Origin of the sequence: Solwaraspora sp. WMMD792 (genome assembly GCF_029626105.1) — a bacterium.
Taxonomy (GTDB): Bacteria; Actinomycetota; Actinomycetes; order Mycobacteriales; family Micromonosporaceae; genus Micromonospora_E.
Map to the genome: position 1 here is coordinate 2,591,071 of NZ_JARUBH010000009.1, position 115,343 is coordinate 2,706,413.

The 115,343-nt window shown below is 69.7% G+C and carries 79 protein-coding genes, 1 tRNA gene and 1 pseudogene (2 of these 81 only partly in view); 24 read left to right on the plus strand and 57 right to left on the minus strand.

The window, feature by feature from the left end:
- The 3 genes in view from O7629_RS13055 to O7629_RS13065 are tightly spaced (at most 29 nt apart) and all read right to left on the minus strand, a layout consistent with a single transcriptional unit that may run on beyond the window.
- Positions 1–1,108 carry the 5' portion of a potassium channel family protein gene (locus O7629_RS13055; RefSeq protein WP_278169431.1) on the minus strand. Its footprint begins 20 nt before the window's first position, so only the first 1,108 of its 1,128 coding nucleotides appear in the window; its start codon is at positions 1,106–1,108; the stop codon falls past the left edge of the window.
- A gap of 19 nt (positions 1,109–1,127) precedes the next feature.
- Positions 1,128–1,442, minus strand: a complete 315-nt coding sequence (locus O7629_RS13060; protein WP_278169432.1) for an antibiotic biosynthesis monooxygenase — start codon at positions 1,440–1,442, stop codon at positions 1,128–1,130.
- A gap of 29 nt (positions 1,443–1,471) precedes the next feature.
- Complete coding sequence (locus tag O7629_RS13065) at positions 1,472–3,856, minus strand: phosphoketolase family protein (RefSeq protein WP_278174515.1); 2,385 nt, start codon at positions 3,854–3,856, stop codon at positions 1,472–1,474.
- A gap of 357 nt (positions 3,857–4,213) precedes the next feature.
- On the opposite strand from O7629_RS13065, the gene O7629_RS13070 reads away from it, so the two are divergent.
- The 4 genes from O7629_RS13070 (at position 4,214) to O7629_RS13085 (ending at position 7,082) form a co-directional block, all read left to right on the plus strand.
- Positions 4,214–5,206: an AraC family transcriptional regulator gene (locus O7629_RS13070; RefSeq protein WP_278169433.1), complete on the plus strand. Its 993-nt coding sequence runs from the start codon at positions 4,214–4,216 to the stop codon at positions 5,204–5,206.
- Complete coding sequence (locus tag O7629_RS13075) at positions 5,203–5,466, plus strand: hypothetical protein (protein ID WP_278169434.1); 264 nt, start codon at positions 5,203–5,205, stop codon at positions 5,464–5,466. Before O7629_RS13070 ends, O7629_RS13075 begins: the two co-directional genes overlap by 4 nt.
- Positions 5,467–5,662: 196 nt before the next feature.
- Positions 5,663–5,749 (plus strand) — tRNA-Leu (locus O7629_RS13080).
- 457 nt (positions 5,750–6,206) lie between these two features.
- A complete protein-coding gene (locus tag O7629_RS13085; RefSeq protein WP_278169435.1) occupies positions 6,207–7,082 on the plus strand; it encodes a hypothetical protein in 876 nt (291 codons plus the stop codon).
- A 100-nt stretch (positions 7,083–7,182) separates the two neighbouring features.
- On the opposite strand, the gene O7629_RS13090 is transcribed toward O7629_RS13085, so the two are convergent.
- The 3 genes from O7629_RS13090 to O7629_RS13100 are packed head-to-tail and all read right to left on the minus strand — an operon-like array spanning position 7,183 to position 10,948.
- The gene (locus O7629_RS13090; protein WP_278169436.1) at positions 7,183–8,277 is read right to left on the minus strand and encodes a sulfotransferase; all 1,095 of its coding nucleotides are present in this window, start codon (positions 8,275–8,277) and stop codon (positions 7,183–7,185) included.
- Positions 8,274–9,638 (minus strand): glycosyltransferase, encoded by a 1,365-nt coding sequence (locus O7629_RS13095; RefSeq protein ID WP_278169437.1) that lies wholly within the window; start codon positions 9,636–9,638, stop codon positions 8,274–8,276. Before O7629_RS13095 ends, O7629_RS13090 begins: the two co-directional genes overlap by 4 nt.
- Positions 9,635–10,948, minus strand: a complete 1,314-nt coding sequence (locus tag O7629_RS13100; protein ID WP_278169438.1) for a cytochrome P450 — start codon at positions 10,946–10,948, stop codon at positions 9,635–9,637. The genes O7629_RS13095 and O7629_RS13100 overlap by 4 nt, the downstream gene beginning before the upstream one ends.
- A 531-nt stretch (positions 10,949–11,479) precedes the next feature.
- Here O7629_RS13100 and O7629_RS13105 point away from each other — a divergent pair.
- The 7 genes from O7629_RS13105 (at position 11,480) to O7629_RS13135 (ending at position 24,747) form a co-directional block, all read left to right on the plus strand.
- Positions 11,480–18,847 carry a non-ribosomal peptide synthetase gene (locus O7629_RS13105; RefSeq protein ID WP_278169439.1) on the plus strand — a complete coding sequence of 2,456 codons (7,368 nt, stop codon included), beginning with the start codon at positions 11,480–11,482 and terminating at the stop codon, positions 18,845–18,847.
- Positions 18,844–20,022 (plus strand): FAD-dependent monooxygenase, encoded by a 1,179-nt coding sequence (locus O7629_RS13110; RefSeq protein WP_278169440.1) that lies wholly within the window; start codon positions 18,844–18,846, stop codon positions 20,020–20,022. The genes O7629_RS13105 and O7629_RS13110 overlap by 4 nt, the downstream gene beginning before the upstream one ends.
- Positions 20,019–21,425 (plus strand): hypothetical protein, encoded by a 1,407-nt coding sequence (locus tag O7629_RS13115; protein ID WP_278169441.1) that lies wholly within the window; start codon positions 20,019–20,021, stop codon positions 21,423–21,425. The genes O7629_RS13110 and O7629_RS13115 overlap by 4 nt, the downstream gene beginning before the upstream one ends.
- Positions 21,422–22,312 (plus strand): SDR family oxidoreductase, encoded by an 891-nt coding sequence (locus O7629_RS13120; protein WP_278169442.1) that lies wholly within the window; start codon positions 21,422–21,424, stop codon positions 22,310–22,312. Before O7629_RS13115 ends, O7629_RS13120 begins: the two co-directional genes overlap by 4 nt.
- Before the next feature lie 90 nt (positions 22,313–22,402).
- A complete protein-coding gene (locus O7629_RS13125; protein WP_278169443.1) occupies positions 22,403–22,882 on the plus strand; it encodes a nuclear transport factor 2 family protein in 480 nt (159 codons plus the stop codon).
- Between the two features lie 98 nt (positions 22,883–22,980).
- Entirely contained in the window at positions 22,981–23,817 is an 837-nt protein-coding gene (locus O7629_RS13130; protein WP_278169444.1) for a TIGR02452 family protein, read from the plus strand.
- Between the two features lie 480 nt (positions 23,818–24,297).
- On the plus strand, positions 24,298–24,747 hold the full coding sequence (locus O7629_RS13135) for a hypothetical protein (RefSeq protein ID WP_278169445.1): 450 nt from the start codon (positions 24,298–24,300) through the stop codon (positions 24,745–24,747).
- 262 nt (positions 24,748–25,009) lie between these two features.
- On the opposite strand, the gene O7629_RS13140 is transcribed toward O7629_RS13135, so the two are convergent.
- The 8 genes from O7629_RS13140 to O7629_RS13175 all read right to left on the minus strand — a co-directional run bounded on the left by O7629_RS13140 (position 25,010) and on the right by O7629_RS13175 (position 34,762).
- Complete coding sequence (locus O7629_RS13140) at positions 25,010–25,744, minus strand: DUF981 family protein (protein ID WP_278169446.1); 735 nt, start codon at positions 25,742–25,744, stop codon at positions 25,010–25,012.
- Between the two features lie 752 nt (positions 25,745–26,496).
- The gene (locus O7629_RS13145; protein ID WP_278169447.1) at positions 26,497–27,702 is read right to left on the minus strand and encodes an iron-containing alcohol dehydrogenase; all 1,206 of its coding nucleotides are present in this window, start codon (positions 27,700–27,702) and stop codon (positions 26,497–26,499) included.
- Positions 27,703–27,861: 159 nt separating this feature from the next.
- Positions 27,862–29,322, minus strand: a complete 1,461-nt coding sequence (locus O7629_RS13150; RefSeq protein ID WP_278174516.1) for an NAD-dependent succinate-semialdehyde dehydrogenase — start codon at positions 29,320–29,322, stop codon at positions 27,862–27,864.
- Positions 29,323–29,387: 65 nt separating this feature from the next.
- Positions 29,388–30,401, minus strand: a complete 1,014-nt coding sequence (locus O7629_RS13155) for an ABC transporter ATP-binding protein (protein ID WP_278169448.1) — start codon at positions 30,399–30,401, stop codon at positions 29,388–29,390.
- A gap of 62 nt (positions 30,402–30,463) precedes the next feature.
- Positions 30,464–31,531 (minus strand): ATP-binding cassette domain-containing protein, encoded by a 1,068-nt coding sequence (locus tag O7629_RS13160; protein WP_278169449.1) that lies wholly within the window; start codon positions 31,529–31,531, stop codon positions 30,464–30,466.
- The gene (locus O7629_RS13165; RefSeq protein WP_278169450.1) at positions 31,531–32,442 is read right to left on the minus strand and encodes a carbohydrate ABC transporter permease; all 912 of its coding nucleotides are present in this window, start codon (positions 32,440–32,442) and stop codon (positions 31,531–31,533) included. The genes O7629_RS13160 and O7629_RS13165 overlap by 1 nt, the downstream gene beginning before the upstream one ends.
- Positions 32,442–33,392, minus strand: coding sequence for a sugar ABC transporter permease (locus O7629_RS13170; RefSeq protein ID WP_278169451.1), 951 nt, complete (start codon positions 33,390–33,392; stop codon positions 32,442–32,444). The genes O7629_RS13165 and O7629_RS13170 overlap by 1 nt, the downstream gene beginning before the upstream one ends.
- On the minus strand, positions 33,389–34,762 hold the full coding sequence (locus O7629_RS13175) for an extracellular solute-binding protein (RefSeq protein WP_278169452.1): 1,374 nt from the start codon (positions 34,760–34,762) through the stop codon (positions 33,389–33,391). The genes O7629_RS13170 and O7629_RS13175 overlap by 4 nt, the downstream gene beginning before the upstream one ends.
- A 443-nt stretch (positions 34,763–35,205) precedes the next feature.
- Here O7629_RS13175 and O7629_RS13180 point away from each other — a divergent pair, with 443 nt between their 5' ends.
- The 3 genes from O7629_RS13180 (at position 35,206) to O7629_RS13190 (ending at position 37,518) form a co-directional block, all read left to right on the plus strand.
- Positions 35,206–35,949, plus strand: coding sequence for a GntR family transcriptional regulator (locus tag O7629_RS13180; RefSeq protein ID WP_278169453.1), 744 nt, complete (start codon positions 35,206–35,208; stop codon positions 35,947–35,949).
- Positions 35,950–36,044: 95 nt separating this feature from the next.
- Positions 36,045–36,614 carry a DJ-1/PfpI family protein gene (locus O7629_RS13185; RefSeq protein WP_278169454.1) on the plus strand — a complete coding sequence of 190 codons (570 nt, stop codon included), beginning with the start codon at positions 36,045–36,047 and terminating at the stop codon, positions 36,612–36,614.
- 97 nt (positions 36,615–36,711) lie between these two features.
- The gene (locus tag O7629_RS13190; RefSeq protein WP_278174517.1) at positions 36,712–37,518 is read left to right on the plus strand and encodes an alpha/beta hydrolase; all 807 of its coding nucleotides are present in this window, start codon (positions 36,712–36,714) and stop codon (positions 37,516–37,518) included.
- A gap of 23 nt (positions 37,519–37,541) precedes the next feature.
- Here the strand turns inward: O7629_RS13190 and O7629_RS13195 are convergent, their stop codons facing one another.
- The 13 genes from O7629_RS13195 to O7629_RS13255 all read right to left on the minus strand — a co-directional run bounded on the left by O7629_RS13195 (position 37,542) and on the right by O7629_RS13255 (position 64,540).
- Positions 37,542–38,774, minus strand: coding sequence for a cation:proton antiporter (locus O7629_RS13195; protein WP_278169455.1), 1,233 nt, complete (start codon positions 38,772–38,774; stop codon positions 37,542–37,544).
- A gap of 45 nt (positions 38,775–38,819) precedes the next feature.
- Positions 38,820–39,938 carry a Gfo/Idh/MocA family oxidoreductase gene (locus tag O7629_RS13200; protein WP_278169456.1) on the minus strand — a complete coding sequence of 373 codons (1,119 nt, stop codon included), beginning with the start codon at positions 39,936–39,938 and terminating at the stop codon, positions 38,820–38,822.
- Positions 39,908–40,618, minus strand: coding sequence for a ThuA domain-containing protein (locus tag O7629_RS13205; RefSeq protein ID WP_278169457.1), 711 nt, complete (start codon positions 40,616–40,618; stop codon positions 39,908–39,910). Before O7629_RS13205 ends, O7629_RS13200 begins: the two co-directional genes overlap by 31 nt.
- Positions 40,619–40,778: 160 nt before the next feature.
- Positions 40,779–41,894: a thioesterase domain-containing protein gene (locus tag O7629_RS13210; protein WP_278169458.1), complete on the minus strand. Its 1,116-nt coding sequence runs from the start codon at positions 41,892–41,894 to the stop codon at positions 40,779–40,781.
- A gap of 56 nt (positions 41,895–41,950) precedes the next feature.
- Positions 41,951–48,922 carry a non-ribosomal peptide synthetase gene (locus tag O7629_RS13215; protein ID WP_278169459.1) on the minus strand — a complete coding sequence of 2,324 codons (6,972 nt, stop codon included), beginning with the start codon at positions 48,920–48,922 and terminating at the stop codon, positions 41,951–41,953.
- 9 nt (positions 48,923–48,931) lie between these two features.
- Entirely contained in the window at positions 48,932–55,477 is a 6,546-nt protein-coding gene (locus tag O7629_RS13220) for a condensation domain-containing protein (RefSeq protein ID WP_278169460.1), read from the minus strand.
- A complete protein-coding gene (locus tag O7629_RS13225; RefSeq protein WP_278169461.1) occupies positions 55,470–57,113 on the minus strand; it encodes an AMP-binding protein in 1,644 nt (547 codons plus the stop codon). Before O7629_RS13225 ends, O7629_RS13220 begins: the two co-directional genes overlap by 8 nt.
- A complete protein-coding gene (locus O7629_RS13230; protein ID WP_278169462.1) occupies positions 57,110–58,510 on the minus strand; it encodes an FkbM family methyltransferase in 1,401 nt (466 codons plus the stop codon). The genes O7629_RS13225 and O7629_RS13230 overlap by 4 nt, the downstream gene beginning before the upstream one ends.
- The gene (locus O7629_RS13235; RefSeq protein WP_278169463.1) at positions 58,507–59,697 is read right to left on the minus strand and encodes an alpha/beta hydrolase; all 1,191 of its coding nucleotides are present in this window, start codon (positions 59,695–59,697) and stop codon (positions 58,507–58,509) included. The genes O7629_RS13230 and O7629_RS13235 overlap by 4 nt, the downstream gene beginning before the upstream one ends.
- 2 nt (positions 59,698–59,699) lie before the next feature.
- Positions 59,700–60,629, minus strand: a complete 930-nt coding sequence (locus O7629_RS13240; protein ID WP_278169464.1) for a chlorinating enzyme — start codon at positions 60,627–60,629, stop codon at positions 59,700–59,702.
- Between the two features lie 23 nt (positions 60,630–60,652).
- Positions 60,653–62,497 carry a non-ribosomal peptide synthetase gene (locus O7629_RS13245; protein ID WP_278169465.1) on the minus strand — a complete coding sequence of 615 codons (1,845 nt, stop codon included), beginning with the start codon at positions 62,495–62,497 and terminating at the stop codon, positions 60,653–60,655.
- Positions 62,498–62,523: 26 nt separating this feature from the next.
- The gene (locus O7629_RS13250; RefSeq protein WP_278169466.1) at positions 62,524–64,188 is read right to left on the minus strand and encodes a carbamoyltransferase N-terminal domain-containing protein; all 1,665 of its coding nucleotides are present in this window, start codon (positions 64,186–64,188) and stop codon (positions 62,524–62,526) included.
- Between the two features lie 151 nt (positions 64,189–64,339).
- The gene (locus O7629_RS13255) at positions 64,340–64,540 is read right to left on the minus strand and encodes a hypothetical protein (protein ID WP_278169467.1); all 201 of its coding nucleotides are present in this window, start codon (positions 64,538–64,540) and stop codon (positions 64,340–64,342) included.
- A gap of 84 nt (positions 64,541–64,624) precedes the next feature.
- Between O7629_RS13255 and O7629_RS13260 the strand changes: the two genes are divergently transcribed.
- Positions 64,625–65,917 (plus strand): benzoate/H(+) symporter BenE family transporter, encoded by a 1,293-nt coding sequence (locus tag O7629_RS13260; RefSeq protein ID WP_278169468.1) that lies wholly within the window; start codon positions 64,625–64,627, stop codon positions 65,915–65,917.
- Positions 65,918–66,002: 85 nt separating this feature from the next.
- Here the strand turns inward: O7629_RS13260 and O7629_RS13265 are convergent, their stop codons facing one another.
- Positions 66,003–67,073, minus strand: a complete 1,071-nt coding sequence (locus tag O7629_RS13265) for a pyridoxal-phosphate dependent enzyme (protein ID WP_278169469.1) — start codon at positions 67,071–67,073, stop codon at positions 66,003–66,005.
- A 145-nt stretch (positions 67,074–67,218) separates the two neighbouring features.
- Between O7629_RS13265 and O7629_RS13270 the strand changes: the two genes are divergently transcribed.
- The gene (locus O7629_RS13270; RefSeq protein ID WP_278169470.1) at positions 67,219–68,133 is read left to right on the plus strand and encodes a hypothetical protein; all 915 of its coding nucleotides are present in this window, start codon (positions 67,219–67,221) and stop codon (positions 68,131–68,133) included.
- Positions 68,134–68,138: 5 nt separating this feature from the next.
- On the opposite strand, the gene O7629_RS13275 is transcribed toward O7629_RS13270, so the two are convergent.
- The 5 genes from O7629_RS13275 to glyA all read right to left on the minus strand — a co-directional run bounded on the left by O7629_RS13275 (position 68,139) and on the right by glyA (position 73,164).
- On the minus strand, positions 68,139–69,284 hold the full coding sequence (locus O7629_RS13275; protein WP_278169471.1) for an acyl-CoA dehydrogenase family protein: 1,146 nt from the start codon (positions 69,282–69,284) through the stop codon (positions 68,139–68,141).
- A gap of 55 nt (positions 69,285–69,339) precedes the next feature.
- Entirely contained in the window at positions 69,340–70,224 is an 885-nt protein-coding gene (locus tag O7629_RS13280) for an amidohydrolase family protein (protein WP_278169472.1), read from the minus strand.
- Between the two features lie 49 nt (positions 70,225–70,273).
- Positions 70,274–71,179 carry a phytanoyl-CoA dioxygenase family protein gene (locus O7629_RS13285; protein ID WP_278169473.1) on the minus strand — a complete coding sequence of 302 codons (906 nt, stop codon included), beginning with the start codon at positions 71,177–71,179 and terminating at the stop codon, positions 70,274–70,276.
- Positions 71,180–71,192: 13 nt separating this feature from the next.
- Positions 71,193–71,633 carry an acyl carrier protein gene (locus O7629_RS13290; protein WP_278169474.1) on the minus strand — a complete coding sequence of 147 codons (441 nt, stop codon included), beginning with the start codon at positions 71,631–71,633 and terminating at the stop codon, positions 71,193–71,195.
- A 268-nt stretch (positions 71,634–71,901) separates the two neighbouring features.
- Entirely contained in the window at positions 71,902–73,164 is a 1,263-nt protein-coding gene (glyA, locus tag O7629_RS13295; RefSeq protein WP_278169475.1) for a serine hydroxymethyltransferase, read from the minus strand.
- Between the two features lie 408 nt (positions 73,165–73,572).
- Between glyA and O7629_RS13300 the strand changes: the two genes are divergently transcribed.
- The 5 genes from O7629_RS13300 (at position 73,573) to O7629_RS13320 (ending at position 88,092) form a co-directional block, all read left to right on the plus strand.
- Complete coding sequence (locus tag O7629_RS13300) at positions 73,573–74,874, plus strand: MFS transporter (protein ID WP_278169477.1); 1,302 nt, start codon at positions 73,573–73,575, stop codon at positions 74,872–74,874.
- Positions 74,853–84,017, plus strand: coding sequence for a MupA/Atu3671 family FMN-dependent luciferase-like monooxygenase (locus tag O7629_RS13305; protein WP_278169478.1), 9,165 nt, complete (start codon positions 74,853–74,855; stop codon positions 84,015–84,017). Before O7629_RS13300 ends, O7629_RS13305 begins: the two co-directional genes overlap by 22 nt.
- Positions 84,014–85,501, plus strand: a complete 1,488-nt coding sequence (locus tag O7629_RS13310; RefSeq protein WP_278169479.1) for a condensation domain-containing protein — start codon at positions 84,014–84,016, stop codon at positions 85,499–85,501. Before O7629_RS13305 ends, O7629_RS13310 begins: the two co-directional genes overlap by 4 nt.
- Before the next feature lie 300 nt (positions 85,502–85,801).
- Complete coding sequence (locus O7629_RS13315; protein WP_278169480.1) at positions 85,802–87,292, plus strand: RICIN domain-containing protein; 1,491 nt, start codon at positions 85,802–85,804, stop codon at positions 87,290–87,292.
- A gap of 20 nt (positions 87,293–87,312) precedes the next feature.
- Positions 87,313–88,092, plus strand: a complete 780-nt coding sequence (locus O7629_RS13320; protein ID WP_278169481.1) for a fused MFS/spermidine synthase — start codon at positions 87,313–87,315, stop codon at positions 88,090–88,092.
- Between the two features lie 279 nt (positions 88,093–88,371).
- On the opposite strand, the gene O7629_RS13325 is transcribed toward O7629_RS13320, so the two are convergent.
- Positions 88,372–88,503, minus strand: coding sequence for a hypothetical protein (locus O7629_RS13325; RefSeq protein WP_278169482.1), 132 nt, complete (start codon positions 88,501–88,503; stop codon positions 88,372–88,374).
- Positions 88,504–88,661: 158 nt separating this feature from the next.
- A complete protein-coding gene (locus tag O7629_RS13330) occupies positions 88,662–89,891 on the minus strand; it encodes a transposase (RefSeq protein WP_278169483.1) in 1,230 nt (409 codons plus the stop codon).
- A gap of 25 nt (positions 89,892–89,916) precedes the next feature.
- Here O7629_RS13330 and tnpA point away from each other — a divergent pair, with 25 nt between their 5' ends.
- Positions 89,917–90,387, plus strand: coding sequence for an IS200/IS605 family transposase (tnpA, locus tag O7629_RS13335; protein WP_278169484.1), 471 nt, complete (start codon positions 89,917–89,919; stop codon positions 90,385–90,387).
- 46 nt (positions 90,388–90,433) lie between these two features.
- A pseudogene (locus O7629_RS13340) lies at positions 90,434–90,594 on the plus strand (YwiC-like family protein); the annotation flags it as partial.
- 252 nt (positions 90,595–90,846) lie between these two features.
- Here O7629_RS13340 and O7629_RS13345 read toward each other — a convergent pair.
- The 12 genes from O7629_RS13345 to O7629_RS13400 all read right to left on the minus strand — a co-directional run bounded on the left by O7629_RS13345 (position 90,847) and on the right by O7629_RS13400 (position 104,200).
- A complete protein-coding gene (locus O7629_RS13345) occupies positions 90,847–92,076 on the minus strand; it encodes a cellulose binding domain-containing protein (RefSeq protein ID WP_278169486.1) in 1,230 nt (409 codons plus the stop codon).
- Positions 92,077–92,181: 105 nt separating this feature from the next.
- On the minus strand, positions 92,182–93,117 hold the full coding sequence (locus tag O7629_RS13350) for a PaaX family transcriptional regulator C-terminal domain-containing protein (RefSeq protein ID WP_278169487.1): 936 nt from the start codon (positions 93,115–93,117) through the stop codon (positions 92,182–92,184).
- 36 nt (positions 93,118–93,153) lie between these two features.
- Entirely contained in the window at positions 93,154–93,489 is a 336-nt protein-coding gene (locus O7629_RS13355) for a VOC family protein (RefSeq protein WP_278169488.1), read from the minus strand.
- Positions 93,486–94,469 (minus strand): LLM class flavin-dependent oxidoreductase, encoded by a 984-nt coding sequence (locus tag O7629_RS13360; protein ID WP_278169489.1) that lies wholly within the window; start codon positions 94,467–94,469, stop codon positions 93,486–93,488. Before O7629_RS13360 ends, O7629_RS13355 begins: the two co-directional genes overlap by 4 nt.
- Before the next feature lie 8 nt (positions 94,470–94,477).
- Positions 94,478–95,449, minus strand: coding sequence for an enoyl-CoA hydratase/isomerase family protein (locus tag O7629_RS13365; RefSeq protein WP_278169490.1), 972 nt, complete (start codon positions 95,447–95,449; stop codon positions 94,478–94,480).
- 15 nt (positions 95,450–95,464) lie between these two features.
- The gene (locus tag O7629_RS13370) at positions 95,465–96,457 is read right to left on the minus strand and encodes an LLM class flavin-dependent oxidoreductase (protein WP_278169491.1); all 993 of its coding nucleotides are present in this window, start codon (positions 96,455–96,457) and stop codon (positions 95,465–95,467) included.
- Positions 96,454–98,103 (minus strand): class I adenylate-forming enzyme family protein, encoded by a 1,650-nt coding sequence (locus tag O7629_RS13375; protein WP_278169492.1) that lies wholly within the window; start codon positions 98,101–98,103, stop codon positions 96,454–96,456. The genes O7629_RS13370 and O7629_RS13375 overlap by 4 nt, the downstream gene beginning before the upstream one ends.
- Positions 98,100–99,143 carry an LLM class flavin-dependent oxidoreductase gene (locus O7629_RS13380; protein WP_278169493.1) on the minus strand — a complete coding sequence of 348 codons (1,044 nt, stop codon included), beginning with the start codon at positions 99,141–99,143 and terminating at the stop codon, positions 98,100–98,102. Before O7629_RS13380 ends, O7629_RS13375 begins: the two co-directional genes overlap by 4 nt.
- A complete protein-coding gene (locus O7629_RS13385) occupies positions 99,140–100,267 on the minus strand; it encodes an LLM class flavin-dependent oxidoreductase (RefSeq protein WP_278169494.1) in 1,128 nt (375 codons plus the stop codon). Before O7629_RS13385 ends, O7629_RS13380 begins: the two co-directional genes overlap by 4 nt.
- Before the next feature lie 80 nt (positions 100,268–100,347).
- A complete protein-coding gene (locus O7629_RS13390) occupies positions 100,348–101,445 on the minus strand; it encodes an acyl-CoA dehydrogenase family protein (protein ID WP_278169495.1) in 1,098 nt (365 codons plus the stop codon).
- 13 nt (positions 101,446–101,458) lie between these two features.
- Positions 101,459–102,610: an acyl-CoA dehydrogenase family protein gene (locus O7629_RS13395; protein ID WP_278169496.1), complete on the minus strand. Its 1,152-nt coding sequence runs from the start codon at positions 102,608–102,610 to the stop codon at positions 101,459–101,461.
- Positions 102,611–102,649: 39 nt separating this feature from the next.
- Positions 102,650–104,200: an AMP-binding protein gene (locus O7629_RS13400; protein ID WP_278169497.1), complete on the minus strand. Its 1,551-nt coding sequence runs from the start codon at positions 104,198–104,200 to the stop codon at positions 102,650–102,652.
- A gap of 69 nt (positions 104,201–104,269) precedes the next feature.
- Here O7629_RS13400 and O7629_RS13405 point away from each other — a divergent pair, with 69 nt between their 5' ends.
- Entirely contained in the window at positions 104,270–105,286 is a 1,017-nt protein-coding gene (locus tag O7629_RS13405) for an MBL fold metallo-hydrolase (RefSeq protein ID WP_278169498.1), read from the plus strand.
- On the opposite strand, the gene O7629_RS13410 is transcribed toward O7629_RS13405, so the two are convergent.
- The 10 genes in view from O7629_RS13410 to O7629_RS13455 are tightly spaced (at most 22 nt apart) and all read right to left on the minus strand, a layout consistent with a single transcriptional unit that may run on beyond the window.
- Positions 105,262–106,878: an AMP-binding protein gene (locus O7629_RS13410; protein ID WP_278169499.1), complete on the minus strand. Its 1,617-nt coding sequence runs from the start codon at positions 106,876–106,878 to the stop codon at positions 105,262–105,264. The two genes, O7629_RS13405 and O7629_RS13410, sit on opposite strands and share 25 nt — an antisense overlap.
- On the minus strand, positions 106,875–108,398 hold the full coding sequence (locus tag O7629_RS13415) for an AMP-binding protein (protein WP_278169500.1): 1,524 nt from the start codon (positions 108,396–108,398) through the stop codon (positions 106,875–106,877). Before O7629_RS13415 ends, O7629_RS13410 begins: the two co-directional genes overlap by 4 nt.
- Positions 108,398–108,892: a VOC family protein gene (locus O7629_RS13420; protein ID WP_278169501.1), complete on the minus strand. Its 495-nt coding sequence runs from the start codon at positions 108,890–108,892 to the stop codon at positions 108,398–108,400. The genes O7629_RS13415 and O7629_RS13420 overlap by 1 nt, the downstream gene beginning before the upstream one ends.
- A gap of 22 nt (positions 108,893–108,914) precedes the next feature.
- On the minus strand, positions 108,915–109,835 hold the full coding sequence (locus O7629_RS13425; RefSeq protein ID WP_278169502.1) for an SDR family NAD(P)-dependent oxidoreductase: 921 nt from the start codon (positions 109,833–109,835) through the stop codon (positions 108,915–108,917).
- The gene (locus O7629_RS13430; protein ID WP_278169503.1) at positions 109,832–111,016 is read right to left on the minus strand and encodes an acetyl-CoA acetyltransferase; all 1,185 of its coding nucleotides are present in this window, start codon (positions 111,014–111,016) and stop codon (positions 109,832–109,834) included. The genes O7629_RS13425 and O7629_RS13430 overlap by 4 nt, the downstream gene beginning before the upstream one ends.
- Positions 111,006–112,406, minus strand: coding sequence for a hypothetical protein (locus tag O7629_RS13435; RefSeq protein WP_278169504.1), 1,401 nt, complete (start codon positions 112,404–112,406; stop codon positions 111,006–111,008). Before O7629_RS13435 ends, O7629_RS13430 begins: the two co-directional genes overlap by 11 nt.
- Positions 112,407–112,422: 16 nt before the next feature.
- Positions 112,423–113,214, minus strand: coding sequence for an ABC transporter ATP-binding protein (locus tag O7629_RS13440; RefSeq protein ID WP_278169505.1), 792 nt, complete (start codon positions 113,212–113,214; stop codon positions 112,423–112,425).
- A complete protein-coding gene (locus tag O7629_RS13445; protein WP_278169506.1) occupies positions 113,211–114,098 on the minus strand; it encodes an ABC transporter permease in 888 nt (295 codons plus the stop codon). Before O7629_RS13445 ends, O7629_RS13440 begins: the two co-directional genes overlap by 4 nt.
- A 5-nt stretch (positions 114,099–114,103) precedes the next feature.
- On the minus strand, positions 114,104–115,027 hold the full coding sequence (locus tag O7629_RS13450; RefSeq protein ID WP_278169507.1) for an ABC transporter permease: 924 nt from the start codon (positions 115,025–115,027) through the stop codon (positions 114,104–114,106).
- On the minus strand, positions 115,024–115,343 hold the end of the coding sequence (locus O7629_RS13455) for an ABC transporter ATP-binding protein (RefSeq protein WP_278169508.1). Its footprint extends 526 nt past the window's final position; the window shows 320 of its 846 coding nt (coding positions 527–846); the start codon falls outside the window, past its right edge; the stop codon is at positions 115,024–115,026. Before O7629_RS13455 ends, O7629_RS13450 begins: the two co-directional genes overlap by 4 nt.

The following is a 115,343-nucleotide window of genomic DNA, read 5'->3' on the forward strand; positions in this document are numbered from 1 at the left end:
CGGCCGAGGACCGGTCGACGTCGCGCAGCGTGACCAACGGCGCGGACCAGCCACGCAGACCGGCCAGGAACGGCACGGACCGGGCCAGCACCACCCCGACCAGCCCGTCCCGGCTCGTCTGCTGGTCGTACCGGTCACCCAGCTCGGCGGCGAGCCGTGACTGCAGGCGCCGCAGCATCTGGTCGGCGTCGTCGGAGGGGGCGCCACCGGGGTTGGTGTCGCCCGGGTCGGTGGCACCACCGCCGGTGCGGGGCACCGTGCGGTCCAGGTAGCGGCGGGCGATCGTGTCCTGGGCGCGCAGCAACGTGTACGCCAGCTCTTCGGCCCGTGGCCCGAGACCACGCCAGGTGGCGCAGCGGGCGGTGAGCAGCGCGGCGACCGTCGCCTCGATGACATGTTCCAGGGCCGGTTCGAGGTCGTAGTCCGGCCGCCGCGGCCGGTAGGTGAGCGCCACCAGCGGGTACCGCCGGACGGTGTCCTCGATCGCGCGCAGGTCGGCCGCCCAGTCGGCGCAGCGCTGCCGGGTTGCGTCGACCCCTTCGGCGGTCAGGCTGCGGACGATCAGCCCGACGCCGTCGCTGCCGTGGACCTGGTCGTGCACGGCGAGCGCGAACCGGTTCCGGACCGTCAGCCCGGTGATCAGTTCGATCAGGTACGTCGCCAGCGCGGCGAACAGCGCGAAGCCGAGCGCCGCGATACACACCGCGAGGAGTTTCTGCGCCGGGGTGTCCGGGGTGAGGTCGCCGTAGCCGAGCACCGTGAGGGTGCCGGCGGAAAAGTACAGGGCGTCGGCGAAACCGGTCGGGCCGTAGCCGGCGACCCGGTGGTAGCCGTCCAGGTGCGGCCACACCACCAACGCGACGCCGAACACCAGCGGCACGATCCAGGCCAGGAAGGTGCCGGTCACCAGCACCGGCCCGGCCCAGACCAGCAGCGTACGCTCGGGCCGCCGGCGCCGGTTGGCGGCGAACGACGACAGCCGCCACACCGAGCGCCGGACCGCGCCGGCGACCGGGCCCTCCGCGTCCGGGTGCAGGATCGTCAACCAGACGTCGACCACCACCACGGCGATCAACGCGCCACCCGGTACCGCCCACAGCCACATCATGGGCGCAGGTATACCCCGTTTACCGGCTGGTCGACTGCACCACCTCGAACTCGAGCAGGCTGGCGCCGGTCGCCACCGGCGGGCGGGGACGCTCGCCGTCCCCGCCCGCGTGGGCCTGCCGGGCGGGGCCGGCCGCCCACGCCTGGTAGGCCTCCTCGCTCTCCCACCGGGTGTAGACGAAGTAGCGGCCCTCCCCCGCGACCGGGCGCAGCAGCTCGAACGCCAGGAACCCGGGCGCGTTCTCCACTGCCCCCTGGCGGGCGGCGAACCGTCGCTCCAGTTCGTCGCCGGCGCCGTCGGGGACCTCGATCGCGTTGATCTTCACGACTGCCATGTGGACAGCCTAGTCGGGGGTGGGTGCGGTCAGCCCTGGTTGGCCCAGTCGCCCAGCGACCAGTCCCGTACCTCGGGCATGTCCTCCAGGTGCTCCACCACGTACGCCTCGTGCTTGGCGAGCTGCTGCTCGCACCAGACCTTGAGGTCGGCGGCGCCGCGCGGCAGCCGCCGGGCGTTGTTGATCGCGTCCATCACCAGGTGGTAGCGCGACGCCCGGTTGCGGACCGTCATGTCGAACGGCGTGGTGGTGGTGCCCTCCTCGATGAAGCCCCGCACCCGGAACCGGTCGGCGTCCGGCCGGCCGTGCACCAGTTGGTGGATGGCACCCGGGTAGCCGTGGAAGGCGAACACCACGTCGACCGAGTCGGTGAACAGCTCGGAGAACATCGTCTCGCTCATGCCGTGCGGGTGGTCCTTGGGCCGGGGCAGCCGCATCAGGTTGACCACGTTGACCACCCGGACCTTCATGCCGGGCAGCCGCTGCCGGAGGATCTGCGCGGCGGCGACGGTCTCCATGGTGACCACGTCGCCGGCGCAGGCCAGCACGATGTCCGGCTCGGAGCTGCCGTCGTCGGTGCCGGCCCACTCCCAGATGTCCGCACCCTTGGCACAGTGCTCGACCGCCTCGTCCATGGTCAGCCACTGCAGCTGCGGCTGCTTGTCGATGACGATCAGGTTCACGTACGACTTGGACCGCAGGCAGTGGTCGGCCACCGACAGCAGGCAGTTGGCGTCCGGCGGCAGGTAGACCCGCGACACCGTGCCCCGCTGGTTGAGCACCACCTGGATGAGCCCGGGCCCCTGGTGGGAGAAGCCGTTGTGGTCGTTACGCCAGGCGGTCGAGGTCAACAGGATGTTCAGGCTCGGCACCTTGGCCCGCCACGGCAGGTGTGCCGCCTCCTGCAGCCACTTGCCGTGCTGCACGGTCTGCGAGGCGCTGACCATGGCGAACGCCTCGTAGGTGGCGAACATGCCGTACCGGCCGGTCAGGTTGTAGCCCTCCAGCCAGCCGTGGCAGTTGTGTTCGGACAGCACCTCCATCACCCGGCCGTTGCGGCTGATCGCGGTGTCGGTCGGGTACACCTGCTCCATGAACCCGCGGTCGGAGACGTCGAAGACGGCGCCGAGCCGGTTGCTGTTCGTCTCGTCCGGGCAGAACAGCCGGAACCGGTCCGGGTTGCGGGTGTAGATGTCGCGCATCAGCTCGCCGAGCTTGCGGGTCGACTCGGCGCGTAGCTGCGCCGGCTGCGGCACGTCGACGGCGTACTCCCGGAAGTCGGGCATGTCCAGGTCGCGGGTCAGCAGGCCGCCGTTGGCGTGCGGGCTGGCGCTCATCCGCAGGTCGCCGTCGGGGTTGACGCCGGTCACCGTCGCGGTCGGCGAGCCGTCGGCGTCGAACAGCTCCTCCGGCCGGTACGAGCGCAGCCAGGTCTCCAGGATCGCCAGGTGGTCGGCGTTGTCCCGGACGCCGGACAGCGGCACCTGGTGCGACCGCCAGGTGCCGGTGACGGTGATGCCGTCGACCTTCTCCGGACCGGTCCAGCCCTTCGGCGACCGCAGGATGATCATCGGCCAGCGGGGGCGGGAGCCGTCCCAGTCGCCGGAGCGGGCGGCCTCCTGGATCCTGCGGATCTTGCCCCAGGCGTCGGCGAGGGCGGCGGCGAACCGGTAGTGCATCCCGGGCAGGTCGTCGCCTTCGACCTCGATGACCTCGTACCCGTGGCCTTCCAGCAGCGAACGGACCTCGCCGCGGTCCTTACGCCCCAGCACCGTCGGCCCGGCGATCTTCGCGCCGTTGAGGTGCAGGATCGGCAGTACGGCGCCGTCGTGGGCCGGGTTGATGAACGAGACGCCCTTCCAGGAGCCTTCCAGCGGGCCGGTCTCCGCCTCGCCGTCACCGACCACGGCGATGGCCAGCAGGTCCGGGTTGTCCATCACCGCGCCGAACGCGTGCACCAGGACGTAGCCCAGCTCGCCGCCCTCGTGGATCGAGCCGGGAGTGGTGACCGAGACGTGACTGGGAATGCCACCCGGGCTGGAGAACTGCCGGAACAGCCGCAGCATGCCGGCCTCGTCCCGGGTGACGTCCGGGTAGATCTCGGTGTACGTGCCCTCCAGGTAGCCGGCGGCGACCAGCGCCGGGCCGCCGTGACCCGGGCCGGTGAGGTAGATCGTCTGCTGCCCGGTGTGCCGGATCAGCCGGGACACGTGGGCGTAGATCAGCGACAGGCCGGGGCTGGTGCCCCAGTGGCCGAGCAGTCGCGGCTTGATGTGCTCCGAGGCGAGTGGCTCGCGCAGCAGCGGGTTGCCCCGCAGGTAGATCTGCCCGACGGTCAGGTAGTTGGCGGCCCGCCACCAGGCGTCCAGCTGCGCCAGCTCGACGTCGTCAGGTGCGGCGAGGACCCGCAGCAGCCCGTCGTCCGCGCCGGCACGGCCAGCCAGGGTCGGGGTGCGCTGATCGGTCACGGCAGTCACGAGCGGATTCCTCCTCATCAGGGGTACTTCCACGACCGATCGTAGAGGGACGGCTGAGGTTTTTCGCGGCTCCAGTGCCTGTCGGGCAGGGGCACAACGACCCTTGACATGCCCTTACATGCCCCTGGCCGGGCCGTTGCTGGCCACCGCCGGCGGCCACGGTGAGCTGGAAGGCGACAGTCAGTCGATCGACGTACGGCAGTGTGATTTGTGCGTCCACAGCCAACTCGACCCGGCCCGTAGTGCCCGACACTTTTCTTGTCAGAGGAGTTTTCGAGTAGGAAGTGATCTGCAGTGCGTACCCTCTACGACACCGGGTCGGTCCATCCGTTGGACCGCTACGAGTACTACCGAACCGAAGCAACGGCCGAGGTGGCGCCGGTGGAAATCCGTGGCCGATCGTCGCTGTCCCTCACCGCCGCGATGCGGATCGCCCAGGTCGGCCGATATGAGATCGAGGCGACGAGTTGGCGGTCCGACATCGAAGGCGTGGCGCTCCGGACGCAACGGCTGATCCGGGCCAGTGATCCGGAGTCCTACCGGATCTGCGTCCTCGTCAGCGGTGAGCTCCGGGTCGAGCAGAACGGTAACCAGGGGCGGTTACGCCTACGGGACATCGCGCTCTACGACACGTCACGCCCCTGGGACGCCCGGCATGTGCCCGGGCGTACCCCCATGCGGTTGGCGATGGTGACCTTCCCCCGGGCTCTCGTGCCGGTGTCCGAGGCGGCGGTACGCCCACTCGTCGGCTCGACGCTACCGAGGCGGATGCCGGGACGCGGGCTCGTCGCGGCGTTCCTGGTCGGAATCGCCGAGGCCGCGGATCCGTCGGCGGACCCCCAGCTCGTCGACGCTCTCGGCGAATGCGTGGGCGGCATCATCCGGCAACGACTCGGCCTACGTCCCGGGATCAGCCCGGCCGTGCGCCGGATGCTGCACCGCGCCCACGTCACCGCAGTGATCCGTCGGAAACTCGCCGATCCGCATCTCGACGTGGACGGGATCGCCAGGGCCGCCAGCATTTCGCCACGCTACCTGTACAGGATCTTCGAAGACACCGGGACGACACCGATGCAGCTCGTCAAGAAACTGCGGCTGACGGGATGCCACCGCAGCCTGCGCGACCCGGAACTGTCGTCGACCGCCATCAACGAGATCGTTTCCGCGCACGGCTACTCCCGTCCTGACCAGTTCGCCCGAGACTTCAGGCAACTGTTCGGCATGTCGGCCACCGAGGTACGTCAGTCGGTCCGGGACCGGTCGGCCGGAGATCGGAATCGGTCATGACGACCGGACGAGGGCCGGTCGGAGGCGAAGGCCGACGCGGACCCGGTGACCGCGCGGACGCTGGCGGCGTTGGCAGCGTCGGAGCGAGCCAGGCGGCCCGGCCCTTGCCGCCGGTCGAGTTCCATGTCACCGTCCGGGTCGTGTTGCGCCGCCGAGGAGCCTGGCTACTGCTCGGTGTGGCGATCTGCCGGCTCGCGGACGCCCCGCTCGACGCGGTGACCGCAGTGGCCGGCACCATCCAGGTGCTCCTGTCCGGTTAGCCGCCATGCCTGCCCGGTTAGCCGCCACGCCTGCCGGTTAGCCGCCACGCCTGCCGACAGCGCCGTCAGCACGGTTGTGCATGATCCACTCCCTTCGTGTACAGTCTTGCCCCGTGCGGCCCTCAGCCGCCGGCCCCACGGTGTCGACGTCCGGCTGTCGACCTACCGGATGGGGGCGGTAGAGTGGTCCGGGCAGGTCCGGGTGGCGGAATGGCAGACGCGCTAGCTTGAGGTGCTAGTGCCCGTATAGGGCGTGGGGGTTCAAGTCCCCCCTCGGACACCAGTTCTGGTGGAATTTTACTGATCGTGAGTCGGACTCGACTCCGCAGCTGTGCACGCACGACATACCCGCTGTAACAGGTGATCGTCGGCACCGGCGAGCCGCACATCGCTACCGGCGCGCAGCGGCGTGCTCCCGGTTGGACCGGCCATGACATCACCTCGTCGCCGCGACCGTGAGCAGCTCATCGACGCCTTCATCCCCACCCCGATGCCCAACCGACCGCGACCCCGCCCGGTACCGGGTGAAAGCCGGCAAGCAGCGCGGGCCATGGCCGAGCTTCGTTCCCGTACCCTCGCCGATAGGGAGGAGAACCCGCTTGCGCCAGGCGTTCGGCGTACGCGACGGTATCGGCGCCTGCGGCGAGACACGCGATGTTTCCGGGGTGGCCGTGGCGCGGGATCTGCTCCGTCGTAAACGATCTCGGCGCAACCGCCGCGTGCACTCTGGAGGTTGACGTATGAAGCCCGCCGCCCAGGTGGCATGGTCGGCCACGATCGCGGCGCGGATGATCGAGGCCCTCGCACACGGCTCTGCTGCCGGTGGTGACGCCGACGGGGACCGGCTGGCGAAGACAGTCGCGGCGTACGCCGGGCTCGGTCCCTCCGACGTCGCCGAGATCCGCGGCAGCGTTGCGCGGGGCCGGGAGAGCCGGCAGAACCTCGTCGCGGCAGCCGCCGACTGGGCGACGCCGATCGACGAGGCGCTCACCGCCGGCCGCGACCTGCCACCGGCGCTGGCCGCGCTTGTCGACGGCGTCACGCCGGCGACCCTGGACCCGCTGGCGGGTGAGGTCTACGCCCGGGTATCGGCCGCGCGGGCCGCCGACACCCGCGATGAGGCCCGGTACCGCCGGCTCCACGCACGGTCCGAGCGCGTCGAAGCCGGAGAGCGTGCCGCGGACGCTGCCCGGCAGGCCGATCTCGGCGCGGTCCAATGGCGCTACCGCCCGTTCGTCGGCCCTTTCGTGCTGATCGGCATCCTCCTGACGGCACAAGCGGCCATTCCTGGGCTGGTGCTTTCGTGGTACTTCGGTCTGGGCGCGGTACCCATCGCTGCGGCCGCCGCCTGGGCCGTGGTGTGGATTCGCCGGCACTCGATGCTGCTGCTCCATGACGGCGGCCTCGTGGTGACCGGCGTGACCGGGCGCCTGCGGATGATGGCCACCTGGCACCAGATCGCCGGCATCGACGGGTGGTCGGCAGCCACGTGGGTGTACACGTGGGTCAACTACACCGTGACCCTGCGGTCGGGCCAACGGATCCGTTTCATCGCCGCCGCGAAAAGCGATGATCCGGACCTGGTATACACGGTGAACCGCGTTCTGCACGGATAAGACCTTGGATGGTCAGATTGTGTCGGATTCGAGGGTGAGTTCGGTGTGTGTGAGGGACCCGTCGAGTTGCTGGTGGGCGGCGGCGGCACCCAGCCCTGTTTCACGCCGGTACGGCGAAGTCGGGCACGTTGATCGTGGGATGCTCGGCGAGTACGGCACGTGCCAGCGCGTACTCCTCCTCGCGCAGCACCGGTGTCTCGGTGCGCTGGCGGCTGGCCCGGGACAGCGCCGTGCCCTCCTGGGAGTCGGCCGCGAACGTTTGGTAGGCGGCGTCGATCTCGTCGGCGGGCAGTCCACAGAATGCCAGCACCGCGGCCAGCGTCGCCGACAGATCTGCGGTGAGGTCCTCGTAGCGAACCGGCCGCAGCGGCACGCCGGCCCGGCCCAGCCGCAGGCAGGCCTCCATCGCGGAAAGCCAGGTGAGCAGGTACGCCTCGACCGGGGCGGGTTGGCGCTGGTGCCGGACGGCGAAGGGCATCAGCAGCGGCGCCTGTGCGGTGACGTACCGCAGGAACGTCTGCTGATCCTGGGGACCGGACAGGTGCGGGGTGAAGCCCTCGTGCATCGACTCCAGCCACCGTTCGGCGTGCCGGTAGAGAAAGATGCCACGGGCGTCGGGGAAGACCTGCTGGAACAGGTCGGCGAGTTGGATGCCGCTGGCGCGGAACTTGACGGCCAGCGTCCCGGTTCCCCGCCCGAGCAGCCGGGCGCAGCTGCGGAGCAGCTTCGCGTACTCGTCGTCACGGGTGGGATCCTCGTGCCGCGACACGGCGATCTGGGTGAAGACGTCGGGCTCGGAATAGCTGCGGACGCCGGTCACCGCACCGAGCGCGTGGCTGAGGGCGGTGGAGCCGCAGCGACCCACGGAGTAGACCAGGATCGGCCGCACCGGGTCCGGCACCTCCTCGGCGATCCGGTGCAGCGTCTCGTACGGCACGGTGAACAGTCGCCGCGCGTTCCGGTACTGGGCGAGGTAGACGAATGGCGCCCTGGTCAGGTCGACGTCTGGGGCGGTCTCGACGAAGTACGCCAGCTGGTCGTCGATGTCGAGGCAGTAGAGACTGACGTCCGGTCGGTGCAGCAGGTCCCGCGCCGGGAGCTGCCCGTCCGCGCGTGTCACGAAGTTCTGCGGTACGGCGGGGAAGAACTCGCCCGGAGCCACCTTGTCGACGATCCGTAGCACCTGCGCGATCATGCCGTCTCCCGTGGTCGTTCGACGCGGCCGGCGAGCTCGCGCAACAGGTCCGCCGCGCGCTCCACCCCACCAGCCTTACGGCTCTGCTCGCCCCAGTACCGGCTGCGCTGCCGGAAACCGTCCTCCGACAGCAGCCGGAGCAGCTTGTCGGCGACCTCGTCCGGGTCCACCGTGGGCGGGTCGTCGAGAGCCAGTCCGACGCCCGCGTCGACGGCCCGGGCCGCGATGTCGTAGCAGTCCAGCCAGAACGGGGTGAGCAGCATCGGTTGCCCGAAGTGGACGCCTTCGTGGAAGCCGTTCGCCCCGCCGTGGCAGACGAAGGCCCGTACGTGCGGGTGGGCGAGCACGGCCAGTTGGGACGGAATCCACTCCTCGGTGCGGACGTGCGGGGGCAGTGGCTTGGACAGCGCCGCGCGCTGGTCGGCCGGGAGTTTCCACAGCACCCGGTGTCGCGGGCCGATCCGGTCCAGTGCCTCGGCGAACGCGTCAAGCTGGGCGGTTGAGAGGGTGGCGAGGGTACCCAGGCCGACGTAGACCACGCTGGGATGCTGGTCCAGCCAGGCGGTCAGTTCGTCGACGGGCTGGCCGGGCCGGGTGACGTCGGTGGGCACGATCGCGCCCAACAGGTGCAGGTGGTCCGGCGCGGGAAAGGGATACTCCAGCCCGAACACCGTGTAGCCGAAGACAGCGGCCGCGGCGGCGGCGTGCTTCGCGGGGTCGCCGGACGCGTTGGCCAGCCCCAGGGTCCGGCGCCGCCGGGTCGGTCCGGCCACCGCGCGCAGCAGCGCCAGGTGCAACCGTACGCGGAACAGCGCATTGGTCAACTGCTGTGTCCTGGTCAGCCGGCGCGGCAGCCCGGAGGTGGGCGTCGGATAGTTCCACGGCAGACGGCTCAGGTAGACGGCACTTACCGGATAGGGCACGCTCAGCACGAAGGGCACGCCTGCGGTGGTCGCCGCGTCGAGCGCACCGAGGTTCATTACGTCGATGACCATCAATCGTGGGTTGACCCGATCGATGTGGTCCAGGGTCCGCTGGTAGACCTGCGCGGTGGCATCGGCCGTACGCATGGTCCGGGCGAGTGCGGCCACGCCGGCGGTGCTACGTGGCCCCCGGGCCATCGCGGCGTACAGCCCGCCGTCGATCCGCACGGGGGTGTCTGCGCCGGGAAGGTACCGCAGCGGGCTGCCGATCGTTGCCGACTCGACCCGGTGCCGGGCCTCGGCGTCGACGCTGAACCAGAGGTCGGGTTCCCCCCGTCGGGACATCTCGGCGGCAATGGTCAGCAGCGGGTTGAGCTGTCCAGGGTGGGACGAGCTGGCGAACATGATCGGTCGGGGCGACGGCGCGGGCCCGATCATGACCGCAACCGCACCGGCAGGTGGTCGTAGCCACGTAGGACGCGGGTCGGTCGACGCCGTGGCACGCCGCCGAGCGCCAGGTCGGGGTACCGCTCGAACAGGCTACGCAGCCCGATCTCGCCTTCGAGCCGGGCCAGGCTGGCACCGAGGCAGTAGTGCGCACCGCTGGAGAAGGAGAGGTGGTCGCGCGCGTTGAGCCGGGTCACGTCAAAGCGGTCCGGATCGGCGAAGATGGCCGGGTCCCGGTTGGCCCCGCCCAGCATCGGTATCACGATCTCGCCCCGGCGTAGCCGTACACCGGCCACCTCGGTGTCGGCCCGGCAGTACCGGCCGGTCGTCTGCACCGGGGAGTCGTAGCGCAGGATCTCCTCCACCGCGGTGGGCCACCGGTGCGGCTCGGCACGCAGCAGGGCGAGTTGTTCGGGGTGAGCCAGCAGCAGCGCCGTGCCCGTGCCGAGGAGGTTCACGGTCGTCTCGAAGCCCGCAGCCATGAGCAGTCCGGCGAGAGCGACCAGTTCGTCCTCGGTCAGTCGTTCACCCTCGCTGTTCGGCAGCACCAGTTGGCTCAGCAGGTCATCACCGGGGTCGGCGCGCAGGTTGGCGAAGTGTCCCCGCAGCCAATCGTTCAGCTGCCGGGTTCCCGCCTCGACGCGCCGAAACTGGCCGAGGGACAGTCCCAGGTCCAATGCTGGCGATACGGCGGCGCCCCAGTCCAGAAAGCGTTGCCGCAACTGTGCCGGTACGCCGAGGATCTCCGCGATCATGGTGACCGGTAGCAGGCTGGCGTAGTGCGTGACCAGGTCCACCGGCCGGCCGTCCGGCGCGGCCCGCCCCAGTTCGTCGAGCAGGTCGGCGCAGTGTCGCTCGACCCGGGGTCGGAGGCTCTCGACCGCCCGCGCGGTGAAGACCTTGACGACGAGCCGGCGGTAACGGGTGTGCTCGGGTGGGTCGGTGACGAGCATCGACGGCGGGTCGATCGGCCCGACCGGCATCCGGCGTCGGCCGAGGTCGCGCAGCATCGCGATCGGGGCGGGCAACGGCAACGTGTCCGGATCGACACTGAATGCGTCGCTGCGGAGCACCTCGGTGGCCACGTCGTGCCGTGCGGTGCTCCACGTCAGGTGGCCACCTACGAGCGCACCGGTCTGGCGGACCTGGCGGTAGAACGGGTACGGGTCCTCGCGAATCATCGGGTCCAGGAAGTGGCGGACCTGTGGATCATCCCGGCGTGCTGCGGCGGCGACGCTGAGCCGCAGCAGTCCGTGCCGGGTCGCCCACCGGAGGAAGGTTCCTGGCCCGGCCCTCGGCACTCCCCTCGTCCGGTGCGCGATGCCGGCCCCAGATCGTCGATCCGACGAGTCCACCCGCCCCATTCCCTTCCAAAACCGCTGGTGACCAGAGCCGAACACCGATACGTCAACCCCGGTCAGACATCGATGCTGTTCATTGGGTGTCGAGTGCGCCGACCCGAATACACTTATACAGCAGTCGATGCTCGGCGCGCAACGCCTCCAGATTGGTCGACATCAGGCTCGAGTGGCGAGGATTGACTCATGGCGATGGCATTGCGTAGCCTCTCGGGTAAGCTGACCCAGCGTGATCAACTGGGCGGCTGTGACACAAAGCCACGCTCGAACGAGTTGCGCCGCGTGTGCGCCAGGAACAGGCATCAGGAAACAGCCGAGTACGGTCTTCGCATGGACTCTGCCGTCACGAGGGCGCTCCGTGGTGGCCAAGTTTCGACTGCAGCAGCGTCGCCCGCACATTGACCCGGTTCTTGATCATGACTGATCCGCAAAGGTCCAGGTCAGTGAGCGGCAGCGAGTAGAAGGTGCCCCGTGATGGACTCAGGTCGGACGCCGCCAACCACCTACCAATCAGACATCTGGGTCGCAAGTCGCTTATCTCCTGATCTTCCGCAGTTTAATGTGTGCGGATACGAACAGTTCGTCGGCCCGATCGACCACGAGCTCCTGCTGTCCTGTATGCAACAGGCCCTACAACGGAACGACGCGTTTCAATTACGTTTCGACGAGGAAAACGGGCAGCTCGTCCAATGGGTGGAGCCTGAGTCGGCGGTGGTCGAGGTCCATGATTTCGCCACCGCACCCGACCCCCACCAGGCGTGCCATTCCTGGATGGCGCAGGCGTTCTCCCAGCCGTTCAAGCTGCGCCGCAACCGGCTGTACCGGGTGGCCCTGCTCCGGGAGAGCGAGTCCGTCGCCTACGCGTACCTCAACGCGCACCACCTGGTCACCGACGGCTGGGGCGCCCGGCTGTTGCTGCGGCAGCTCTGCGCCGGGTACGCGGCGGCCGTCACGGGAGCAGAGCCTGCGGCCGACCGTGTCCCCTCCTACCTGGACCTCGCGCGAAGCACTGTCGACTACGCTAGTTCCCCCCAGCGACAACGCGACGTCGAGTACTTCCGCGCCAGCCTCGACGGAGTCACCCCCGCGCTGTTCGCTGGCCGGACCGCCGGTCGCTACCGGACCGCCCGGCACAACTTCCCCCTGCGTCCGGAGGTCGTCGACCGGATTCGGGCCACCGGCCAGTCACCGTTCACCTTCCTCGCGGCGGCTCTCGCGGTCTACCTCGGCCGGATACACCGCACCGATCAGGTCGTACTCGGCGTACCGGTGCTCAACCGGAGCACGTACGCGCAGCGGCAGACAGTCGGACACTTCGCCAACGAGCTACCGGTACCGGTCGCGGTTCCCGGTACGCACACCATGCTCGACCTGGTAGCCGAGCTGCAAGGGACCCTGCGCTCGCTGCGTACCCACCAACGCCTGTCCCGGGGCGAACTGCTGCGCGAGATCATGCCACCGGGCGGGCCCCGGCAGCTCTACGACGTGACCCTCTCCTGGCTGCGTTGGCCACGACCGGAGCCGATTCCCGGCATCACCCACCGGACGGTGGCCGCCAGCCGGCTACACGAACAGGACGCCCTGGCCGTGCTCGTCAACGAGTACGACGACGGCACGCTGACGGTCGACCTCGACTACTCCCTCGACGTGTTCGACGAGAACTTCCCCGTCACGGCGCTGGCCCGGCACCTCGAGACCCTCATCGTCAACGCGCTCGACCGGCCCGGGGAGCCGTTGGCCCGGATCCCGATGCTCACCGACGCCGAACGCGACCTGGTCACCGGGGCGCACGACGGCAGTGACGTCGAGTACCCGACCGAGGCGACGCTGCACGGCCTGTTCGAGGAACAGGCCGCCCGGACACCCGACCGGGTCGCCGTGGTGGCGGACGGCACCGGCGACACACTCAGCTACGCCGAACTCGATGCCCGCGCGAACCAGGTGGCACGAGCGCTGCGCGCCGACGGCGTCGGCCCCGACGACCGGGTGGCCATCCTGGCCGAACGGGGGGTGCCCCTGATCGCCGGGATCCTCGGCTCCCTGAAGGCGGGCGGAGCCTACGTTCCCATCGACCCGGACCAGCCGCCGGCCCGGATCCGGCGGTTGCTCGTCGACAGCGGCGCCAAGGTGTTGCTGACGACCGCGCACGCGGAGCGGGAGCGCGGTGACCACGACGTCGTCGCGGGACTGACCGTGCGCCACCTCGACGCGCTGACGACCGGTCCGAGCGACCCGGTCGGACCAATCGCCCGGGCCACTGACCTCGCCTACGTCATCTACACCTCGGGATCGACCGGCGAGCCCAAGGGGGTGATGGTCGAGCACCGCTCGGTGGTCAACCGGCTCGCCTGGATGCAGCGTCAGTACCCTCTCACCGGCGACGACGTGCTGGTGCAGAAGACGCCGGTCTCGTTCGACGTCTCGGTGTGGGAGCTGTTCTGGTGGGCGCTCGCGGGTGCCCGGCTCGTCCTGCCTCGCCCCGGGGCGCACCGGGATCCCCGTGCGCTGGCGGCCGTCGTGGCGCGGCACGGCGTGACGGTCATCCACTTCGTACCGTCGATGTTGGGGCCGTTTCTCGACCTGCTGGATCAGGCGCCGGACCGGCGTCGGCAGGCCGACACGCTCCGGCTGGTCTTCGCCAGCGGCGAGGAGCTGCCCGCCCGGCGGGTCGACCAGTTCCACCGACTGTGGCACCCGCCGCCAGGCGCCGATCCCGCCGCCAAGCCACGGCTGGTCAACCTGTACGGGCCGACCGAGGCGACGGTCGACGTCTCGCATCACGAGTGCCACCACGATCCGGACCGGCCGACGCGTCGGGTGCCGATCGGCCGCCCGATCGACAACGTCCGGCTCTACGTGCTGGGCCCCGACGACCAGCCGCAGCCGGTGGGCGCGGTCGGCGAGCTGTGCGTCGCCGGGGTCGCCGTCGCCCGAGGCTACCTGGGACGCCCCGGAGCTGATGGGGCGGGAGCCGGCGATGCCGGAGCCGATGGGGCAGTTCCGACCGCACGACGGTTCGTCACCGATCCGGTACGCGGCGAGGGCCGGATGTACCGCACCGGTGACCTCGCGCGCCGGCTCGCCGACGGCAGCCTCGAATACCTTGGCCGCATCGACGGGCAGGTGAAGATCCGGGGAAACCGGGTCGAGCCCGGCGAGGTCCAGCAGGTACTCGCCAGCCACCCGGGGATCCGGGAGGCGGTGGTCGTGGCCCGTACCTCCGCCAGCCGGGACGCCTACCTGGCCGGCTACTACGTGGCGGAGACGGATCTCGATCCGGTACGGCTGCGCGGTCACCTGCTTCGCCAGCTGCCGGACTTCATGGTGCCCGCCCTGTTCGCCCGGCTGGACCGGGTTCCGCTCACCCGCAACGGCAAGCTCGACGTCGAGGCGCTGCCCGACCCCGTGGCTCGGCAGCAGCGGGAACTCGACCAGCAGCCCCGCGACGACCTGGAGCGGACGCTCGCCGCGATCTGGTCGCAGGTACTCGACCTGCCGTCGATCGGCATCCACCAGGACTACTACGCCGTCGGCGGCGACTCGATCCTGGCATTGCGGGTGCATGCCGAGGCGCAGCGGCAGGGCCTGCACTTCACCCTCGCCGACCTGGCCGAGCGGCCGACCGTGGCGGCGCTGGCGAGCAAGGTACGGCACATCGCGCCGGCCGACCAGCCGACCGACCCGGCCGCCCCGTTCGCGCTCGTCTCCCCGCTGGACCGGGCCCGGCTCGGCGAGGCGGCCGACGCCTCCCCGGCCACCGCGCTGCAACTCGGCCTCCTGTACCACAGCAGCGAGCACGAGGCGGCCACCGCCTACCACGACGTCTTCCGCTACTCGGTCCGGATGTCGTGGCACGAGGAGGCGTTCCGCACGGCGTACGACCGGCTCGTCGCCCGGCACCCCGGCCTACGCTCCTCCTTCGACCTGGGCGGCTTCACCGAGCCGCTGCAGATCGTGCACAACCGGATCGCCGGCGGCCTCGAGGTGGTCGATCTGCGCACCCGCGATCCGGAGGTTGCCCGCGCCGAGGTGCTGGCGCACATGCGACAGCGGCGCCGCCACCGGTACGCCTTCGACCGCCCCCCACTGTTCCTGTTCCGGGCGCACCTGCTCCCGTCCGGTGTGGTCGACCTGGTGTTCAGCTTCCACCACGTCCTGCTGGACGGCTGGAGCGTGGCCACCGTCATCGGTGACCTGTTCCGCGACTACCTGCACCTGACCGGCGCCGCAATCGCGGCGGTCAGCGAGACGGCGCTGCCCGGACCGGCCGCGTACGCCGCCGAGGAGCGCCGGGCGCTCGCCTCGGAACCGGCCCGACGGTTCTGGGCCGACCGGCTCGCCGGTGCCGAGCCGACCCAGCTCGACGGCTTCCGGCAGTACGAGCCGCCGGGCGCAGACGAGCCGCCGGTCCACCTGGTCGCCCTGCCGCAACCCCTGGAGCAGCGGGTACGCGCATTCGCCCGCGATCACGGTCTGCCAGTAAAGTCGCTGTTCCTCGCCGCCTACTGCCTGACGGTACGGCTGTACTCCGGTGCCACCGACGTGACCGTAGGGCTGGTCACCCACGGCCGCCCGGAACTGGCCGGGGCGGACCGGATGGCCGGGCTGTTCCTCAACACGGTGCCGTTGCGCCTCGGGCCCGGACCCGAGCCCGCCTCCTGGCTGGCGACCGTTCGGCAGGTGTACCGGCGGGAGCAGGAGTGCCAGCCGTACCGGCGGTATCCGCTGCACGCCATCCAGCACGACCGAGGTGCCGGGCCGGTGTTCGAACTCGCCTTCAACTACGTGCACATGCACGTCCTGGCGCCGCTGCTCGAACTGCCAACGATCGAACCGCTCGGTTTCGACGCCTGGGAGGAGACCAACTTCACGCTGTTGCTGAACGTGTTCGTGCACCCGGCGGAGCAGCGCGTGTCGCTGCGCATCGACGCGGACCGCCGGACGATCACCCGGGCGCAGAGCGGCCTGATCGCCGACACGTACCTGCGGATCCTCGGCCGGATCGTCGACGAGCCGGACGCCGTACCGGACTTCGGATTCCTGGCCGCCCCGGCCGGGGCGCTGGCCACGCCCGGGCCAGGCGGCACAGCCGGGCCGAGCGGCACAGCCGAGCCGGGTGGCACAGCCGAGCCCACCGGCACGCCGGGCGGGGCACGCAGCGACATCGTCCGCCGCCTCGCCGACCACGTACGGCGTACCCCGGAGGCCGTCGCGGTCGCCGCCGGAACCCGGCGGTGGACGTACGCGCGGTTCCACCGCGAGGTCGACCGGATCGCCTCCGCGCTGGCTTACGCCGGCGTACGGCGGGGCGACCTGGTCGGGGTCGCGGTGGGCCGCTCCCCCGAGATGATCGCGGCGATCTACGGCATCGCCCTGGCCGGGGCGGCCTGCGTCCCGCTGGACGTGACCTACCCGCCGGAGCGGATCGCGGCGATGCTCGCCCAGGCGCGACCGGCCCTGGTCGTCGCGGACCGGCAGCACGCCGAACTGATCGGCGAACCGGCCACGGTGCTCGTCGTGGATGACCTCCGTACGCCGTCCCGGGCGATCCTGCCGGCTCCGCTGCCCCCGATCCGGCCGGACGACCTGCTCTACGTGCTGTTCACCTCCGGCTCGACCGGTACCCCGAAAGGGGTGGCGATGTCCCACGCCGCCCTCGACAACTACCAGCAGTGGCAGGTGGCGGCGGCCAGTTCGGCGGCGGGCGGCGTCACCTTGCAGTTCGCCCCGCTCAGCTTCGACGTGTCGTTCCAGGAGATCTACACCACGATCAGCGCCGGCGGCACCCTCCAGATCATCGACGAGCGGCAGCGCCGGGACACCCCGGAGCTGCTGCGGCTACTCGACCGCGAATCCGTCGAACGGATCTTCGTGCCGTACGTGGCCCTCCAGCAGCTCGCCGAGGCCGCGGTGGTGCTCGGTATCTATCCCCGGGCGCTGCGGGTGGTGATCTCGTCGGGCGAGCAGTTGCGGGTGACCGCCGAGATCCGCCGGTTCATCGCCGCGCTGCCGGCCGGCGCGATCCTGGAGAACCAGTACGGACCAACCGAAACCCACCTGGTCACCGCGTACCCGATGGCCGGCGACCCGGAGCGCTTCCCGAACCTGCCCCCGATCGGACCGCCGATTCCCGGGGTCGACGTGTACCTGTTGGACGAACGGCTACGCCCGGTGCCTACCGGGGTCGCCGGAGAGCTCTACTTCGGCGGGGTACAGGTGGCGCAGGGCTACTACCGGCAGCCCGAACTGACCAGCCAGCGGTTTCTGCCCAACCCGTTCGGCCCGCCCGGCGACCGGATCTACCGCACCGGCGACCTGGCCCGGGTGCTGCCCAACGGTGACCTGGTCTGGCTGGCCCGTACCGACACCCAGACCAAGATCCGGGGCTTCCGCGTGGAACCGCTCGAAGCCGAGATAGCGATCATGAAGCTGGCCGCGCAGCATCCGGGCATCCGCGAGGCCGCGGTGGTGGCGCGCCGGCGGGACAGCGTCGATGCCTTCCTGGCCGCCTTCCTCGTCGGCGATCCAGCCCGGGTCGACCTCGCCGACCTGCGTCGACGGCTGCGGGAAACGCTGCCCGAACACCTCGTTCCCACCAATTTCAGCTGGCTGCCCGAGATGCCGCTGACGCCGAGCGGCAAGCGCGACGACCGCCGTCTGCGGGAGCTGCCGCTGCAGGTGGAGACCGCACGACCGGTGGCACCACGGAACCGACGCGAACACGTTCTCGCCGAAATCGTCGCGGACCTGCTGCACCTGCCGCAGATCGGCGTCGACGACAACCTGTTCGAACTGGGCGCGACCTCACTCACCGCGATGCGCCTGGTCACCCTGATCGAGAAGCGGTACGACGTCGCCGTACCGGTCTCCGCCTTCGTCACCGCCCCCACCGTGGCCAGCCTGGCCGAGCTGCTTCGGGTCGGCGGCGCGGACCCGGCGGCGTTCGACCCGCTGGTGCCGATCCGCGCCGGCGGCAGCCGGCCACCGCTGTTCCTCGTGCACCCGATCGGCGGCAACGTCCTGTGTTATCTCCAGCTCGCCCGACAGCTGCCCGGCGAGCAACCCGTCTACGCGCTGCAGGCGGCCGGTGTCGACGCCGGGACCGAGCCGGTGCGGTCCGTGCCGGCGCTGGCCGCCAGCTACGTCGCGGCGATCCGCCGAATCCAGCCCGACGGGCCGTACGTGATCGGCGGCTGGTCGTTCGGCGGCGTGGTGGCCTTCGAGATGGCCCGCCAGCTCGACGCCGCCGGTACTGGCCCGGTCGAGCGGCTCATCCTCATCGACCCGATCGCCCGGCGGCCGGGTGATCCGGTGCCGGTCGCCGACGACGTACTGCTCGACTGGTTTTTCTGGGAGCTGATCCCGCTCGATCAGGACCGGCCGTCGCTGGAGCCGATCCCGGCGAATCTGGTTACGCCCGAGGAGAAGCTCGACTTCGTCGCCCGCCGGGCCGGCGCCGCCGGAGTGGTGCGCCCGGGCGGGTCGCGGGCGGCGGTGCGGCGGCTGTTCGAGGTCTTCAAGGCCAACTGGGAGGCGATCATCACCTACCACCCTGAGGTCGTCGACCAGGACATCACGCTGTTGCGGGCCGGCGACCCACTACCGACGCTGCTGGTACCGATGCACGACATCGCCGGAACGCTGCATCGCGACCCCCGCAACGGATGGGGCGAACTGACCACCGGCCGGATCGACGTGCTCGACGTACCCGGCAACCACCTGGCGCTGATGGAACCGCCGTACGTGGCGGGCGTGGCGGACCGGATCGCCGGGCTGTTGGCTGATTCGTCGGCGTGGTCGGCCGCCCGGGTCGAGTCCAGCCCGGTCGGCGGTGCGCAGTGACCACGCCCAAGGCGTTGATCGTCGGCGCGGGCATCGGCGGGCTGGCGGCGGCGGCGACGCTGCGTCGGGTCGGCATCGACGTCGAAATCTACGAACAGGGCGCTGAACCGCGACCGGCCGGGTCGGCGCTGTCACTGACCGGCAACGCGCGCGTCGCACTGCGCACCCTCGGCATCGATCTCGACGTCGAACGGCGGGGCCGGGTGTACCCGGCACTGCAGCTGCGCACCGCCGCCGGCCGCCTGATCAGGACCGTTCCGTTCGCGCACCTCGGCGACCGGGTCGGCGCGCAGAGCGTCGCCATCCACCGCGCCGAGCTGCATCAGGCCCTGCTCGCGGCGGCCGGCGACCCGCCGGTGCGCCTCGACGCGGCGGCCCGGCGGTTCCAGCTGGCCGGTGACCGGGTCCGGGTCGAGTTCCGCGACGGGCGGACCGCCGAGGGCGACCTGCTCATCGGCGCCGACGGATTCCATTCGGTGGTCCGCCGGCAGATCGCCGGGCCCGAACAGCCCCGCGAGCCCGGGTACGTCTGCTGGCTCGCGACCGTCCCGATGCGGCACCCGAAGATCCGGGACGGCTACGCCGCCCACTACTGGGGACGGGGCCAGCGGTTCGGTCTGGTACAGCTCGACGGCGACCGGGTCTACTGGTGGGCAACGTTGAACATGGCACCGGCCATGGCCCGCGACTGGCGGGGCGGCAAGGCCGACATCGAACGGACGTACACGGGCTGGGCCGAGGAGGTCCGGGCCGCGATCGCCCGGACCCCCGAGTCGGCGATCATCGCCGTGCCGGCACGGGACCGGCCGTTCCTCGAACGCTGGGGCCACGGACCGGTGACGCTGCTCGGTGACGCGGCACATCCGATGTTGCCGAGCCTCGGTCAGGGCGCGGCGGTGGCCGTGGAGGACGCCGTCGTCCTCGCCCACTGCCTGCGTCAGGCGGTCGACCTGCCGCTGGCCCTGCGGCGTTACGAGGCCGCGCGACGCGAGCGGACCCGCTGGATGGTCCACCAGGCGTACGCGCTGAGTCGGGTCGAGCAGCTGGCCCACCCACTCGCCGACCTGGCCCGCCGCGTCTACCTGCGCTGGCTGCCCGGTCGTCTCCTCGACCGACGCAACGAGATCGCGCTCACCTTCCCCGGTGTGCGCGACGAGACGGTGGCACCTGGATGAACGCGCAGCCGAACAGTCATTCACCGACCGAGGTGCGGCGGGCGCTGAGCCCGCTCGAACGCTGGTACTGGATCGCCGATCAGGTCTCGCCGCTCAACGTCATCGCCCGCGTCCAGGTACGCGGGCCGCTACCGGAACCGCTGCTGCGCGCCGCGCTGGACCGACTGCGTCGGCGACACCCGCTGCTGCGGGTGGCGATCGCCACCAAGCCGGACGGGCGTTCCCCCCGGTTCGTGCCGACCGACCGGCCGATCCCGCTGCGCCTGGTCGCCGACGACGAGGCAGGCTGGGAACGGTGGGTCGACGAGCACGAACTCGTCGACCGGGTCGACTGGCGTAGCGGCCCGCTGTGCCGGGCCGTGGCGCTGACCCGCCCCTCGGCCCGCGGGGTGGCCGACGACGAGGTGCACGACCTGCTGCTGACCATGCCGCACTGTGTCGCCGACGGCACGACCGTGCTCTCCCTGCTGCGACAGTGGGTCGACCTCGCCGAGCAGGAGCGTTCCCGTGCCGCGGGCACTGACGGCAGCGGGGACACCGAGCCGGGTGAGCCGGCGCTGCCCGGTTGCGAGGCGATGTTTCCCCGACGGTACCGAGGCCTGGTCGGGAGGCTGCGGCTGCGGTGGCTGCTGGCCCAGGACCTGTTCCGGGTACGCCGGTACCGGCCGGCCCGGGTCGTACCGAGCCGCTTCGTGCCGTTCACCGAGCGACGTACCCGGCTGATCTCCCGGGCCCTCGCCCCGGCGCAGGTCGAGGCGCTGGTAGCGGTCTGCCGTAGAGAGCAGACCACGGTGCACGGCGCGCTCGCGGCGGCGATGGTGCTGGCCGTGGCCGCAGAGGCCGGCTCACCGGCACCGGGACACGTCACGATCGGTTCCCCGATCACCTTCCGGGACGCGCTGGTACCCGCCGTACCCGAGCGGGCCGTCGGCACGTACGTCGCCACCGTGCCCACCTTCGTCGCGTACCGTCCGGACCGCTCCCTCTGGGACGTTGCCCGGTCGATCGGTGCGGATCTCGCGGTCCGCCGCCGGGCGGGTGGCCACTTCGCCATGGTCGACGTGGTCACGATCTCCTGCCCGAGGTCGGTGGCCACCGCCGGGCGGTTCATCGCGATGATGGAACGGACCGGACCGGTCAACCTGTGCCTGTCCAACATCGGTCGGTACGACTTTCCCGACCGGGTCGGGCCGTGGCGGCTCTCCGGTGCCCAGTTCGTCGCCGGACTGTCCGTGGTCGGCTACTTCGTATCCACTGTGAATACCAGCCACGGGCAACTGTCCTGGAACTTCACCTACGTGCCCGACGCGCTGTCACCGGATCGGGCGGCCGCGCTGGTGGCGGCGAGTATCGACGCGGTACTCGCCGCGATCGACTCTCAATCGGAGCGGAGCCGGCCGTGAGCAAGGGAACGCGACGCATCTCCCCGACAGGCCGTACCGTGGTGGTCACGGGCGCGTCGTCCGGCCTCGGCCGGGAAGCGGCGCTGCACCTGGCCCGGATCGGTTTCCGGGTCTTCGCCGGAGTACGCGCCCCGGCCGACGGCGAGCGGCTGCTCGCGGAGTCGTCGGGCGACCGGCTGTATCCGCTGCGCATCGACGTGACGCGCTCTGATCAGATCCGGCAGGCGGTCGACGAGGTGACCGGGCGGCTCGGCGACACCGGACTCTGGGGCCTGGTCAACAACGCCGGTGTCGCCCAACCCGGTCCGTTGGAGTGCCTGCCCACAGCAGCGCTCCGGCGGCAGTTGGAGACGAACGTGATCGGCCAGGTCGAGACGATCCAGGGGTTCCTGCCGCTGCTGCGGGCCGGCCGGGGCCGGATCGTGAACGTCACCTCGGGGCTCGGCCGGGTCGCGCTGCCGTACCTCGGCGCGTACGCGGCGGCGCAGTTCGCGAAGGAGGCGATCAGCGACAGCCTGCGGCGCGAGTTGCGTCCGTCCGGCGTCACGGTGTCGGTGGTGCAGCCGGGCGCGATCCGTACCCCGATCTGGGAGAAGCTCGACCAGGCCGGCGAAGAGGTCATCGACGGCGCGCCGGAGTCGACCGTGGCGTTGTACCGGGGTCCGTTCCGGGCCTTCCTGCGCGACAACGCACGCCAGGTGCTCCGCAGCAGGACCACACCTGCGCGGTACGCCCGGACGGTGGCTCGCGCCCTCACCGCGTCCCGGCCGAAGACCCGCTATCCGGTCGGCCCGGACGTCCGGTTCGCCAGCCTGGCCGCCCGGTTGTTGCCGGACACCCTGATCGACCGCAACCTCGCCGCGCGGGTGCGGCCCCGCGAGGGCTGACCCGCCCGCCCCGCGGTGCCGGGCAGAGACCAGGCCCGGCCCGGCCCCGGAACTTCAGCTCGTGACGACCGACCTCGAAAGGTGGACACCGTGGACATCGACCAGCAGACCCGGGCGCAGGCGCAGGAGGTGTTCGCCCGCAACCTCGAGTACATCACCGCAGGACGCATCCGGGAGTGGGTGGAGCTGTTCGATCCGGCCGGGGTGCTGGAGTTCCCCTATCCGCCGCCGGGCGTGCCGTCCCGGTTCGTCGGGCACCACGAACTGTACGAGCACATGAAGGACTTCCCGAAGCAGTTCGACGTCCGCTTCTCCGGCCTCACCTTCCATGAGACCACCGATCCCGAGCTGGTGATCGCCGAGTTCGTTGGCGAGGGCAGGGGCGTGGTCACCAAACGACCGTTCCACCAGGTCTACATCTCCGTGGTCCGCTTCCGGGACGGCCGCATCGTCCACTTCCGGGACTTCTGGAACCCGCTGGTGACGATCCGCGCCGCCGCCACGGTCGGCCACGTGTGGCGTGGTCTCGTCGATCTGATGCGTCCGGCATCCAAGCGAGGGCCAGCTTGACCTCGCGCCCTACCGTAATCGGGTTGTCCGCCACCACGGTGCTGCGTAGGTTCCTTGGTTGTGTCACTTCTCGGCAAGATCACCGGCCCGGTGTACCCGTGAGCGGCCGTCTTCGCCAGATCGCGCGGCAGACGGTGACGATCACGGAGTCAGGCCGCTACCGCAACGACATCGGTGACGAGGTCGTCATCGCTGACGCGGTACGCGCCGCGGTCGCCGGGACCCGGCATCACCTACCCGATGAGACGATCACCCTCGCGTACCGCCAAGCGGGTACCTGCACAGTGGAGGTGACGGACGAGTCGACGCTGCTGGCGGCACGCCGCCTCGGCCCCGGTGCGGCGGCTCTGGTGTTCGCCTCGGCCAGGAATCCCGGCGGCGGGTTCCTCAACGGCGCCCAAGCGCAGGAAGAGAGCATCGCCCGCTCCTCAGCCCTCTACGCATGTCTGCGGGCCGCACCCGACTTCTACGCCTTCCACCGCGCCCAACAGGACCTGCGCTACAGCGACCGGATCGTCTACTCCCCCGACGTGCCGGTGTTCCGCGACGACCATGGCAACCTGCTCGACCAGCCGTACACCACCTCACTGCTGACCGCGGCCGCGCCGAACCTCGGCGCGATCGTACGCAACCAACCTGACCATGCCGCCGACGTGCCGGCCGTACTCGCCCGGCGAGCCCGGCGGATCCTCGAGGTCGCCGCCACGCACGGGCACCGCAGCCTCGTGCTCGGCGCGTGGGGATGCGGGGTGTTCCGCAACGATCCCGCGACCGTGGCCGACGCGTTCGCCCACGCCTTGAACGCGGTCGCTCATTTCGACCACGTCGTCTTCGCCATCCGCGACAACCTGCCCGGAACACCGGTCCACGCGGCGTTCGCCCAACGTTTCAGCCGCACCACCGACGAACGGACCAGCGGCCACCCTCGCGGCTGACCACCGCCCGGTACGCCGGACACCACCGGCAATCCGCTTCCAGTTCCAGCTACGCCCGCTGGACCAGGTGCACCCCTGCGGTCGGGACGAGCAGACGCTGCACTGGTTCGGACTCACCGACGGCTGGTACTGGCTCGACCTCAACGGACATCGACTGCTGCGCTACTCCGTCGAGACGGCGCGCCGCCGGCAAGCAGACGGCCACGACGACCCACCGGCGGTGAGGCGCGTGAGTCGCAGCGTTGCTGTGCGGCCGGAGTTGGAGACGGCCCGGCTGTTGTTGGAGCGAATGGGCATCGCCCCGTCCGACCTGCTGGAGGTACGGCCGGCCCGTCCACCGGCCCCGACGTTCGCCGAGTACGTGCCGGTCGTGGCCGCCGCAGTGTCGCCGGGGTCCAGTTTTCCTCACAGACCCACGTCGCATGACCAGGTACATCGACCACCGGCATTCCCTTGGTCCTTGATGGCATCCTGGGTTGGATGGGTGGCACGGTGGATCTGAAGGACGGGCACGACGACGTCGTTGGCGTGGTGCGACGACTTCTGACGGGGGACCTGCCCGCTGAGTGCGACTGGGCCGGATTCCCATGGGACGACGCCCGGATCTGGTACCGAGTGACGATCGTCGCCTGGCCGTCCGGCGAGGCCAGTGAATTGGTCAAGGTGGTGATCGGATGCGCGCAGCAGCCTGCGACGTTCGGTGTTCCCAATGGCGCGGCGCCAGCAGTGAGCCGGTACCTGAACTTGAGCGAAACTCAGCGCTCGCAAGAGTGGTCGGTGTATCCAGGCGACCCGGACCATGACCGAAGTGTCTGGATCCATCTCGCGGCAGCGGTACGCCAAGTACAGAACGCGTTCGACACGCGAGCGCTGCACCGCGAACATGACGGGACGTTCGGGCTTGTGGTGCAACGCCCGGTCCCGGCATGACAACGAGCCATTTTCATCCTGTGTAGCGGTTGGCTTCGCCGTGGTGCAGGGCGAGGATGGCCTGCACGATCGTCACCTGTGTGCTGGTCAGTCTTCTCCAGACCGGCCGCAGCTTCGCCCTGGCACAGGCGCTTCTTTCCGGCCGGCACGCTGAACGCAGCGGCTGTTGGTTGCCGTCTGCTCGTGGTGAGACGCCGGGCTGGTGCCGGCGTCTCACGGGTCGCGGCGGATTCGTTTTGTGGTCAGGCCGGGCGCAGGCTGATCAGATCCGGTACTCCGTACCGAGACGAAGGTTGATGTCCAAGCCGGCGTGGGTGTAGTAGTTCAGAATGCTGAACAGGGCGAAGACCAGTCCGCTGCCGAACCAGAGCCACCGCGCGGCGGTGAGCAGCCAGCCCGGACGCAGGCGGCTCAGCGGCGCCAGGATGGCACCGAGGCCGGCAGCCAGGTAGAGCAGCACGAAGAAGGTGTTCTCCACAAGTGGATAGCCGTTGAGCAGCCCGGTGATGGGTTCGGCGGCCGGCGCGCCGCCGACGATCTCGAACCGTGCGATGGCGGCGGCACAGGCGATCAGGACGCCGCCGAGTCCGATGACGACCACGGCGACCGGGGTGAGGTCCACCTGTTGCAGACCGGCGAGGTCGCCTCGCAGGTGCCAGAGGTAGACCGCTGCGGCGAGCAGCAAGACGCCCAGGATCAGGCACGGCTCGCCGAAGATGAAGTTGAGCGGCGGGTTGACGGTCAACGGCCAGGTGGTCGCCATCAGTGCGCCCAGCGGCGCGAGGACCAGGCCGAGCGCGCCGAATACCACCGCCCACAGCCGCGGGTCGAAGGTGCCACCGGCTGGTGCCACCGCCACCGGTCGGTCCTGCACTGGATCGGGATCCGTGTTGTCGAGAGCCGGCGGGGCGGCTGCGGCGGCCCGTCGAAGCAGCAGCGACACCAGGATCAATGCCAGCCCGGCGACCACTCCCATGGACGTGTTGTAGAGAATCACGTGCCCTCCCTCATGTGGTGTCGACCCTTGCCTGGGATCGGTGCCGTGTCGTCGGCAGCCGCCCGTCACCATGACCGCAGCCGCCGCTGCGTGGGCAGCGGCACTGCGCGGTCGGACCCGCCCGGTCGTCCGCAACCGCGACGGCGAGCGACTCCGTGCTGCTCGCGCGGCCGTCGCCGGCTGTCGGCGTGTCGCGGTCCGGGAGTCGCTCGTCGAGTTCGGGAATCTGGCCCCAGGTGGTACCGGCTGGAGCGGATCCGCGTGGCGATTCATCCGTGACCACAGTGGTCGCCGGTCCGCGTCGCATCCAACCAATGGTCAGCTGGGCTGTAACCACATAGACACTTTACGTAGTATCACCCTGTTGGCGCTAGGGTTTGACCGGGCGATCTTGATCATCCATAGTGACGTTTGCCGGAACGCCAGGTGACCTGCCGGCGACTCGACGTCGGGACGGGCGGCACCGACGACATTGGACGCATTGCCTCGCCGCGGGCCGCCTACCGACCGGCCGCCGACCCGCCCGCGCCAGGGCGGGAGCGTGCTGTCCTATCAGTACAGCCCACACCGGACGGCAGGATGACCGCCAGGCGACTTCGAGCGATGATCACTACCGACGCCGCGCTTCTGGCCGCCACTGCGGCGGCCGCCACCGCGGCGGCCGCCACCGTCGGCCAGAGCCAGTCCCCCGGCAGCCTGAGACCTGGCCGGCCACAGTTGGTCCAACTGATGCCAGCCGCCGCTTCCGCGCCTTACCGGTCCCCGGTCCAGGCCGCTTCGAGGATGGCGGTCAGGCTCGCGGTGTCGGTCGGGCCCGGATGGTTCTGGATCAGACGGGTGACGCCACTGGCCATTTCCGCGAAGCGCGGCAGGTCGGCACGGGCCACGCCGATGTCCGCCAAGGTGGGTGGGATGCCGATGTCGGCAAGGAGCCCGTTGAGCCAGGTGAGGAACGCATCTGCGGCCTCGGCCTCCGAGGCGTCGGTCACGTCGAGCCCGCAAACCCCGGCGAGGATGGCCAGCCGGTCTCCGATGGCATTCCTGGCCGCCGCCAGCGCGTAGGGCAGTAGCAGTCCGACGCCCAGGCCGTGCGGCGTGTGGGTGGCTGCGCCGATGGGGTACTGGAGAGCATGCGGGGCCGCGTTGCCTGCGTGGGAAAACGCGAGCCCGGCTAGCACTGACCCGTAGGACATGTCCGCGCGCGCGTCCTTGTCGCCTCCGTTCCGGACCGCACGACGCAAGCTACGGGCGATGCGCTCCGCAGCCAGGAGCGCGTAGTGGTCGGTGACCGGGTTGCGGCCGAGGAAGACCTGCTCCACCGGGTCGCGCGGTCCGTGGGCCCGGGGTCGCGCGGTGTAGCTCTCCACCGCGTGGCAGAACGCGTCGATGCCCGAGTGGGCGGTGACGGTCACGGGGCAGGTGTAGGTGAGTTCGGGGTCGACGATCGCGAAGTCGGGCACGATGTGGACGCTGGAAACCCCCACCTTCAGCTCGCGGTCCGGGTCGGTCAACACCGAGACGGGTGTGAGCTCGGAGCCGGTGCCGGACGTCGTCGGGACCGCGACGAGAGGAATCGTCGGCCCCGGCACCTTCGACTCGCCGTAGAAGTCGCGCGGCGTCCCACCGTGGCGCCGGATCACGCCGACGATCTTGGCGAGGTCGATCACCGTGCCGCCACCGATGGCGAGGATCACGTCGGCATCCACCTCTGCGGCGGCCGAGACGGCCAGGGCGACATCGGCGAGCGGCACGTCCGAAGTGGCGTCGGCGAACACCTCGACGACCTCGACCTTCTCCCGCACAGCGGCGACGATCTCGGCCACGCCCGGCTGTCCCAGTAGAACCTGGTCGGTCACGATGAGGACTCGCGAACCGCTCTCGGCCACCACTCGTGGGATGTTCTGCGCGACCCCTTCGCCCACTATCAGCTGGCGTGGTCCGCGGACGGTCTCAAGCATGTCAGTGTCTCTCCGAACGTCGGCGGCGATTAGCTGGGCGGGACGTCCAGGTCATCTGCGAGACCGGGACGGCGTCGGCAAGGTTGGCCGCCCAGTGGCGCAGGCGCGCGCCGGGCGCCCGAGCTCGATCGGGCCCGGGCACCCGGAGCAGCAGGTCGGTCACGGTAGGTCGATCGCCGCGTAGGTGAGATCGAGGTACTCAAGGATGCCCTCGTGCGACCCCTCCCTGCCGATCCCGGACTGCTTCACGCCTCCGAAGGGAGCTGACGGGTCCGAGATCAGCCCACGGTTGATGCCCAACATCCCCGTCTCCAGCCCTTCGGTGAACCGCAGCGCCCGCTGCAGGTCACGGGTGAAGACGTATCCGACGAGGCCGTGCTCGGTGTCGTTGGACTTCGCCATCACCTCGTCATCGGACGTGAACGGGATGATCGGCGCCACCGGGCCGAAGATCTCCGTCTCCAGGATCCGCGCGTCTTCGGGCACGTCGACAAGGACCGTAGGCGGGTAGAAGTGGCCCGGCCCATCCGGACGCTCGCCGCCCACCAAGACACGGGCACCGCGATCGACCGCGTCGGCGACCAGCTCGTCGATCTTGGCGACCGAGGCCTCGTCGATCAATGCCCCGACGTCCACGCCGTCGTCGAGACCATGGCCCACCGAAAGCGCGCCCATCCGCTCGGCGAAGCGCGCCGTGAACTCCTCGCGCACCGGCTCCTCGACGTAGATCCGGTTGGCCGCGATGCAGGACTCCCCGATGTTGCGCATCTTGGCCACCATGGCACCGTCGAGCGCGACGTCCAGATCCGCGTCGGCACACACGATCAAGGCCGCGTTGCCACCCAGTTCCATGGAGGTGCGCAGCACGTTGTCCGCCGCCTGCCGGAGCAGCACGCGCCCGACCTCGGTCGACCCGGTGAACGAAAGCTTGCGGGTCCGACGGTCGGCTAGCAGTGCGGAGACCACTTCGCCGGCACGCTTGGTTGTCACCACGTTGACGACGCCCGGGGGTACGCCGACCTCCTCCATGATGCGGGCCAGGAACAGCATGGTGAGTGGTGTCTGAGCTGCCGGCTTGGTGATCGTCGTGCAGCCCGCTGCCAGCGCAGGAGCGATTTTGCGGGCACCCATGGCCAACGGAAAGTTCCAGGGCGTCACGAAGACGCACGGTCCGACCGGCTTCGGCACGGTGAGGATGCGATATCCACCTGCGGGAGCGGTGCTGTAACGCCCCTCGACGCGCACCGCCTCCTCGGCGAACCAGCGGAAGAACTCGGCGCCGTAGACCACCTCGGCCCGAGCCTCGGCGAGCGGCTTGCCCATCTCGAGCGTTATCAGCCGGGCGACCTCCTCGGATCGCTCGGTCAGTGCCCGGTACGTCGCGGTCAACAACTCTGACCGTTTCCGCGGCGGGGTCGCCGCCCACTGCGCCATCGCCTTGCTCGCCGCGTCCAGAGCGGCGAGCCCGTCGACGACGTCGGCGTCCGCCACCTCGGCGATGGTCTCGCCGGTGGCCGGGTCCTCGACGGAGAAGGTGGCACCGCTTGCGGCGTCGCGCCAGGCGTCGCCGATCCGGAGCCGCCGGTGCTCGGGGGCCAGGATGTTCATCGGGTCGCTCATTGCGTCGCCTCCTTCGATCTTCTTGCTGATGTCCAGCGGGACCTCGGCGATCGCGTCCGACACGGCTACCGCCCCGCCTCGGACAGTGACAGCCCGGTGCCCGCGTCGAACAGGTGCGCACGGTCCAGGTCGACCGTGACAAGCAGCCGTTCGCCCGGCGTGCCGGTGACGGTGGGCCGTGCCTTGACCTTGAGAATTTCCGTCCCCACTCGAACGTCGACCACCGTGCGGTCACCGAGCGGCTCAAGCCCGTAGAGCTCCCCCGGCAACGACGCGTCCCCACGCCGTTCGACGGACAGGTCCTCGGCGCGCAGGCCCAGCAGCAGCGCACGACCGTCCTCGGCCGTGGTCCAGCGGGGCCTCGGCAGTGTCCAGCCGTCCGCACCGACCAGACGGTCTCCCTCGGCGCGGCAGGCGAGCAGGCTGATCGGCGGGCTCCCGACGAATCCCGCGACCCACTGGTTGGCTGGCCGCTCGTACACCTCGGTCGGCGTTCCGACCTGTTGCACCTTCCCCTCCTTGAGGACCGCGACATGGTCGGCCATGGACAACGCCTCGACCTGGTCGTTGGTCACGTAGACGAAGGTCGCGCCGAGGCTGCGGTGGATGCGGGTGAGCTCGGTGCGCATCTCGACGCGGAGCTTGAGGTCGAGGTTCGTCAGCGGCTCGTCCATGAGAAACGCGCGCGGGTGACGGACCAGTGCCCGGGCCAGGGCGACGCGCTGCATCTCACCGCCCGACAACTGAGCGGGCCGACGCTGCAGCAGCCGTTCGATGTGCAGCAGGCTCGACATCTGTTCGACGGCAGCGGCGATCTCGCTCGAAGAACAGCGGCGTGCCCGCAGCGGCGAAGCGATGTTCTCGTACGCCGTGTGTCGCGGGTAGAGGGCGTAGCTCTGGAACACCATGGCCAGGTCGCGTGCGGCCGGGGTGTCGCCGGTCGCGTCCCTCCCGTCCAGATGAACCGACCCGGCGTCGAGCTTCTCAAGGCCGGCGATCGCTCGCAGGGTCGTCGTCTTGCCTGCCCCGGAGGGTCCGAGCACGACGAAGAACGAGCCGTCCGGCACGTCCAGCGTCACCCCGTCCAGGGCTTGGACTTTGCCGAAGGACTTGCACAGCCCGTTCACTGCCACGGTTCCCATCAGGCCACCAGCTCTTCCGTGCTCACGTCGTAGACCGCCGGGGTCCCGCCGATGTGCCGCAGCCCGACCGGGGCGTCAGCGGCGAAACGGACAGTCGGTGGCATCCGAACCCGTAGGTCACGCTGGCCGCCGTGGTCGACCACGTAGATGATCTCGTCGCCCAGCCACTCCGCCGAGACCACGCGGGCCGGGACCGAACGGTCCGCCCCTGGTTCGGTGACTTCCAGTGCCTCCGGCCGGACGCCTGCGACCAGGCGACGGTCGCGCCGCAGGCCCGGCGGTGGCGGGAGCACCAGTCCGCCCTGACTGCGCAGCTTCCCGTCGACCAGTTCCACCTCGATCAGGTTCATCGGCGGGGAGCCGATGAACGCGGCGCAGAAGAGGCTCGCCGGACGGTCGTAGACTTCCAGCGGCGTGCCGATCTGCTCGACGCGGCCCTTGTTCAGGATGGCGATTCGATGACCGAGCGACATTGCCTCGACCTGGTCGTGGGTGACGTAGACCATCGTCGCCCCCAGCTCCCCCTGCAGGTGCTTGATCTCGGTACGCATGTCCGCCCTCAGCTCCGCGTCCAGGTTGGTGAGAGGTTCGTCCATGAGGAATGCACGCGGCCGTCGGACCAGGGCGCGGGCAAGCGCGACACGCTGCTGCTCCCCGCCGGACAGCTGGCGCGGCCGTCGGTTCAGGAGTGGACCGAGCCGCATCAGCCGGGCGGCCTCGTCGACCCGCTCGCGCACCTCCGGCTTGGGTAGGCCCTCGGCCCGCAGTGGGAACGCCAGGTTGTCGCGGGTTCTCAGATGCGGGTAGAGAGCGTAGAACTGGAACACCATGGCGATGTCGCGCTCGGCGGGCGGCAGGTCGTTGACCAGGGTGTCGCCGATGCGGATGTCGCCCGTCGTCTGCCTCTCCAGGCCGGCTACGGCCCGCAACGTGGTCGTCTTGCCGCAGCCCGAAGGACCGAGCATCACGAACAGCTCGCCGTCGCCGATGGACAGATCCACGTGCTCGACCGCGACCGTCCCGTCCGGGTAGCGCTTGTGCAGCGCGGTCACCTCGATGCCCGCCATCAGCGTCGCACCGCCCCGAGCGTCACACCGGCGACGAGGTGCTTACGCACCAGGTAGGCGAAGACGAGCACCGGCAGGGCGAACACCACGGAGGCAGCAGCCACCAGCCCCCAGTCCACAGTGGTTCCGCCGATGAGGCCCGCGATGGCGGGCGGGGCGGTCCGTACGCCGTCGCTGGAGGTAAGGAAGATGGCGAACACGAACTCGTTCCAGGAGAAGATGAGCGCGAAGACCGCTGTCGCGGCGATGCCGGGCACGAGCAGAGGAAGCGTGAACCGCCAGAACGCTTGCAACCTGGTGTAGCCGTCGAGCATGGCGGCATCCTCGTACTCCGCGGGCACCTCGTCGACGAATCCCTTCATCATCCAGATGGTGAACGGGAGGTTGAACGCGGCGTAGATGAGGATCAGTCCGAGCTTGGTGTCGATGAGTCCGACCTGGCGATACATCAGAAAAATCGGGACAACGACCACCACGGGCGGCATGAAGCGGGTGGACAGGATGAAGAAGAGTTGGTCCTTCTTGGCCTTCACGGCGAAGCGTGAGTAGGCCCAGGCTGCCGGGACGCCCAGGACGGTGGCCAGCACCGTGGAGACCCCGGCGACGACGATGGAGTTGAGGAACGCGACGGACAAGGATGAGCGACCGCCGGCCGAGCCGACGAACACGTCCTTGAAGTGGTCCATGGTGACCGTGAAGCCAAGAAACTTGGCTGGGATCGCGTAGACGTCCCGGTTTTCCTTGATGGACGTCTCGATCATCCACAGCACCGGAAAGAGCATCACGACGGCCAGCACGGCCAGCAGCGCGACCTCCAGCACCGAGCGGCCCCGGCCGCGAAAACGGCGCGCTGGGGGCGGGTTGTCCCGGGCAGGACCTGTGGACACGGCCTCGTCGACGGAGACGGCCATCAGTCCTCCTTGAGCTTGTTTAGGTAGCGCAGGTAGAACTGCGTGAGGACGATGACGACGAGGACCATGAGGATCCCGTACGCCGATGCGGTTCCGGTGTTGAAGCCCAGGAACGCGACCTTGTAGACGTGGAACGACAACGTCTCGGTGGAGACACCCGGACCTCCGCTAGTGAGGATGTAGACGAGGTCGAACAGCCGGAAGGCCTCGATGGCCCGGAACAACACGGCGATGAGGAGCAGCGGCCATACCAGCGGAAGAGTGATGTGGCGAAACCGGAACCACTCGGACGCCCGGTCGATCGAGGCGGCCTCGTACAAGTACTTGGGGACCGCGGTAAGGCCGGCAAGTGCGATGAGCATGATGAACGGCGTCCATTGCCAGGTGTCGACCAGGATCAGGGAGAACAGTGCGGTTCGCTGCTGGGTCAGCCACTCCACCTGCCCCAGACCGACCGAGCCGAGCATGCTGTTGATCACGCCGAACTGCGTGTCGAGCATGAATCGCCAGAACAGCCCGACCACGACCGGCGACAGCATCATCGGAACCAGGAACAGAGTTGTCAGCAGTCCCCGCCCGTGCGTGCGCCGTGAGATCAGGTACGCGATGGCGAAACCGAGCACGGTCTGCAGGGTGACCGCACCGACGACATAGATCAACGTCGTCAAGGCCCGCTGGTGGACCTGCGACGAAGTCAGGACGGCGGTGTAGTTCCCGAACCAGATGAAATGGGCGGGCCCCCCGCGAGTGGCCGAGTAGTCGGTGAACGACAGGTACAACGCCCACAGCAACGGGAACACCGACATCGCGAGCAGCAGCAGCAAGGCGGGTGCGATGAAGGCCACGGCGAGCCCGCGGTCACTCAACCGGCGGGACCACCCCGGTGCAGGTGGCGTCGCAGATGCCACCTGCACCGGGCGGTCGGTCGTCAGAGGGGCGGAGTCACTCACAGTCCGCCGCCACCCTCGCGGCTGCTGGAGTCGAGCACGCTCTGCTGCTCCCTGGCGATGTCGTCGAGCGCCTCCCTCGGCGTCTTCACGCCGTTGAGAGCCGCGTTCACGTTGGTGTTCTCGATGTCGACGAGGCGCGCGTACTCGGGCACGTTCCACATGTCCCGCATCCGTGAAACCGAGTCGGTGTACACCTGGTTGAACGGCTGGGCATCGAGGAACTCGGGCGACTCCAGGGCGTCCGTGCGCGATGGCACACCACCGGCCGAGGCCCACTTCTTCTGAATCTCAGCCTGCTCGAACCACTTCATGAAGTTCAGGGCCTCCGCCTGGTTCGCCTCGGAGGCGTAGGCCGACACGTGCATCCCCATGCCGCCGAGGGGCACCAGGTTCGTCTTCTGGGCCGGCAGGGTGGCAAAACCCAGCTTGTCGAGAATCTCCTCGCGCGAGGTGCCGAGGGTCGACTGCTCCGGGTCAAGCAGGCCGCCGCTCGCGGCGATCCAGTTGAACGCGATGCATGCCTTGCCCTGGGCGACCGCCGCGTTGACCTCGTCGATGAACCAGTTACCGGAACCCTTGGCGGTCAACGGCTTCATCTTGTTGACGAGGACGTCCATCGCCTCGTGCCCCGCCTCGTCGTTGAGGACGCCCTCGATCTTGCGCTCCTTGGCGTTCCAGAGGTTGCCGCCGTAGACGCCGTTGACCGTGTTGTACGTTACGGCTGCGGCGTCGGAGCCGTTGGCCTGGTGGAAAGCCAGCCCGCTGACGCCAGGGTTGTCCGCCTGGCACTTCTCGGCGACCGAGATCATCTCATCCCAGGTCTCCGGTGGCTCGTCGCCGATCAGATCCTTGCGGTAGATCATCGTCCAGGTGTCGCCGAGCAGCGGCAGGCCGTACAGGCTGGCGTTTTCGTCGCGCTGGCCGGTCTCCGCCTGGGGGAACTGGCCGTAGGCCGCCAGGAGGTACGGGTCGTATGCCTCGACGTCGATGTTCTCGTTGACGAAGTCGGTGATGTCGAGGATGTTGCCGTTCGTCACGGCCTCGCCGATGTGTTGCGAATCCAGGATGGCGATGTCGAAGTCGGTCTTGCGCGCGGCGAACTGGGTGAACATCGCGTCGTGCCAGTTCGCGTTCGGTACGGTGTTGACCTTGATGGTCACGTTCGGCCGCTCGTTTGTGTACTCCTCGTTCGCGAAGTCTTCCAGCGCCTGAGCGGGCGGCCAGTCGAACCAGATGAAGCTGAGGGTCAGCGGGTCCTCGGTGAGCGTCGGGATGGTCGCCGGCGCCTTCGGGGCGTTCCCCTGCCCGCCGTCGTCCTGGCCGCCGCAGGCCGCCACCATCGTGGCGACCAGCACGGCTGCCGTCGCCATCCGAGCCTTTCGCCCGGTAAAGGCGAGTCGTCCGGTTTGCTGCTGATATCGCATCTTATTGCCTGCTTTCTAAGAGGGGACTTCTGGAGCCCTGCCGCATGCTTCGCCGAGCAGTCGCTGCGTTGTTCAGGCGTGTTGCCGTGCTGTCGCGGGGGACGACCCGCAGACCGGCGCCACGAGTACGCCGCGACGTACCGGGGTCATGCAGCCGAGAAGTCCTTCGGTCCTGGTGCGGCCCGGTGGCGAACCGAGCAGGGTGCCGAGCATGCTCATGGAAACTTCAGATGATCGAAGTAGGGCGCTGGCAGGCGGTTCGGCGATGATGCAGGATGCCAGCCTCCGTCACCGTTCCTATACGATTTGGGGGACGGCGTCAGCATGCAGGAGCGTCGCGACCGATGTCAACAGGTTCGCGGAGACGCGAGAAGGGACCTCACGTCACGATGGACGACGGAGCGATGACCGCGCGGGGCCGCGGAGCCATGACGGGCGGAGTGCCGCCGGAACGATCTCGCGGCCGGCTTGCCGACGAGGTGTACGACACGCTGCTCGGACAGCTGATGTCACTACGGATCGAGCCTGGCTCCCGCGTCACGATCGACGTCCTGGCGCGAGAGCTGGGGGTCTCGCAGACGCCGATCCGAGACGCGCTGAACCGCATGGAGGCCGAGGGCCTGGTCGTGCGGGTGCCACATGCCGGCTACCGCATTCCACCTCAAATCACCCGGCACCGATTCGAGGACATGCTCGAGATCCGCCTGCTTCTCGAGCCGGCAGCGGCGCGCAGATCCGCTGAACGCGCGACCTCGGAGCAGGTGGTCGGCCTGCAACGGATGCTGGAGGAGATGGCCGAGCTGGAGGGGGGCAACGGGCGCATGGCCTACGGCGCCTTCGGGCTACGCGACGCCGCTTTTCACGATCTCGTCGCCCTGAGCGCGGGGAACCAGGTCATCCGCGAAGCGCTCGCTCGCCTGCACACCCACGTGCACCTGTTCCGACTGCTCCACGACACCCAGGTCACTCACCTGGCCATGGCCGAGCACGAAGAAGTTCTGGCCGCGATCGCCGCGCGTGACCCCGACGCCGCCGCCTACGCCATGCGTCGGCACATCCTGCTGTCCGGCGAGCGGTTCCGACGACTGTTCGACGAGGCCAAGGCCGCGGACGGGATGGCGATGAAGGCTTGACGGGCGGGCCGGGCCGAGGAATGCTAGCTCAAATCGGATCGGATCGGATCGGATTTGATCTGCCTCATGCAGCCCCACGATGCGAGGAGAAGCAGGTGCCCAGAGCACTGCTCCTGACCGGCGACGCCGCCGAGGAGCTCGACACCATGTACCCCTACTACCGCGTACAGGAGGGCGGCTGGGACGTCGACGTCTCGTCACGGACGATGCGTGACATACAGCTGGTCATCCACGAGTTCGACCCCAACTCCGACGCCTACGTGGAGAAGAACGGCCGGAAGCTGCCGGTCGACGTGCCCTGGGCCGAGGTCGACGTCGAACGCTATGACGCCCTCATCATCCCCGGGGGACGTGCCCCCGAGTGGATCCGGGTCGACGCCGACGTCAGGCGCATCACCGAGCACTTCTTCGCGCGTGACCTCCCGATCGCGCTGGTGTGCCACGGCGCGCAGGTGCCAGCGGTGTACGGGCTGCTCAAGGGTCGAAGGACGGCGTGTTTCCCACCCATCACCGGGGACATGGAGAACGCGGGCGCGACGGTCGTCGACGCTCCCGACGTCGTGGACGGCAACCTCGTCTCCTGCCGCGGGTGGCCCGACATGCCGCAATTCGGCAGGGCGATGATGGAGCTCTTCTCGAAGTCCGTCAAGCCCGCATCGGCATGAGCGCACCTGGCCGGCACCGGTGACGGCACCTCGGACCGTCACAGTCGGCGGCTCCCCCGTCCACGTCCTGGAGAGCGGCACCGGGCCCGCAGTGCTGATGCTGCACGGCTCCGGACCCGGCACGACCGGGTCCGGAGCGTGGGCAACGACGGCGCAGGCGCTGGGTGCATCCTGGCACTTTGTGGCTCCTGACCAGGCGGGATTCGGCCGTACCCCCATCCCGGCGGGCTCCCGAGGTGGGCTCCGGCTGTGGACGGAGCAGGCCGCGGGCCTGATGGATGCTCTCGGTATCGAGTCCTATGCCGTGGTGGGTCACTCCATGGGCGGTGCCGTGGCGCTGGCGTTGGCAGCCGCGCGCCCCCAGCAGGTCACCCGTGTCGTGGCGGTCTCGACGATGGGCGCCCCAGGGGCGCCCCTCTCCGCCGACCTCGAGGCTATCTGGGCCGCCCCCGCCGGCCCGCTCGGAGCACGAGACATGCTGAGCCGTCTCGTCCTCGACCAGGCGCTCGTGACCGAGTCGGCCATCGCTGCCCGAGCGGCTGCGATGCGGGCGGGTGCGGCCGCATTCGCGTCGTTGTTCCCTCCGCCTAGGGCGCGGTGGGCCGACGAGCTCGCCCTCTCGGCGCAGGCGCTGGCGGAGGTCCGCGCGCCGGTGCTGCTCGTCCACGGCGCCGAGGACCGAGTCACCCCGCTCGCGACGGCAGCCCTGCCCCTACTCGAACACCTGGCCGATGTCCGTCTGCACGTGCTCGGCCGATGCGGGCACGTGCCGGCGATCGAGCACCCGCTCGAGTTCCGGCAACTACTGTCATCCTTCCTCCGGGATGAACGACATACGGTCCGGGACGTAGCCGGCCGGGTTGGCGGCGTCCAGCGGGAGAGCGCGGATGGCGCAGTGGGCTAGGGAGGTGATCCACCGCCCGATATCTACGAGGCCGGCTCCAGTCTCGCCGCACGGGCACCGGCATGACGGTCGACGGCCCACAGCAGAGGGCCGCTGAGACCGGTGGTGATCAACGCCATGACGATCAACGCCAGGAACAGGCCGGGAGCGAGGATGCCCGCGCTGTAACCGGCCTGGAGAACGGCGATCTCCGTGAGGCCGCGCGTGTTCATCAGTGCCGCGAGCTTGAGACTCGCGAGTCGCGACTGCGCCCCCAGGCGGGCACCCGCATAACTGCCCGCCAGTTTCGAGACGATCGCAAGGACGGTCGCGATGACGATCGCCTGCCAGGAGACGATGTTCGGCACGCCGGCCGCCAGCGCCGCTCCGGTGAGGGTGAACATGACCGGGAGCAGCAGGCGGCCGAGCCGGCCCAGTTGGTGACTCACCCGCCCCCAGGCCCCGTCGCCGGGAAGGGCGAAGCCCACCAGGACAGCCCCGAAGATCTCGGTGAGACCGAGCCCTCCGGTGCTCCGCGAAGCGGCGTAGGCGATGACAGCGACCAAGATCATGGCCGCGTACGGGTAGCGGTTCGCGAGCGTTTGGAGTGCCTTGGTCCGGGCGATCCACCGGACCACCAGCACCGCTGGAATACCGCAGAGGAGTACGGCGACCGCTCTGACGGCGCCGTCCCGTCCGGTGGCGAGACCGATAGCGACGGCCAGCAACACCCAGGTGACCGCGTCGATGGTCACGGCTGAGGTCATCGCGAGCCGGCCGATCTCGGTGTTCTCCATTCGCCGGTCCCGCAGGATGCCTGCGAGCACCGGGACCGCCGTGACCGCCAGCGAGACAGCCAGCATGAGTGTCAACGCGGTGGGCGACGCCTCCCCTCGGAGGTCGGGGCCGCCGACCGTCAACACCCAGGCCGCGAGCAGTACGCCGGACACCATGGCCGGTAGGGTGGACCCCGCCGACAACCAGGCCACGGCTCGACTGGAGAGCCGTCCGCCACCCTGCCGAATGCCATGGGCGGCGCTCACCAGGAACAGGGCGAGACCGAAGTGGCCCAGAAACTCGAGCACCTCCCGCCCGGGAGTCTCCGGCGCGCCCCAGCCCACCTGTGACACCAGCACTCCGCCCAGCAGCAGGCAGCCGGCGATCTCAAGGACGATCTCCGGCTGTCTGAGCCTCCCCGCCAGCCAGCGCCCCACCGCCGCGGTAACCAGCACGCCGGCCAGAACGAGCGCCAGCGTGCCAGCTATGAGCGCGTCCAACCGCGCCTCCCTATCGGAGTGTCCACTGCGGTCGACTTCGTCTGTTCAGCGTCCGGGTGCGAGGGCTGACCGCCACTCCTCGGCCGGGGTGATCGGGACGGGTGTAGGGCGTTCGACCGCCGTCGTCAGCTCGACCCGTCGGCCCTCAGCGGCTGATCGGAGCAGGGCCGTCATGATCTCGAGTACATGCAGCGCCACCTCACCGCTGGCCCGTGGTGGACACATCACGTCGGATCGGACCAGGTCGATCAGGCCGATCCCTCGGGCGGCGGCGACGTAGCCGGCCCGCGGTTCGAGGGTCCGCCACCCGGGGCCGTCGAGCGCCAGGTGGCGGACCTCGCCGTCGAAGGTGTTCGGATCGGGTACGGCGAGGGTGCCGTTCTCCCCGTGCACCTCGATTGGCGCGGCCGTGGTCGCGACACCGTCGAAACTGGTCGTGAGGGTGGTCAGGGCACCGCCCGCGTGTTCCAGCGCACCGGTCACGTGGGTCGGCACCTCGACCGGGATCCGCTGACCCAGGCGGGGGCCCGAGCCGATGACCCGGACGTCGCGCAGCCGGCTGGCCGCCCCGATCACGGCACGGACCGGCCCGAGCAGGTGGACCAGCGCCGAGATGTAGTACGGCCCCATGTCCAGCAGTGGGCCGCCTCCCGGGGCGTAGTAGAAGTCGGGGTCAGGGTGCCAGCGCTCGTGCCCGGGGGTGACCATGACGGCGGACGCGGCGAGCGGACGCCCGATCAGGCCACTGTCGATCGCCGCGCGGGCGGTCTGCGTACCGGTGCCCAGGACGGTGTCCGGCGCGCAACCGACGCGGACGCCGGCCGACGCCGCCCGGTCGATGATCGACCGGCCCTGCGGGAACGTGACGGTGAGCGGCTTCTCGACGTAGACGTTCCGGCCGGCGTCGATCGCCGCGCCGGAGATCTCGGCGTGCGCCGCCGGGATCGTGAGGTTGAGTACCGTCGCCACGTCGGGGTGATGGAGCAGTCGCTCGACGCTCACCGCCTCGGCACCGGGAATCGCGGCGGCGGCAGCGACGGCTCGGGCCGCGTCCAGGTCGGCCAGTGCGACGACCCGCACCGTGGGGTGGTTGGCGAGCGTGTTCAGGTAGGCGCGGGAGATGACTCCGAGACCTACGACGCCGATGCCGTGCGGGTCGCCCACACCATCCCCCTCTCGATGACGGTACGGACGCACTGATGCTCCAGCACATCGAGGCTATGTCCGGGAGTCGTCACGACGATCCGCCCGGCGCCCCAGGTTCGGGTCCAGATCGCCGGCGAGGTGACCGGCCGGTGCCACGGGTGCCACACCTGCGTAGGGTGGGTAGTGGTGGCCAGCACATCGATCAGGTCGTCGTGCAGCACCCAGTACTGCTCGGTGACCAGGTCGAAGTCCTCGATCCCCGCGGTGATCGGATGTTCCCGACCGAGGTCGGTGATGGTGACCGAGTGGGGCAGGAAGTTGTCCTTCTCCGCGCCGCTACGTTCGCACGGTTGGATGCCCGGATGGGTGGCGAACTGGCCGCCCACCAGGTGCAGGTAGTCCGAGCAGGCGCGGAACGAGTCGACGATGCCGCCGTGCCAGCCGGTGAACCCTGTCCCGGCCGCGATCGCCGCGGCCAGACCCGCCACCTGTTCCCCTGTGATCTGCGACATCGTCACGCACTGCACGATGAGGTCGGTACCGGCCAGTTCGGCGGCGTCGGCGTAGATCTCCGTCGACCCTTCCACCCGCACCACGTATCCGCTGCGTTCGAGGAACGGGATGAACAACTCCGTCGCCTCGACCGGCCGGTGCCCCTCCCAGCCGCCTCGGACCACAAGGGCTCTCCGCTGCACCACACCCGCTCCCTCCCCGGTCAGCCGCCCCAAGCGCCACTGCTGCTGCCCAGCCGACGCCCACAGCTTCCGACCATCGACAACCGTACCCGAGCTACCATCTCTCGGCACTCGCCCGACGGGGCCCTGCCGCACCTTCGAGGCGGGCCGGAGCCAGGCCCTTCTACCGGGAGTCGAGGGCGAGAACCGCCTGGGCCGTGGCCCGGGCGGATCGTCGGTCGAGAATCGAGAAGTGGTCGCCGTCCAGCGATCGCCGCCGGAATGTGCCAGAAGTGTGGATGGACCAGCGCGGGTCGAAGTTGCGTGACCGGGTCGCCGTCAGGAGGTCGACCGGGGCGGCCGTCGTCCCGGTGGGTCGATAGGCCCGCCCCGCCTGCAGGACCGAGCGAAACCGGTTGAGGTAGCCGACGAACTCCGCCGGGTTCAGACTGGCCAGGTGCGGGATCACCCGGGCCATCAACGGGAAACGGCGGCTGAGTGCAGCCGCCAGCCGTTCCCTGGCCGGGGCGTCGAGGCGCGCCCGAACCGACCGCCACATGACCTCCACGGTCGCCCCGTCGGGGAAGAGCGGCCTGTCGTCGGCGAGCCAGCCGAACTCGTCGAGCAGCGCCCGCTCGGGCCCGGGAAGGAAGTCCTCGTGCCCGGCGCCATTGGCAGCAGGCAGGTACAGCTCGTACGGCGAATCCACCAGGACCACCCGCTCGACCGGACGTCCCCGCTGGTCGAGTAGTTTCGCCATCTCGAACGCGACGAGCCCGCCCAGGCTCCACCCGAGGATCACCAGCCGCCGGGACTCGTCGAACGTCGACTCGATCGCCGCAACATGGTCGCCCGCCAATCCGGCGATCGTGAGTGCCCGAGGGGCGTCGAACTGCTCGTGAGCCAACTTGACCCCGTACAGGTCCGCCTGGCCGGAGAGCTCCCCGGCCAGGCTCGTGTAGCCGTAGACATCGCCGCTGACATCGTGCACCGCGACCAGGAGAGCGTCCTGTCCGCTCCCGTCGCCGGCCCTGGACAACGGCACGATCACGGTCTGTTCCTCGCGGACCTCAGCCGCCCCTCGCGCGATCCGGTTCCAGACCGCGTCGGACTGCCGGTCGATGGTCCGGCAGTCGACCAGTTCGGCGATCTCGAACTCGGTCGCGAAGGCCTCGTTCAGCTCGGTCAGCAGGATGAGCGACTTGAGCGAGCTACCACCCGCCGCGAAGAAGTCGACGTCCCCCTGCAGTTCGTCGCGCCCGAGCACCTGCAACCAGAGCTGTCTGATCGTGTCCCTCACATCGTCCTTGGTGTGCATATCTCGGTGCCCTTTTCGGTCGGTCGTGGAAGCGGCACTCAGCAGGGTGGAAGCGTCGACAACGGTCTCGACGGGGTCGCCACCAGGTCGAAGACGGCCTGGACGACGTCACCCATCGCTTCCGCCGTCTCACGTTTGAACAGTGAGTTGTCGTAGTTGAGGCTCACGCGCAGGCCGTCCCGCGTCTCGTCGACAAGGAACGTCAGCGGGAACTTGCTGATCCGGGGGCGGTCGACGCGGTAGTGCTCGACGGCGAGTTGCTCCCCTGGGACCAGGTCCTCGACGGGCAGGTAAGGGTAGTACGCGAACATGACCTCGAACAGTGGGTTGTGTCCGCCGTCGTCCTGAATTCCGAGGTCGCGGACCAGGGTCTCGAACGGGTATTCCTGGTGGTCCAGCGCCGCGAACAGATCGATGCCATGTGCCGCCAGCAGCTCCGGAACCGGACTCGTACGGTCGACGTTCACTCGGACGGCCAGCGTGTTGACGAACATCCCGATGGTGGACCGGATTCGCGGATCACGCCGGCACTCCACGGGGATGCCGATCGTGACGGTGTCTTGTCGGCAGATGTGCGCGAGGGCACCGGCAAACAGCGAGAACAGCGCCGAGAACCTGGTGGTCCCCGCTGCTCTGGCCAGCGAGTCCAGTTCCCGCCGCCGCTCGGCCCCGATCCACAGTTCGACGTAGTCGCCGCTGAACCGCTGCACTTTCCCCCTCGAGAAGTCGTACGGCAGGGCGGGTCTGGTCGGCTCGCCACCGAGCTTGTCGAGCCAGTAGGCCCGCTGCCGCGCCCGTTCTTCCGCGCTCTGCTGGTCAGCAAGCTGAGCGTAATCGGCGTAACGCAAACCGGGCGCTTCGTCCGGCGCGGCACCGAGGTACAGACGCATCAGTTCTCCCAGCAGCAAGGGGACGGAGGCGCCGTCGAAGACCACGTGATGGACGTCGATGACGACATGGTGCGCCACGTCTGAGAGGCTCGCGAGTTTGACGCGCATCAGCGGCGCTTTGGTCAGGTCGAACGGCTGCACGAAGCCGCGTAGTACATCGGCCTCCTCACCGGGCTGGATCTGCTGGCGGACGATCGGGACCGCGACGGCCGGTTCGACCAGGCCGACCACTCTTCGATGACGGATGGCGAACCGGGTCCGGAACGCGTCGTGCCGCAGGACGAGTTCGTTGACGGCCTGTTGGAGGCGTGCCGCGTCGAGCGGGCCGCGTACCGCGAAGGAGAGCGGGATGTTGTAGGCCGTACTGCGGGGATCGAGCCGCTGCAGGTAGTAGATGCCGGACTGGGAGGTGGTGATGGGGTACTCGGTGGCGTGGGAGCCGTCCGGGAGGCGGTCCGGCTGAGTGCGCGATCCAACGCCCGGATCGTCCGCCGACAGGTGGCGGATCCGCACCGCCAGCCCTCGTACGGTCGGGTGGTGGTAGAGGTCACTGATCCGCAGTCCGACACCGAACTCCTCGTTGAGCCTGGCGACGATGTTCATGGCTCGGAGGCTGTCGCCGCCCAGGTCGAAGTAGGAGTGGTCGACGCCCGCGTCGGTCGCGTCGACGACCGACCGCCAGACCGCCAGGACCCGCCGTTCGATCTCGTTCTCCGGCGCGGCGGCGAGGCTCCCGACCGTTCGGTCAGGGGCCTGACGCGCGAGCAGCGCCCGCCGGTCCACCTTGCCGTTCGGGGTCGTCGGGAGCTGCCCCAGGCGGACGATTGCAGCCGGGACCAGGTAGCCGGGCAGCGCGGCGGCGAGCTCGCGCCGGACCGTGTCCGGTTCCGGCGACGGTGCGTCCGCCGGCCCGTCGGCAACGTAGTACGCCTCCAGCTCGGCGGTGCCCCCGACTTGCCTGATCAGCGCGGCAACGTGCCGCACGCCGGGAATCCGCTGCATCGCGACCTCGATCTCACCCAGCTCGATACGTCGCCCGCGAACCTTCACCTGCGCGTCACGCCGACCCAGGTAGATCAGGTTGCCGTCCGGTGCCCACCTGGCGTGATCACCGGTCCGGTACAGCCGCTCGCCGGGAAAGTCGGGGTGCTCGGTGAACACTTCCGCGTTGAGGCGGGGACGGTTGAGGTAGCCCCGGCAGAGCCCTCGGCCCGACAGGTAGATCTCCCCGGTCACGTCGATCCCCACGGGCTGCTGGTTGGCGTCCATGACGTAGACCCGGGTGTTGTCGACCGGCCGGCCGATGGGAACGGCCGGCGTGCTGTCGTCGAACCGGTAGACCGTGCTGTAGGTCGTGTCCTCCGAGGGGCCGTACAGGTTCCTGACCTCGATCCTGCGGTGATCCAGCAGATCGCGAAGCGCGGGCGGGGCGGGCTCGCCCGCGACGTTGACCGCCGTGACGTTCGAGAAGTCGTGGCCTGAACGGCACAGTTCGACGACCACCGAGGGCACCGTGTTGACGAGGATGCGCCGGTGCGCCCCGAGCCACTCGCCGATGTGTGCCGGCGACTCGATGAGCCGGACGGTCTTCCCCGTCGACAGCGGGAAGAGGAGCTCGAAGATCGACAGGTCGAAACAGATCGAGGTGGCCGCGATGACCACCCCGACGTCGGTGTCCGCGAACTCGCGCCGGCTCCACTGCAGGAAGGCGGCGAGATTGTCGTGGGTGATCTGCACGCCCTTCGGGTCGCCGGTGGACCCGGACGTGTAGATGAGGTAGGCGACCGCGTCAGGGGGCGACGGCGCCGCCGGAACGGTTGGCCAGGAGCCCAGGCCCGCGCGGAACCGGCCCAGGAGCTGCGGATCGACGAGGAGCCTGCAGTCGCAGTCGTCGAGGATGAACTCGATTCGGCGGGCGGGATACGCGGGGTCGAGCGGCACGAAGGCGGCACCCGCTTTGAGGACGCCGATCAGGCACGCGACGAGCCAGTCGTCGCGCTCGAGGAGGATGCCGACGTAGTCACCCGGGCGCACACCCAGCTCCTGCACGAGGAATCCGGCGAACTGGTCAGATCGGGCATTCAACTCCGCATAGGACAGCTCCTCGTCGTCGACGAGGAGCGCTGTGGCGTCCGCCGAGTCCGCGCACCGGGCGGCGAGCATGGTCAGGAACGGCGTGTAGGCCGGATCGACCCTGCCCCGGCCGAAGTCCAGCACCGTGCCGCGCTCGGCCGGCGGGACACACGGCAACCGGCCCACCGGGCGAGCCGCGTCGTCGCTTGCCGCCGCGAGGAGGGTCTCGAGTGCGCCGACGAACCGGCGGATGGCATCCTCGGCGTACAGGTCGGTGTTGTACTCGACCTCGAGGGCGAGTCCGGCCCCCCGCCCGCGTTCGACGAAGTTGAATGTCGCGTCGAACTTGCTGAACCGCTGGGGAGCCGACCTTCTGGTGAGGCGGAAACCCGGGCCCTCGATGTGGTTCAGCGCCTGGTTCTCGGTCGCGTTCTGCAGGACGACCATCAGGTCGAACACCGGGCTGCGACCCGGATCCCGGCGTAGCCCGAGATCGTCGACCACGGAGTCGAACGGATGGGCCCGGTGTTCCAACGCAGCGGTGACGCCCGCCTTGACCCTGGCCAGCAGCGCGTCGAACGTCTCGTCCGCCGACAGCGTCGTGCGCAGCGGGAGCGTGTTGACGTAGAACCCGATCTGCTGTTCGACGTCGACGTGGTCCCGGCCGGCGACCGGGGTCCCGAGCGTGATGTCCGGCTGACCGGTCTGTCGGAACAGCGTCGCCTTGACCCCGGCCACCAGCACCATGAACAGGGTGCATCCCAGCTTCGCTCCCAGCTCCTCGAGGCGAGAGACGAACGACGCGGAGAAGGTGTGCCCGACGACGGCGCCGCGGTGGGTCTTGACGCTCGGCCGCGCCCGGCAGCCCGGAAGGTTCACCGCAGGGACCGTCTCCAGGCCCGCCAGATGGTCGGACCAGAAGCGGCGGTGGACGTCGTGGTCCCCGGACTCCAGGCGGCTCCGCTGCCACGCCGCGTAGTCCTTGTACTGGATGTCGAGCCGGGCGACCGGCGGTCCGGCAAGGGCGGGGTCGTAGAACTTGAGCAGGTCGCTGACGAACACGCCCAGCGACCAGGCGTCGCAGACGCTGTGGTGGATGGCGAAGGCGAAGGTGTGGCTCCCTCCCCCGGTCGCCGCGAGTGCGGCCCGCAGCAGCGGGCCCCGGCTGAGGTCGAAGGGCCGCCCCACGAACTCGGCCAGCGAGTCCGTCAGGTCCTGGACCGGCGGGATGTGCTCGAGGTTGAAGTCCACCGCCGACACGGGCAGGACCGCCTGCCGCACGTCACCGTCCGGGCCCGTCCGGAACACCGTACGCAGGCTCTCGTGCTTCTCGATGACCTGCCGGAGCGCGTTCTCCAGCCGCCCGGGCTCGACCTCGCCCTGGATGTCGTAGACCGAATGGAGGTTGTACGCCTGGGAGGCGGACTCGAACTGGGATGCGAGCCAGAGCCGCCGCTGCGCGTTGGACAACTCGTAGTCGGCGGCGGGCGCGAGTCGGGGGATCCCAGCGAATCGGCCCGGGTCGGCCGCGCTGATGACGCCGGCCAGATCGTCGAGCCGCGGGTGCTCGAACACGGTGTTGAGCGCGAGCTCGACGCCGAAGTCCTTCGAGACGTGCGACAGCAGGCGGATAGCGGTCAGGCTGTGCCCGCCCAGCGCGAAGAAATCGTCATGTCGTCCCACCCGCCCGACGTCCAGCAGACCCGCCCAGAGCCGGGCGAGCCGCTCCTGTGCCGCGGTAACCGGCGGAAGGAAAACCTCCCGCGCCACCTCGGCATCGGGTGTGGGCAACGCTCGCCTGTCGAGCTTCCCGCTCGGGGTCAGGGGAAAGGACGTTCGCTGGGTGAAGTAGGTCGGTACGGCGAAGGGGGGCAGACTCTGCGCGGCCTGCTCCTTCAGTGCCCGCGGGTCCAGCGGCGTGTCCGCGATGAAGTAGGCCACCAGAACGTTCTCGCCCCGGACCTTTCTGGCGCAGACGACCACGTCGTCGACCCCGTCCAGCCCGCGGATCGCCCGCTCCACCTCCCCGGGCTCGATCCGGAATCCGTTGATCTTCACTTGATCGTCGGCCCGACCGAGGTACTCGAGCCTTCCGTCGCCGTCCCAGCGGACCAGGTCCCCGGTCCGGTAGAGGACGCCGTCGAAACCGATCTCGTCCAGTTTGACGTGGACGAAGCGCCGTGCCTGCTCCTGCGGGTCGTTCAGGTAGCCCTTGGAGAGTCCGGCACCCCCGAGGTGGAGTTCACCGACCATGTGGGGGGCGCACAACCGACGCTGCTGGGTCAGGGCGAACAGCTGGATGCCGTCGATCGGGCGGCCGATAGGGACCGTCCGGCCCCCCGGCCGCAGCTCGTCGGCGACGAGCCGGTGGAACGTGACGACGTCGGTGAACTCGGTGGGTCCGTACGAGTTCATCACCGCGGCCCGGAAGTTGGGCGACTCCGACCAGGTGCTCAGCTTCGACGTGTCGATCGGTTCACCGCCGAGCACGACGTGGCGCAGCGACCGTAGCGCGTGGAACCGGTGCTCAGCACCGAACTCCAGCAGCGGATAGAAGGCGCTCGGCGCGCAGTTCACGACCTCGATCCCGTGCGCGTCGATGTACTCGGCCATGGCCGAGTAGTCGTCGAGCGCCGCACCCAGCAGGTGTAGCTGTCCTCCGCACAGCAGGGGCGCGAAGAGGTTCTTCTGGGCCAGGTCGAAGCTGACGGGGGCGATGAGCAGGAAGCTCGGCTGTCCCGGTCCGCACACCTGCCGGGTGTACCAGGCCAGCAGGTTACGGAAGGCCCCGTGCTCGACCGCGACCCCCTTCGGCGTTCCGGTCGACCCGGAGGTGAAGATCACGTACACGCTGTCGTCCGCGCGGATGGTCACCGGGGGGTCCGTCTTCGGGTGTTCGGCGATCCGGTCCGCGGCCGGCGTCAACGCCACCACGTTCGCGACGGGCGTGGCGAGATCATCGGGCTCCCGCACGATCACGGCGGCGGCGCGGCTCTCCCTGACCAGCAGCGCTTTGCGGTCCGCCGGGTAACGCAGGTCGATCGGCACGTATGCCGCGCCGGTCTTGAGCACAGCCAGGACCGCCACGACCAGGTCCCGGCTGTCGCGCAGCGCGACCCCGACAAAGTCCCCGCGCCGGACGCCACCCACGTCCCGCAGGTAGTGCGCGAGCTGGTTGGCGTTCTCGTCGAGATCACGGTAGGTGAGTGCGCCGGCGCCGTCCACCACCGCTACGGCGGCAGGCGTGGCGGCCGCCTGACGTTTGAAGTCCACGAGCAGGCTCGCGGGCAGGTCTGGATCGGGTGCCGGGCCGTGTAGCGCCGCGGTGAGCTGTTCCAGCTCGGCGGGGGTGAGGACGGGGATCCGCGACAGCGACAGGTCAAGGTGGTCACGCAGCTTGCGCACGAGTTCGACGTAGTGCCGGAGGAACTGGACGGCGAGTTGCTCGTCGCATCCGGGGCCGCAGGAGAGCCGGACCTCCCGGTCGTCCGCCGCGACCGGCACCGTCAGACAGATGGCCGTCCCACCGGCCAGCCACGGGTTCGCGACCGGATCCGCCCCGCACACCAGCCCGAAGCGGACGAGGTGGGAAGTCTGCTCCTGGGCGGTCATCCAGTCACGCAGTTCGTGCCAGCGGTAGTCGCGGTACGCGGCGCCGTCCTGCGTCTCGTTGCGGGTGGCGCCGATCGCGTCGCGCAACGTCCCGTCCTGGTCGAGCGGCGTGGTGTAGAACAGCAACGCCTCGGTGCCGCGTGGGTGCCCGCCCACCGCCACCACACCGGCTTCCTGTCCGAAGTAGAAGGAAAGCAGGATTCGGTACAGGGTGACGTAGATGACCAGCTCGGCCTCCGGGTCACCCCGGCTGGCCTTCTTCAGGAATCGCAGATCCTCCTCGCAGACCGTGACCGACCAGTGTCTTCTGCTGTCAGCGGCGCCGGCCGGGTCCGAGGCTGTCAACGCCACGGGCAGGTCCGACCATTCGCAGCCGCTGACCTTGCGCACCCAGTAGTCAAGGGCGATTCTGGGGTCCAGGGTCTTCCCGGTCATCGTCGCCTCCTAGAAGTCGAACTCGATCTCACGGCCGGCGGCGACCCGTTGCTCTTCCTCGACCTGCCCGCGGTACTCGTGCAGTGGGCGCCCAGGAGTGTCGACGACCTCCGACAGCAGCGCCACGAACCGCCGCCAGAGCAGGGCGACGGAGCCCTCGTCGTACAGCTCGGGGTCGTACTCGACCGTCGCCTCGACGCGCCCGTGACGGGACACCAGGTTGAAGGTGAGGTCGAACTTGGCGACGCATTCGACGCGGTCGCGCAGCGCGATCTCCACGCCGGTCTCCCGGAGCACCCGCTCCTCCAGATCGCCCCAGTCGTGTAGCACCAGGAGGACGTCGAACAGGAATCCGTGTCCCGGCTCCTGGCGTGGGACCACGTCCGCGAGCTGCTCCAGCGGGTACAGCTGGTGTGTGTGGGATTCCAGGAACTCCCGTCTGGCGATCGCCAGCAGCTCACGAAAGCTCGTGTCGGGCGAAAACGTCGTCCTGAGGGCCAGAGTGTTGGCGAGGAAACCGACCTGTGGCCGCAGGTGCCGGGAGAACTCCCGCCCGGTGGTCAACGTACCGAGGCAGAGGTCGGTCTGCCCGGTCCGGTTGTAGAGGGTCAGCACCAGGACGGAGTGCAGAAGGGTGAACAGTGTGACGGCCTCGGTACGGCACAGCTCCCGCGCGTGGCCGGTCAGCGCCTCGTCGACGGCGCCGTGGAAAACCGACCCGGTGAACGACTTCACCGGCCTGCGGCGCCGGTCCGTCCGCAGGTTGAGCACGGGTACGCCGTCCTTCAACTTGTCCGTCCAGTATGCCCGGCCCGGGTCGAGAAGGCCGCGGTCGCCGAGGTCCCGCAACCAGAGGGCGTAGTCGCCGTACTGGATCGCGGGTTTGGGCAACGATTCGCGCCGCGTCGTGTACGCCCTGAGCACCTCCTCGGTGAAGATGGCGATGGAGACCGCATCGCAGACGATGTGGTGCATGGAGAGCATCAGCACGTCCTGCGGACTCGTGCCGGTCACGTACGTCACCTGGAACAGCGGGCCGCCGGCCAGGTCGAAACCGCGGTGCAGCTCCCGCCTCTCCAGCTCGGCCAGCACCTGCTCCTGGTCGGCGGACGAGTCGAGGTGCTCGATCAGGATCTCGGTCGAGATCGCGGGGACGACGCGCTGCACGACCTCGTCGCCTCGCACGACGAACCGGGTACGCAGGATCTCGTGCCGGGCCACCACAGCGTCGACAGCGCGCTCGAGCCGGTCGGGTCGCAGGCCACCGACCACATGGATCGACGCCAGGACGTTGTAGGAGGTGCGCTGGCTCTGCACCCAGATTCTCATCTGACTCGACGTCAGGGGGTACTCGGCGCGTGACGGGCTCCGCGACAGCTCGGGCCACGCCGGGGCCGGGGCCGCCGCCAGCCGCGCGGCGATGGCAGCGACGGTCGGGTCCTCGAAGACGTCCTTGAAGGTGAGTACCAGTCCGGTGGTCCGTTCCAGCCGGTGCAGTAGCTCGATGACGCTGATGGAGTTCCCGCCCAGCGCGAAGAACGACGATGTTGGGCCGGTGGGCGCGACACCCAGGACCCCCGCCATGCAGTCGGCCACGGTGCGTTCCCGCGCGTCCATCGGCCGCGCGGCCGCCGGGCCGGACGCTGCGGGCTCGCCCGGTTGCGGCAGCCCGCCCCGGTCGACCTTGTTGTTGGGCGTGAGGGGGAAGGCACCCAGCACCAGGATGGTGGACGGGACCAGGTAGCCAGGCAGGTTCCGGACCAGCAGGCCGCGCAGTTCCTCGGGGTCGAGGGCGGCACGCCGCCGCTCGTCTGGGACCTCGACGTATGCCGCGAGGGACTCTCCGCCGTCGCCCCGCTGGTGCTTGAGCACCAGCGCCCGAGCGACCGCAGGGTGTCCCATCAGTACTGTCTCGATCTCGGCGGGCTCCACCCGGTAGCCGTTCACCTTGAGCTGGCGGTCCACGCGGCCGACCAGTTCGATCTCCCCGCTGGGCAGGAACCTGCCCGAGTCACCGGTGTGGTAACCGGTCTCGCGGAACCTGTCTGCGGACAGGCTTGGCAGGCCGACGTAGCCCTTCGCGACGTGCGGTGAGCCGACCACGATCTCGCCCACCTCGTACACCTCCGGACTGCCCCCGTGCGCGACGCGCAGGGCCAGTGACGTGCCGTCGCAGGGAACGCCCAGCGTGACGGTACGCGTGACGTTCCCGTGCACGAAGCGCCGAAGCGAGTTGAGGGTACTTTCCGCCTGGCCGTAGAGGTTGTAGAGCTCGACGTCAGGGAACAGCTCGAAGTGCCGTATCCCGTCGGCGGGCAGCACCGGCTCGCCACCCAGTACGACGGCGCGCAGGCGGCCGCTGTCCGAGCCACGTCGGGTGGCCGTGAGCTTGCGGTACAGCGAAGGGGTCGCGTGCAGGACGGTGACCGACTGGTCGACCACCCATTGCCAGAGGTCGCGGTGCGCGTCGTTGTCGTGCAAGGCGAGAACCTGCAACTGGGCACCGGTGACCATCGCGGTGTAGACATCCAGCACCGCCGCGTCGAAGCCGAGCGACGACACCAGGCTGAGCGAGTCCTGCTCGGTGATCGACAGCCGTCGCCGGTACTGTTCGACGAAGTACCGGACGTTGTCCGCCTCCTGGATCACACCTTTGGGGGTGCCGGAGGTACCGGAGGTGTAGAGCAGGTACCCGGACCGGGATTCGTCCCCCCCGTCGCAGGCCTCGTCCGGACCGTCGCCGGCGTCCTCTGGACCGTCGCCGGCGTCCTCCGGACCGATTTGGTCGATCCGCACCACCCTCGGGCGTACGCGGCCGGGCTCGTCGGTGTCGTCCGCTTCTGCCCAGGCGACGGCGCCGTTGGCCAACACCACCCGGACCCCGGCGTCCGAGACGATCCGCCGCAGCCGCGTCGCCGGGTCCCTGGGCTCCAGAACGACGTAGCGGCACCCGGCATCCAACGCGCCGACCATCGCGGAAATCGCCAGCGGGGTGTCCCCGTGACGGAAGTACAGCCCGACCGGACCTGCCACCGAGGTACGCCCCAGGTAGCCGCTGACGCGGCGGCTCCATCCGAGCAACTGCCCGTACGTCGTCGCGCCGCTCGGGGTCACCACCGCCACCCGCTGCGGGATCCGCTCCATGGTCTGCCTCACCATGGCGGCCAGCGGTTGTGGGACGTCCGCCGGCCCGACCTGGGGCGGCCGCCCGAGGCGGGGCGGTACCAGGAGCGGTTGCGCGTCGAGCGGCCGGTCCGGATGCCGGTCGAGACGGCGAAGACAATTCCCGAAGCCGGCCATCCACAGGCGTACCGTCTCCGGATCGAACAGCGCCGAGTCGTAGTCCCACCGCAGCGACCCGCCGCCACCGCTGTCAAGGATCGCGTAAACGTCGAGGTCGAGGCGTGCGGTCTGGCCCCGGTCGCCGAGGAACCCCTTGGCGATCTGCTCACCCGGCCCGAAGGTGAGGCCGTTGAAGTATACCGAGGTGACCGGGACCCTCCCGTCGCTGCGACCGCTGGTGAATTCGCCCGCCACCGCACGCACCGGCAGCGCCCGCAGTCCAAGCGCCTCCGACAGCCTGCTACCGACCGCCGCGATCCGCTGCACGCCGGACTGGTCGCCGGCGAGCTGCAGGCGCAGCGTGACCGGGTTGACACAGGGCCCGAACGTGTCCTTCATGGCGGGAAAGTCGCGATCGAGAAGCGGAACACCGACCGCGATGTCCGAGCGTCGCGTGATTCTGCCGATGACCGTCGCGAACCCGGCCAGCGCCACCGCGAACGGCGTCGTGCCACACTGCCGGGCCAGCCGGGCCAGGGACCGGGACTGCTCGTCGGTCAGGTGCAGCCACTCGGTGGCGATGCGGCCCCGTGCGCCGTCGCCTGGGGGCCAGCGGTCCCGGGGCAGCCGCACCGGTACGAGGCCCGTGAGCTGCCCGCGCCAGTACGCCCCAGCGTCCCCGCCGCCGCGCGCCAGCAGGTCCCGCTGCCGACGCACGTACGTACGGTACGAGGTGTCCCGTTCCTCGTCGGTGCGCCCCGTGCCGTCCCCGCCGGCGCACGCCGACGACAATCGCTGGGCGAAGGCGTTGAGCGAGAACCCGTCGCAAATGATGTGGTGGGCGACGAAGATCAGCGTGTGGGTGCCGTCCGGCAGCCGCGCGAGTGTGGCGCGAAACAACGGGCGCTCGTCGAGGTCGAAGGGCTTGCGGACGAGTGCCTCGACGCACGCGTCCAACTCGGTCACCGCCTGCTCGGTGCTTGATCCGGAAACGTCGAGTACGTCCAGTCGGTGCTCCTCGTCGTCGCACGGGAGCAGGCCCAGGTTTCCGTCCTGCCAGACGAACTGGCAGTGCAGCAGATCCGCGCGGCCCAGCTCGAGCGCGAGCGACTTCTCGATGCGCTCCCGTGGGACCTGCGATGCGAAGTCGATCCGGATCGCGATGTTGTAGCGGCTGTCCGGTGCTCGCGACTGGTGGTCGATCCAGATCGACTCCTGGATCGAGCTGGCCGGTAGGAGACCACCGCCGGTGAGCGCGTCGGGCGCAACGGGCGGCGGATCGGTGTGCGACAGGGCGTCCAGCCGCGCGGCGAGCCCGGCGATCGTCGGATGGTCGAACAGCAGCTCGACGCCGATCAGCTGGCCCACCTCATCGGACAGCGCGGCGGCGAGCTCGGCCATACCGAGGGAATCGAAGCCGATGCTGAAGAACGTGTCGTCCCGCCCCATCCGGACTGGTCCCTTGAGATGTTCGACCGCCCGCATGATCTGCCGCTCCGTGTCGGAGGCCGCCGCAGCCGGGGTCCGTCCCTCGCCGGTTGCGCCGGTCTGCCCGCTGGACTCCGCCTTCCAATGGGCGATGCCGCCGGTCTGCCCCGCGAGGTAGGTCGACCTGCACAGCGCCCGTTGGAGCTTGCCGCTGCTGGTACGAGGCAGGTGGCGAGGGGCGAAGAGGAACACCTCCGACGCCGGGATGCCGAACTCCTCCGACAGCACGGTCCGGACCGACCGGATGACTTCGGCGTGGGCAAGTCCGCCCGTACGGTCGTACTCGCACTGGACAACCAGATCTTCGCCGTGCTCCCGGTCTACGGAGAACACCACGCAGCCGTCCCGGATGACACCCGGTGCGCCCTCGGCGATCGCCCATTCGAGGTCGTACGGGTAGTGGTTGCGGCCGCGGATGATGATCAGTTCCTTGATCCGGCCCGTCACATGCAGCTCGCCGTCGCGCAGGAAGCCAAGGTCGCCCGTGCGGTAGAACGGGCCCTCACCCGAGCGGGTGAAGGCATGCAGCGCTTCGGACGCCCCGGGGTTGTTCCAGTAGCCGCCCGCGACGCTCGACCCGCTCAGCCACACCTCTCCCACTCGGCCGTCGGGGCACTCGGCACCGTTGCCGTCGACGACGAGGCAGCGGAAACCACTGGGGACGCCGCACGACACGACCGGGTCGCCGGGCGACGCGGGCCCGCTGTCGTCCGCCTCGCCCCCGGACGGCTCCGGCGTGCGCGTGGTGAGCCCTTCCGCAGCGGCCACCAGCAACGTGGCCTCGGCCATGCCGTAGCAGGGCCGGAAGGCATCGGACCGGAATCCGGTCGCCGCGAACCGGTCCGCGAACGACGACAGCGTCTGCGCCCGGACCAGCTCGGCCCCGCAGTAGGCCACCCGCCAGCGGCTCAGGTCGAGCCCCGCGACGTCGTCGTCGCTGATCCGGTCGGCGCAGTGCTGGTAGCCGAAGTTGGGTCCGCCACTTCCCGTCGCACGGTAGCGGCTGATCGCCTCCAGCCACGTCACGGGCCTGCGCAGGAACTCGAGCGGCGAGAGGAACACCGCGTGCGCGCCGACGTACACCGCGTGCAGGACGTTCCCGATGAGCCCCATGTCGTGGTAGAAGGGCAGCCAGGACACGACCGTCGATTCGCTGTCCTGGCCGAACGCCGCCCGGATGAGCTCCTGGTTGCGGTACAGGTTCCGGTGCGAGACGACGACACCTTTGGGCGCGCCGGTCGACCCGGACGTGTACTGCAGGAACGCCGGGTCTGCCGGGCGCACGGCCACGGGTTCGACGGCACCCGTCCAGCCGCCCGCTGTCCCGCCGGCCGTGATCTCGTCGACCGTGATCTCATCGGTGACGAGGCAGGGCGCGGTCTCCGTGAACCTGTCGCCGGCCCGGCCGAGTGCCGCCCGGTCGGTCAGGACGACGGAGGCCTGCGCGTCCCGGGCGATGACGAGGAGGCGGTCCACCGAGCGGCTGTTCCTCGGCGGGTAGCACGGAACGGGCACGATCCCGGCGACGAGACACGCCCAGAACGCGCGGATGAACTCCGGCCCGTGGGGGTAGACCAGCAGTGCCCGTGCTGGCCGTGGAAGCCCATCAAGGTGGACCGCCAGGGAGCACACGGCGTCGTACAGTTGCTGGTAGTTGACGGTGTGCGCCTCGTCGAGGCCCTGCCGCAGGAACGTGTACGCCGGTTCCGCCGGTGACCCGGCTGCCCGGTGCCGCAGCACGGCCGCGAAGTTGTGCTCGCTGTGCGGCGAGCCGCCCTCAGTCACCGACCCGCTCCAGCTTCGCATCGCCGAACACCGCTCTGATCTGCTGACGCCGCAGTTTTCTGGTGCCCGTCAACATGCCGTTCTCCACGGTGAACGGCACCGTGCTGTGCGCGAAGAGCGTCACTCTCTCGTGTTCGGCCAGCCTCGGGTTGACCTCGGCGAGGTAGCTCCTCAGCGCTGCCGATCCGCCCCGCTCGACGGGCCAGTACGCGACGGCGGCGATCCGCTTGCCGTCGAAGGAGGTGACGCAGATGGACTCGTCCACCTTCAGCTCGTGGAAGACGGTCTCGACGCTGGCGGGGAACACCTTCTTGCCGTTGTCGAGGACGATGACGTCGTCCTTGCGTCCGCGCAGGAACAGGAAGCCGTCCGCGTCGAGGTAGCCGATGTCTCCCGTGCAGATGTACCCCTCCTGGTCGAAGGTGACGACCGAGGGGTCGGCAAGCTCGCTCCGGTCGATCTTGACCCGGATCTCGCCGTCCGCAGCGATCTTGACGGGAACGCGCGGCCGGCCGACGCTGCCGATGCGGAAGTCCTTCTCGGAACTCATGGAGATGATCCTGGGCAGCTCGCTCTGCCCGTACCCCTCGTAGATCCGCACACCCACGCGGTAGAACGTCATGAGCGTCCGCCGGTCGATCGGGGCACTGCCCGTCACGAAGTAGTCGGCCCGGCCGCCGTAGATCTTGCGCACCTTGCCGAACAGGTAGCGGCCGAACACTCGTTTCACCCAGCTGCGGTTGGGCAGCCGGTTGATCCGAAGGCGGAGGTAGACGTCGAAGACGGCCCGCTGCCGCTTACTCATCTGCCGCAGTTTCTGTTCGATCCGCGCCGCCAGGGCCTCGTATATCATGGGGACGCTCACCATGATGTTCGGCTTCTCGACGATCAGGTCCTGCACGCAGCGCCGGGGATCGGAGAGCACGATGTCGATCCGGCGCATCAGCGCCAGCCGCACGAAGGCCCGCTGCTGCAGGTGGGAGAAGGGCATGAAGACAAACAGTTTGTTCCCTTTGCGGCTCCAGAAGCTGGTCCGGTACCGGTAGTACTGCAGCGCCAGGTCGAGGGCGTGTTTCCAGCCGTTCGACGGCTCCTCTGCCGGGAACATCAAATCGATGCGTTTGGCCTTGCCCGACGTCCCCGACGAGTAGCCGATCGAGTAGTGGTCCAGCATCCGGTCGGCGGTGCAGGTCCACTCGACGCCGGCGAGCTCCTCGAAATCGCTTCCGACCGGGGTGGCACCGCCGGTACCGAAGAACCACACCGGTGCGTCGACCTCGGTGAGCCGGTCCGCCACCGCCCGGTCGGCGAGCACGACGTCGGCCTCGGCCTCCCGCAGCAGGGCACCGATCTCCCGGGCGGTGAGGAACTCCGGCACCGCGACCGATCGGAAGCCCGCCTTGATGCAGGCCAGATCGAGCACCATCCACTGGTACGACGTCGGCCCGACCAACCCCACCTGGAACTCGCGCCCGCGCCCGTGCGGCCGCAGCGACGCCAGCCGGCCGACCGCCCGGTCGATGTCCTGTGCCAGCTCGGCCCACGTCCTGCTGACCCTGCCGCCGTCGCGGTAGACCACCTGGTTGTGGTGGTTGTCCGCGAGCTTTTCCAGAGCCGCGAAGAGCTGCCGCTTCATCCCAGGTTCCTGCGGATGACCGCCGCCACCTCGTCGAAGCGGCTACCCGCGAAAAGCTGGTCCGGCGGTAGCACGTTCTCGCCGAAGGCCTCGTCCACCTCCAGTACCATCCGTACCGACTTGAGTGAGGTGCCGCCGAGGTCGAAGAAGTCGTCCGAGGTCCGGACGGACTCGACCTTCAGCAGCCGGCACCAGATGGCGGCAAGCCTTTCCTCGATCGCGGACATCACGCCCGGCTCTGTGGCGCCCTCCGACGCGATCATGGCGCCGAGCGCAGCCGTGTCGATCTCGCCGCGGGTGTCCCTCGGCAGGGCCGCCACGAACCGGAACCGTTCGACGGCGATGTCGGCGAGTTGCGGGATGCGCTCACGGATGGCCGAGGCCAACGCCCGACGCGTCGACAGCGGCCGCCGCCAGTTCGGGGCGGCGGGGTCCGGCGCCACCGGTCCCCGACGGGCGTAGAGGCCGTACATGTCGGTGCTCAGCAGATCCGGGTTGCGGTCGATCAGCACGCTGAAGCCCTTGTCCTCCAACAACCTGACGCAGGCCGCGACCCGGCCGTCGATGTCGTGGACCTCCATGACCACCTGATCGATCCGTTGCCACAGCCCATCGTCGATACCGTGCAGGACCTGCCACTCCGCTTTCTCGACGTCGATCTTCAGCAGATCGATACGGTCGACGGAATGGCCCTCGAGCGCCTGTCCCAGTGTCTGCACGCCGCACTCGACCGGCTCGCCGACGAGCAGCTCGGCGACCATCGCGTCGAGCCCGGCGGCGGAGGCACCGTCGTGGCCCGCGAGATAGGTCTTGAGAACCTCGCGGTCCGTCTGGTCCGCGAGGAGCCCGGACATCGCTGTGTTCTTCGGGTAGTACGTGATCACCGTCTGACCGCGCGCGTCGCCGACCGCGCCGGCGACGATGACGACATCGATGTCGTGCAGCCTGGCGTTCAGCTCGACGGCCCGACACAGCTGAGGTACGGGTTCGACCGCGAAGATCCGGGCCCCCTGGCCGACAAGTCCGAACAAGACGGAGGCCCCACCGATGTTCGCCCCGACGTCGACCACGGTCGGATGGTCGGGCAGTGTCACCCCGTTGCGCAGGTACTCGTTGTCCCGGAACACCTCACGGAAGATGAAGTCGGCCTCCCGCCGGTTGCGGTGGAAGATCATCAGGTCGTCGTCGGGCTCGTACAGTGCGAGCTCGCCGTCGACGCCTGCCTCCTCGCAGAGGAGCGTCGCTCGCCGGACCACCGGGGCGGCCTCGCCCGGCACGACGAAGACCGCGGCGACCCGCCGGTCACCCGTCCGGTGCCGGACGAGAACGCCTTCCTCGACGAGCCCGCCCAGGTCGTGATCGATCGTCTCGACTTCGAGTGCAGCTATGTCGGTCATCGCCGTCCAGGTGTGCTCAGGTACTGGGCCGCAACGAAGTCGGCGGCCAGTTGGACGAGTCGGGACGAGGTGTCGAAGACGGAGAGGTGGTCGCCGCTGGGCTCCTCGACCAGCCGGGCGCGGACGAGCTCACGCGCCACGCGATGCGAACCTTCCGGGTGCGCGGTCGTGTCGGTCCGACTCGTCACCACCAGCGTCGGATGTGGGATCCGGCCGAGCAGATCAGTGATGTCGAAAGACATGATCGCGAGGTTCAACCTGCAGTAGTGGTGGAACAGCGCCGGCGAGGCGTAGGGGTAGAGCACCAGCGGCGCGAGCCGCTCGGGGATCTTCGCCAGGGCGGCAGGGCGGTGCATGAGTTTCTGGTAGGCGGCCGCCTTCGCCAGCGTGTCCGCGCCCATCTCCATCAACGCCTGGACGTCCCGTTGGTGATCGGTCTTCGTCGAGCCGGCCCCGAAGTCGTAGTCCCCGTGCCACAGGCTGATCGATCCGAGGCGACCGGGATGTCGGTGGGCGGCCTCGACCACGATCACCGCGCCGCCGCAGAGCCCCATCACGTGACAGGCCGGCAGGTCGAGCGCGTCCATGACCGCCAGCAGGTCGTCGGCCTGGTCGGCCACGCCGCTCGCCATACCGGCCTCGGGGCCGTGCGCGGAGAACAGACCGCGGGTCTGCCAGGTCACGACGAAGTGCTCCTCGCCGAGTGCGCGCAGCCACCGCAGCGACAGCTCGACCGGCATGCCGCAGGGTGGGACCAGCACCACCGCGGGACGCGCCCGGTCGCCCGCCGTGAACGCGTCGAGCGTCAGTCCGTCGCGGGTTTCGACCCGCACCAGCCGGGGCGCCCGGTCACGGGCATTGGCAGCGGCGCGTACGATCGGCGCCTCCCCGGCGTCGCGGACCCAGTCGTCGAGCGGTCCGGCGTCGGCCAGCAGGGTGCTGATCCGGCGCTCCACCGCCAACCCGAACGAGCTGCCCGCCGGCTGCGGCGCGGCGCGCACGTGGACCGTCTGCCGCAGACCGACCTCGCGGGCGACGCTGTCGAGTAGCCGTCCGGCGGCGGTGCCGAGACGCTCGTGATCCGCCACGGCCACCTCGAAGTGGCCCTGCGGCAGCCGGTCTGCCAGTGGCTTGACCTCGCCGAACACCTCGACAGCGGCCGCCGCCCACTCCTCGAACCCGGTCACGGTCAGCTCTTGCCGAACGGGACGCCGGTCGTCGTGTGGGTTCGCAGCCGGTTCCGCCCGTACTTGTCCTCACCCGACACCAGCACGCACCCGAAGTCGTCCAGCGAGATGCGCCCGCCGTACTCGTGGATCTCGGTCAGACCCGGATAGACACGTACCGAAGCGGGGACGTAACGGCTGGCGAAGCCAAGGCGCATCTCCTGCGTCCGGCCCGCGTGACCGTGGGAGGCGTGCATCAGCGTCGACCAGAAGACGATGAACTGCCCCGCCTTCATCTGCATCGAAACCGCCTTGCTCTCGTCCGGGGACCAGTCCGGATCGATCTGCAGTTGGCGGTAGTCGTAGCCGAAGAATCCCCGGGCCACGCCGTTCTTGGTCTTGTTACGGTTCGCCTCGGGGTCGTAGTGCATCCCCAGGGTCTCGTCGTAGAACATCTGCCGGTGGGTACCCGGGATGAACTGTAGGCAGGCGGTCTCGATACTCGCCTCGGTGAAGGCCGTCCAGACGGTGATCGTGCCACCGTACTCCCGGTCCTCCTCCCAGACGATCTGCGGCTCTCCCCCGGCGTTCGCGAACGTGTCCGCCTGGTGCCAGTCGGTGCCCTCGTCGCCCGGGTACTTCGGGAAGAACTCGGACCGCCAGCAGATGACGTCCTTGCCGAGAATGCTCGCCACCCGGTGGACGATCTCGGGCCGGGCGATGTGTTCGGCAAGGAAGCTGTTGTCGAGATGGCGGTCGTAATTGGAGATGTTGGTCCCCTGCGAGATCGCCTCGGTGTCCTGGTAGACGGCGTTTGTCCGGTCGAGCAGCTTCAGCCGCTCCTTCCGCCAGCGGTCAGCCATCTCGTCAGGTTCATAGAGCGTGAACGGCCCGGCGTAGCCGTTGCGCTGGAAGTCTGCGAGCTCGGTAGGCGTGAGGCTGAACTTGCTCATGACATCCACTCCCGGATCTGGGGCTAGCTAGGCCCGCGTTCGGCGGTCGCCCGCTTCCTCGACGCGAACTGTTCGCCGACGTGGTCGACGTAGACGTCCAGCGACAGACCGTCGGCGAAGGCACCCAGGTCAACCTCCACCGCGAGCTGCTTCTTGGTCTCCTGCATGATGCGGATGAGGTCGAGCGACGTGCCGCCGGCCTCGAAGAAGTCCTCGTCCGACGCGGCGACGGGCTTTCCTAGCACCTGCTCCCAGATAGCCTTGACCTTTTCTGCGTGACCCACGACCGCCTCCAGTGGCGGTGACGGGTCCGGCGCGTGGTACGTCGCCTGCAGCGAGTCGTGGTCTATCTTGCCGTTGTGATTCCTCGGATACTCGTCGAGCAGGACACACCGGGCCGGGCACATGTATGCGGGAAGCGTCGCACGGATATTCGCCAGCACCAGATCGGCGGCAGCCGCACGCTGCGCCGGCCCGGTCTCGGGATCGTACAGGGCGAACAGCATGAGATGCGCGTCGTCACCGGAGCCCGGCACCTTCGACACCACCGAGTTGGACAGACCGGGGAACGCGTCCGCGACGGCCTCGATCTCCCGGGGATCGATCCGGTACCCGTGCAACTTGATCTGGGTGTCCGCGCGCCCGACGAAGAAGTACTCGACGCCGTCATAGGTGACACCGAGGTCGCCCGTGCGGTAGACGCGGTCCGCGCCCGATCCGGTGAATCGCGCGGCGGTCAGCTCCGCTTCGTGCAGGTACCCCAGGGCGACGCCCGGCCCGCGCACGTGAATCTCCCCGACCGCGCCGTGCGCGACCGGCTGCCCGGCGTCGTCCAGCAGCTGGATGGCCAGATCTGGAATCGGCACACCGATCGGCGAGTGCTCCGACCCGTCGAGTAGTTCGAGTGAAAGTGGTCGGTACGTCACGTGCACGGTCGTCTCCGTGATCCCGTACATGTTCACCAGCTGCGGGGCGGACTCACCGCGCCGCGCCAGCCACGCCGCCGCGACATCGCGGTCGACCGGTTCACCGCCCAGGACGACGTGGCGCAGCGAAAGGTCCGCGTGGTGGCGGGCGTCAACCGCGTCGAAGGCGCGGAACGCCGTCGGCGTCTGACTGAGAACCGTGACCCCTTGGTCAACGACCAGCTGGTAGAAGCGCTCAGACGTACGGGTCGTCACGTACGGCACGACGACCGCCTTGCCGCCGTGCAGCAGCGCGCCCCAGAGCTCCCACACGGAGAAGTCGAACGCGATTGAGTGGAACACCGTCCACACGTCGTCCTTGGAGAACCGGAACCAGCTCTGCGTGCCGCTGAACAGCCGGTCGACGTTCCCGTGCTGGACGACGACACCGTGCGGTTTGCCGGTCGTGCCGGAGGTGTAGATGACGTATGCGGGTGCCTCCGGGGACACCACCACCGGTGCCCAGTCCGGTGCGACGCCGTCCGGCAACGCGCCGCGCTCGTAGGCCACGAGGTTGACACCAGGCCGGTCGAACAGGCCGACCAGCTCGGCAGCGACGACGACGAACCGCGCCCGGCTGTGCTCGATGATGTAGTCGATCCGGGGTGCCGGGTAGTCCGGATCGACGGGCAGGTAGGCCGCCCCCGCCTTGAGTACGCCGAGCATGGCGACGACCATGTCGATTCCCCGGGGCAGACACAGACCGACCACCTCTCCGGGCTGCACACCACGGGTGGTCAGCCCGAAAGCGAGCCGATCGGACAGCCTGTCGAGCTCCTGATACGTCAGGGTTTCCCCGGCAGAAGCGACCGCGATCCGCGACGGCGCCTCCGCCGCCTGCTGACGGAAGATCTCATGAAGTCCACCCCGGAATCCGGAAGTGGCGTGCGCTGTGCCTGACATCCGTTCCTCTTCCCGCCCGAGCGTCACTACGCACCCGTCGTCCGGGTGTACAGCCTCCCGTTGCTCCAGATGTGGTCAACATGACCCCACTCGGCGACGCTGCGGACATCCGGGAAGAACCCGGAGCCGAGGTCGTTCGCGCTGGTGTTACAGAGGATCGGTAGTCCGCTGTACTCCGCGTAGTGGTTGAGCAGCGCGTGTATCTGCGGGTTCTGCCGCTGGTTGACCGTCTGCAGGCGGGCCGTCCCGTCCAGGTGGCAGACCGCAGCCAACCGCCCTGCCGCTTCCGGACGCACCCGGTGGTCGTAGAGCATGTACGGATCGGGCGTACCAGGGTCGAAGAACCGAGCCGCGTCCTCCTCCACGCAGATCGGCGCGACCGGCCGGTACGACTCGCGCCGCTTGATCCGGTTGAGGGTGGTCTTCATCTCCGGCGAGGTCGGCGCCGCCATGATGCTGCGGTTTCCCAATGCCCGCGGCCCGAGCTCGGCCCGGCCGTTGAGCACGATGACCGGCTGCTGCGACTCGTGGATGAGACCCGCCAGCTCCTTGAGTGAGCAGTCGCGCGACGACCAGTCGGCGGCGTCCCAAGCGGTATCACGGATAGCTGGCCCGCTGTAGACGTCCCAATCGACCGACTCGTAGCCATGCTTGGCAACAAGCTCGCTGCAGACGGTGCCGATGGCGCTGCCCGCGTCGTTGGGAAACGGTGGAATCCAGAGCTCCGCCAGGTTGCACGAGCGCCTGATCGCGCTGTTCCACTTGATGTTCAGCGCACACCCACCGGCGTAGCACAGATTCCGGGGTCCCCGCCGGTCCAGTTCGTCCAACCGTGCTGCCAGCGTGCGGACCAGCACCTCCTCGAGGAAGCAGTGGAAGGTGGTGAGGATGTCCTCATCGCCGAGCCCACTGGCTTTGGCCCGGAAGACCAGCTTGAGCAGCAGCGCCCGCTCGAACTCCAGCATCTGGTCGTGGGTCGTGACCGGCCCGGTCCTCGCCACCAGCTTCTCGAAGATCGTGTGGAAGCTCTCGCCGAGCGACTGGACCCTCTTCCCTTTCGCGATGTAGGCCATGTACTTGCCTGCCAGCGACAGGTCATTCGGCCGATAGTCCTGGTACGGCGCGAAATTCACCGCGAAATAGGTGTAGATGAAGCCGCTCATGGGAAACAGGTAGCCCAGGCATTCGAGTCTTCCACCCCGGTCATAGTGGAACAGCTGCGGAAACGACATGCCGTCCCACGAGAGCACGTACGACGACTCGCCCCGCCGAGCCATCGGACTACTGCAGTAAGATGAGAAAATGTGCCCCGCGATGTGATGGTAGCTCGCATACTCCCGCCCAAAGTAGGTACTGAAAGCACCTTTACTCGCCAACGGGTTCGCGCGGATGTCGTAGAGGTGACCGTAGTCCGCCACCTCGAACGGAACCTTTTCGTCGCCCAGGGTCACCTCGAACGGAGTGGTGTGCCAACCATCGATGACGAGGGAGTCCACCTCAGACCAGTCGTAGCCGATATCGTTGAGCAGGCCGAACAACTCACTCCTCGTTAGCCGGAATTCCGAGTAACGCGGGTTGTTGCCAATCTTCTCCATCTCGTGACACTGGACCAGGCGGTTGTCTTCGAAGAGGGCAACGCCGCCGTCGTGGCTCAGCTTGATTCCGACAGAAACGACCCTTTGGTTACGCATGGCGCCCCGCTTCGTAGTCCCATGCTCCATCGTCGGTGACCGATGTTACCGGCAAGATTCCTCGGGTTCAAGAGAGTAAGGTGCAACTCCTCGGCGGACACACCGGATCTCGATACCCCAAAAAAGTTCCACTGTGGCTAATGATCTTTTGTCATGGCTGGCTGGCCCGCACGATGGCAGCTTGAAACAGGCTGCCGGACGGGGTGTCGACCCGGATGTTTTCGCAGATAATGATGATCGAGAAGGCCGCCGCACGGGGCACCGAATCCGGCAGGCATCGGCCCAGCGGACCCGAGACCCAACCGTGGCACCGCGACAGCCCGGAGGTGGCATTGGCCGCGCCGCCCGGCACCGGCCCCGTCCGCAACGGCGGCGCCGCGTTCCCGGGCCGCCTGCCAGAATCGACGTCACCTCGTTCGGGTACAGTCACGCAATCATGAAGTCGCTGGCTTATCTGACGCGACAAGCGGCACCACCGTCGGCCGTCACCGCCGGTCTCGTCGCGGTACTCGTCGGTACCGCGAGTTCCGCGGCGATCGTGTTCACCGCCGCGCGGGCCGCTGGCGCGTCCAGCGATGAACTGGCCTCGTGGATGCTCGCGCTGGGTGTCGGTATGGGAGTGACGTCCATCGGGCTGTCCCTACGCTACCGGGCACCCGTCGTCACCGCGTGGTCCACTCCGGGGGCGGCCGTACTCGCCACTGGACTGCTCGGGGCGAGCATGGGCCAGGCGGTCGGCGCCTTTCTGGTCTCGGCGGCGTTGATCACGCTCAGTGGGATCACCGGGTGGTTCGCCCGTGTCATGAACCGTGTCCCGGTCGCGCTCGCGGCGGGCCTCCTTGCCGGAATTCTCGTCCAGTTCGGTATCGGGCTGTTCAGCGAGATGCACCACAGTTTCGCCGTGGTGTTCCCGATGTTCACGGTCTATCTGCTGTTCCGCAGGTGGTTGCTCCGGTACGCCGTACTGGCGGCACTGACCACTGGCGTCGTCGCTGCCATGCTCACCGGGTCGGTCCGGTTGCGTGACGTGGACCTGACACTGTCCACTCCGGTCTTCACCGTTCCCGAATTCTCCTGGCAGGTCGTCATCGGTGCCGGACTTCCGCTCTTCGTGGTCACCATGGCCTCGCAGAACCTTGCGGGAGTGGCGGTGCTACGCAACGACGGGTATCAACTGCCGGTCTCACCGCTGGTCGGCTGGACGGGTGCGGCCAACCTGGTGCTGGCACCGTTCGGCTGCTTCGGACTCAACCTCGCGGCCATCACCGCGGCGATCTGCACCGGTAGCTCGGCGCACCAGGACCCCGACCGCCGCTACCTGGCCGCTGTCTGGGCCGGAGTGTTCTACCTGTGCCTCGGCGTGTTCGGCGGCACGGTCGGCTCCCTACTCACTGCCCTACCGGTGTCCCTCATCGCCGGGATCGCGGGTCTCGGGCTGCTCGCCACCGTCATCACCTCCCTCACCTCGGCGCTCGCCGACGAGCAGTGGCGGGAGTCTGCCGTGATCACCTTCCTGGCGACCGCGTCCGGGGTGACGCTGCTGGGAATCGGATCGGCGTTCTGGGGTCTGCTCGCCGGCGTCCTTACCGCACTGGTGACCCGCAGCCTGCGGCGGGAGAACCGGCTCGACGGTGACACGGCGCCGCAGGACCGTCCGCCGAGCGTCCGACCTCCGCTCGCAGAGGCTGCACAGCACCGGCGCCGGGCAGGCGCAGACAACCGCATCTGACGGAACACCGGACACCTCGTCGGTCCGGGCAGCCGCAACGGGATGACCGCCCGGCGGTTCTGCGGGGAGAGCCGGTCGCCGGCCGCTATCCCTGGTGCGGGCCGTGCTCGCCGGCCGAGACCGCGTCAACATCACCGGGAGCCGTGCCGATCCAGCGATGGTAGGCGTCCATGTCGACGTTGCCGCCGCAGACGATGGTGGCCACCCGCCTGCCCACGAAACGGTCGCGGTCCTCAAGGATCGCCGCGATACCGAGCGCGGCCGACGGTTCGACGACGAGGCCCGCATGATCCAGGAGCAGCCGCATCCCGGCGACGATCGACGCCTCCCGGACGAGGACGGCGTCATCGACGACCACGAGCAGGTCCTGCAGGGCGTCCGGGTTGGGGATGCGACCCGCGACACCGTCGGCGATGGTGTCGACCGAGTTGGTGGTGACGACGCACCGTGCGTGCCATGAGCGCGTCATCGCTGGTGCTCCCAGCGGCTGGACACAGATCACCTCCACCTCGGGTGCCATGGCCTTCACCGCGAAGCCGACGCCGCTGGCAAGGGCTCCGGTGCCGAGGGCGACCACGACGGCGTCGAGGGGCTGTGGGTCGGAGGCCAGTTCGATGCCGATGGTCGCCGCACCGTCACAGGTCTCGACGTCCACACCGTCTTCGATCTGCCGGATACCCCGGGACCGGGCGATCGCCGCCGCCCGCGCACAGGCGGTGTCGTAGTCACCGTCGACCAACTCCAGACGGGCTCCCAGGGCACGGATCCGCTCGAGCTTGACCACGGGCGCGTAGCGGGACGCCACGACGGTGACGTCGAGCCCACGACCACGGCCGGACCAGGCCAGCGCCTGACCGAGGTTTCCCGCACTGGCGCACACCACAGCGCGCTCGCCGCTGTCGGCAAGGCCGTTGGCGATGATCTCGGTACCCCGGCCCTTGAAACTGCGGACCGGGTTCACCGACTCGACCTTGAGACTGACCGTGCACCCGAGTTCCGACCCCAGCGCCTCGCAGCGGTAGTGCGGGGTGCCGAGGAACACGGGGTCGATCGCCCGGCTGGCCGCCTGGACACGGTCCATGTCGAGGCGCAGTCTCTGCATGGTGGAGAGTCTAGAACCGACACCCGAGCTCTCCCTAGCCCTGACTGCCGCCAAGGGGCTGACCCCGCAGCGGGGCAGGACCGGGCCGGCCGACGGAACCAAAGGTCCAAGCATCTCGATAGTTGCAGACATCGATGGGCGGGTACTGTCCGAGCATGGCACTTTGGCCTTCCTTCGTCCGACGCTGAGGGAGCTGAGCATGACCGGTCAGCCGCTCTACCTCCGGGGTATCGCCTACACGGTGGGAGACGCCGTCCCTCTCGCCGACATCGAGGAAGGCGACCCCGAGCAGGTCGAGGTCTTCACCAAGCTCGGCCTGCACTACTTCCGGAAAAGTCCACTCAGCCTGCCCGACCTCTGCCACCGTTCGGTCGGAGACACCCTGCGGACCGGCGGCGTCGACCCTACCGACATTGGTGCCGTACTGCTGGCCACGACGGTCAACTCGATTCATGCGGTAGGACTGGACTATCCCGAGGTGGCGCAGATTCTCGGTGACTACGGTCTCGTCGACGCCAAGTTGTACGGAGTGAGTCTCGCGAAGTGTTCCAACCTGTCGGCGGCCCTGGAACTGGGGTCCAGTCTACTGCGGGCAAACGACTACTCGGAGGTCCTGGTCATCGTGGGCGACAAGTGCGCGCGCGACCGCGACCGGTTCATGGACTCGGCGGAGTCGATTCTGAGCGACGGAGCCTTGTCGTTCATCCTGTCGCAGACCGGGGGCACCTACGAACTCAGGCACCTGGCGACCAGCAGCGACCTGTCCCATCTCACCAGGACGTTCGGTGTGCTCGAGTTCGTGGACAACTCGGTCAAGAACCTCGGTAGGCTGTGGCGGGCCATCCCGCCGGAGCTTCCGAGAGACCAGATCGAGAAGGTCTTCTGCGGAAACTACAACATGCTGATCCAGCGCAACCTGATGCGCGAGCTCGGAACCGGCCGCCAGGCGTTCTACCTGGACAATCTACGGCGCCTGGGGCACGTTTTCTCGTGCGACGTGCTGATCAATCTCAGCGACTATGCCGCATCGACCAACGTGGCGCCGGCCACCACGTTCGCCTGCCTGACCGTGGGGTACTTCCGGTGGGGTTGTTTCGTCGTACAGAAATGCTGACGAGCTCACAGCTCGGACTCGGCGATGATCTCCCGCATGATCTCGCTACTCCCACCCGCGATCGTGACGAGCCGGGTGTCCCGGAAGACCCGGGAGATCGGCGCCTCCGCGAGGTAGCCGTGCCCGCCGAAGAGCTGAAGGCACTGCCCCGCCACCTCGACGGCGAGCTCGGTGGCCCGCAGTTTGGCCATCGCGCACTGGGACATCGCCTGCTGTCCCTGGCTGTACAGCCAGGCCGCGTGATAGGCGAGCTGGCGCGCCGCCGCTGTGTGACTCATCAACTCGGCCAGCCGGTGCCGCACCACCTGCAGGCCCAGGATCGTGGTGCCGAAGACCTGCCGCTCGTCCGCGTACCGTCTAGCCAGTTCCAGCGTGTAGTCGATCTCCCCGAGCGCCAGGAGTGCGGCCGCGATCCGCTCGAGCTGAAACGCTTTCATGATCCACAGGAATCCCGAGTTCCGCCGACCGAGAAGCTGGTCTTCTCCGACCACGACATCGTCGAACTCCACGCTCGCGGTGTCGGAGCAGTGCCACCCCAGCTTCTCCACCGGAGTCCTCGTCACCCCTGGTGCTCGGGCGTCGACCACGAACAGGGAGATACTGCGGGATCCGTCTCCGTCGCCCGTCCTGACCGCCGTGACCATGAAATCCGCGGTCAACCCGTTGGTCACGAAGGCCTTGCTGCCCCGGATGGTGTACCGGTCCCCCGTAGCCCGTGCTGCGCACCGGATGCCCGCCACATCGGATCCGGCCTGGGGCTCCGTGATCGCCAGTGCGGCGATCATGTCGCCCTGCACGGCCGGCTTCAGGTACTCCGACTTCTGACGGTGGTCGCCCGCCAGGTGCAGGTAGGTCGTCGCCATGTAGCTGTGAACGGACATCGCCCCGCGGAAGCCACCATTACCCAGCCTACCTAGCTCCTCAAGGTAGGCGACCGAGTGGAAGAACGGCAGGTCGCGACCCCCGTACACAACGGGGTAGTGCAGTCCTAGTAGCCCGTGCTCCCCGAACAGCTTCCAGATATCGCGCGGAATCCGGCGCTGCGACTCCCAATCGTTCAGCCGGGGAGCTACGTGCTCCTGCAGAAACCGCCGCGTCCACGCCCGGAACGCGTCCGCATCGGGGGAAAAGTAGATCGAGCTAGCGCTCACAACGTCGTCCTAGGGCTCTGGCGGGTACTGCCTTGCCGGCACGGAAGACGGGCCATCAGGCGTTGGCGCCGTACAGGAACGTGCGGGCGTTCAGCTCGAACAGCTTGCCGGCCTGCGCGTCGGTCAGGAATCCACGCATTTTTCCGATCTTCGCTGTCAGGTCTCCGGAGAAGTCGAACAGCGGTGCGTCCGACCCGAACAGGATCTGGTCTGGCACCTCGGCGCAGAGCATCAGCATCAGCTCCAGGTCGCCGTCCGGGATCTGGTGGAACGACGAGATGTCCGCGTAAAGGTTCCCGGGATACTTCCGCAGCAGCTTGACGGTCCCTTCCGGGTCCCAGACCATGCCGTGCGCCAACGCGATACGCAGGTCAGGAAACCGCCGGACGACCTCCTCGACGCTGTGTGGGTACCGTTGGGCCCGGCCAAGCGTCGGCAGCGACGGCCCTGAGTGGGTCAGTACGGGCACACCGTTGTCGCTGCAGTGGCGCCAGAGCGGTGCCATCCGCTCATCATCCAACTCGAAGCCACACGGCGGGTACAGCTTGACCCCTTCGCAACCAGGCAGGGCAGTCCAACGTTCGACGGTACTGAGCGCCGACGCACCACGCGAAGGATCGAAGCCCGCGAAGAACGTCAGCCGGCCGTCGGACGCCTCGGCCACCTCGGCATGGTGCTGGTGGATCTCCTCAATGGTCAACTCGGGCTCACCGAGCGCCGGGCCGAAATCGGCGATCAGCATCACGGACTTGGCGATCCCGTGGGCGTTCATCTGCGACAGGAGGCGGTTGCCGTGCCGGTCCAGCAGGTAGAGGCGTAGGGCCCGCTCGACGCCGCTCCGACCGAGCCGGCCGTCCTCGAGCATCGAGCCGGCGATGCCCGCGATGAATCCGGGCGAAATGCAGCGGGCGTCGGCCAGATGAACGTGGATGTCAATCATCACTGGTTCGTTCCGTCGACGGCGCGCGTCCGGTTCACCCACCACCTGGTCACTGCGTCGCCGTATGGTGCAGTGTCGGAAAGATGACCGGGTCGCTGTAGTCCGGTAGGCCGTTCGCTGATTTCCGGCAGATCAGGTCGTGGGAATGCTGGAAGACCGGCTTTTCTTTACTCAGAAAGCTCAGGTCGCGGTAACGGTTTTCGCCGTCCTGCAGGTGGACCGACAGGGCCCGCCGCGGCGAATCGGATACGTTGGCGTAGCTGCCGTGGATGGTGTAGCAGTCGTGGAAGCTTACCTGGCCCCGCTTGAGTTCGAGCGGCACCTCGACGAGTTCGTTCCCCTCGGTGTTAATCAGCTCCGACTTGATGAAGTCCATGTTCTTCTCGCCGAAGGTGACCAGCGCGTGGTTGTTCCGCCACCGGTGACTGCCCTTGATCACTACCAGGCAGCCGTTCTCCGTCGAGCAGTCATGCAGCGGGATCCACGCGGTGATCATCCGGTCCGACTTGCAGGTGGGCCAGTAACGCTTGTCCTGGTGGAACCCGGTGACGCCCTCACTTTCCTCGGACGCACGCGCGGGTGGCTTGTAGATGAGTTGGTCCTTCCAGTACCTGATCTCGGTGGCCCCGATCAGGGCGGCCGCGATCGCCGAGATGATCGGAAGCCGGGCCAGCGCACGGAGTCCCAGGCTGTGGAAAGAGGCGTAGCCGTCCGCGCGGCTAAGGCTTCGATCCAGGAAGGGCACGCCGAAGTTGGGGTCCACCCGCGGATTGTCGCTCCACGGAAAGCGCTCGTCGTAGTCGCAGCGGTAGATCCGCTCACTGCCGTCCAGCGCCTCGGCTATCTGCTCGTCGCTCAGAATCCTCTTGGAGATGTAGTAGCCGTTGCGCCGATAGAAGTCGATGTCCTCTTCGGACGGCATCAGTGCCTGTGTTTCGGTCTCGCTGTCGCTCATGACCCGACTCCCGTCAGAGGTCTCGCAGCCGCTCCACCAGCGTGACGAGATCGCCAACCGTGGTGATCTCAGAGAGGTCGATGTACTCGGCAACCTCGTCGAGTTCCTTACCGATGATGTCCTCCAAGCTGAGGAGCAGGTTGATGTATTTCATCGAATCCATGCCCAACGACTGGAGTGACGTGGACCGGGACAGGTCGGCTCGGCGGACCGCGCCCTCCTCGCCGAGCATCGCGACCAGGATCCGGCACACTTCGTCGTACAGGACGATTTGAGTCGACATCGGCACCTTCCACTGGGCGTCCGCAGCGAGAGTAACGTGGACGATCGGCACCGAAAGGCAATCACCCGAGGCGGGGGTGCCGACTTCGTCGCCCCAGCTATCGCCATCGACGCTTATCGTACTCTTGCACCCCGATGGGTTCAAGGCTGTCCATGGATGTTCGACAGACATGATCAGCGATGTGGTCGGATCGACGAGCTGGGCCGTCAGGTCGACGTGGTGATCGGCGAAGTAGCCCTACGCCGCCCACTTCACCAGACCGCGAGCTGATCGGCTTGCGGCTGCGGATCGTTCGGCGGCGCCCCCGGAGAGCGGCCCGGCGTCGCGGAGCACGTCCCGAAAGCCCGCCGACGACAGTGCAACCCGGGAGAGTTTCTCCCGGGTTGCACTGTGATGGCTAGCCCGCCCGCTGCGACCGCGAGCGGTACCACTCATAGATTCAGGCCGACGTGGGCAGCAGCGGGCCCGGCGCGGGGAACCGGGCGCACAGCGCCCGGACCTCACTGCGGATAGCCTCCGCCCCATCGCTGTCGCCCTTGTTCTGCAGCGCACGGACGAACAGGTCCGCGACCGCGGTCATCTCCCCGGCTCCCATGCCGCGGGTCGTCGGCGCGGGGGTCCCGAGCCGCACCCCGCTGGTCCGCTGCGCCGACAGGCTGTCGTCGGGAATGAGCTGCTTGTTGGTGGCGAGCCCGACCTCCTCCAGCAGCTTCTGCGCGTCGCGACCCTCGATGCCGTACGATCCGACCGTATTGACCACCATGAGGTGATTGTCGGTCCCGCCTGAGACGAGCTGGGCGCCGTGCTCGAGCAGCCGACCAGCCAGCACCTGTGCGTTCGACAGAGTACGCGCAGCGTACTCGCGGAACTCCGGCTCGGCCGCCTTCTTGAGGGCGACGGCGATGGCCGCGATCGTGTGCATGTGCGGCCCGCCCTGCAGGCCTGGGAATACGCTTTTGTCGATCTTCTTCGCGAACTCGCCCTTACTGAGAATCAGGCCGCCGCGTGGACCACGCAGACTCTTGTGTGTGGTCGTCGTAACCACGTCGAAACCGTGCTCCAGCGGGTTGGCCAACTGCCCACCCGCGATCAACCCGCCGACGTGGGACACGTCGGCCATGGTCAGGGCACCGACCGCGTCCGCAACCCGCCTAAATCCAGAATAGTCGAGCTCGCGCGGGTACGACGAGTGTCCGCACAGTATCATCTTTGGGCGGACTTGCTCCGCGATGCGCAGGACCTCGTCGAAATCGATGCGACCGTCCGCGCCGGCCTTGTAGCGGTGGAATTGGAAAACCCTGGCCATATGTGAAACGGGCGAGCCGTGCGTCAGATGGCCGCCGTGGGTGAGGTCCATTGCGAGAATAGAGTCCCCCGGTTCCAGGAGCGCGTAGTACACGACCTGGTTCATCGCCGCACCGGAGAGCGCCTGCACATTGGCGTGGTCGGCCCCGAAGAGCTCTCGAGCACGCGCGCAGGCCAGACGCTCGATGACATCGGTGTAGGTCTGACCGCCGTAGTAGCGATTGCCGGGGTATCCCTCCGAGTACTTGTTGGTGAACACCGTCCCCAGTGCGGCGAGCACTTCCGGATAGGTGTAGTTCTCGGAGGGGATGAGCTCCAACTCGCTCTGTTGCCGACGCTCCTCGCCGAGGATCGCGTCAAAGACCTCCGGATCGTACTCCTGCAGTAGGTCTCGCATCGCTCGCTCTCTAGACTCTTCCTCGGAGCCCGGGAGAGTACGCGTACGTGACGGTCACGCCAAGAACGCAGACCCCGGACACAACAACATTCTCAAGCCAGACCGTACCGCACCTCGGCACCAGTCGGGACGAGGCACACTGCCGTCACGGCATCGGGGCTCGGCAGATGGCGCGGCAGGCCGCCGCCAGCTCGTAGCGTCATGGATGGCACCGCTCGCCTCCACCTCACCGCATGGATCTTGATCAGATCGACAGCCTCGCATACTCTGACGGGCGGTAGTCATCACGTAACGACGAGCCAATGGCGACCACCGTCCCTGGGGGCACAGCTTGCCGCACCCATCCTGCTCTGCCGGACACCCCCCACGCCCGAGGTCGACGGCACCTGACGTATCCGCCGGCCGATCGTGACCGTCACGGATCAGGACCCGGGCCGCACCAGCAGCGGGATGCGGCACTTCCGGTTTCTGGTGGTCGGCAACGCGGTCTCGGCATACGGCACCTATCTGGACATGATCGCGCTCAGCCTGTTCGCGTACTCGCTGACCGGCAGTGCCACGCACACCGGGTTGTTCCTGGCACTACGGCTGGCCACCAGTGTACTCACCGGATTCGGTGCCGGGAGCCTGGTGTCCCGGCTCGACCGCAAGCGGATCATGGTGACGTCCGACATCAGTCAGGCGGTCGCCCTGGTCGTGCTGGTTCTCGCACCGACGACGGCCCAGGCCGGCCTGCTGTACGCCGTCGCGGTCGTCACCGGCGCCGGCGCCACGCTCACCAGCGTCGCGCTGCGCAGCAGCATCCCCGAGATCGTCGGGCAGGACCAGCGGGTCCGGGCGAACGCGCTGCTCGCCACCGGCCGGTCGTTGGCGATGGTCGCCGGGTTCGCCTCGGCCGGAGTCCTCATCTCCACGGTCGGCTACACCGGTGCGTTCCTCATCGACGCCGGAGCGTTCCTTTTCTCAGCCGCGGTCCTGGCCCGGCTACCGATCACCACCCGCAGCCGACGGTCGGCAGCCGCAGCGGGCTCCGGGCCGGGCGCAGCAACGGACACCGGGCCGGACTCCGGGCCGGACGAGGCGCGACGGCCGTCCGGAGTCCTCACCGCGCAGTTGACGGCCCTGCGCTACCTGCGGCTCACCCCGGTCCTGCTGGCACTGATCAGTCTGCGCGCCGCCGACGCGTTCGGCTCGGCCTCGCACAACGTCGGCCTGCCGGTGCTGTCCACCATGCTGGACCCGCAGCATCCGGCCGCGTTCATGTCCCAGTTCTGGGCCACCTGGGCGGTCGGCAACATCATCGCGCAGCGCGCCGTCGCCCGCTGGGCCAGACACACCGGCCGGACCATCAACGAGCGCGCGTTCGCCGCTGGCGCGGCGCTCATGTCGGTGGCCTTCATCCTCACCTTCACCGCGCCGCCGCTGCCGCTGGCCGTCCTGGTCGCCACCGTCGCCGGCGTCGCCGACGGCTTCACCGAGATCGCCTACACCACCCGGCTGCAGGCCACTCCGGATGATCAACGCGGCTACGTCTTCGGATTCTCGGCGACCGCGGAGAACCTCGGCTTCGGCGTCGGCATGGTGGCCTGCTCCTTTCTGCTGGAACAGTTCAGTCCGTTGACCGTGGTCACTCTGTTCCACGGGCTGGCGGTGCTGCTGGCAGTGGCTTTCCTGGCCACGCTGTGGGCGTGTCGACGGACGACGACATGAGCACCCCGACGCGCGGTGGCACCGACGACCGGCGGATCGCCATCATCGGCATGGCGTTGCGGCTGCCCGGCGCGGACACCCCGCAGGCGTACTGGCGCAACATCCGCGACGGCGTGACCAGCGTACGCAGGTTCAGCCCCACCGAGTTGGCCAACGCCGGGGTGCCGGCGGAGCTGCGCGAGTCACCCGATTTCGTCGCCGTCAGCGGCGTGCTCGACGACATCGACTCGTTCGACAACGAGTTCTTCGGGATGAGCGTGCAGGAGGCGCGCACCGTCGACCCGCAGCACCGGCTGTTCCTGCAGACCACCTACCACGCGCTGGAGAACGGCGGGTACGCGGGAGCACGACCCGACACCAGGGTGGGCATCTTCGCCGGTGTCGGATACCACCTGTATCCCCTCAACACCTACCTGCGCAACAACCTGGCCGACGCCCGCTGGGACGGTGACTTCGGCCCGGCCTTCCAGGTGGCCCTGGGCAACTTCAACGACTTCGTCGCGACCAGGGTCGCGTACCGGCTCGGCCTGACCGGTCCGGCGGTCACCGTGCAGAGCGGCTGCTCGACGGCCCTGGTGGCGGTGCACCTGGCTGGCCAGGCGTTGCTCGCCGGCGACGCCGACCTGGCCCTGGCCGGCGCGTCGGCGGTGCACATCCCGCAGATCCTGGGTTACCGCCACGTCAAGGGCACCATCCTGTCCCGATCCGGCCGGTGCCGCGCGTTCGACGCGTCGTCCGACGGTACCGTCGGCGGCAACGGGGTCGCGGCGGTGCTGCTCAAGCGGTACGACCGCGCGGTCGCCGACGGGGACACCATCCACGCGGTGATCCTGGGCAGCGGAGTCAACAACGACGGCGCGACGAAGACCAGCTACGCCGCGCCCAGCGCCGCCGGGCAGCGCGACGCCATCCTGCGCGCGCTCGACGTCGCCGGGGTCTCCCCCGAGACGATCGGCTACCTGGAGACCCACGGCACCGGCACCTACAAGGGCGACCCGATCGAGTTCGACGCGATGACCTCGGCCTATCGCCGGCACACCGACCGGACCGGCTACTGCGCGATCGGCTCGGCCAAACCGGCCATCGGGCACCTGGACGCCTGCGCCGGCCTGGCCAGCCTGATCAAGACGGTGCTGGTGCTGCGGCACGCGACGATCCCGCCGTTGGTCGGGTTCGAGCGACCCAACCCGGCGTTGGACCTGGCGGCCAGCCCGTTCGTCATCCCCGCCGAGGCGCGCGCCTGGCCCGATCTGCCCGGGCCGCGCCGGGCGGGGGTGACCGCACTCGCGGTCGGTGGCACCAACGTCCACCTGATCCTGGAGGCACCGCCGGCAACACGACCGGGGCTGCCGGCGACGACGAATCCCACTAGCCCGGTGCCGGCGGTGCCGACGGAACCGGTGCCGGTGCCGGTGCCGCTCTCGGCGTACCACCCGGAGAGTCTGCGTACGCTCGCCCGCCGGATGCGCGACCACCTGCGGGCCGACCCCGGGCTCGACCCGGCCGACCTGGCCACCACCGCCGCGCTCGGCCGGCCGCACCTGCCGTACCGACTCGTCGTGACCGGCGCGACGACGACAACGATCGCGGATGCCCTGGACGACTACCTCGCCGCGCCGGGGCGGCAACGCCCGGCGCGGGTGGCGACCGGATCGGCCCTGGGCGCCGGCGTCGCCTCCGGCGGGCTCGGCGCGGTGGCACCGGTGGTGCTGTACGGCGGGCAGGGCGCCTCGTACCCAGGGATGGCCGGAGCGCTCTACCGGCGGTACCCGCAGGTGCGGGCGGTGCTCGACGCCTGCGAGGCGTACCAGCGCCGCGCCGGCGGGCCCTCGGTGCTGACCCCGCTGCTCACCACCGACGCTGGTGCCGACCGGACCTGGCCGGCCGATGTGGCGCAGCCGGCGCTGTTCGCGTTCCAGGCCGCGCTGACCCGGCTGTGGCGCTCGCTCGGGGTGGCGCCACGACTCGTCGCCGGACACAGCATCGGCGAGTACGCTGCCCTGGCCGCAGCCGGCGCGCTGTCGATCGAGGACGGTCTGCGGCTCACCGGGATACGTGGGCGGCTGATGCGGGAGCACACCGCGCCCGGCGGGATGGTCGCGGTGTTCGCCGCCCGGGCCGCGGTCGACGAGTTACTCGCCACCGACGGGCGGCTCGACCTCGCCGCGGTCAACGCGGCCGAGCAGCATGTCGTCGCCGGGCCGGTCGAGGCACTCGACGCCGCCTGCGGTGTGCTGGACCGTCTCGGGTTGCGCTGGCACCGGCTCACCGTTGACCGCGCCTTCCACTCGGCGCTGCTCGACCCGATCCTCCCTCGGCTGGGCGAGGCATTCGAGGCGGTCGGCTGGGTGCCGTTGGACACGCCGCTGGTCAGCAGCGTGGACGGCACCGTGCTGCCGGTGGGTCACCGCCCCGACCCGGCGTACCTGGTGCGGCAGACCCGGATGCCGGTCCGGTTCGACCTGGTCACGGCCGCGATCGCCGCCGAGACAGCCAAGACGTCGGCCGCCGCGGAGTCGGCCGGCGTGCCGGTGCTGGAGCTCGGACCGCAACCGAGCCTGGCTGGGTTGCTGCGCTCGGCGCTGCCCGGATGGCCGGTGCTCGCCGCACAGCGCCGGGGCACGGAACTCAATCAGCTCATCGACAGCTTCGCCCAGCTGCACGTACACGGGGTCGACCTGGACTGGGCCGCCCTGCTCGGCCCTGGCCACGCACGCCGGGTCCCGCTGCCCGCATATCCGTTCCAGCGCCGAGTCCACTGGACCGGACCGCCGCTGGCACGAACCGAACCTGGAGGGTCGATGGCCGACGTTGACACTGTCCGCGAGGCTGGCTCCGCGGTCGCCGCCGGATCAGCCGCGCCGGACCTCGCGCCGGTGGTCGAGCGGGTACGCGAGATCAGCGCCCGGCACCTCGGCTGCGACCCGGACGACATCGCCGTCGACCGCCCGTTCGTCGAGATGGGTGCCGACTCGCTCGCCATGATCAACGCGCTGCGGGAGTTCGAAGGCGAGTTCGGTGTCCGACTCGCCATGCGCGAACTGTTCGAGGAGGCGGACACCCCGAGCAAACTGTCCCAGCTGATCCTGTCCCGTCGGACCCCGGCACCGCCAGCGCCGCCGGCACCAGCCACACCGGCACCGGCCGAACCGCCGGCGCCGACTGCGGCACCGGCAGCACCGGGCGTTGACGCGCACGGACCCAGGGTGGTCGTGGCACCCGACAGCGGTCAGGCCGGCGCGGTCGCTACCGATCGCGGCCGAGCCCACCTGGACGACCTGCGGCGACGGTTCGTGGCGAAGACTCGGCGGTCGAAGGAAATCACCCAGCGCCACCGTGGCGTGCTGGCCGACAGCCGGGCGGTCGTCGGCTTCCGTAGTGCCACGAAGGAGATGCTGTACCCGATCGCCGGCCAGCGCGCCAAGGGCGCATGGCTGGAGGATGTCGACGGCAACCGGTACGTCGACATCACCATGGGCTTCGGGGTGCTGCTGTTCGGCCACGAGCCGGACTTCGTCGCCGACGCGGTCCGGGAGCATCTGTCCCGAGGCGTTCAACTCGGACCGCGCAGCGTCGACACGGGCGCGGCCGCCGTGCTGTTGAGCGAGCTGACCGGGATGCCCCGGGTGGCGTTCGCCAACTCGGGCACCGAGGCGAACTCGGCGGCGATCCGACTAGCCCGCGCCGCCACCGGACGCGACAAGATCGTCATGTTCCACGGGTCCTACCACGGACATGCCGACAACGTGCTCGGCCGCTCGGTCGGGACCGGAGCGGACCGGACCACCGTCCCGGTCAGCACCGGCATCCCGGCCAGCGCCGTCGCGGACCTGGTCGTGCTCGACTACGGCGTACCGGAAAGCCTGCAGGTGATCGAAGCGCTCGGCGAACGGTTGGCCGCCGTCGTGGTCGAGCCGGTGCAGAGCCGCCACCCGGCGCTGCAACCGGCGGAGTTCCTGCGCCGGCTCCGCGACATCACCCGGCGGTACGGCATCGTGCTGATGTTCGACGAGATGCTCACCGGGTTCCGGCCCCATCCGCGCGGCGCCCAGGGCCTGTTCAACGTGACCCCGGACCTCGCCACGTACGGCAAGCTGCTCGGCGGTGGCTTCCCGATCGGGGCGATCGCCGGACGCGCCGACATCATGGACGGCGTCGACGGCGGTTTCTGGCGCTACGGCGACGACAGCCGCCCGCAGCGGGAGACGACCTTCTTCGGCGGCACCTACATCCAGCATCCGGTGTCCATGGCCGCCGCGCGCGCAGTGTTGACCCGGCTGACCGAGCACAGCCCACGGCTGCAGCAGGAGCTCAACGCTCGGACCGACCGGCTCGTCGGCACACTGAACGACTTCTTCACCGAGGAGGAGTACCCGCTGCGGCTGAATCACGTCGGCTCGCAGTTCCGCTTCGAGCACCGCGCCGACCTCGAGCTTCTCTACCACCACCTGCTACTCAAGGGGGTGTACGTCTGGGAGTGGCGCAACTTCTTCCTCTCCACCGCGCACACCGATGACGACGTCGACCTGGTGATCGACGCGGTGCGCGCCTCGCTACGCGAGATGCGCGGCGGCGGGCTGCTCCCCCGTCCGGCCGGTACCGCCGTGCCCACGGCGAAACCGAACGGCACCGCCCGGGTCGAACCGACGGTACGGACCGGACCGACGATGAGTGTCGCCGCAGCGGGCGGCCCCACACCGGCAGACGCACCGGCGGGCGCACCGGTGCGCCCGGCACCGGACTTCAGCGTGTACTTCTTCGGCGACTATCCGGCCGGCTCGGGGGCTGGCGACCCGTACGAGCTGATCGTCGACACGGCCCGCTTCGCCGACCGGCACGGATTCCACGCGCTGTGGATCCCGGAGCGCCACTTTCACTCCTTCGGCGGGGTGTTCCCCAACCCGGTGGTGCTGGCCGCCGCGCTGGCCCGCGAGACGAGCCGGATCCGGTTGCACGCCGGATCGGTGGTCCTGCCGCTGCACGACCCGATCCGGGTCGCCGAGGACTGGTCCATGGTCGACCGGCTGTCCGGCGGCCGGGTCGGCATCGGCTGCGCACCCGGATGGCACGCGGGCGACTTCGTCCTCGCCCCGGAGCACTTCGGCACCCACCGCGACGTGATGTACCGCCACCTCGACCAGGTACGCCGGCTGTGGCGTGGCGAGGCCGTCGAACGGCGCAGCGGCACCGGCGAACCGGTCGAGATCCGCACCCTGCCCCGCCCGGTGCAGGCGATGCCGCCGATGTTCGTCGCCGTGGTGGGCAATCCGGAGTCGTACCAGCGCGCCGCCGAGCACGACCTCGGCATCGTCACCAACCTGATGAGCCAGTCGGTGGAGCAGTTGGCCGACAACATCCGGCGCTACCGTAAGACCCGCGCCGAGCACGGGCTCGACCCGCACGGCGGACGGGTGGTCGTGCTCGTGCACACCTACCTCGGTGCGGACTCGGCCCGGGCGCGGGCCGAGGCGTTCGCGCCGCTGAAGGCGTACCTGCACTCCTCGCTGTCGCTGTTCGGACAAATGACCAACAGTCTCGGATTCCAGGTGGACCTCGACACCGCCGACGCCGACGACCTGGACTACGTGTTCCAGCGCGCCTACGACCGGTACTGCGAGGCACGGGCGCTGATCGGGTCGCCGGACGACGGCGCCCGGCTGATCGACGCGCTCACCGCCGCCGGCGTCGACGAGGTGGCCGCGCTGGTCGACTTCGGCGCATCCCCCGACCAGGTGCGGGCCGGTTTGCCGCAGCTGGACCGGCTACGGGCCAGCTACCAGGCGCCGGCCGACACGCCACCGATCGACACGTCGGCGGGCAGGCAGGCGGCGACCGGTCACCCGGAGGCCGCCCGCGACGTGGGCCCGGACCGGTCCGGACCGACGTCGCGCGGGCAGGCGCGGATGTGGTTCCTCGAACGGCTGCATCCGGGCCAGGGCACCTACAACGAGGCGGTCACCGTACGGCTCGACGGTCCGCTGGACGTGCCGGCGCTGCGGGCCGCGCTGCACCAGCTGGTGGCCCGGCATGCTGCGCTGCGGACCGTGTTCCGGGAACGCGACGGCGAACCGGTCCAGGTCATCCTCGGTGATGGCGCAGTGGACCTCACCGTCGAGGAGCACGCCGGGCGTGACGAGGACGACACCGTACGGCGGATGCTGGCCGAGGAGAGCCGGCGCGTGTTCGACCTCGCGCAGGGTCCGCTGCTGGTGACCCGGCTGCTGCGCTGGTCGGCCGAGCGGCATGTGCTGATGTTGTCCCTGCACCACATCGTGGTCGACGCCGCGTCGGTGCGGGTGCTGGCCGACGATCTCTCCGCGTTGTACCGGGCCGCACTCGACGGCCGGCCCGCCGACCTGCCGGAGCTGTCGGTGGACTGCCTCGACCTGGCCCGGCGGGAGGCGGACGCCGCCAGCGGTTCGCCCGGCGAGCCGGCCGGTCTGGCCTACTGGCGGCAGCGACTGGCCGGTGAGCTGCCGGTGCTGGACCTGCCGACCGACCGACCACGCCCGACGGTCCGCAGTGGCACCGGCGCGTCGGTCCGGTACCGGCTCGACCCGGAGCTGTCCGGGCTGCTGAGCCGGCTCAGTAGCGCGCACCGGGCCACGCTGTTCATGACGGTGCTCGCCGGGTATGCGGCCACGCTGCGCCGGTTCACCCGCAGCGACCAACTGGTCGTCGGCACACCAGTGTCGGTCCGGCCCACCGGTGCCGAGGCAGTGGTGGGGTTCTTCCTCAACACGGTCGCCCTGCGGCTGGACCTGTCCGGCGACCCGACCTTCGCCAACCTCCTCAAGCAGGTCCGCGACACCGCCCTGGACGCGTACGACCATGCCGACGTGCCGTTCGACGCCGTCGTCGGCGCGGTGAGCCCGGACCGGGACACCAGTCGGACCCCGGTCTTCCAGACCATCGTGGAGTTCGACAACGGCGGCGACCCGCTCCCGCTCGACCTGCCCCGGGTGACCGCCCGCGCGCTGGCACACCGGGCCGAACGGGCGGTGACCGACCTGGTCCTGTACGTGACCAACCACGCCGATGGAATCGACTGCCGGTTGGAGTACGGCACTGACCTGTTCGTGGCGGACAGCGCCGAGCGGCTGCTGTCGTATCTCGTCGCGACCCTCGCCGCCGCCGTCAACCAGCCCGATACGCCGATCTCGAAGCTGGTCGGCGTCCTCGACACCGACCGGGACGCGCTGGCCCGTTGGGGCGTGGGACGGCAGCGCGAGCTGCCGCCCGGTCGCGTGCCCGACGCGGTGCGGCAGTGGGCGCAACGCACGCCGCAGGCGGTCGCGGTGATCGGTGGCGGCACGGTGCTGACCTACCGGCAACTCGACGAGCGGGCCACCGCTCTGGCGCAGCGGCTGGCCCGGCAAGGGATCGCCGCAGGCGACATCGTGGCGCTGTGGCTGCCCCGGTCACCGGAGTTCGTCGTCGCCGCCCTGGCGGTGCTACGCGCCGGAGCCGCGTACCTGCCGTTGGATCCGTCCCTCGGCGGCCGGCAGGTGCGTTTCATGGTCTCGGACAGCGCGGCCCGGGTGGTGCTGGCCACCGGGGGTGACACCGCGCTGGACCTGCCCGACGGGGTCCGCCTGCTGTACGTCGACGAATCCGGCGACGCCGATCCCGTCGGCGGGTCCGGCGACCCCGGCCGTACGCCCATCAGGGACAGCGACCCCGGCCGCGCGGCGAACGATCCGGATACGGCGTGCTACGTCATGTACACCTCCGGTTCCACCGGCCGGCCGAAGGGTGTGACCATCACCCACCGCAGCGTGCTGAACCTGTGCCAGTGGTACCGCGACGAGCTGGAGCTGACCGCCGACGACCGGGGTGCCGTGGTGTGTGGGCAGAGCTTCGACGCCTCGGTGCTGGAGATCTGGCCGCCGCTGCAGGTCGGTGCGAGCCTGACGATCGCCGACGATGCCGTACGGCTGGACTCGATGGCGCTGGCGCGGTGGATGCGTACCGCCGGGGTGAGCGTCGCGATGCTGCCCACGCCGATCGGGGAAGGGTTGCTCTCGCTGCCTGTCTCGGCCCAGCCCCGACTGCGCCACCTCACCGTCGGCGGCCAACAGCTGCGGGTACGCCCACAGCCCGGGGTGCCGTACGTGGTGCGCAACGTGTACGGGCCGACCGAGACGACGGTCATCGCCACGTCCGAGGTGGTGACACCGGCGTCGGCCGGGTCCGACGGTCCGATTCCGATCGGCCGACCGCTGGACAACGTCCGCGTCGAGATCCGCGACGAGTGGGGCAACCTGGCTCCGGTCGGCGCCGTCGGGGAACTGTTCATCGGCGGTGCCGGAGTGGGTCGTGGCTACCTGAACCGGCCCGAGCTGACCGCGCAACGGTTCGTCGACGACCCGGCCGGCGGTGCCGGTTCCCGCCGCTACCGCACCGGCGACCTGGCGCGGTGGACCGCCGACGGGGTGCTGGTGTTCCTCGGCCGTACCGACGACCAGGTCAAGATCCGGGGAAACCGGGTCGAGCCAGGCGAGGCGTCCGCGGTGCTGCGCGGGCTGGATCTGGTCGCCGACGGCATCGTGGTGGCCCGCCGGGACCGGCGCGACGAGGCGTACCTCGCCGGGTACGCGGTACCCGCGCCGGGCGTGGCACCCGACGGACTGGCCGACCGGGTCGTCGCCGCGATGGCCCGCGAGCTACCCGATGTGCTGATCCCCCGGGTGTGGGCGGTGCTGCCGGCGCTGCCGCAGACCGGCAACAACAAGGTCGACCGGGCCGGGCTGCCGGAGCCGACCATCCGTACCGGTGAGCCCACGCCGCCGCTGGCCCGACCGGTCCCCCGGCCACCGGTCGAGCCGCCGACGCCACAACCGGTGGCCCGGAACGACGACCCGACCGGTGACGCGCTGACCGGGACGGTGCGGGCGCTGTGGGCCGCCGAACTCGATCTGGATCCGGAGCGCATCGACCACGGCGCGTCCTTCTTCGCCCTCGGCGGCCATTCGATCAACGCGATGCGCCTGCTGAACCGGGTACGCGAGGCCACCGGAGCGGACTATCCGGCGTTGGAGTTCTTCCGCGCCCCGACCATCGCGGCGATGGTCGGCCGGCTGCGCGGACCCGCCACGTCCGCCGATGACGGGTCCACCCGCCGGGTGCGGGGCACGCTGTGACCTTCGACGAGCTGCTGGAGTACATCGCCGGGCACGATGTACGGCTCACCGGCACCGGCGACACCCTGCACTACGACGCCCCGGCCGCCGCGATGGGTCCGCAACTGGTCACCGCGCTGCGGTCGCACAAGGGTGAACTGATGCGCTGGCTGGCCGCACCGGCGCACGAGCGGGAGGTGACCCGGGCGCCGCTGTCGGCCCAGCAGGAGCGGGTGGTGGAGGTCGCCGGGAGCAGCACGCACCCGGCCAGCTGGAACGTCGGTCTGCGGCTGGAACTGGTCGGCGACCTCGACGTCGCCGCGCTCGACGCCGCGCTCGATGGTCTGGTCGCCCGGCACCATGCGCTGCGGGCCCGGCTGATCCGCGACGGTGGCGCCTGGGTCCAGCGGATCCTCGCTCACCGGCCGGTCCCGCTGCCCGTCGTCGAGCTGGCCGCGCTGCCACCGGAGGCGGCGCGGCGGCGCGCCGAGACCCTCTGCCGGGAGGTGGTGGCACCGGTGTTCGCGCTGGCGGACGAGGCACCGGTGCGATACACGCTGATCCGGCTGGCGCCCGACGAGTCCTGGCTGATGCTGGTCTTGCATCACGTCGCCTGCGACGGCCGGGCGGTCACCGTACTGCTGCGCGAGCTGGCGGACGGGTACCGCACCGCCCGCGACGCAGGTGCGCCGGACTTCGGCCCACCCGCCGCCCAGTGCACCGACTACGCACGCTGGCAGCAGGGCCAGTGGGATGAGCCGACCCGCCGCCGGCGGCTGGCCTACTGGGCGGAGCACCTTGGCGACGGGCCGCTGGCGCTGGAGCTGCCATTCGACCGCCCCGCACCGCAGCGGCCGAGTGGGCAGGCCGCCACCTGCCGGTTCGAGATTCCCGGACAGGTCCGGCTCGCCGCCGAGGTGCTCGCCCGGGAGCTGGGTGCCACGGTGACCGCGGTCGCCGCTGCGGCGTTGGCACTGCTGCTCGCCCGGCTCAGCGGACAGCCCGACGTGACCCTGTCGATGCCGTACGCCAACCGGTCACCCCGGGCGTACGAGGACACCGTCACCGTGCTGGCGACGGCGTTGCCGGTGCGGATCCGCACCGCCGCCGCCACGACGTTCGCCCACCTGGTCGGCCAGGCCGCCGACGCCCTGTTCGCCGGCATCGACAATCTGCTGCCCACGGCCTGGATCTACCAGCAGCTACCCACGCCGGACAAGGGCGCAGCGCCGGCCGGGATGACGGTGAGCTTCGCCTTTCAGAGTACGTTCGACACCCGGATCGAGCTGCCGGCGTTGGCGGTACGGGTGCACGAGGTGCCGACCGGGGTCGGGCGGGCGGCGCTGCTGATCGTCCTGATGCCCGGCCCGGACGGGATCGACGGCTATCTGGAGTACCCGGTGGACCGGCTCGATGACGACACCGTCCGCCGCTGGATGACGAGGTACGTCGATCTGCTCGCCTCGGCGTGTGCCGGCCCGAACCGCCTACTTGCCGACCTCTGACCGCCGGTGTGGTTCACCAAGCCGCCGGTGCCGTTCACCCAAGCTGCCGGAGTCGTCCGACGAGGGCCGCGCCGACGGGCCCAAGTTGAACGATCGTGTTCGATTCCTTGACACTCCAGATGCGCTCGCTAACACTTGTCCGAAACACGCACGTAACGTACCGCAAACGCGGCTCCCTGCCGGCCCGACGCGCCTGATCTGCCCCGCGCGGTGTTAACGCGAACATAGTCAATCCACCGGAGAGACAGCGGGCCGGCGGTAGCCGTCCGGCCCGATGTCCGTTCCCAGGGAGGCCAGATCTTGTCAGAATCATCGTCCGGAACCCGGTCGTTGCGTCGATTGTCGATCACCCTGGTGGCCGCGGTGACGGCGATGGTCGGCACCGCAGTCGTCACATCGTCGCCAGCCACCGCCGCCACCAGCCAGTTCCGCGGCATGAACTGGGCCGTGCTGGGTGACAACTTCAGCACCGGTCCGCTCGTCGTGCACGGACTCAACTCATCCGACAGCAACGCGACGGTGCGGGCGAAGGCCAACGCCATCTACGACGACATGGCTGCCACCATGGGCGTCAACACCGTCCGGCTGCCGATCAACACCCACACGGTCGGGACGGCCTGGTGGGAGGCCTACCGAGGGGCCATCGACGCCGCCACCGAACGCGGGTTCAAGGTCATCCTCGCCTACTGGGAGGACGGTGCCGCCTCCGGCGGCCGGATCACGAACCTCGCCGCGTGGAACGCGATGTGGTCGACGGTCACCAACACCTACGGATCGAACCCCAACGTCTACTTCGAGCCGATGAACGAGCCGCACGGCTACAGCTCGGCGCAGTGGCGCGACGTCGCGGCCAACTGGCTCAGCTACCACTACTCGGCGGCGCCCGGTCGGGTGCTGATCGGCGGCACCGGCCTCAGCCAGGACCTGCGGGACGTGTGCAACGACAGCCGCTTCAACTCGACGCTGTTCTCCTTCCACCACTACGCCTTCTTCTACGGTGAGATGTCCTACGACGCCTTCCGCAGCCACATTCAGACCCGCCTCGGCAACTGCGCCTCCCGGGCGGTCGCCACCGAGTTCGGCGCGCCCATGAACGACGGTCGCAACTACGCCAACCCGAACAGCACCGACAACTTCGTCCGCCACATCCGCGCCATGGCCCAGGTCATGCGCGACAACCAGATGGGCGGCACCTACTGGCCGGCCCTCGGCGGCAAGACCGGCAACATCGGGTACGACTGGTACTCGATGTTCGCACTCAGCGGCAGCGGCACCAGCCTGAACCTGACCGTCCGCAACCCGTCCGGCGCCGACCGGATCCGCTACGGCTGGGGCGACACCGTCAGCGACGACCCCTCGACGCCGCCGACGGGGACGTTCTACCGGGTCACTGCGCGGCACAGCGGCAAGGCCATGGACGTCCAGCAGCCGAACACCGACAACGGTGCCCGGGTCGGCCAGTACGCGTACAACGGCAACGCATGGCAGCAGTGGCAGTTCCAGGATGCCGGCAGCGGCTACTGGCGCCTGATCAGCCGGCACAGCGGAAAGTGCCTCGACGTGGTGAGCGCGTCGACCGCCGACGGGGCCGAGCTCATCCAGTACACCTGCGGCACCGGCGCCAACCAGCAGTTCCAGATGGTCACCAACGGCAGCTACTTCCAGCTGCGGGCGCGGCACAGCGGAAAATGTGTGGACGTGCCGGCTGCGTCGACCGCAGACGGCGTCGTCCTCATGCAGTGGTCGTGCCACACCGGCACCAACCAGCAGTGGTCGCGTACGCCCGTCTGAGGATCGCTAGTCTGCTGGTCATGCGAACATCCCGCGACCGGCTCGACCTGGCCGTCGACCCGGCCAGGTCGACCGGGCGCATGCTGCTCGCCGACGGCGTCGAGCAGTCGTACGTGGATGTCGCCGATCCCGCGTACCTGCGCTTCGAGTACGTGCGCCGGATGGCCGCCGGGGCCGATCTCGCCGCGCCTGCCGGTGCTCCGCTGGACGTGCTGCACCTCGGCGGCGGTGCGCTGACGCTGCCCCGCTACGTCGCCGCCACCCGGCCCGGCTCGGCGCAGACCGTCGTCGAGCGGGATCCCGAAGTGGTCGCGCTGGTGGCGCGGGAGCTGCCGCCCCGGCCGGCCGGCGTCGAGGTCATGGTCGCCGACGCGCGGGAGGCGGTCACCGCCGCGCCCACCGACGCGTACGATCTGGTGCTCGCCGACATCTACCAGGCGGCCCGGATGCCGCCGCATGTCGCCACCGTCGGGTTCGCCGCCGAGGTCGCCCGGGTACTGCGACCGGACGGCATCTACCTGGTCAACGTCACCGACCTGCCACCGCTGGCCGGCACCCGGATGCAGGTGGCCACCCTGCGGGCGGTCTTCGCCGACGTCTGTGCCGTCGCCGACCGACGGATGCTGCGCGGCCGACGGTACGGCAACGTGGTACTCGCCGCGGCACGGGCGCCGGACCGCCTGCCGGTGGCGCGCCTGGTGGTACGGGCGCTGCGCGACCCGGTACCCGGCGGTGTGCTGCACGGACCGGCGCTGGACAGGTTCGTCGCCGGAGCCCGGCCCCGCGCCGACACGGCGTAGCGGCGGGCACCGGCAGCGACGGGCGTGGCTACCAGAATGCGGGCCAGTGCTCCGGCCGTCAGGCCGGGGGTGAAGGCCCGCGCTGGCAGGGCCGCCAAGGCAGAAGCAGTACCCTAGGCCGGCCGGTTCTGCTGCTCGATGTACTGCTGCACGATGCGCAGTGGCGCGCCGCGGTGAAACGGTAACCCACCGAAACACTGCGCGTGTCACGCGCAGCGTGGCTGGAATCGCCGCCGTTTAGCCTTAGGGCGGCGAGGATGTCAATGACGTGCCGAGCACCTAGCTCACGACATCGGCGGCGCTGTAGTCATCGCCGGTACCGATCAGTGCCGGCAGGAACGCCAGATCCTGCCCGAGAGTGAGTAGCGGGGGTTCGCGGTAGCCGTCGGGTCGTCGCTGTGCCAGGCCCACCGAAGCGACGAGACCGTTGCACAGACAGCGGCTCCCGACGGTGTCCTGTACGACGCCGCCCTTGCGGAGGTACTCGTCGACCGGTTCAGCGGGACAGCGGAAGCCGACCTTGCCGTCCGGCCGCTGGTACGGGCTGCGGAGTTGACATCCTCGCCGCCCTAAACGGCGGCGATTCCAGCCACGCCGCGCGTGACACGCGCGGTGTTCTGGTGGGTTACCGTTTCACCGCGCGGTGCCGGGACGGGTCCCGGTCCTACCCGCGCTCCACGGTCGTTGAAGTCCGCCTGCCCGGCGGCCTTGATGTTGATCGCCGCGTTGACGTCCCGATCGTGGTGACTGCCACACGGACAGACCCACGACCGCACGTTCAACGCCATCCTGTCGTTGATCCGGCCGCAGTCCGAGCACATCCGGGTGGACGGGAGCCACCGGTCCACCCGGGCGAACGTGCGTCCGGACCTCGCCGCCTTGTACTCCAGCATGCCGACGAACGACGACCATCCGGCGTCGTGCACCGACTTCGCCAGCCGGGTCCGGCCGAGACCGACGACACACAGGTCCTCGACGTACACCGCTTGATTCTCACGGATGATCGCCGTGGACAGCTTGTGCTGCCAGTCCCGCCGGGTGTCGGCCACCCGGGCGTGCGCCCTGGCGACCTCCACGACAGCCTTCCCACGGCGGCTGCTGCCCCGCTGTTTACGCGACAGGGCCTGCTGCAGCCGCTTGAGCCTGCGGGCCGCGCGGCGCAGGAACCTGGGCGCGGCCACCTTCGTGCCGTCCGACATGACCGCGAAATGCGTCAGCCCCAGATCGATCCCCACCTCGGCGTCCACCTCGGGCAGCGGCTCGCCCGTGGCCCGCACGACGAACGAGGCAAAATACCGCCCGGCCGCGTCCCGGATGACCGTCACGGACGACGGGTCCGACGGCAACATCCGGGACCAACGGACCGTGAGATCGCCGATCCTCGGCAGCCGCAGACGACCGTTGTCCAGCACCGTGAACCGGGAGTTACGGGTGAAACGGATGGCCTGCCGGTTGTCCTTACGGGACCGGAACCTCGGCGGGGCCACCATGCGGCCCTTGCGTCTGCCGGTGATCGAGGCGAAGAAGTTGCGGTACGCGGTGTTCAGGTCCGCGAGGGCCTGCTGCAACACCACCGCCGACACCTCACCCAGCCACGCCCGCTCCGGAGTCGCCTTGGCCCGCGTGATGACCCGCTTCGACAACTCGGCGTCCGACACGTACGGCAGGCCCTGCTCGTAGGCGGTCTGCCGTGCACGCAGCCCGTCGTTGAACACCACCCGGGCGCATCCGAACGCCCGGGCCAGCGCGATCTGCTGGCCGGGTGTCGGATAGACCCGGAACTGGTACCGGAGCTGCACGAACCACACAATATCATATTGGTCTATGGCAGAAGTCGAAGACGTCCGTACCGGCAGGCACCGTGTCTTCGCGATGCATGTTCACTTGGTTTTCGTGACGAAGTTCCGGCACACGGTGTTCGCCGACCGGCACCTGACCCGCATGGAACAGATCATGCGGGACGTATGCACGGACTTCGAGGCCGAACTGGTCGAGTTCAACGGCGGCCACAACCATGTCCACCTGCTGGTCGACCACCCACCCAAAGTCGCCGTGGCCCGCCTGGTCAACTCACTCAAGGGCGTCCCGTCGCGCCGCCCGCGGCAGGAGTTCCCCGACCTCGCACGCCACTACCACCGGGCCAACAAGCTCTGGTCGGGCTCGTACTTCGCCGGCTCCGTCGGCGGCGCACCACCAAGCATCGTGACGCAGTACATCGAGCAGGAAACCGGCCAGGTTAGAGCACTGCTCGGACCCTGGCGGCCCTCCCAGCGCGGGCCTTCACCCCCGGCCTGAAGGCCGGAGCACTGGCCCGCATTCCGGTAGCGGGTCCACCCGATGCCTCGGGCGGCGGCACGTCCCACCTCAGCACGGAGCGTGGGCGATGCTCATCGTCCCCCGGCTCGCCGGCGTCCTGGTGACCGGTCTCCGGTGGCCGCATCTGCCGCTGCTCGGTGCCTGGTGGCCGACTACCTGTGCTGTTACTACCCCCTGCAGGCCGTCAGTTTCGCATCAGTGGCACTGAGGACGTCGGCATCCCGCACATCTGTGGCTCCGCTCCGGTGCTGGCGGCCGCCGTGACCGGTCGACGACTTCGCGGGCGACCACCGCGTACATGGCCGCGACCCTACCCGGTTCGGCTCCCACCTCCTCAGTAGACATGTCGGCGTGAGACAAGCCAACCGGCGCAGGCTCAGGCGGGCCGGCACCTGAGTGCCGGCCCGCCGAGCGGTTGATCCGTCAATGGTGGTGGAATCAGGTCCCGGCGCAGGTGACGGTGGCGCCGCTGCCGTTTCCGCTGCCCTGGAATCCGAAACTGGTGCTCTGGCCGGCGGCCAGCCGGCCGTTGTAGCTCTGGTTGGTGACGGTAACGGTGCCGCTGGTGCCACTGGCGACGCCGTTCCACATCGAACTGACCGACGCTCCGCTCGGCAGGTTGAGGGTGACCCGCCAGCCGGTGAGCGGGGTGCTTGCGGCGGTCACGGTGACGGTCGCGACGAAGCCACTGTTCCACTGGTCCTGCACCGTGTAGGCGGCGGTGCAGGCGGGGGCGCCGGTGGGCGGCGGGGTGGTCGGCGGCACCGTCGGCGGCGCAGTGGTGGGCGCCACGGTCGGCGGCGGAGTGGTGGGTGGCGGGTCGCCGTCGAGCGTCAGGTTCTTCTGCTGGACGCTCCACTGGCTGCGGCACAGGCCGCAGTCGGCACCGACGAAGTTGGCGCCGGCGGTGGTGTCGCCCTTGAGCCGCCACTTGAGGTAGAGCACCGCTACCCGACCGAACTCGCCGCCGTTGGGCTGGTCGTAGGTGCCGCCGTGCCCGACGTTGAGGTTGCCCATGAAGGCGGGCAACCCGGCCGGCAGCTTGCCCCAGTCGTCGATGGCGTTCGGGTACGCGATGTCGCTGGGCCCGCCGATGAAGTAGGCGATCGGCTTGGTCAGTCTCCTGAGCTGGTAGTCGTCGGCGTCGTTCAGCAGACCGCTGCTGAAGATGCCGGTGGTGGTGACGCGCGGGTCGTTGGAGACGGCGTAGGCCTCCAATCCGCCACAGGAGAAGCCCGCCACGGCGACCTTTGTCGTGTCGAGCTTGCCGTAGTACTTGCTGCCCGGCCGGGAGTTCTCCGCGACGGCCCAGTCGATGGACTGGGTGAGCATCTGGGAGGTGGTGGAGCCGGACCCGTTCGGGGCGCCGTTGGCGATGGCGAGGAAGCCGTGGGAGGCGATCTCGCGGAGGAAGTTGCCCTGCGAGAGGCCGTTGGCCGAGCAGCCGCCGTTGCCCCAGACGAGGATCGGAAGGCGCTCGGCCGGGAGGTTCTGGGGTCGGAAGATGGTGTGGTTTGCCAGGCTGGCCGCGGTTTCGTAGTCGGCGGGGTAGGGGCCGGAGCCGCCGACCGCGGCACCGGCCGGTGTCGCGCCGAGCGCGACGGTCACGGCGGCGACCGGGACGATGACGGTCGCCAGGACAGCGGCGATCTTCGGTCTACTTCGCATTGCCCCTCCTGCGGGTGTCGCGACAGGCGCGTGGACCGCCCGGCCGCGTCCCACAGCATTCCGATGCAAGCTGTGCAGTTACTATCACCCTGGCAACGAAATGTGTCAATGGATCGCCCGGTCGGAGTCCCTCGATGCCTGGAAGTGGGTGATCCACGAGGCGGCATCCGGCCAGTACGGCGTCACCACCTCGACGAGCCGGGCCTGCGCGAGCGAACCGAGCGCCGAGTGGATGTCCAGGAAGATCTCCCTGGCCTGCTGCCGGGGCCAGGGATCCGGCAGCAGATGCGCGGGCAGATCCGGATCGGTGTCGGGGAACCTCCGCCAGGAGTCCATGGCGGAGGTCCGGGCCACCAGGGCACTGACCGCATCCACCTGCCCGTTGCGCACGGCGGTGCGCAGCGGCGCGAACCGCGCGATGAAGCTCGAGTACGCGGCGGCCAGCCCGGCCAGGTCGTACGCGCCGGCCGGGCCGTGCGGCCCCGCCTCCTCGTCGAACCGGACATGCATGACCGACCACCGGGCACCGGTCACCTGGCGCAGCAGTTCGCTCAGTGCCCGCTTCACCGGCTCGGCGTCGGATCCCGGCCGGATCCAGACGCTGTCGTACAGGCCCACGAAACGCAGCGCGCTCAACGCCCTGCGTACCGCGTGCCGCGACGCCTGGCCGGAGCTCGGAATCGAGAAGGACACCATCAGCCACTGGCCGGACCACTGGGGCGGACGGGCGCCGAAGCTCAGGAAGTGCCGCATCCGCGAACGGTGCCGGGCGATCGCGGCGGGCGTGAGATGGTAGACCGGTGGCCGCCCGGTCCCCCGGGTCGCGATGAGTCCCCGCTTGACCAGCCGGGACAACGCCGCACGGGCGCTGGACTCGCTGACCCCGAACTCGGCCAGAATGGCAATGACCGCCGCCGACGGCAGATCGGCGTCCGATGAGTCGAGATACTCACCGAGCAGGGTCGCCAGCAGATGCTGTGGGCTCGAGCCGGCCTGTGCGCGGGGGATTCGAAGGTCGTCGGCGGGTTCCTCGGCGTTCACCTCACCAGATTGCACCCGCCGGCATCGCCTCGCCGGTCAGGCCCGTCGTTCGTAGACGACGACCGGGACGCCGCCCGGGTCGACAACCACCGACCGCCGCTCATGCGGGCCCGGCACGGGATCCCCGACCGACGCGCCGGCCGCAGCCAGCTCGGCGAGGCAGCTGTCCAGGTCGTCGACCTCGACGCTGAGCAGGGTGCGGCCGGCGACGGGCTGCTGCGATCCGTCGGCCAGGCCGATGGTCACCGTCCCGTCGGTGAGCGCGACGTACCGGTCACCGTCGCGGAACCGCACCGTCAGTCCGAGCCGGGTGTAGAAGTCGACCTGGGCGGCCAGGTCCCCGGCCGGAACGACAACGTGGCCGATCCTCATCGCCGGAACCTCGGCATCACCTCGTGGGCGAACCGTTCGACAATCTCGACGGACCGCTCGATCGGCAACCCGAGCCACTGGGCACGGAAGACGAAGTGGTTGAAGCCGGCGGCGGCGAAGTCGGAGATCTTCGCGGCGATGTCGTCGGGAGAGCCGAAGAAGAGCGCCTTCTCCTTGATCGCCTCCCACTGGGACTCGAAGTAGTCCATGCCGTACTGGACGTACTCGCCGTAGGACCGCCGGACCGCGTCGCCGGCGATCGCGTGCGCGGCGTCGGCGGAGTCCGCGACGCACAGGTCCCGGTGGATCGGAAACACGGCGTCCTCGTCGTCGAACCCAGCCGCCCGGCGCTGTTCCCGGTACTCGGTCAGGTTTCCGATCGCCCAGTTGCGCCGCACGTTGGACGGGGCGAGCCACGGCAGTCCCTGACGGGCGATCCGGGCGATGCCGGTCGGGCCGTTGGCACCGACCCAGATCGGCGGGTGCGGCCGTTGCCGCGGTAGTACGCTGCACCGCACCCCGTCGAGGGTGAAGTGCCGCCCCTCGTGGTGGACGGGCTCACCGGTCCACAACCGCTGCATCACCGCCAGCGCCTCGTTCATCCGCGACACCCGGGTACGCCGGTCGATGCCGAACGAGGCGAACTCGGCGTCGCGGTAGCCGGAGCCGATGCCCAGGACGAACCGACCACCGGACATCTGGTCGATGGTGGCGATCTCCTCCGCCCAGTGCACCGGATGTCCGAGGGGCAGGATGAGGATGCCGGTGCCGATCTGCATGCTGCCGGAGTGCTCGACGAGCCGGCTCAGCAGCGGCATCGGCTGGGGTGTGGCAAGCGACGACAGGTAGTGGTGGATACCGAACACCGAGTCGTAGCCCAGGTCGCGGATGTGCTGGACGTACTCGACCGTCTCACCGATCCGCCGCTGCAGGTCGTCGCCGAGGTCGTACTGGTGATCCAGGAGGATGCCGAACTTCACGGTTGCGCCTACTTCTCACGCGACCGGGTGTCGCTGAGCCGGAAGTACGGTGCGACCAGCCGGTCCCGGTCGGCCAGCGCCTGGCCGACGCCCTTTTCCCGGCGTTCCTTGAGGAAGTTCCAGTCCCCTTCGTCGAAGCTCACGTTGGTCGCCCAGCCGTGCCCGACCCAGCCGGTCATCGCACCGAGGCCCTTGCCCCGGGCCTCCATCACCAGTTGCATCATCGACTTGCCCATCATCAGCGAGTCCAGCGGCATGACCGCGATCGCGTCGGCGTAGTCGTCGACCCACCGCTGCAGTTCGTCACGCTCGACGACCTTGGTGACCAGGCCCTTGCGTTCGCCCTCCTCGGCGCCGATGGCCCGCATGGTCAGCATGACGTCCTTCATCGTGGTCAGGCCGACCTTTTCGATCCAGTGGTACATGTCCTGTGGGGCGGGACCGAGGTAACGGAACGCCGGATGGGTGAACCGGGCGTCAGGGCTGGCGATGACGATGTCGGCCGACAGCGCGATCTGGAAGTGGCCGCCGTAGCAGTACCCCTGCACCTGGCAGATGGTCGCCTTGAGCGACTCGATGATCGGGCGGGTGAAGCCGGAACTCAGCACGTTTCGGTCGGGCAGGATGCGTTGCCGCTGCGCCGGCCGCCGCCGCGCCGCCTTGTCGGTGCCGGTCCGGTAGCCGATGTAGTGGCCGAGTTCGGCGGCGTCCGCGCCGGTACCGAAGTGTTCGCCTTCGCCGGTGAAGACAATGACCTTGACCCGGTCGTCGGTCTCGGCCTGGCGGACCAGGTCACCGACGCGTTCGAAGGCGGCCACCGGAATGGCGTTGAGCCGCTCGGGACGGTCGAAGGTGATGGTGGCCACCGACCGCTGCTCGTCGACGTCGTACCGGACGTACTTCGCCAGGACCTCGGGGTCGACCTCCATGTTCTCGACGTCCCACTGGTGTTCCAGAAGTTCGGCTTCGGTCTTCTTCACGGCGGGTTCCTTAGGTCAGCTGGTACGGAAGGCGGGGAACACCTCGGCGGCGAACAGCCGCAGCGAGGCGCGCAGTTTCCCGGTCGGCATGCCGAGCCACCCGGGGCGGAAGATGACGTGGTCGAACCCCAGCTCCCGCAGCACGGAGATCCGTTCGATGAGCAGTTCCGGCGAGCCCAGCAGCAGCGTGTTTCGGACCAGTTCGTCGAAGCGGTCCCGCTGCCAGCGCAGCGCCGGGTACTCGGCGTAGGTGGCGTACTCCCGCCGGGCGTGCGGCAGCGCCTCGGCGACGGCCTGCTCGGTGCTCGGCGCGCAGTACAGCTCGACCCCGACCGGGCGCTGCACCGTCGTCGGGTCCCGGCCGTACTCGGCCAGCGCCTCCTCGTAGACGGCCCGATGCTCGGGCAGGAACCGCCGGCTCGGTGAGTTGCCCGGCGCGTACCAGGCGTCGCCGAGACGGGCGGCCCGGCGGACCGCCTTCCGGCCGCCGGCGCCGATCCAGATCGGTGGACCGCCCGGGGTCAGCGGCGCGACGCCGATGGTCGCGGCGGTCTGCGGGTAGAACTCGCCGTCCTGGGTGACCGGTCGTCCGGTCCACAGCGCGCGGATCAGCCGGATGCTCTCGTCGAAGCGCCGGAACCGGCTCTGCGGGTCGATCCCGAAGGCGGCGAGCTCATTGTCCCGGTAGCCGGCACCGACGCCGAGGACCACCCGTCCGCCGGAGAGGTGGTCGAGGGTCGCGAACTCCTCCGCGATGTGTACGGGGTGGAACATCGGCAGCAGCAGAATGCCGGTGCCCAGCAGCATGTCGCCGGAGCGCGGAATGAGGCTGGCCAGCATGGAGATCGGTTGCGGGGTGGCCAGGTTCGACTGGAAGTGGTTGATCGTCCAGACCGAGTCGTAGCCCAGTTCAGCGGCGAGTTCGACGGTGCCGAACAGGTCGGCCAGGTGCGCGCCGAGGTCGTCGCCGTGCGGATACTGGTGCGAGGCCATGATGCCGAACTTCATCCGGACGCACCTGCCTGCGTCGCACCTGCCGGCGTCGTGGCCGGCGTGGCTCGGCTGATCTTGCCGGTGGCGCTGCGTTCCAGCGCGGCGACGAACTCGATCCGTCGGGGCGTCTTGAAGTGGGCGAGCCGGTCCCGGGCGTACGCGACGAGGCGCTGGGAGAGTTCGCCGTCGGTCACCGCGTCGTCCGGCCTGCGCACCACGAGCGCGACCGGAATCTCGCCGAGCCGGTCGTCCGGCCGCCCGAGCACGCGCACGTCGCTGACCAGCGGATGCTTGCGCAGCTCGTCCTCGATCTCCTCGGGCCAGACCTGGAAACCACCGCATTTGATCATGTCCCGTTTCCGGCCGACCAGGAACAGCACCCCGTCGTCGTCGACGTAGCCGATGTCACCGGTGTGCACCCACCCGTCCCGGACCAGCTCGCGGGAGGCGGCGTCGTCGTCGACGTAGCCCCTGGTCAGCTTGGAGCGGACCACCACCTCGCCCTGCCGGCCGCCCGGCAGTGCGGCACCGGTCTCGTCCCGGATCTCCAACTCCACCCCCGGGTAGACCCGCCCGGCGGAGCCGGGCTTCCAGCGGCCGGCCTTCATGTCCCGGCCGGTCCAGCCGGCGATGTGCCCGGCCTCGGTCGATCCGTAGTTGACCAGGATCGGCACCCGGTACCGCTCCTCGAAGGCGCGGCGCAGCGACCACGAGATGGCCTGGCCGGCCACCAGGACGGACTTGACCCCGTCGAACGGCAGGTCCCGTTCGGCGTGCACGATGTCGTAGACCATGGTGGGCAGGAAGAAGAAATTGTCGAACCGGAACCGGTCCATCAGGTCGGCGAGCCGGTCGACGCCGAACCTCTCCCAGACCACCGCCGGACGCCCGACGAAGAACGCGAACAGCAGCGAGTGCTGACCGCCGCTGTGGAACAGCGGCAGGGCGATGAGGTTCGGTTTGGCCGCCGCCGTGGCGGTGCCTTCGGCGTCGGTGCCGGTGGCGACGCGGGCCAGCCGCATCAGCGAGTCACGGGTCCCGCCGTGGGTGACGCTGACCGCCTTCGGCCGGCCGGTCGTCCCGCCGGTGAACAGCACGCAGGCCTCGGCCTGCGGGTCGACGTCGACCGCCGGCAGCCGGACCTGCCGACGCCACGGCAGTGGCTCGAGGTCCGGTTCCCCGACGCCGCTGGGCGCGCAGGACGGCTCCCCGACGCCACCGGGCGCGGCGGGCGGCTGCGCGACGCGGCGGATCGGGACCCCGGTGCCGGTGCTGGCGAGTTCGGCGATCACGTCCGGGCTGCGCCCGTCGACGAGCAGCAGCCGGGGGCTGGTCTTGGCCAGCGACTCGGCGAGTTCGGCCGCGTTGTACAGACTGCTGACGGTGACCGGGACCGCGCCGATCTTCCAGCAGCCGAAGAGGAAGAAGACGATGTCCGGGCCGTTGGTCAGGTAGCAGGCGACCCGGTCGCCGGCGCCCACGCCTTCGTCCCGCAGGGCGACTGCCACCCCACCGGCGAGCAGGTCGATTTCGTCGAACGTCCACGACCGGCCGTCCTCGCCGTACAGGCCGACGACATCGCCGCGGTCGGCGCGGCGGCGTTCCAGCACGCGGGCCAGATTGTCGGCGTCGGACGGCGTGCTCACATGGTCGGTGCTCATCGGGCGGCCTCCGGCACGGATGGCGACGCGGGCGGCGACGCGGGCGGCGACGCGGGTCGTGACGCGGCGAGTCGGGGGACGACCTCCGCGCCGAAGCGGGCGAGCTGCTCCATCGCCTCGGCCTGGCTGGCGCCGACGAACTGGTGCCGCAGCGAGACCTCGGTGATGCCGAGTTCGGTCTCCCAGCGCCGCAGCTTGTCGACGATCTCGTCCGCCGAGCCGACCAGGCAGTCCTGCGCCAGGTACCGGTCGATGTCCAGGGACTGGGCGTCGTCCCAGGACCGGTAACCGGCGTACTGACGCTGCAGGTGCGGTCGGACGGCCTTGACCGCGGCGGGGTAGCTGTCGCCGATGAACGCCTCCCGGCTCATCGGATACTCACGGTCGAGAGAAAAACCGCGGTCAGCGAGTTCGCCCCGGTAGACGCCGAGCAGTCGGGCGAGCTCCGCGTCAGTGCCCTTGGGGCCGATGAGCCACGGCGCATCCAGTCGAGCGGCGCGGCGGACCGCCGGCTCGGCGAACGCGCCGATCCACAGCGGAGGACCGCCGGGCTGCACCGGCCGCAGCGCCAGCGACGCGCCGGGGACCTCGCCCCAGCTGCCGGCGATGTCGATCGTCTCGCCGTTCCACAGCGACCGCAGGATCGGGACGTACTCGCGTAGTCGGCGCAGCCGGTCGGTCCACTCCACGCCGAACGCGGCGGTCTCCCGCTTGCGGTAGCCGGCGCCGATGCCCACGGTCAACCGTCCCCGGCAGAGCACGTCGAGGGAGGCGAGGTCCTCGGCGAGCGCGACCGGGTTCAGCAGCGGTGCGAGCAGCACCCCGAAGCCGATGCGTACCTGGGTGGTCGCCCGGGCGAGGTAGCCGGCCAGCGGCACCGGTTGGACGAACGCCGACTTGGCGAGGAAGTGGTGGCCGAGGTAGACGGCGTGGAAGCCGGCCGCCTCGGCGGCGGCGGCCTGGTCCAGTACCTGGTCGATACCGTCGGAGGCGCTGGTCGACGGATCGAACTGGGCACTGAGGAAACAGCTGACCCTCATCCGATGACCGCCTGGCTGGCGGAGGTCGTCAAGACGTCATCGGCCCGGTCGTGGCCGTCGGTCCGGCCGCCCGCCTGGTCCGCCGCGCGGAAGTGCGGGATCACCTTGGTGGCGAACTCCTCCATTGACTTCAGCGCGCTCCGCCGGTCGAGCGACGGGATCCGCAGCCAACCGATGTAGTGGTTGATGCCGAGCTGCTCACGCAGCATCTCGATGGTCTCGATGACGCGCTGCGCGGAGCCGAAGTTGCCACCGTGGGTCAGGGTCTGCTCCAGGGTCAGCAGTTCGATGTTCTTGGCGACCGCCGCGTAGTAGGACCGCTCCTGCTCGATCGCCTCCTCCGAACCCGGGATCACCTTCCCGACGGACTTGTAGTAGTTCATCGCGGCCCGGGCGGCCTCGCGCAGGCCGTCCTCGCCGTCGCCGCACCACACCTGTTGCATGAAGGGCAGTTCGTAGGCGGCGATGTCGAACCCGTTGGCCTGCATGCTCTGCCGGTAGAGGCTGAAGTTCTTCTGCATGATGCCCAACGGCGTGAAGTTCGGTGAGGTGATGATCGGCTCGCCGACCGCGCCGCGCTCCCGGAAGCTGTCCGGGGAGACCGTGCCCTGCAGGATCGGCGGACCACCGGGGGTGAACGGCCGGGGGTAGGTCGTGACGTCGTCGAAGTGGTAGATCTCGCCGTGGTAGGAGAACTTTTCCTGGGTCAGCGCCAACCGCAGCACGTCCAGGGTCTCCTGGTAGCGCTGCTTCGACTCGGCCAGAGCGATCCCGAAGCCGGCGAACTCGGCCGGCTGGTAGCCGCGGCCGACCCCGATGGTCACCCGACCACCGCTGAGCACGTCGAGCGCCGCGATGTCCTCGGCCAGCCGCAGCGGGTGATGCAGTGGAAGCACCAGCACGGCGGTGCCGATCGTGATCCGCCTGGTCCGCTCGGCGACGGCCATGCCGAAGTTGACCGGGCTGCCGAGGATGCCGTACTTCGAGAAGTGGTGCTCGGCCAGCCAGATCGAGTCGAAGCCGAGTTCGTCGGCCAGCTGGATCTCGTCGAGAGTCTCTCGTAGCACCTGATGGTCCGATGCCCCGTCGGCCACCGGGAACAGGTTCATGATTCCGAACTTCACGACCACTCCTCGTTTATTCCGACCAGCCGGTATGTTACCGCTGCGTTACTGGCACTGCAAGGTCTGCGCAGGTCAGCGCCTTAGTCCGTAGGGTGTCCCGGACCTGCCAGGCGCGCCTCGATCCGTAGCGCGCCGGCCCGGTGCCGGTGCCACCGGCCACGGCCGAGCCGGGCGTCGAGCACCAACGCCCGACGTAGGAACAGATGCGGATCCGCTTCCATGGTGATGCCCATCCCGCCGTGCACCTGGATCCCCCGCTCAGCGGCGAAGACCGCGGCCTTGCCCGCCGCCGCCTTCGCCGCGTGCACCTGGATCCCGGCGTCCGGGCGGCGGTTGTCGACCGCCCAGGCGGCGTAGAGCGTCAGGTCCCACGCCGCCTTGCGCGCGGTGGCGGCCTCGGCCAACTGGAACGCGACCCCCTGGAACGACCCGATCACCCTGCCGAACTGCACCCGGGTACGGGCCTGCTCGGCGGCCAACTCGATCGCGCCCTGCGCGACACCGCACAACTCGGCGGCGACCACCAGCGTCGCCCGCCACAACCCGGTGCCGACCGGGTCGACCCGCTGCGGTGTGGACAGCGACACGTCCGACAGCGGCACCGACGGGTCGAACGACCGCCGCTCGGTGACCCCGGCCCGCTCGGTGACCCCGGCCCGCTCGGTGACCCCGGCCCGCTCGGCGAGTGCGGCAGCGTCGGCGATCCAGACCTCGTCGGGACCGGCGACGACGAACCCGTCCGCCTGAGCGGCGTACGGCACCAGGGTCCGCACCAGCGGATCCGGCACCGACCGGTCCGGCCAACCGGCCATGGACGGCACGTCGACCGCCGGGGTGAGCACTCGCCGGCCGTCGAGAATCTCGTCGGGCAGCGGCACCGACCGTCGGTCGTCGCCGCAGAGCAGCTGTACGGCGCCCGCGTGGGCCGCGAACCGAGTCGGGACCAGCTGCTCACCGAGCACCTCGACGGCGACGAGCAGGTCGATCAGAGCCGACCCGACACCGCCGGCCGACTCCGGCACGCCGAGCAGGCCGAAGTCGCGCAGCAGCGGCCCGTCGGCGGCGCAGGGCCGCCAACCGGCTGACAGCGCGGCCCGCGCCGCGCCGGCCTGCGCCTTGGCGAGGGCCGCGACGGTCCCGCCGATCTCCTGCTGTTCCTGGGTGAATGTCGCGTGCACGCGGCCACTCCGCTCAACGTGAACGGGGCAGGTTCAGCACCCGCTCCGCGAGAATCGACTTCTGGACTTCCTCCGTGCCGCCCTCGATCGTGTGGGCGCGGGCACGCAGGTAGCGGTGCATCCGGGCGGCGGCGCCGGCACCGTCGAGAAGCACTCCGCCGGCGTCGTCGAGCTGCACCGCGAGCCGGTTCGCGTGCTGCACCACGCCGGCCCACAGACTCTTCAGCGCCGACGTCTCCGGGCCGGGGACGCCACCGGCGCGGCTCTCCGCCAGCATCCGCATCGACCCGATCCGGACCGCCTCGGCGTCGCACTGCAACGCACCGATCGTGTCGACGACGGCGCTGTCGTCAGCCAGTCCCCGCGCTATCGCCAGATCGACGACCCGGTCCACCGCCTGTCGGGCCCACACCCACAGGTTCAGCGCCATGCTGCCGCGTTCGAAGGCGAGCGTGGTGAGCGCGACCTTCCAGCCGTTGCCGACCCCGCCGAGCACGTCGGAATCGGGGACGAACACGTCGTCGAGGAACATCTCGTTGAACTCGGTGTCCCCGTTGATCATCACCAGTGGTCGGACGGTGAACCGGTCCATCGGGGCCAGGAAGTAGGTGATGCCCCGGTGCCGGGGCTCCTCGGGGTCGGTCCGCGCCAGCAGCAGACACCGGGAGGCGTTGTGCGCGTTGGAGGTCCAGATCTTGGTGCCGTTGATCAGCCAGCCGCCGTCGACCCGGGTCGCGGCGGTACGCAGACTCGCCAGGTCGGAGCCGGAGCCGGGCTCACTGAAGCCCTGGCACCAGTACTCCTCGCCGCGCAGGATGCCCGGCAGGTACCGGGCCTGCTGCTCGTCGCCGCCGTGCGCGATGATCGTCGGACCGGCCAGCATCATGCCGACACCGTTGAGCGGGTACGGCGCGCCCCGGACCGCCGCCTCCTCGTTGAAGATCGCCTGCGCCAACGAGTCCATTCCCCGACCGCCGTGCTCGACCGGCCAGGACAACCCGGCCCAGTTGCCGGCGCAGAGTCGCTCCTGCCAGACCCGTGACCAGTGCTCACGCTCGCTCTGGGACAGCTCCTCCTGATCGGGCACGTCGCGCAGCGCCTGGTCGAGCCAACTGCCGGCCTCGCGCCGGAACGCGAGGTCGCTGTCGCTGTCATCGAAGTCCACGCCGGGCTCCCCTGTCGTCGGACACCTCACACGTCGTGGTCACGCCGACACCTCCGGGGCACGGGTGAGCCGCGCCTTGTAGAGCTTGCCGTTGGGGTCGCGGGGCAACGCCGCGCGGACGACGTACGAATGCGGACGTTTCGGCTTGGCCAGCCGTTCGGCGAGGTAGGTGCGGATCTGCGCGAGCGCCGTCTCGGCGTCGGGCGCGCTCTCGGTCAGCACGACGTGGGCCTGCGGCACCTCGCCGAACTCAGGATCGGGTACGCCGACGACCCCGGCGTCGGCGATCCAGTCGTGGCCGAGCAACGCGGCCTCGATCTCGGCCGGGTAGACGTTGACCCCGCCGACCAGGATCAGTTCGGCCGCCCGGCCGGTGATGTAGAGGAAGCCGTCGGCGTCGACGTGGCCGACGTCCCAGACGGTCATCAGCCCGTCGCGGCGGGCGCCGTCGGTCTTGCCGGGGTCGTTGTGGTACTCGACCCGGTCGGAGCCCTGACGCATGTAGACGATGCCGGTCTGCCCGACCGGCACCTCGTTGCCGAGCTCGTCGAGGATCCGCAGCGTCGAGATGGAGGCCGGACGACCGACCGTGCCCGGGTGGGCGAGCCACTCGTGCGGGCGGGCGATGGTGGTGCCGACCTCGGTCGAGCCGTAGTACTCGTAGACCACCGGGCCGAACCAGTCGAGGATGCGCTGCTTGACCTCGCGCGGGCACGGCGCGGCACCGTGCAGGACGTAGCGCAGCGAGGAGATGTCGTAGCTGTCGCGAACGCCCTGGGGCAGTTGCAGCAGCCGGTAGAAGTGGGTCGGCACCATGCTGGTCCCGGTGACCCGCCGCTCGTGGACCCGACGCAGGAAACCCTCCGGCGTCCAGCCGTCCATCAGCACCATCGTGCCGCCGGCGTGCAGGGCGCCCATCGCGGGGGTGATGTTCGCCGAGTGGTACAGCGGGGCCGAGACGAGCCAGGACCCGAACGCGGGACGTTCCATCCCGAACTCCTGGAACAACCACCGGTAGGTCGACGCACCGGTGTCGGCGTCGACTCCGGCCAGGGGCCGTTTCACCCCCTTCGGGCGGCCGGTGGTGCCCGAGGTGTACATCATCAGCGACCCGGCCGGGGTCTGCTCCGGGCTGACCGTCGACATACCGTCGGTGAGCTGCGACAACGGACGAACGCGATCGGTGGTGGGGACTCCGTCGACGTACATCTGGATCCCGGGCACGCCGACGGCGGCCGCGGCTGCGACGACCGACTCCACCCGCCCGGAACAGACGACCACCTTGGCGCCGCTGTCGGCGAGGATGTAGGCGATCTCCGGCTCGGTCAGGTGGTAGTTGAGCGTCACCAGGTAGAGCCCTGACTGCATCGCGGCCAGGTAGAGCGCGACCATGCCGGCACTGTTGGTCATCACCGCCGCGACCGTGTCACCGGCACGCAGGCCCGCGCGGGTGCGCAGGCCGTGCGAGATCCGGTTCACCTCGGCGTACAGCTCGCCGTAGGAGATCTGCCGATCGTCGGCAGTCACGATCGCGCACAGGTCCGGCTCGGCGGCTGCCCAGAGCCGGAAGCCGGTCCGCTCGTCGCTCATCGGACTCCTTGAGTTAAATTCCGACCATCCGGTATGTTGTTGTTTCCACAGTAAGGGAGGCGTCTGACGATGTCCAGACCCGTGAACGACACGCATGCCGCCAGCTATCACGCCCGGCAGATACCGGCTCCGACCGAGGTCACCGACGGCGTCTGGGCGATCCCGATCCCGCTGCGCGGCAGCGCACTGCGCTACGTCACCGTCTTCCTGGTCGACATCGGTGACGGTGCCGTTCTGATCGACGCCGGCTACGACCACCCGAGCTGCTGGCAGTCGTTCACCGAATCGGTCGCCGCGATCGGCCACCGGATCGAGACGATCTCCACCGTCCTGCTCACCCACAACCACCCGGACCACATCGGCTTCGCCGCCCGGGTCCGGGCGCTGTCCGGTGCCTCGGTGGTCATGGGGCAGGCCGACGACTTCGCCACCATGCACCGGGGCAGGGGCGGCTTCCTCACCCAGCTGCGGACCGCCCTCACCACGACCGGCGCCCCGCCCGACGTCGTCGAGGCGATGTACGCCGACGCGGTCGCGGTCACCGCGCACCACGAGGACCTGCGGATCGACCTGGCCGTGGCCGACGAGACCGAGTTCCGGTTCGGCGACGTGACCATTCGCGCCGTGCCAGCCCCGGGGCACACCTACGGGCACACCGTCTACTTCGACACCCGCGGCTCGGTCTTCACCGGCGACACGATGATGCCCGAGGGCCCCACCCAGCTCGCGATCGTCAGCCGCGCCGACGACGACCCGGCGGCGGACCTGTTCCGGACGCTGCAGCGCGTCCGCGACCTCGGCGCGACGATCGCCTGCCCGGCCCACCAGTTCCCGTACCGCGACGTCGCGGCCCGCGCCGACGAGCTGGCTGCCTTCCACCGTGACGAGGTCGCCACCGTCAGCGCACTGGCCGGGACCGACGGGCAAACCACCGCCTGGGACGTCGCCCGGCGGATGCGGTGGCGTAAGCCATGGGACGAACTCGGCCGGGGTACCCAACGGTTCTCCCTCGTCCATGCCCAGGCCCTGCTGCGGCACACGGCGGCGTCCACCGGTAGTCGTCAGTCGCGTCGCGGCCGGTCGTAGGTCCAGTCCGGGCGCGCCGACGACCGCAGCTCCCGCAGGCTCCGCTTCAGCACCTTGCCGGACGGATTCGTCGGGAACTCGTCCACTACGTAGATTTCCTTCGGCACCTTGAAGCCGCCGAGACGCTGCCGGGCGTGGGCGATCAGCGACTCGGGTTCCAGGCCGGGTCGGCCGATCACGAACGCCACCGGGACCTCCAGCCACACCGGATGCGGCGCCGCCACCACCGACGCGGCCAGCACCAGCGGGTGGTCGGCCAGTACGTTCTCGATCTCGGCACTGGACATGTTCTCCCCACCGCTGCGGATCATGTCCTTGAGTCGGTCGCGGATGTACAGGTAGCCGTCGGCGTCGAAGCGACCGATGTCGCCGGTGTGGAACCAGCCGTCGCGCCAGGCCGCCCGGGTCGCCTGCGGATCGTCGAGGTAGCCGGGGCTCACCTTTGGGCCCCGCGCGATCACCTCGCCGTCGTCACCGACCAGCACGTCGTTGCCGTCCGCGTCGACGACCCGTACCTGGACCCACGGCACGGGCAGGCCGACCGACCCCTGCTTGGACCGCATGTGCGCCTCGTCCAGGTACGTCAGGGCGCTGCACGTCTCGGTGAGACCGTAACCCTCGATCAGCCGGGCGTCCGGAAAGAGCTCCCGCGCCACGGCGAACAACGCCGACGTGACCTGCGAATAGATGACCCACCGCACCGAGGTCAGATCGGCGACGACGACGTCGGCCGCACGGCGGACCATGTCCAGCATCGTCGCCGCCATCACCATGCCGGTGATCCGCTCGGTCTCGATCGCCCGCAGTACCGCCGCCGGCTCGAACCGCCGGTGCAGCACCATCGTGCCGCCGACATGCCAGATGCCGAAGCCTGGCAGATCGGTGCCGCCGACGTGGTACAGCGGTGCGAAGTTCAGGATCCGGTCGCTCGGCCGCAGCCCGAGCTCGACGATCTGGGCGTGCATGTTCATGTTCACGTTGCCGTGGGTGAGCAGCACGCCCTTGGGCAGCCCGGTCGTGCCGGAGGTGTAGACGATCCGGTGCAGGGCCGCCTCGTCGAGATCGACGTCGGCGACTTGGGCACCCCGGTGGCTCCCGATCAGCGCGCGCACGTCGACCCAGCCGTCGTCGTCGATCGGTTCCAGCGCGAACCGGCGTACGTCGGCCGTCGGGCCGGCGCCGGCCTCGGTCAGCGCGGCGTCGGTCAGCGCGGCGTCGGTCAGCGCGGCGTCGGTCAGCGCGGCGTCGGTCAGCGCGGCGAACTCCGGGACCGTCGCGACCGCCTGGACCCGCGCGTGCCGCAGCAGCTTGGCCAGTTCGCCGGCGGTGAGCCGGTAGTTCAGTGGCACGAAGACCGCGCCGAGCTTCGACAACGCCAGCGACAGCAGCAGGAACTCGGGCACGTTGTTGGCGATGATCGCCACCCGGGCGTCGCGGCGGACTCCCTCGGCGGCCAGACCAGCGGCCAGGGCCTCGACGTCGGCGGCGAGCTGGCGGTGGGTCCACCGCCGGCCCTCGAAGACCAACGCGTCGGCGTCGGCGAACCTCCGGGCGTTACCGGCCAGCATCGCGGCGACGTTCGCCGTACTCATCCGGCCACCGCCGTCTCGCGCAGCTGCTTCTTGAGCACCTTGCCGGAGTCGTTGCGCGGCAGCGACGTCACGATCTGCACGTACTTCGGCACCTTGTACCGGGCCAGTTCGGCCCGGCAGTGCTCGCGGATCCCCTCTGCGGTGGCGGTCGCGCCGGCGCGCAGGATCACGTACGCCTTCGGGACCTCGTCCCAGGTCGGGTCCGGCACCCCGATGACGGCGACCTCGCTGACGTCGGGATGCTTCGCGATGACCCGTTCGATCTCGGCGCTGGCGATGTTCTCCCCACCGGACTTGATCAGGTCGGCGCGGCGGTCGACGAACCACAGGTAGCCGTCGGCGTCGATCCGCCCGACGTCGCCGGTCAGGAACCAACCGTCCCGACGGGTGCGCCGGTTGGCCTCGTCGTCGTTCCAGTAGCCGGGTGAGATCTTCTCGCCCCGGATGATGATCTCCCCCGCCACGCCGGGCGGCACCGGCTGGAAGTGTTCGTCGACGATCCGGATGTGCACCCCGGGGAACGGCGCGCCGAGCGCGCCGAGCTTGCTCTGTTCGTGGGCGGCGTCCAGGTAGCAGACGCCGTTGCACAGCTCGGTCATGCCGAAGGTGTCCACCAGCCGTACGTGCGGCAGCCGGCGTTTCACCTCGCGCCGCACGCTGGGCGCGACCCCGGCGAAGAGCAGGTAGCGCAGCGACCCGAGGTCCGACTGGTCGTCGCGGTCGAGCAGCCCGAAGAGGATCTGTGCCGCCAGGACCATGCCGGTGATCCGCTCCCGGGCCACGGTCCGGGCGATGTCCGCGGCCTTGAACGTCGGGGTCAGCACCATCGTCGCGCCCGCCACGAACGTCGCCAGGCCCGGCGCCTCCAGCCCGCTGACGTGGAACAACGGAGCCGAGACGAGGATCCGGTCGGCTGCGGTGAGCTCCAGTTCGAGCACCTGCGCCAGGTGGTTGGCGGTGAGGTTGCCGCAGGTGTGGATGACGCCCTTCGGGCGTGCGGTGGTGCCGGAGGTGTAGAGCAGCCGGTGTATGTCGGCCGAGGTCTTCTCCGCGTCCGGCACCCGCACCCCCGGCGGCTGCGCGGCGAGCAGATCGGCCAGTCGACGGGCGTCGGCGACGACCCGGGTGCCGTTGGCCACCGTGATCCGCAGGCCGGTCGTGGTCGCCAGGGTGGCGGCGTCCGCAGCGAAGTCGTCGTCGTAGATCAGGGCGGTGACGCCGGCCTGGTCGATGACGTACGCCTGCTCGTTGGGGTGCAGCCGCCAGTTGAGCGGAACGGAGATGGCACCGAGGCGGCTCAGCGCCAGCAGTTCGATGACGTACGTGGCGGTGTTGCGCCCGAGCACCCCGACCAGGTCGCCGACGCCGATGCCGACGGCGCGCAGCGCCGCCGCGTGCCGGTCGACGTCGGCGTCCAGTTCGGCGTAGGTCCAGCGGGACTCTCCGTCGACCAGCGCCTCCCGGTCGGCGCGGCGCAGCGCCTGCCGGCGCAGCGTTTCGGTGAAGTTGCTGGTCGCCATCAGCTGCCGCCTTCCCGCCGCCGGGCCAGGATCTCCTCCCGGGACGGCAGCGCCACGAACTCCAGCAGGTTGCCGTCGAGGTCACGGGCCGCGAAAGCGGTGATCGGCCCGTAGTTGTCCAGCAGAACCTGGTTCGGCGGGCTCAGGCACTGCGCGCCGAGCTCGACCAGCCGGGCGTACAGCTCGTCCATCTCCGCCAGCGGCACCGCGAAGCTGAGCAGGAAGGTACCCAGTTCCAGATGTCCACCGGTCGCCGTCCGGGTCGCGGTGCCGTTCCACTCGATCAGTTCCAACTGGCCGATCTGGCTCGGTCCCTGCAGGTACTGGACCCGGCCGGCGGTGCCGGCGGGCAGGCCCAGCGACACCTCGATGCCGGGGCCGGCGACGTCGGCCCGCAGGGTCCGACGGTAGCCCAGCGCCTTCTCGTAGAAGTCCGCAGCCCGGTCGACGTCGGAGACGGTCACGGCCACATGGTGCACTTCGCTCACCGGCATGGTGGCTCCCTTCCTTGACGGCTCAGACGGTTGGACCGACGGGTCCGGACAGGGCCCGCTGGATCAGCGTGACCTCGTCGGCGCCGCTGTCGGGAACGATGAAGTCGTCGAGCCGGCAGATGTCGTCGATCGACGCGCTGATGTCGTCGGGCGAGACCGGCTCGGCCCCGCCGTACCAGCCGGGGGTGACGCCGAGGAAGATCCGCCCGACCCGGCCGCCGCCGACGGTGAGGATGTGCCGGTTGAGCTGGCACTGCCCGGAGGCGAGGTAGGTCGCCACCGCGGCGACGTGCCGGGGATCGAACCGGTCGGTCAGCTCACCGAGCAGGTTCTCGGTCATCCGGGTCGCGGCGGTCGGCGCGATCGCGTTCACCAGGATGCCCCGGCGGGCTCCTTCCAGCGCGAGCACGTTCATCAGCCCGATCAGACCGGCCTTGGCAGCTCCGTAGTTGGCCTGGCCGAAGTTGCCGAACAGCCCGGACGACGAGCTGGTCAGCACGATCCGCCCGTACCCCCGCTCGGCCATCTGCCCCCACGCGGGCCGCAGCACGTGGAACGCACCGGCGAGATGCACGTCGAGGACCGCGGTGACGTCCTCCTCGTGCATCTTGGCCAGCGTGCCGTCCCGCAGGATGCCGGCGTTGTGGATCACCGCGTCGATCCGGCCGTACTCCTGCACGGCCCGGGCGACGAGGTCGGCGCCGCCGGCGGCGGTGGCGACCGAGTCGGTCGACGCGACCGCGACACCGCCGGCGGCGCGGATCTCGTCGACCACCCGCTGCGCCGCACCGGAGGAACCCGAACCGTCCACCGCCCCGCCGAGGTCGTTGACGACCACGCGGGCACCGCGTTCGGCCAGCAGCAGGGCGTGCGCCCGGCCGATCCCGTTGCCGGCGCCGGTGACGATCGCGACCTGCCCGTCGAGGCGCACCTCGGCGCTCACCGCTGGCTCCCCAGCACCGCGACGAACGCCACGCAGGAACCCGGCTGCCCGCCGAGATTCTGCGCGAGGGCCAACCGGGCGTCGGGCACCTGGCGGGCACCGGCCGCACCCCGCAGCTGGGTGAAGCACTCGAACACCATCCGCAGCCCGGTGGCGCCGATCGGGTGGCCGAACGACTTGAGACCGCCGTCGGTGTTCACCGGCAACGCGCCGCCGAGGTCGTACCGGCCGTCGAGAATGTCCCGCCAGGCCTTGCCCCGCTCGGAGAATCCCAGGTCCTCCATCAGCACCACCTCCGTCGGAGTGAAACAGTCGTGCACCTCGGCCAGCGAGATCTGCGTCGCCGGGTCGGTGACGCCCGCCTGGTCGTAGGCCTGTCGCGCCGCCTGCACCACCTCCGGGAAGGTGGTGAAGTCGTAGCCGTCGGTGGCCAGACCCGCGCCCGACCCCGCGACGAACCCCATCCCCCGCAGGAACACCGGCTTGTCGGTGTAGCGGTAGGCGTCCTCGGCGCGGACCAGGATGGCCGCGGCGGCGCCGTCGGACACCCCCGAGCAGTCCAGCACGCCGAGCTGCCCGGCGACGCGCGGCGCGTTCTCGACGGCCTCGGCGGAGACGGCCCTACGGAACTGGGCGCGCTCGTTCAACGCGCCGTTCTCGTGGTTCTTCATCGCGACCCTGGTCAGGGCGCTGCGCATGTCCCGCGCCGCGACGCCGTACGCCTGCTGGTAGGCGGGGGCGAGCAGGGAGAATCCGGCGGGTGCGGTCCAGTCGACGTCGGTGCCGTCGGCGGGTGGGTAGACGGCGGCCAGACCGGAGTACGCCGAATCCTTCAGCTTCTCCACCCCGGTCGCCATCACCATGTCGTACGCCCCGGACGCGACCGCGAACGCCGCGTTGCGCAACGACTCCGAGCCGGTGGCGCAGTAGTTCTCCACCCGGGTGACCGGCTTGCCGACCAGGCGCAGCGGCCGGGCCAGGGTCTGCCCGGACATACCGGAGCCCTGGGTGCCCACCCAGAACGCGTCGACGTCGTCGAGGGTGGCACCGGGCAGCGACCCGACGCACTCGTGCACCGCGTCGACCAGCAGATCGTCGGCGGAACGGTGCCAGTGGTCACGAAACGGGGTACAGCCCATCGCGACGATCGCGACGTCGTGGGCCATCCGTCTACTGGCCATCGGTGGCCTCCTTCCGTGGCCGGAGTTTCCAGAAGTAGTTGTGGATCGAATCGGTGGTCCACAGCCGCCGGAACGTCGGCGTCATCGCCATGCCCACGGCCACGTCGCCCGGCGCGACGTCGGTCGCGTACATGCTGAGCCGGCCACCGCCGTCGACGTCGGCGACGACGACCGCGACCTCCGGCTCCGGCATGGTGGTCAGATGGTCCGTGGTCACGGACACCACCCGGGCCGTCTTGTCCCGCAGCGGGACCGTCGCTGGCGGCTGTCCCGTCGCGGCGGTGCCGCAGGAGGCGCAGACCTTGGCCGGCGGCGTGGTGACCTTCGCGCAGGCGGCGCAGCGGCTGCCCTCCAGCTGGAACTTCCAGCCGGACCGGCGGACCATCGGCGGTGACGCCGGTGCCGGCGATGCCGGCCGGGCCGGACCCTGTACGTCCAGCAGTCCGCGCCAGCGCAGGTAGCGGCCGTAGCCGACGGGTTGCCGGGCGGCGAGCTGCTGGCGTACGGACGCCCCACCACGCGCCGCCCGCACCCCGTCGCCGACCCGCCAGACGAAGGCGTCGGCGCCCTCGGTCGCCGACAGCAACAGGATCGTCCGGCCGGGCTGCGCCTCGTCGAGCGCGGCGGCGAGCAGCAGCGCGGGGTGGGCGGCACCGGTGAAACCGGTGGCCCGTTCGACCTTCGCGTCGGCCCCCGATCCGCCCAGTGTGCGGCGCAGCGCCGCGGCGGCACGGGTGTTCGACGACGACACGACGACCTCGTCGACGGCGTCCAGGCCGGCGAGGGCGAACGCGCGGCGGGCCGCGTCGAGGCCGGCGGTGACGAGGACGTCGGCGGTGAACCGTTCGTCCCAGACGCGGTCGTGCCGTTCCCCGGGCAGCCGCCACCGTTCCAGGATCTCGGTGGTGTGTCCGGCGCGGGCCAGCAGGGTCGCGGCACGGGTACCGCCGCCGACGAACGCTGCGGCGCCGTCGCCCTGGGCGAGTTCGTCCGGTGCCCCCGGCCGGGTGGTCCGTAGGTCGGCCAGCATCGCCGCGGCGCCGGAGCCCGCGACGAGGTCGAGGGCGGTCGCGCCGCAGCGGTGTCCGTGCAGATCGACCGCGCTGACGGCCGGATCGAGCCCGAGCGCGGCGTGCACGACCCCGGCCGAGGTCTTCGCCTCGTACGGTGCGCTGGTGGTGGCGAGCAGCAGCTGCCGACCGACATGGCCGGTGGCGGTGAGCTGCCGCATCGCCTCGACGGCCATGGTGACGGTGTCCTCGTCGAAGGCGGCGACGCTGCGTACCGGTCCGCCCGGCCTGGGCGGTCCGGACGCGTCGAGCCTGTTGTCGTGCAGGGCGTACGCCGGCAGGTGTACCGCGTAGCCGTCGATGCCGGGCTGGTCAGGCATGTGTCGCGGTTCTCCTTCAACTCCACGAGGGGATGGCGGCGAGCAGTCGCCGGGTGTACTCCTGTTGCGGCTCATCCAGCACCTGCTCGGCCGCACCCTCTTCGACGACCCGGCCGCCGCTCATCACCGCGATCCGGTCACAGAGGTCGCTGGCGAGCATCAGGTCGTGGGTGACGAAGAGCAGGCCGATGCCGAGTTCGTCGACCAGGGTGCGGAACAGCCCGACGACCTTGGTCTGGGTGGTGACGTCGAGGGCGGTGGTGCACTCGTCGGCGATCACCAGCGCCGGGCGGGTGACGACGGCCAGACCGATGGCGACCCGCTGGCGCAGCCCGCCGGAGAGCTGGTGCGGGTAGCTGCCCAGCACCCGCGCCGGGTCGGTGATGCGCATCTGCGCCAGGACCTCCACCGAGCGGCGCTCGACCTCGGCCCGGGAGATGCCCCGGACGTGGCGGCGCAGCACCTCGGCGAGCTGTGTGCCGACCCTCATCAGCGGGTTCAACGACCGGGAGGCGTCCTGGAAGACCATGCCCACGGCGCTGCCCCGGACCCGGTCGGTGCGGTCCACGCCAGGAGCCACCACCTCGTCGCCGGCGAGCGTGACCCGGCCCTGTTCGACATCGACGTTGCGTTCGAGCAGCCCGACGACGGTGCGGGCCAGGGTGGTCTTGCCACTGCCGGATTCGCCGACTACGCCGACGATCCGGCCTCGGTCGACGTCGAGGTCGACGTCGTCGAGCAGCCGCAGGTCGCCGTCGGCGAGTCGGGCGACGACGGACAGGCCGCGAACGCTCAGCAGCGCGGTCATCGGCGCCTCTTCCGTGGGTCGTGGTGGGTGAGCAGCGCGTCGCCCAACAGGTTGACCAGCAGCACCAGCAAGGTGATGGCAAGCCCGGGGAAGAGCGCGATCCACCAGGCCTGGCTCAGCTCGTCCTGGCCGGAGGCGAGCATCGACCCCCAGCTCACACTCGGTGGCGGTACGCCGAGGCCGAGGAAGCTCAACGCGCTCTCGATCAGGATCGCCGTGCCGATCTGGAGGGTGCCGAGCGCGACGACCGTACCGGCGAGGTTGGGCAGGACGTGCCGGAAGACGATCCGCGCCTCCGACGCGCCGGCCGCCCGTAGACCGGTGACGAACTGCCGCTCGCGGATCGCCAGGGTCGCCGACCGGGTGACCCGGGCGCAGACCGCCCAACCGGTCAGCGCCAGCACCAGGAACAGCACCGGCAGGGAGCTGCCCCGGTTCGAGATGATCGCGAGGGCGACCAGGATGAACGGCAGGGCCAGCTGGGCGTCGATGAGCACCGAGATGACCCGGTCGACCCAGCTGCGGAAGTAGCCGGCCAGGACGCCGAGCAGGGTGCCGGGACCGATGGCGACCAGGGCGCCGGCGACGCCGATCAGGATGGTCAGCCGGCCGGCGGAGACGAACTGGGTCAGGACGTCCTGGCCGAGTTTGTCGGTGCCGAGTGGATGCGCCCAGGTTCCGCCGTCGAGGAAGGCGGGCGGTCGCCGGGTCGCGGCCAGGTCCTGCCCGGGCTCCGGCAGCAGTCCGGTCAGCGGCAGTACCAGCACCAGGCCGGCGACGACCACCAGCGGCAGGGACAGCCAGAACACCGAGGTACGGGCCCGCCGTACCGGGCGTCGTGGGGTCTGCGTCGTGGGTGCCGGATGCACATCGGTTCGGCTCATGGCCGTCACCTCACCCTCGGGTCGACGACCGAATGGATCACGTCGACGAGCAGGTTCAGCAGGACGAACGTCAACGCACCGAAGACGACAATCGCCTGGACAAGCGGGAAGTCCCGGAACTGGATGGCCTGCAGCGCCAGCTGACCGAGGCCGGGCCAGGAGTAGACGTACTCGATCGCGACGGCGCCGGAGAGCAGAATGCCGGTCTGCAGCACGACGATGGTCAGGATCGGCATCATCGCGTTCTTGAACGCGTGCCGCCACACCACCCGCCGGCCGCGCAGCCCGCGGGCCCGGGCGGAGTCGATGTACGGCTCGGCCAACGTCTCGCTCATCGACGCCCTGGTGAGCCGGGCGATCTGGGCCATCGGGTACACCGACATGGTGACCGCGGGAAGGACCAGATGCTGCGGGGTGCCGGACTGCCCGGCGGGCAGCCAGCCGAGGTTCACGGCGAACAGCGCCACCAGCATCATGCCGAACCAGAAGACGGGCACCGACTGGCCGAGCAGTGCGACGGTGGAGGCGGCGCGGTCCCACCAGGTGCCCTCCCGGGTCGCGGCCAGCACCCCGAGCGGCACCCCGACCAGTACGGCGAGTGCCATGCCGGCGGCGACCAGTTGCAGGGTGAACGGCAGCCGGTCGGCGATCAGGGTCGTGTTGGCCTGGTAGAACTGCAGCGACTGGCCAAGGTCACCGGTGAGGATGCCCTTGAGGTAGTCGAGATACTGGACGACCAGCGGCAGGTCGAGACCGAGTTCGTGCCGCAGGGCGTCCCGCTGCTCCGGAGTGGCCATCGGTCCGAGGATCGCCACGGTCGGATCGCCGGAGAGCCGCCCGAGGGCGAACGCCAGGCTCAGCGCGATGAGTAGGGACGCCAGCAGCGACGCCAGGCGGCTGCCGACCCGTCGGACGGTGCTGGCCTTCATCGGCGCGACCTCCAGCGGGCACCGGGCATCGCGGCGAGCAGCTCGCGCGTGTAGTCGTTGCGGGGAGTGACGAAGACCGACTCGCACGGACCCGACTCGACGACCCGGCCCTGGTACATGACGTACACGGTGTCGCAGACGGAGCGCACGACGGCGAGGTCGTGGCTGATCATCAGCAGGGCCGCGCCGGTGCTCTGCCGGATCTGGGCCAGCAGCGCCAGCACGTCGGCCTGCACCGAGACGTCGAGGCCGGAGGTCGGTTCGTCCGCCACGATCAGCCGCGGCCGCATCAGCAGTGCCCGGGCGATGCAGACCC

Coding starts and splice junctions, on each gene's coding strand:
- O7629_RS13060 (WP_278169432.1), bottom strand. CDS start 1,442: ATGGCAGTCGTGAAGATCAACGCGATCGAGGTCCCCGACGGCGCCGGC.
- O7629_RS13075 (WP_278169434.1), top strand. CDS start 5,203: ATGACGACCGGACGAGGGCCGGTCGGAGGCGAAGGCCGACGCGGACCC.
- O7629_RS13085 (WP_278169435.1), top strand. CDS start 6,207: ATGAAGCCCGCCGCCCAGGTGGCATGGTCGGCCACGATCGCGGCGCGG.
- O7629_RS13090 (WP_278169436.1), bottom strand. CDS start 8,277: ATGATCGCGCAGGTGCTACGGATCGTCGACAAGGTGGCTCCGGGCGAG.
- O7629_RS13095 (WP_278169437.1), bottom strand. CDS start 9,638: ATGATCGGGCCCGCGCCGTCGCCCCGACCGATCATGTTCGCCAGCTCG.
- O7629_RS13105 (WP_278169439.1), top strand. CDS start 11,480: ATGGACTCAGGTCGGACGCCGCCAACCACCTACCAATCAGACATCTGG.
- O7629_RS13115 (WP_278169441.1), top strand. CDS start 20,019: ATGAACGCGCAGCCGAACAGTCATTCACCGACCGAGGTGCGGCGGGCG.
- O7629_RS13135 (WP_278169445.1), top strand. CDS start 24,298: ATGGGTGGCACGGTGGATCTGAAGGACGGGCACGACGACGTCGTTGGC.
- O7629_RS13145 (WP_278169447.1), bottom strand. CDS start 27,702: ATGCTTGAGACCGTCCGCGGACCACGCCAGCTGATAGTGGGCGAAGGG.
- O7629_RS13150 (WP_278174516.1), bottom strand. CDS start 29,322: ATGAGCGACCCGATGAACATCCTGGCCCCCGAGCACCGGCGGCTCCGG.
- O7629_RS13160 (WP_278169449.1), bottom strand. CDS start 31,531: ATGGCGGGCATCGAGGTGACCGCGCTGCACAAGCGCTACCCGGACGGG.
- O7629_RS13165 (WP_278169450.1), bottom strand. CDS start 32,442: ATGGCCGTCTCCGTCGACGAGGCCGTGTCCACAGGTCCTGCCCGGGAC.
- O7629_RS13175 (WP_278169452.1), bottom strand. CDS start 34,762: ATGGCGACGGCAGCCGTGCTGGTCGCCACGATGGTGGCGGCCTGCGGC.
- O7629_RS13180 (WP_278169453.1), top strand. CDS start 35,206: ATGGACGACGGAGCGATGACCGCGCGGGGCCGCGGAGCCATGACGGGC.
- O7629_RS13190 (WP_278174517.1), top strand. CDS start 36,712: ATGCTGCACGGCTCCGGACCCGGCACGACCGGGTCCGGAGCGTGGGCA.
- O7629_RS13215 (WP_278169459.1), bottom strand. CDS start 48,922: ATGACCGGGAAGACCCTGGACCCCAGAATCGCCCTTGACTACTGGGTG.
- O7629_RS13225 (WP_278169461.1), bottom strand. CDS start 57,113: ATGAAGCGGCAGCTCTTCGCGGCTCTGGAAAAGCTCGCGGACAACCAC.
- O7629_RS13230 (WP_278169462.1), bottom strand. CDS start 58,510: ATGACCGACATAGCTGCACTCGAAGTCGAGACGATCGATCACGACCTG.
- O7629_RS13240 (WP_278169464.1), bottom strand. CDS start 60,629: ATGAGCAAGTTCAGCCTCACGCCTACCGAGCTCGCAGACTTCCAGCGC.
- O7629_RS13245 (WP_278169465.1), bottom strand. CDS start 62,497: ATGTCAGGCACAGCGCACGCCACTTCCGGATTCCGGGGTGGACTTCAT.
- O7629_RS13250 (WP_278169466.1), bottom strand. CDS start 64,188: ATGCGTAACCAAAGGGTCGTTTCTGTCGGAATCAAGCTGAGCCACGAC.
- O7629_RS13260 (WP_278169468.1), top strand. CDS start 64,625: ATGAAGTCGCTGGCTTATCTGACGCGACAAGCGGCACCACCGTCGGCC.
- O7629_RS13270 (WP_278169470.1), top strand. CDS start 67,219: ATGACCGGTCAGCCGCTCTACCTCCGGGGTATCGCCTACACGGTGGGA.
- O7629_RS13280 (WP_278169472.1), bottom strand. CDS start 70,224: ATGATTGACATCCACGTTCATCTGGCCGACGCCCGCTGCATTTCGCCC.
- O7629_RS13285 (WP_278169473.1), bottom strand. CDS start 71,179: ATGAGCGACAGCGAGACCGAAACACAGGCACTGATGCCGTCCGAAGAG.
- O7629_RS13290 (WP_278169474.1), bottom strand. CDS start 71,633: ATGTCTGTCGAACATCCATGGACAGCCTTGAACCCATCGGGGTGCAAG.
- glyA (WP_278169475.1), bottom strand. CDS start 73,164: ATGCGAGACCTACTGCAGGAGTACGATCCGGAGGTCTTTGACGCGATC.
- O7629_RS13320 (WP_278169481.1), top strand. CDS start 87,313: ATGCGAACATCCCGCGACCGGCTCGACCTGGCCGTCGACCCGGCCAGG.
- tnpA (WP_278169484.1), top strand. CDS start 89,917: ATGGCAGAAGTCGAAGACGTCCGTACCGGCAGGCACCGTGTCTTCGCG.
- O7629_RS13345 (WP_278169486.1), bottom strand. CDS start 92,076: ATGCGAAGTAGACCGAAGATCGCCGCTGTCCTGGCGACCGTCATCGTC.
- O7629_RS13355 (WP_278169488.1), bottom strand. CDS start 93,489: ATGAGGATCGGCCACGTTGTCGTTCCGGCCGGGGACCTGGCCGCCCAG.
- O7629_RS13370 (WP_278169491.1), bottom strand. CDS start 96,457: ATGAAGTTCGGCATCATGGCCTCGCACCAGTATCCGCACGGCGACGAC.
- O7629_RS13375 (WP_278169492.1), bottom strand. CDS start 98,103: ATGAGCACCGACCATGTGAGCACGCCGTCCGACGCCGACAATCTGGCC.
- O7629_RS13380 (WP_278169493.1), bottom strand. CDS start 99,143: ATGAGGGTCAGCTGTTTCCTCAGTGCCCAGTTCGATCCGTCGACCAGC.
- O7629_RS13400 (WP_278169497.1), bottom strand. CDS start 104,200: ATGAGCGACGAGCGGACCGGCTTCCGGCTCTGGGCAGCCGCCGAGCCG.
- O7629_RS13405 (WP_278169498.1), top strand. CDS start 104,270: ATGTCCAGACCCGTGAACGACACGCATGCCGCCAGCTATCACGCCCGG.
- O7629_RS13410 (WP_278169499.1), bottom strand. CDS start 106,878: ATGAGTACGGCGAACGTCGCCGCGATGCTGGCCGGTAACGCCCGGAGG.
- O7629_RS13415 (WP_278169500.1), bottom strand. CDS start 108,398: ATGGCGACCAGCAACTTCACCGAAACGCTGCGCCGGCAGGCGCTGCGC.
- O7629_RS13420 (WP_278169501.1), bottom strand. CDS start 108,892: ATGCCGGTGAGCGAAGTGCACCATGTGGCCGTGACCGTCTCCGACGTC.
- O7629_RS13430 (WP_278169503.1), bottom strand. CDS start 111,016: ATGGCCAGTAGACGGATGGCCCACGACGTCGCGATCGTCGCGATGGGC.
- O7629_RS13435 (WP_278169504.1), bottom strand. CDS start 112,406: ATGCCTGACCAGCCCGGCATCGACGGCTACGCGGTACACCTGCCGGCG.
- O7629_RS13440 (WP_278169505.1), bottom strand. CDS start 113,214: ATGACCGCGCTGCTGAGCGTTCGCGGCCTGTCCGTCGTCGCCCGACTC.
- O7629_RS13445 (WP_278169506.1), bottom strand. CDS start 114,098: ATGAGCCGAACCGATGTGCATCCGGCACCCACGACGCAGACCCCACGA.
- O7629_RS13450 (WP_278169507.1), bottom strand. CDS start 115,027: ATGAAGGCCAGCACCGTCCGACGGGTCGGCAGCCGCCTGGCGTCGCTG.